Origin of the sequence: Thermobifida alba, from assembly GCF_023208015.1 — a bacterium.
In the GTDB taxonomy this organism is placed as follows: domain Bacteria; phylum Actinomycetota; class Actinomycetes; order Streptosporangiales; family Streptosporangiaceae; genus Thermobifida; species Thermobifida alba.
Genome location: NZ_CP051627.1, coordinates 2,170,267 through 2,284,111, shown reverse-complemented (window position 1 = coordinate 2,284,111; position 113,845 = coordinate 2,170,267). Strand labels below are relative to the sequence as shown.

Genomic DNA, 113,845 nt, shown 5'->3' with positions numbered 1-113,845 from the left:
AACCTGGCGTGCGTGATGGCACGTCGCCGCTGTCTGAATGTATAGGGCAGTTGGTGGTGACGCGGGGAAGTGAAACATCTCAGTACCCGTAGGAAGAGAAAACAATAGTGATTCCCTGAGTAGTGGTGAGCGAAAGGGGAGGATGGCTAAACCGCGTGCGTGGTAAAGACGGCAGTCGTTGCGTGTGTGGGGTTGTGGGGCGTGTCCGGTTCCATCTGCCGGTGGGACGCGGTGATGGCTCGGCTAGTCGAAACCGGTGGGAAACGGTACCGTAGTGGGTGAGAGTCCCGTAGGCGAAGGCTGGGTCTAGTCGTGGGGCGCGTGCCCGAGTAGCGCGGAGCTCGAGGAATTCCGTGTGAATCTGGCAGGACCACCTGCTAAGCCTGAATACGTCCTGGTGACCGATAGTGGACGAGTACCGTGAGGGAAAGGTGAAAAGTGCCCCGGTGAGGGGTTGTGAAAGAGTACCTGAAACCGTGTGCTGTCAAGCCGTCAGAGCCTGTCTTTTGGGGTGGGTGATGGCGTGCCTTTTGCAGAATGAGCCTGCGAGTCATGGTGTGTGGCGAGGTTAACCCGGGTGGGGGAGCCGTAGCGAAAGCGAGTCTGAAGAGGGCGTTGAGTCGCATGCTGTGGACCCGAAGCGGGGTGATCTACCCATGTCCAGGGTGAAGCGGGGGTAAGACCTCGTGGAGGCCCGAACCCACCAGGGTTGAAAACCTGGGGGATGAGGTGTGGGTAGGGGTGAAAGGCCAATCAAACTCCGTGATAGCTGGTTCTCCCCGAAATGCATTTAGGTGCAGCGTCGCGTGTGCTTGCCGGAGGTAGAGCGACTGGTTGGCTGATGGGCCCGACAAGGTTACTGAGGTCAGCTAAACTCCGAATGCCGGTGAAGTTGAGCGCGGCAGTGAGACTACGGGGGATAAGCTTCGTGGTCGAGAGGGAAACAGCCCAGATCATCGGCTAAGGCCCCTAAGCGTGTGCTAAGTGGAAAAGGTTGTGGAGTTGCTGTGACAGCCAGGAGGTTGGCTTAGAAGCAGCCATCCTTGAAAGAGTGCGTAATAGCTCACTGGTCGAGTGATTGTGCGCCGATAATGTAGCGGGGCTTAAGCACACCGCCGAAGCCGTGGATGCCGGTGCCTCTGTGGGGGTGTCGGTGTGGTAGGGGAGCGTCCTGCGTGGGGTGAAGCTGCGGAGTGATCCTGTGGTGGACTGCGTGGGAGTGAGAATGCAGGCATGAGTAGCGTTACCGGTGTGAGAAACACCGGCGCCGATTGACTAAGGGTTCCTGGGGCAGGTTAATCCGCCCAGGGTGAGTCGGGGCCTAAGGCGAGGCCGACAGGCGTAGTCGATGGATAACGGGTTGATATTCCCGTACCCGTCCGCATGCGCCCAGTACCGAGGCTTCTGATGCTAACCACCACCGGCTGGTGCAGTGCCTTCGGGTGTTGTGGCTGGTCGGCGTGGGATCCGAGGGGGTAGTAGGTAAGTGATGGGGTGACGCAGGGGGGTAGCTCTACCGGGCGGTGGTTGTCCCGGGTCAAGCGTGTAGCCTGGAGCATAGGTAAATCCGTGTTCCGTGACGGGTGAGGCGTGATGTCGAGGCGTTGAGCCGAAGTGAGTGATCCCGTGCTGCCGAGAAAAGCCTCTAGCGAGTGTGTGGACGGCCCGTACCCGAAACCGACGCAGGTGGTCTGGTAGAGAATACCGAGGCGTTCGGGTGAACCATGGTTAAGGAACTCGGCAAATTGTCCCCGTAACTTTGGGAGAAGGGGAGCCCTGTCTGGTGATGGACTTCGCGTCCGGAGCTGGGTGGGGTCGCAGAGGCCAGGGGGAAGCGACTGTTTACTAAAAACACAGGTCCGTGCGAAGTCGTAAGACGCGGTATACGGACTGACGCCTGCCCGGTGCCGGAACGTTAAGAGGACTGGTTAGGTGGGTTTCGGCCTGCCGACGCTGGGAATCTAAGCGCCGGTAAACGGCGGTGGTAACTATAACCATCCTAAGGTAGCGAAATTCCTTGTCGGGTAAGTTCCGACCTGCACGAATGGCGTAACGACTTCCCCGCTGTCTCAACCGTGGGCCCGGTGAAATTGCACTACGAGTAAAGATGCTCGTTTCGCGCAGCAGGACGGAAAGACCCCGGGACCTTCACTATAGCTTGACATTGGTGTTTGGGATGGCTTGTGTAGGATAGGTGGGAGCCGGTGAAGCTCGGACGCCAGTTCGGGTGGAGGCGTTGGTGAAATACCACTCTGGCTGTTTCGGGCATCTAACCTGGGACCGTGATCCGGTTCGGGGACAGTGTCTGGTGGGTAGTTTAACTGGGGCGGTTGCCTCCTAAAGGGTAACGGAGGCGCCCAAAGGTTCCCTCAGCCTGGTTGGCAATCAGGTGGTGAGTGTAAGTGCACAAGGGAGCTTGACTGTGAGACGGACGTGTCGAGCAGGTGCGAAAGCAGGGACTAGTGATCCGGCGTCGGCGTGTGGAAGCGGCGTCGCTCAACGGCTAAAAGGTACCCCGGGGATAACAGGCTGATCTTCCCCAAGAGTCCGTATCGACGGGATGGTTTGGCACCTCGATGTCGGCTCGTCGCATCCTGGGGCTGGAGTTGGTCCCAAGGGTTGGGCTGTTCGCCCATTAAAGCGGCACGCGAGCTGGGTTTAGAACGTCGTGAGACAGTTCGGTCCCTATCCGCTGCGCGCGTTGGAGACTTGAGAAGGGCTGTCCCTAGTACGAGAGGACCGGGATGGACGAACCTCTGGTGTGCCAGTTGTTCCGCCAGGAGCATGGCTGGTTGGCTACGTTCGGGAGAGATAACCGCTGAAAGCATCTAAGCGGGAAGCTTGCTTCGAGATGAGGTCTCCTGCCACCGTGAGTGGGTAAGGCTCCCCAGAGATGATGGGGTTGATAGGCCGGATGTGGAAGCCTTGTGAGGGGTGGAGCTGACCGGTACTAATCGGCCGAGGGCTTGTCCACCGCAGATACAAGGTGTTCGCGCACACGAATCCATGAGTAGGTTTCCCTGCTCGTCCCCCGTGTGGGGGGTGGGTGTGGGGTGAGGGTTACGGCGGTCATAGCGGGCGGGGTCCACCCGGTCCCTTTCCGAACCCGGTCGTTAAGCCGTCCAGCGCCGATGGTACTGCCCTGTGGTGGGGTGGGAGAGTAGGTCGCCGCCGTACACACACATTGATGGGGGCCGCCCCGAACGGGGCGGCCCTTTCGCATTTCTTCTGTATCAAGCAGGATGCACCGATACCGTAGAGTTGACGTGCATCTTTGGATCACTTCGCGCTGCTACGGAGAAGTGGCAGCGTTTTTGACTGTTTACGGACGGAACATGACTGACGACAGCCGATCGGAGAGGCGCGACGGCTCCGGAGCCCGAAACCGGAAAGGTTTCCGATCTGGCGAACAAGGTCACGGACGCCGCGGGGGCTTCCGGTCCGGCTACGACAACAACAGAGGTCGGGGAAACTCCGGCCAGGGCCGCCGTTCCTGGCGCAACCGGGACGACGAGCACGGTGACCGCCGTGACAAGCGCCAACAGCAGTACCGTGACGCCGAGGGCCGCGGGGACGCAGACCGTCGCGAGCAGTCCGGAGGCGAGACCTCGCCCCGGGGGCGGGACGGACACCGGCGCGGCCAGCAGCACGGCCGACGCCGGGACGAGCGACGGGGACGTGCCGGTGGAAACCGCTACGACCGTCCCCGCCGGGAGCGGACCGAGCGGACCGAAGGACAGGAGCCCCGCCCGGCGGAAGAGCCGAGCGCCGCGCAGGAGGCCGCTCCGCAGCTGCCCGAGAACGCCCTCCCGCACCGCCTGGACCAGGAAATCCGCAACGAACTGCGCACCCTGCCCAAGTCGCTGGCCGACCTGGTGGCCAAGCACCTGGTCGCCGCGGGCGACCTGCTCGACCAGGACCCCGAACGCGCCTACCAGCACGCCCTCCACGCACGCCGCAGAGCCGCCCGGGTCGGCGCGGTGCGTGAGGCGGCCGGTGTCGCGGCCTACATGACGGGCCGATGGCAGGAGGCGCTGTCGGAACTGCGTGCCGCGCGTCGCATCACGGGCCAGGACACCTACCTCCCCATGATCGCCGACTGCGAACGGGGCGTCGGACGGCCCGAACGCGCCCTGGAGATCGCGCGTGAGGCCCCCCTCGACCGGTTGGACACGGCGGACCAGGTCGAGTTGCGGATCGTCGCCTCGGGGGCGCGCCGCGACATGGGCGACCTCCAGGGGGCCCTGGTCGAACTGCAGTGTCCGCAGCTTAAGGAGCGGCGCGCCCGCCCCTGGGCGGCGCGGCTGTTCTACGCCTACGCCGACGTCCTGGCGGAACTGGGCCGTGAGGAGGAGGCCCGCGAGTACTTCTCCCGCGCCTCCGCCGTGGACCGGGACGGCGTCACCGACTCCGACGAGCGACTGGCCGCCCTCGAAGGGCTGGAGATCGTCGACGTCGGCGACGACGTGGTGTGGAGCGATGCGGAGGACCCCGACTTCGACGACTCCGGAGAGCCGGACGGGCAGGAGACGGAGCTCTCCGCCCCGGTGCCCCACCCGAAGGAACAGAACGACACCCCCTAGTCCGTCCCTCCCGTCGACCCGTTCCGGTGCGGCCGCCACAGGCCGCACCGGAACCGCACCCGCCACGAGACCGTCACCGCCCACATGTCCCCGAACCCGCCCCCGTTGCACGGCGCCACCGTCCGCCTGGGACGTCTGCCCGCCGTCCACGACTCCGTCGTCGTCCTGCTGTTCTGCGGCCGGCGGCCCGTCCTGGTCCGCCACCGCGACCGCGCCTGGGAGTTCCCCGGCGGACACGCCGAGCCGGGCGAGGACGTCGAGGCCACCGCACGCCGCGAGGCACGGGAAGAAGCCGGAGCGGAACTGGCGGACCTGCGGGCCGTCGGTTACTACGTACTGCCCACCGGACACACGACCGTGGTCACCTGCGCCCGGTTGGCGGGCCTGTCGCCGCTGACCGGAGAGCACGAGACCGTGGAGGTGCGGGCCTTCGACGTGCTGCCTCCCGACCTGTCCTTCACCGACGGCCTCTACGCGTACCTGCTCACCGAGCTCGGCCTGCCAGGGGTTCCCTGAACCCGCCCCCGCCGGTCCGGGACGTCGGCGCCGTGGTGCACCGGGACCCCGCGAGTCCGACACTCCGGCCACGTGTTCACCGCGAGCACGGGGTGTCCTCCTCGGCGCTCCCAGTCAACGCCCCCCGGAAGGCCCGCTCCCGGGGCCGGTACAGGACGGCGCTCTCGGCATGCGCGGCCGCACCGCGGCTGCGGTACCCCGACGACGTTCCCCTCATGACCGAGTACACCGCCTCCCCCGCGGCCAGCGGGACGACGCACACGGCACGGCCGTCCAGCAACCACCGTGGTGCTGAGGTCGGGGCCAGCAGCGGGTTGTGCCGCACGACGGCCAGCCGGTCCGCGCAGGAGAGGCCCCGGTGGGGCGTCGGAGGGCCCGTCGCGGGACGCGGACCTCTCCACCGCGTACAGCGACGCGGGTCGGCACGGAACGTTCGGTGGGGGAGCAGGCAGGCCCCGGCGGAGGCGGCGGAGCCAGGCCCAGTTCCTGGAAGCGGGTGCCGCAACGGCGGACACAGCCGCGGCGCCGGGCGAGGCGTACGGAATCCGGGACGTCTCGGGCCGTGGCGCGCAGCACGGTGCTGTCCGCCACGGCGGCATGCCGTCCGACCAGGCGCAGCAGCGCGCCGCCCACCCCGGTCCGGTGGTGCGGAGCGACGGTCACGCCCACCACGCCGCGGCCGGGCCAGCAGGCTCTCCAGGTCCGGCCGTGGCGCGGCCCACGACGACGCCGTCGAGTTCCGCGGCTACGAACGCGGCCCGTCCGGTGCCCGACAGGTGCGCCACCCGTTCCCGCAGAGACCAGACGGGGGACGACCTGTCGGCCGAGGACGAGACGGCCGGCGTGTCCGCGGGCTGGAAGAGGCGCAGTACGGGACCCACCACACGACTCCACGGCCGTCCGGCGTCCGCGGCGGGTCCTGCGCGTCCTCAGTCCGCGGTCTCGCGTCCGGCGGCGGCACGCTCCGCCTCAAGCCGGTCCAGCCAGTGCAGGATGCCGGAGACGTTGCCCTCCGCTCCGCCGAGCAGGTCCAGGATCTCCCTGGTCTCCTGCGGGACCTCCGCGGGCAGGGGGCGGTACCGCTCCAGCACGCGCTCGCGCACCAGGGCCACCGCGTGGTCCAGGTCGCCGTCGGTGCTGTGGGACTGCTGGACGGTCTCCACCCACAGCCGCAGCTCCTCGACCGAGCGGGCCAGGGTCGGTTCGACCTCGTCGACCGCTCCGAAGTGCGAGAACATCAGCCGCTGCGGTTTGATGTCGCCGAACAGCCGGAGCGAGGCCAGCGCGGCCTCCAGGTCGAAGTCCGGCGGCGGGGTGGCCGGACGCAGGTCACCGGTGTAGGGGGTGTACATGCCCGCCGCGTCGCCCACGTACAGGTCACCGGTCACGGAGTCCACCAGGCCGATGTGGTGTTTGGCGTGGCCGGGGGAGTAGTGGGCGGTCAGGGTGCGGCCCGCGCCCAGGTCGATCACGTCGCCGGTGTCCACCGCCCTGATCCGCGTCGCCTCGGTCGGCGCCATCTCGCCGAAGAGCACCTCCAGGCGGTCGCCCCACACCATGCGGGCGCTGGCCATCAGACGGGACGGATCGGCGAGGTGGCGGGCACCGCGTTCGTGGACGACGATCTCGGCGCGGGGAAACATCCGGGCGATCTCCCCGGCACCGCCCGCGTGGTCCAGGTGGATGTGGGTGACCACCACGGTGGCCAGGTCCTGCGGCGCCACCCCCAGGGAGTGCAGCGCGTCGCGGAGCACCGGCGCGGAACCGGCGGTGCCGACCTCCACGACGCACGGACGTTCCGAACGGATCAGGTAACTGGACGTGATGCCCCGGTAGCCCGCCATTCTGGTGTCGATCGCGAAGACCTCGTCGCCGAGCGGGACGATGTCCTCGCCGGTGTCTCCTGTCGCCTGCTCCGCCATGCTCCGCTTCCCTTCTCCGGCTCTTGCCAACCGAGTCCGAATCTAGTTCACGTCCCCTCCCGGCGGCCGGGGTGTCGGCTCCTGCGGCGGTGCCCGCGTTGTCCACAGGACGGGAATCCGGCTTCCGTCACGCGGGGCCACGGAGCGACTCTGGAGAGGAGACAGGGCGCTGCGGCCTGTGACACGGCGCCACCGGTTTTCCCGTTCGAAAGGACCACCATGCACAACCCGTCGCCGGCCCCGGACTCCTCCCGCACCGGCGAACCCGTCGGCCGGCAGGCCTGGGAGGACGTCGAGCACCGCAACGAGATCCTGCTCGCAGGACGGGTCATCGCCGAACCGGCCGTGCGGGAACTGCACAGCGGAGACCAGCTGGTGACCTGGCGCATCTCGGTGACCCGGCCCTCGGCGGAACGGCGTTCCCGGCAGACGGCCGACCCCATCACCTGCGTCAGCTTCCACCGGGACATGGCGGAACTCACCCGGGACTGGCGGATCGGCGACACGGTCCAGGTCACCGGCGCGCTGCGGCGGCGGTTCTGGCGTTCCGCGAACGGCACGGCCAGCGTGTTCGAGGTGGAGGCCAAGACCGTGCGGCGGGTCAGCCCGGCCTCGGGGACCCCGGGTCACCAGCCCAGGACGCCGGTGGCCTCCCGCAGCGAGGCGGTGGAGAGCGGGTGATCACTGTGCCAGGCGGCCATGCACAGGGCCCGCAGCCCGTCCAGGGGCTCTCCCGCACCCCGCAGCCGCAGCCGGCCCCCGTGCGCGGTGGCGGTCCATCCTCCGCAGTGCGCCTCCCGGCCCTCCAGCAGGACCTCGGGATGGGTCTCGTTGAGTCCGCCGATGTCGTGGGCGAGGTAGGAGGGGCGGTGCTCGGGCGGGGCCAGCAGCAGGTCCACCGGAGTGGTCACCCCGGTCAGCACCAGCAGGCTGCGGACGCCGCGCCGGGTCGCGCTCTCGATGTCGGTGTCCAGGCGGTCGCCGATCACCACCGGGTTGACGGCACCGGTACGGCGCACGCCCTCCTCGTGCAGGGGCGGCTCCGGTTTGCCCGCCACGAGCGGCTCCTGCCGGGTGGCGTGGGCGATCACCCGGGAGAAGGACCCGTTGCCGGGCTGGATGCCGCGCCCCATGGGGGCGGTGGCGTCGTTGTTGCTCACCACGAACAGGGCGCCCGCGGCCACCGCGAGCGCCCCCTCGACCACCAGGTCGAAGCCGAGGCGGGGCGAGTACCCCTGGACCACGGCCACCGGGCGGTCGTGCACGGTGGTCACCGGGCGCAGCCCGTGGGCGCGCACCGCCTGGCGCAGTCCGGTGTCGCCGACCACCAGCACCGGCGCCCCCGCGGGGACCCGTTCGGCGACCAGTCGGGCGGCGGCCTGCGCGGAGGTGACCACCTCCTCGGCCGCCGCGGTGACCCCCAGGGCGGTGAGGTGTTCGGCGATGGCGGTGGGGGTGCGCGAGGCGTTGTTGGTCACGAAAGCCACCCGCATGCCCTGGGCACGGGCCTTGGCCACGGCGTCGGGGGCGGCGGGGACCGCGCGCGGACCGAGGTAGACGACCCCGTCCAGGTCGATCAGGGCGGCGTCGTGGACCGAGTGCAGGGGGCGGGATGCGGCCAGCAGAGTCATCGTCTTCCGTCACTAGTGGTCGGTGGAGTCGGTTTCGAGGAGGCGCAGTACCAGGCCGGTGCGCGGCTTGGGACCGAAGGAGGTCGATTTGCGGGGGGTGAGTTCGCCGCGGGCGGCCACGGCGTAGACGTCGTCGATACGCGGCGGGGGCAGGACGACCGCGCACCCTCGGTGCGCGTGGGCCAGGGACACGGCCTCGGCCGCGCTGTCGTGGACCAGGCGGGCGTCCTCGTCGCGCAGCCCGCACGACGGGAGGAGGAGGCAGCACAGGAACGCGGTGGGCAGGCGACGCCACCGGGCGGAACGGTGCGGCAGGGCGGCGGCCAGCGCGGCGTGGTCCACCCCGTGCACGAGGAAACCGCGTCGGCCGTCGACGAGCAGCAGTGCGGGGCCCTGCCTCCCCGCCCGGGCCAGACGGGAGGCGCTCTCCTCGACGGGAAGGCCGGTGAGGTCGTCCACCCGGGCCCACCCGGCGGCCGCGAGCGCCATCCGGTGCGCCGAAACCCCGTCGAACACGCGGTGGATGGCGCCCAGGTGCGGGGGGAAGGCGTCGGAGTCGACGAGCAGGGCGAGCCCGTGCGCCCAGGCGGGATGGCCCGGGTGGCTGTCCCGCAGCCGCTGGTAGGCGGCGTAGCGGTGGTGCCCGTCCGCGATCAGCGCACTGCGCGTGGACAGGTCCGCGGCGATGGCGGCGTGGCGGTCGGGGTCGGTGATCGCCCACAGCCGGTGCCGGGTCCCGTCACGGGTCACGGTGTCGGTCAGGGGAGCCTCCTCGGTGGCGCGGTCGGTCAGCCTGCTCGCCGAACCCCGGGACGGCCCGGTGCCGCCCCGGTAGATCAGGAGGATCGGCTCCAGGTTCGCACGGGTCCGCTCCATCAGGCGGGCCCGGTCCGCGACGGAGGCCTCCCCCACGTCCTCGTGGCCGCGTACCGCCCGCCCCCGGGGCGGCGGGAGCCGCAGTGCGCCGATGAGGCCGCGTTGGCGGCTGCCGCCGGAGGCGGTCTGCTCGTACACGTACAGCGCGGGTTCGGGGTCGTGGACGAGGACCCCGTCGGCGATCCAGCGGCGCAGGGTGTGCGCGGCCCGCGCATACCGGCCGGGGCCGCACAGCCCGCTGCGCGGGGCGGCGGTCGGCGGCAGGGTCAGCCGGACGGCGTTGCGCGGTTCAGCCCGGACCAGGTCGGTGACGGCATCGGCGCTCACCACGTCGTAGGGGGGAGCCAGGGCGAGCGCCAGGTTCAGGTCGGAAACCTCGAAGAGGGGGCGGGAGTCGGGGGACGCGTAGCGCAGCCCGCGGAACGGGCGGAGGCAGAGGACGTCTGCTGCGGAGTCCGACATTCCAGAACGATACCCGGGAAGGGGCGCCCTGATCGGGCGGACGCGGCGGTCACAGCAGCTTGCGCAGCCGCGCCATGTCGCCGAGGCTCGCCTTGACCCTGACACGGCCGGTCAGCAGGGCCTTGGCGTAGTCCAGCCGGTCGTTGGCCAACGCCACGAGGTCGTCGCTGGCGATGGTGATGCGTACCTGGGCCCGGCCGTCCGCGGTGGACAGGGGCGCGTCGGTGACGTCGACCAGGCCCTGGGGGGTCAGCCGCATCGCGAAGACGGTCTCCAGGTCGCTGACGGTCAGGCTGATCGTCCGCTCCACGATGTGCGCGCGCCGCTGGGCCTCGTCGAGCTGGGTGATCCGCTCGGACACCAGCCCGATGGCGGAGCGGCATTCTTCAAGGTTGGCCATAGCTCTCATAATGCCTCAGCGAGTGACACGGGGGAGTCACATCGCATCTGTGACAAGTCGGACAGAAAGGCAGGGGTGGGCGACCCAGCTCCGCGAGGGCGTGGATAGGGGTAGTTTTTTCACCGGGTATTCCCGAAGCGGGCACCGCCGCCGGCACATCCGAATTCTTTCGAGGAGCACGTTCTTATGGTCGTCGACGTGGTACGCGCCTATCTGGAAGCCGCCAGCGGCCTCACCGAACTCACCCGGAAGCGTGCGGTCGCGGCGGCCAAGGTCCTGATCCGGGACGGCGACGAGCGTGCCGCCGCCGCGGCGCGCTCCGCCGACACGGGCGGGAGCGGAACGGGAAGCGGGGAGCCGCCGCTGCTCGGAACCCGGGTGGGGCCCAGCATCCAGGCGTTGGCCACCGAGCTGATCGAGACCAGCCAGAACAACCGCGCCGCACTCGGCCGACTGGTCGAGGAGGAGGTCGCGCGCGTGCTGGACCGCCTCGACCTGGTCCCCCGGGACGACTACGACCGCTTGGCCCGCCGGGTCGCGGAACTGGAGCGGCGGCTGGCCGCCGTGACCGCGGTCCAGCGGCGCCGGGCCGCGGCCGAGACCGGGGCGGAGGACGCGGCACGCAGTGCGGCCGCCGCCCCGGAGCCGGCCGTCCCGGACGCCGCGGAGGCGGACCGCGCGGCGGAGACGGCGCAGCCGGACGGGGCACCCGCCTCCGCCGGAGCCGCCGGAGGGGAGACGTCCGACAAGACGCCCGCGCAGCAGCCCGCCGCCCAGGAGACCGGAACGCAGGAGGCCCCGGCCGAGGAGCCGCAGCCCCGGGAGGCCGCCGAGAACGACGAGGAGACCGCGGCCAGGACGGCCGCCCGCGGCGGCAAGGCCAAGAGCGGCCGGACCCGCTCCACCAAGACCCAGGCCAAGCGAGCCGCGACGCGCCGCGGCTCCGCCCGGAACGGGAGCAAGTCGTGACCGAGGAAGAGGCGCTCGCCGAGCGCACCACCGAAGGGGTGCGGTCCCGCCTGGAGTCCCTCGACGGACTCCCCACCCACGAGCACGTCGCCGTGTTCGAGACGGTGCACCGGGAACTGTCCGCGGTGCTCTCCGTCCTCGACGCCCCCGGCCCGGCGACCGCCCGCTGACCCGGCCCGCGTGCCGCCGGCCGTGCGCCGCGGACGTACGGTGGGGAAGGCGCGACAACCGCGACGGCGAAGGAGAACGGACACCAGACCATGGCCAGACGCAGCCGACTGGACGCCGAACTGGTCCGGCGCGGCCACGCGCGCTCACGGGCGCACGCGGCCGAACTCATCGACGCGGGACGGGTCCGCGTCGCGGGGAACCCCGCCACCAAGGCCGCCACCCAGGTCGGCGCCGACCAGGCGATCGTGGTGGTGCAGACCGACGACGAGCCGGTCTACGTGTCCCGGGGCGCCCACAAACTGGTCGGCGCGCTCGACGCCTTCGACGTCGGCGTCACGGGACGGCGCTGTCTGGACGCGGGCGCCTCCACGGGAGGGTTCACCGACGTGCTGCTGCGCCGCGGCGCAGCGCACGTCATCGCGGTCGACGTGGGCTACGGCCAACTGGCCTGGTCGCTGCGGTCCGACCCCCGGGTGACGGTGATGGAGCGGCAGAACGTCCGCGAACTCACTCCCGAGCAGGTCGGTGAGCCCCGCCCCGACCTGGTGGTGGGCGACCTCTCCTTCATCTCGCTGCGGCTGGTGCTCGCACCGCTCCTCGCCTGCGCCGCCCCCGACGCCGACCTCGTGCTGATGGTCAAACCGCAGTTCGAGGTGGGACGGGACCGGGTCGGCTCCGGCGGAGTGGTCCGCGACCCCGGACTGCGCGCCTCCGCGGTGCGCGACGTCGCCGCCCACGCCCGGACCCTGGGACTGGGCGTGCGTGACGTGACCGCCAGTCCGCTGCCGGGGCCGTCCGGCAACGTCGAGTACTTCCTGTGGCTGCGCTCCGGCGCACCGCCGCTCGACGAGGCCCTGCTGAGCAGGGCGATCGAGGAGGGACCGCAGTAGCCGTGGGCCGCGCGTCCGTCCGGTGCCGCGGGTCGGATAACGTAACTCGGCCACCTGGCGATCGACCGGCGCCGCCACCGACGGCGGCCGGACACGGCGACGAGGAGGGCCCTCTGTGAAGACCAGCGAAGGCGCGGACCGGTTGGGCGGCGTGGGCTGGGAGACCGGCCGCACCGTGCTTCTCCTGGCCCACACCGGACGGCCTGCCGCCGTGCGCAGCGCCCGACTGGTCCACGACCGCCTCACCCGGGCCGGGGTGACGGTGCGGATGTTCGCCTCCGAGTTCGACGCGATCACGCGGACCGGTGCCCCGATGAGCCCGGTGGAGATCGTGGAACCGGGGGCGGAGGCCGCCGCCGGGGCCGAACTCATCATGGTGCTGGGCGGTGACGGCACGCTGCTGCGCGCCGCCGAACTCGCCCGGCCCACCGGGGTCCCGCTGCTCGGCGTCAACCTGGGGCACGTGGGCTTCCTCGCCGAAGCCGAACGCGACGACCTGTCGGACACGGTCCGCTGCGTGGTCGAACGCGACTACTCGGTGGAGGAGCGCATGACCATCGACGTCACGGTCTACTGCCAGGGACGCGACGGCACGGGGCCGCCGGTGCGCACGTGGGCGCTGAACGAGGCCACCGCCGAGAAGGTCGAGGCGGGCCGCATGCTGGAGGTGGTGCTGGAGATCGACGGGCGTCCGCTGTCCCGGTGGGGGTGCGACGGGGTGGTGTGCGCCACGCCGACCGGTTCGACCGCGCACGCGTTCTCCGCCGGGGGCCCCATCGTGTGGCCCTCCGTGGCGGCGCTGCTCGTGGTGCCGCTGAGCGCGCACGCGCTGTTCGCCCGCCCCCTGGTGGTCTCCCCGGACGCGGTGATCGCGCTGGAGGTGCTGCCGGACACGACCGACGGGGTGCTGTGGTGCGACGGACGCCGTAAGGTCGAACTGCCCGCCGGAGCGCGGGTGGAGATCTCGCGGTCGGACACGCCGGTGCGACTGGCGCGGTTGCAGCACGCGCCGTTCACCGATCGACTGGTCGCGAAGTTCGCCCTCCCGGTGGCAGGCTGGCGAGGACGGGCCGAACGCGACGGCGGATAGGTGGTCCGGGCGCGGGCGGTTGGACCGCACAGTGCCTCAGCAGTGGTGGTTACGGGAGAGAGTCCGGTGCTCGAAGAAGTCCGAATCCAAGGCCTCGGCGTGATCGACGACGCCGTTCTGGAGCTGTCCCCAGGGTTCACCGTGGTCACCGGCGAGACCGGTGCGGGCAAGACGATGGTGGTCACCGGGCTGGGGCTGCTCTTCGGCGGACGCGCCGACCCGCAGCGGGTGCGGCCCGGCGCGTCCCGGGCGGTGGTGGAGGGGCGGCTGACCGTCGACGCCGACAGCAGGGTCGCCCAGCGGGTCGAGGAGGCCGGCGGGGAACTCGACGACGGGGTGCTGATCATCTCGCGCAGCGTGTCCGCGGAAGGGCGGTCGCGGGCCACCCTCGGCGGCCGGTCCGCCCCGGTCAGTCTGCTGGCCTACCTCGCCGACGACCTGGTGGCGGTGCACGGCCAGTCCGACCAGCAGCGGCTGCTCCGCCCCGAACGGCAGCGCGCCGCGCTCGACCGCTACGCGGGCGACGAACTGCAGGCGACCCTGGGCGCCTACACCGCCGCCTACCGCAGGCACCGGGAGGTCGAGGCGGAACTGGCGGAGCTGACCACCCGGGCCCGGGAACGCGCCCAGGAGGCAGACCTGCTGCGTTTCGGCGTGGAGGAGATCGCCGCGGCCGAACTCCGCCCGGGCGAGGACGCCGAACTGCTGGCGGAGGAGACCCGTCTGGCGCACGCCGACGCGCTGCGGCTGGCCGCCACCACCGCGCACGAGGCCCTGGTCGGCGACCCCGCCTCCGACGTCGAGGTGGACGTCACCGCGCTGCTGGCCGGGGCACGCCAGGCGCTGGCGGGGGTCCGCCAGCACGACGAGGCCCTCGCGGCGCTCGCGGACCGCCTGGACGAGGTCAGCTACGTGATCAGCGACGCCGCCACCGAGTTGGCCTCCTACGCCGAGTCGGTGGACGCCGATCCGGCCCGGCTGGCCGCGGTGCAGGAGCGTCGCGCGGTGCTGGCGCAGCTGACCCGCAAGTACGGGGACACCGTCGAGGACGTTCTGGCCTGGGCGGAGGACGCCGCCAAGCGGCTGGGGGAGCTGGAGGGCGACGACGAGCGCATCGAGGAGCTCACCGCCGAGGAGGCGCGGCTGCGGGAACGGATGACCGAACTCGCCGAGCGGCTCACCGGTATTCGCACGGCGGCCGCCGAGCGGTTCGGCGCGGCCGTCACCGAGGAGCTCACCGCGCTGGCCATGCCGCACGCCCGGGTCACGGTCCGCATCCGCACCGGCGAGGAGTTCGGCCCGCACGGACGCGACGAGGTGGAACTGCTGCTCGCGCCGCATCCGAGCGCGCCGCCGCTGCCGCTGCACAAGGGCGCCTCCGGCGGTGAGCTGTCGCGGGTCATGCTGGCCATCGAGGTGGTCTTCGCGGGCGCCGACCCGGTGCCGACCTTCGTGTTCGACGAGGTCGACGCCGGGGTCGGCGGCAAGGCGGCGGTGGAGATCGGGCGGCGGCTGGCCCGGCTGGCCCACAACGCCCAGGTCATCGTGGTCACCCACCTGCCGCAGGTGGCGGCCTTCGCCGACGCGCACCTGGTGGTGGAGAAGTCCAACGACGGCATGGTCACCGAGAGCGGGGTGACCCGCCTGGACCGGGCGGGGCGGGTCCGGGAGCTCTCCCGCATGCTGGCCGGGATGGAGGACTCCGAACTCGGCCGGGCCCACGCCGAGGAGCTGCTCACCCTCGCGGCCGCCGACCGGGGCTGAACCGCCGCGGCCGCGCGGAGCCGGCCGGCGGGCGGCTGCCCCCGGGACCGCGGCCCCGCTGCCGGACCGGGGCGGACTCCTCCCCTGCGGCCGGGACCGGAGTCCCCGCCGAAGCGGGGCCCGCCCGGGGGCAAGGGGGTGTCCGGCGGCGCGCCGACACGCCGATACGTCACTTCCTGTCACCGGGGTTTCGCTTTCCGTGGCAGTATGCGGGCGATGAAGGTTCCGACCGCGCTGAGCGCGCGACTTCCCAGGCTCCGTCGCGCCAGGCCCAACGGGGTGGCCGGCGTGAGCGCCCCGGTCCGGGCCGACCGCCGCACCAAGAACCTCACCAAACGGCTCAGACCCGGCGACATCGCGGTCATCGACCACGTCGACCTCGACCGCGTCAGCGCCGAGGCCCTCGTGGAGTGCGGGGTCTCGGCCGTGGTGAACGCCGCCAGGAGCATCAGCGGCCGCTATCCCAACCTGGGCCCGCAACTCATCGTCGAGGCGGGAATCCCCCTGGTCGACGAGGTGGGGCCGGAAGTCTTCGCCCGGATCGACGAGGGCGAGCGGCTGCGCCTGGAGGGCGGCGCCCTCATGCGCGGCGACACGGTGGTGGCCAAGGGCGTCGAACAGGACGCCGAGTCGGTCCGGGCGGCCATGGTCGAGGCGCGCGCCGGACTCGCCGTCCAACTGGAGGCGTTCGCCGCCAACACCATGGAGTACCTCAAACGCGAGCGGACGCTGCTGCTGGAGGGGGTCGGCGTCCCCGACATCGCCACGCCGATCGAGGGCCGCCACGTCCTGATCGTGGTGCGCGGCTACCACTACCGGGAGGACCTGGCGGCGCTGCGCCCCTACATCCGCGAGTACCACCCGGTCATCATCGGGGTGGACGGCGGCGCCGACGCGCTCCTGGAGGCCGGGTACCGGCCCGACATCATCGTCGGCGACTTCGACTCGGTGTCCGACCGCGCCCTGGCCTGCGGGGCGGAACTGGTGGTGCACGCCTACCGGGACGGGCGGGCGCCGGGCCTGCGGCGCCTCACCGAACTGGGGTACGAGGCCGTGGTCTTCCCGGCCACCGGAACCAGCGAGGACGTGGCGATGATGCTCGCCGACGACGCCGGCGCCGCGCTCATCGTCGCCGTCGGCACCCACGCCACCCTCGAAGAGTTCCTGGACAAGGGGCGCGCGGGAATGGCCAGCACCTTCCTCACCCGCCTGCGGGTCGGCGGCAAACTCGTCGACGCCAAGGGCGTCAGCCGCCTCTACCGCAGCCGCATCTCGCCGTGGACGCTGCTGCTGCTCGTGGCGGCCAGTCTGCTCACCATCGTCGTCGCGGCCTACTGCTCCCCGGCCGGACAGGTCTACCTGACCTTCCTCGCCGCGCGGTGGGACGCGTTCTACTACTGGCTCACGGGGCTCTTCGCGTGATCGACTTCCGCTACCACCTGGTCTCCACCGTCGCGATCTTCCTGGCGCTCACCGTCGGCATCGTGCTGGGCACCACCATGCTGCAGGACCCGCTGCTGCACACGCTCAAGGCGGAGACGGCGCAACTGCGCGAGCAGAGCGAGCGGCTGCGCACCGACAAGGACCTGGCCGACCAGTTCAACGCGGGCACCGCCCAGCTCATCACCGCCTACGAGACGGCGATGCTGGAGCGCCGACTCGCCGACACGCGGATCGTGGTGGTGGAGCCGTCCGGGGTGGACGCCGCCGTCCGCGACGCGATCATGGAACGGCTGCGGCACGCCGGGGGAACGGTCGTCGGCCGCATCACCCTCACCGACCGGTACCTCGACCCCGGGGAGGCCGACCACGTCGACGAGGTCGCCGACCGGTGGAGCGAGGACCTGAAGGTGCCCCGCGGCACCCCCTACGAGCGGGCCGGCGCCGAGATCGCGCAGGCGGTCCTCACCGCCGACGGGGACGAGTCCCCCGACGGCTTCGACCCCGCGGAGCTCCTCGCCGGATACGTCGAGTCCGGCCTGCTCGCCGTCCACGGCGAGCCCGCGTCGGGCGCCGACGCGGCCCTGCTGCTGGCCCCGGCCGAACCGTTCGCGCTCGTCGCCGACCAGGAGGGGAACGACACGGCCACCCCGCCCGCCAACGCGACCGTGCTGGCCCTGGCGCGCGCCCTGAAGCGGGCCGGTGCCGCCACCGTCCTGGCCGGCGCACCGGACGCGGACGGCCCCACCGGGATCATCCGGCAGGCGCGCGCCGAGAAGGCCCGGTTCACCACCGTCGACACCGCGGGCACCACCGCGGGAGACATCGTCACCGTGCTGGCGCTGGCCCTGGCCGCCGAGGGGCGCGACGGCCACTACGGGGTCGGTGCGGGCGTCGACGGCTTCCTGCCCGCGGTCCTGCCGGACCCCCGACCCGATCCGACACCCACGCCCTCGACCGGCGTCTCCGCCGAAGACGTCGCCGCCGACGACGAGTCCTAGCGAGTCCGAACCATGTCCTTCCGTTTTCCGTCCGTCCTGTTCCGTCCCGGTCCGCACCGCCGGTCCGCACCGCCGTCCCCGCGACGGCCCGTGTGGGGGACCGTGCTCGCCGCGGGAGTGGGCGCGGCCGTCGCCCGCGGCCTGTACACGGCGCTGACCGACCGGTGGGGCGCCGGCCAGGCCCGGTGGAACCGCCTCAACTACCGCGGCGAGCGGGTCACCCTGCTGGAGGGGCCCGCCCTGGCGGTCGGCGCCTGCGCGGGCGCCGCCCTCGCCCCCGGAACACGGCCCGCGCTGCGCGGGGCGGCCGTGCTCGCCGGATGCGGCGCCGCGGCCTTCGGCGCCTATGACGACCTGTACGGCTCGGGAGCCTCCCGGGGGTTCCGGGGACACCTGGGCGCACTGGCGCGCGGCCGCGTGACCACCGGGGCGGTCAAGGTCGCGGGCATCGGCGCGAGCGGGCTGGCGGCCGCCGCGACCCTGACCCGCGACCCGGTGGACGTGCTGGTCAACGGTGCGCTCATCGCGGGCGGCGCCAACCTGCTCAACCTGTTCGACCTGCGACCGGGACGCGCGGCCAAGGTGGCCCTGCTGGCGGGGGCGTCGGCGCTGGCGCACCCCGGTGCCGCGCCGGTCGCCGCGGCGGCGCTGGGGGCGACCGGCGCGCTGCTCCCCGAGGACCTGCGGGAGCGCGCGATGCTCGGAGACGCGGGCGCCAACGCCCTGGGGGCGCTGCTGGGCCTGGCCGCCGCGGCCGCGTGCCCGCGGCGGGTGCGCCTCGGCCTGCTCGCCGGAGTGGCCGGGCTGACCGCGGCCAGCGAGTACGTGAGCTTCACCAGGGTCATCGCGGTCACCCCGCCGCTGCGGCGCCTCGACGAGTGGGGGTGCCGGCCGGCCCCGCCCCGCCGCGCGGCCGAGCCCGCTCCGCTTCCGCAGTCCGGTTGACCGGGACGGGACGGGGTCGGCGTCGCAGCGGGCGACCCGCCCGGGGACGACGCGGCCGAACGGCACGGGGGAGCGGACCGGCGGTGGTCCGGGCGCGGCGGGCGGGCATCTCCGTGGCGGGGGCCGCGGTGCTCATCGGTGCCGTCACCGTCGTCGCGCGCGTCGCCGGGTTCGGCCGGACCGTCGTGTTCGCGCAGACGGTCGGGGAGAACTGCCTGGGCACCGCCTACGTCACCGCCAACCAGGTGCCGACCGTGCTGTACGAGATCGTCATCGGCGGTGCGCTGTCGGGGATGGTCGTGCCGCTGCTGGCCGACGCGGCCCGCCGGGGCGACACCGACCACGTACGCCGTACCGCCTCGGCGCTCGTCACCTGGGTGGTGGTCGCGGCCGTGCCGCTGGGGACGCTGCTCGCCGTGGCCGCGAAGCCGGTCGCGGTGGCGCTGCTCGCCGGGACGCGGGAGTGCGGCGGCGCCGAACTGCTCGCACTCGCCGCGCGCTTCCTGGCGGTTTTCGCGCCCCAGGTGCTGTTCTACGGTCTGGCCGCGGTGCTGTACGGGGTCCTGCAGGCGCACCGGCGCTTCCTCGCCCCGGCACTGGCCCCGCTGGTCTCCAGCCTCGTCGTCGTCTGCGCCTACCTGGCGTTCGTGCCGCTGCGCTCCGACGCCACCGACGCCCACGCGCTGTCCACCGCGGCCGAACTCGTCCTGTCCGCGGGCACCACCGCCGGCGTGGCCGCGCTGTTCCTCACCGCGCTGGTGCCGGTGCTGCGGATGCGGCTGGGGCTGCGGCCGACCCTGTCCTTCCCCCCGGGGGTGGGGGCGCGGGCGCGGTCCCTGGCGGTGGCCGCGCTGCTGCCGCTGATCGCCATGCAGGTGACCCTGCTGGTGTCGATGTGGCTGGCCAACCACGGCGGCGGCGGGGGGACCGGGGTGCTCTACAGCTACGCCTGGGCGCTGTTCACCCTGCCCTACGGCGTGGTCGCCGTGCCCATCGCCACCAGCGCCTTCACCGCGCTGGCGGAATACCACGGGCAGCGGGACCGGGCCGGCTACGACCGGGTCCTGGCGGTGGGGACGCGCGCCTGCCTCATCGCGGTCAGCGGGGCCGCGGTGGCGCTCGCCGCGGCGGCTGCGCCGCTGGCCCGGCTGTTCGCCGACGAACAGGCCGACGTGTTGGCAGCGGCGCTGCCCGCCTACGCCCCCGGGGTGGTCGCCTTCGGGGTGGCGGCGCTGCTCAGCCGTGCCCTGTACGCCGTGCACCGGGGACGCCTGGCGGCGGCGGCGCAGGTCGCGGGGTGGGCGGTGGCGGCGGGTACCTCCGCGGCCGCGGTGGTGCTGTGCCCGCCGGAGCAGACGGTGGCCGCGCTGGGCGCGGGCACGTCCCTGGGCCTGGGGACGGGGGCGGTGCTGCTGGGGGCCGCGGTGCTGCGCGTCCGGGGGCGGGCCGCGTTCGCCTCGCTCGGCCGCACCGCCGCGGCGTGCACGCTGGGGGCGGCGGTGGGCTACGGATGCGGGACGGGTGTAGCCGCGCTGCTGCCCGCCGACTCCGCGGTGGCCGCCGCGACCGCGGCGCTGCTCGGCGGGGCCGCCGCGGTGCTGGGCCACGGGACGGCGGTGGCCGCGGTCGACGCCGCCGCGCTGCGCGCGGTGCTGACCCGCCGCATCGGCGCGGCGGACACCACGGAAAGGACAACGGGGTGAACGGGTTGCGGATCGCGCTGGTCCTGGCGACCAGCAGCGGAGGAGTGGGCAGTCACGTGCGGTCGCTGTGCCGCGGACTGGCCGGACGGGGACACCGGGTGGCGGTGGTCGGCCCGGCGGCCACCGAGGAGCGGTTCGACTTCACCGGGGCGGGGGCGCGGTTCGCCGAGCTGGAGGTGGCCGACCGGCCCCGGCCGCTCGGTGACGCCGCGGCCCTGCTGCGGCTGCGTGCCCTGCTGAGGGGCGCCGACGTGGTGCACGCCCACGGGGTGCGCGCGGGGGCGCTGGCGGCGCTGAGCGACCCGTCCGCGCCGCTGGTGGCCACCTTGCACAACGCGCCCCCCGCGGGCGGCGGCGCGTGGCTGTTCGGGGTGTTGGAACGGGTGCTGGCGTGGCGCGCGGACCTGGTGCTGGGAGTCTCCGGCGACCTGGTGGAGCGGTCGCGCGCGCGAGGGGCGCGGCGGGTGGGGCGGGCGCTGGTGCCCGCCCCACCCGCCGCGCCCCCCGGTCGGGAGCCGGCGCAGGTGCGTGCCGCTCTGGGGGTGGAGCCGGAGCGGTCGCTGCTGGTGACGGTGGCCCGGCTGGCCGAGCAGAAGGGGCTGCCGGTGCTGCTGGACGCGGCCCGGACCTGGGCGCGGCGCACCCCGCCGCCGCTGGTGGTGGTCGCGGGGGAGGGACCGCTGCGCGGACAGCTTTCCGCGCGGATCGCCGCGGAGGGCCTGCCGGTGCGGCTGCTGGGCAACCGCGGCGACGTCGCCGACCTGCTCGCCGCGGCCGACGTGTTCGTCCTGGCCAGCGTGTGGGAGGGGCAGCCGCTGGTGGTGCAGGAGGCGCTGCGCGCCGGAGCGCCCGTGGTGGCCACCGACGTGGGGGGTGTGGCGGACCTGGTGGGGGACGCCGCGGTGCTGGTCCCCGCCGGGGACGCCGCCGCGCTGGCGGAGGGGGTCGCGCGGGTGCTGGACGACGGCGCGCTCGCCGAGCGGATGCGGCTGCGCTCCCGGGCCGCGGCGGCCGTGCTGCCGCGGCCCGGGGCCGAGGTCGACCAGGTCATCGGCTACTACACGGAGCTCGTGGACCGGGACGGGCCGCGGTGAGGCTAGGCTCACCCGCCAGGAGGGCAGAAATGTCGGAGGCGGTGGTTCTCCGCGCCCGACAGCGGTGGCATGATGGACTCCGGTGCCGAGAGCAGGCGGAATTTTCGCCACTTCGTCTCGTTGTACCATTCGGTAGGGGAGTATCCCTTCGCGGCGGTGTCGTCATCACGGAACGCAACGGAGCGTTCCCGGTGCCGTCGGTCCACACCCGGGTGGCTCGTGGACGGGAGAGACCTCCGGTTCCTGTCGTGTCCGCAGACAGCAGCGGCCACCGCAACCGGAGAGAAGGATCCCCGAATGGACGTGTCCCTGTGGGTCTGGCTGGCGACCATCGTCGGTATCGTCGCCATCCTGGCCGTCGACCTCGCGATCGTCGACCACCCGTGGAGCAAGAAACGCGAGCCCAAAGAGTTCTCCATGAAGGAGGCCGCCTGGTGGTCGGCCTTCTACATCGCCCTGGCCGTGGTCTTCGGGCTGGGTATCTGGTACTTCGCCGGCTGGGACAGGGCCGGTGAGTACTTCGCCGGGTACGTCACGGAGAAGAGCCTCAGCGTCGACAACCTCTTCGTCTTCTACCTGATCCTCACCTCCTTCGCGGTGCCCAAGAAGTACCAGCACGAGGTGCTGCTGATCGGCATCGTGCTGGCGCTGGCCATGCGCGGCGTCTTCATCGTCGTCGGCGCGCAGGCCATCAACGCTTGGAGCGAGGTCTTCTACCTGTTCGGCGCCTTCCTCATCTACACCGCGGTCAAGATCGTCCGGGACAACGTCAAGGGGTCCGAGGAGGAGGAGACCGACTACACCGAGAGCTTCGCGGTGCGCATGCTCCGCAAGGTCTGGCCGGTCACCGACGGCTACCACGGCTCCCGGCTGACCGTGCGGATCGACGGACGCCGCCACGTCACCCCGATGCTCATGGTTATCGTCGCCATCGGCGTCACCGACCTGGTCTTCGCGGTCGACTCGATCCCGGCGATCTTCGGCCTCACCCAGGACGCCTACCTGGTGTTCACCGCCAACGCCTTCGCGCTGCTGGGCCTGCGGGTGCTGTACTTCCTGCTGGCCGGGCTCATGGACAAGCTGGCCTACATCAGCTGGGGGCTGGCCGCGATCATGGTGTTCATCGGGGTCAAGATGCTGCTGCACGCGCTGCACGAGAACGGCGTGCACGTCCCCGAGGTCGGCACCGGCCTGTCGTTGGGCGTCATCCTCGGCGTGATGACGGTCACGGTCGTCGCCAGTGTGCTGAAGGCCCGCAGCGACGCCAGGAAGCTGAAGGCCCGCACCGACAGCATCGCGCCCGGCGAGTGACGTGGCGCGGATTTCCTGGAAGCGCAAAAATCGAACAGGCGTACCCATAGAATGGGGTCCCGGTCGGAATGCGGCCGGGACCCCACTGGTTACCGTGGGCAGAGCCCCCGGCAGCGGTGCCGCCGCGCGGGGAGGCAGCCGTCGCTCCACCGCACTCCGCCGGGCGGCGCGGCGCCATCGGAACTCCTGCGGCGCACACCGCCGCGGTACGACGCACACCCCTCGACGAGGAAGGACGGAGCGCACCGGTGCCCGGGGCGACCCGGGGGCCGCGCGCGAAGAGACATGGCCGATCGTCTGGTGATCCGCGGGGCCCGCGAGCACAACCTCAAGAACGTCTCCCTGGACCTGCCCCGTGACGCGATGATCGTGTTCACCGGACTGTCCGGTTCGGGCAAGTCCTCGCTGGCCTTCGACACGGTCTTCGCCGAGGGGCAGCGCCGCTACGTGGAGTCGCTGTCGGCCTACGCCCGCCAGTTCCTCGGCCAGATGGACAAGCCCGACGTCGACTTCATCGAGGGCCTGTCCCCGGCGGTGTCCATCGACCAGAAGTCCACCAGCCGCAACCCGCGCTCCACGGTCGGCACCATCACCGAGGTGTACGACTACCTGAGGCTGCTGTGGGCGCGGGTCGGCAGGCCGCACTGCCCCCGCTGCGGACGCGAGATCGCCCGGCAGACCCCGCAGCAGATCGTGGACCGGGTGATGGAACTGGACGAGGGCACCCGCTTCCAGGTGCTGGCGCCCGTGGTGCGCGGACGCAAGGGGGAGTACTCCGAGCTGTTCCAGAGCCTGCAGGCCAAGGGCTTCACCCGGGCGCGGGTGGACGGCGAACTGGTGCGGCTGGACGAGGCTCCCGAACTCAAGCGGTACGAGACGCACGACATCGCCGTCGTCGTCGACCGGCTCAGCGTGAAGGCCTCGGCGGCCAAGCGGCTCACCGACTCGGTGGAGACCGCGCTGCAGTTGGCGGGCGGCACCATCCTGCTGGAGTTCGTGGACCTGCCCGCCGACGACCCCGGGCGGGAGCGGGTCTACTCCGAGCACCTGTACTGCCCCTACGACGACCTGTCCTTCGAGGAGTTGGAGCCGCGGTCCTTCTCCTTCAACTCGCCCTACGGCGCCTGCCCCGAGTGCACCGGGCTGGGCACCCGCCTGGAGGTCGACCCCGACCTGGTGGTGCCCGACCCAGAGCGGACCCTCGCCGAGGGCGCCATCGCGCCGTGGAGCGGCGGCAGCCCCAGCGAGTACTTCATCCGGCTCATGCAGGCCCTGGGCGAGGCGATGGGCTTCGACCTGGACACCCCGTGGGAGAAGCTGCCGAGGAAGGCGCGCCGGGCCCTGCTCACCGGCTACGACACCCAGGTGCACGTCAGCTACCGCAACCGCTACGGGCGGCAGCGCTCCTACTACACCGACTTCGAGGGCGTGCTCAACTGGGTGCGCCGCCGCCACAGCGAGAGCGACAGCGACTTCGTGCGCGAGCGGCTCGAAGGCTACATGCGGGTGGTGCCCTGCCCCGCCTGCCAGGGCAGCCGGCTCAAGCCGGAGGTGCTGGCGGTGACCGTCGGCGGACGCTCCATCGCCGAGGTCAGCGCGATGCCGTTGAGCGAGTGCGCGGACTTCCTCGCCTCACTGGAGCTGTCCGAACGGGACCGGGCCATCGCCGCCCAGGTGCTCAAGGAGATCAACGCCCGGCTCGGCTTCCTGCTGGACGTGGGCCTGGACTACCTCAGCCTCGGCCGTGCCTCCGCGACGCTGTCCGGCGGTGAGGCACAGCGCATCCGGCTGGCCACCCAGATCGGGTCGGGCCTGGTCGGGGTGCTCTACGTGCTGGACGAGCCGTCCATCGGGCTGCACCAGCGCGACAACTTCCGGCTGTTGGAGACCCTGCAGCGGCTGCGGGACATCGGCAACACCCTGATCGTCGTGGAGCACGACGAGGACACCATCCGCTCCGCGGACTGGGTGGTCGACATCGGCCCCGGGGCGGGCGAGCACGGCGGCCGGGTCGTGGTCTCCGGACCGGTCCAGAAGCTGCTGGACAGCCCCGAGTCGATCACCGGCCAGTACCTGTCGGGACGGCGGGCCATCGAGGTGCCCGCGAAGCGGCGGCCCCGCGACCCCAAACGGCAGCTCGTGGTCAGGGGCGCGCGCGAGAACAACCTGCGCGACCTGGACGTCGCCTTCCCGCTGGGCGTGTTCACCGCCGTCACCGGGGTGTCCGGGTCCGGCAAGTCCACGCTGGTCAACGAGATCCTGTACAAGGCGCTGGCCAAGGAGCTGCACGGGGCGCGCGACGTGCCCGGGCGGCACACCCGGATCAACGGCGTGCACCAGGTCGACAAGGTCGTGCACGTCGACCAGAGCCCCATCGGACGCACCCCGCGCTCCAACCCGGCCACCTACACCGGCGTGTTCGACCACATCCGCAAACTGTTCGCGCAGACCACCGAGGCGAAGGTGCGCGGATACCAGCCCGGCCGGTTCTCCTTCAACGTCAAGGGCGGCCGCTGCGAGGCGTGCGCGGGCGACGGAACCATCAAGATCGAGATGCAGTTCCTCCCGGACGTCTACGTGCCCTGCGAGGTCTGCCACGGCGCCCGGTACAACCGGGAGACCCTCGACGTGCACTACAAGGGCAAGAGCATCGCCGACGTGCTGGACATGCCGATCGAGGAGGCGTTGGAGTTCTTCGAGCCGATCAACGCCATCCGCCGCCACATGCAGACCCTCAACGACGTCGGACTGGGCTACGTGCGGCTGGGGCAGCCCGCCACGACCCTGTCGGGGGGCGAGGCCCAGCGGGTGAAGCTCGCCACCGAACTGCAGCGCCGCTCCACCGGACGCACCGTCTACATCCTGGACGAGCCCACCACGGGCCTGCACTTCGCCGACATCGAGAAGCTGCTGCACGTGCTGGGGCGGCTGGTGGACGCGGGCAACACCGTCATCGTCATCGAGCACAACCTCGACGTCATCAAGACCGCCGACCACCTCATCGACATGGGGCCCGAGGGGGGAGCGCGCGGCGGCACGGTGGTGGCGACCGGCACGCCCGAGGAGATCGCCGAGCATCCGCAGAGCCACACCGGGCAGTTCCTCCGCAAGATCCTCAACTAGGACGGTTCCCGGCCCACCGGGGCGGCCGGCCGTGGCCACTGTGGGCCACATCGGCGGGACGGGGCGGACGGAGGCTGCCCCCGACGGCAGCCCCTCCGTAGGATCGGCAGCGGACGAATGCACAGCGGAATCCCGCGCAGCGCCCCGGCCCGCGCTCCGGGGCGCTGCGCGGTGTCCGCACCGACCCCGGAGGCCTCCCCCATGACCCACCCCCCGCCGTGGGACCCCCGAACGACCGTGACGCGCGGCCCCGGGCAGTGGCCGGTGCCACCGCCCCAGCCGGGCGGCACGTTCCCAGCGCCCGTTCCGCCTCCCGGGGCGGGACCGTACCGTCCGGCCTCGTGGGGCCAGCGGGCCCTGGCCCGCCTGCTCGACTCCTTGTTCGTGAGCATCCCGCTGGGCACGGTCCTGTTCTTCGCCTGGCTGTTCTGGCTCTTCTTCGCGGTGCTGGCGGGCCGGACCCTGGAGGGGGCGGACACCGGCGCCATGATCTTCGCCAGCGTGTGCGGGTTCCTGGTCTGCGCGGCCTACGACGCGGTCTGCCTGCGTGTCTGGGGGCGCACCCCGGGCAAGATGATCGTCAAGATCGTGGTGGTGCCCGACCCCGGGGCGGGACGGCCGGACCGGATCCCCCTCGACGCGGTCATGGTCCGCGCCGCGCTCTACTGGCTCCCGTTCCTGGTCGTGTGGACGCCCCTGTGGGTGCAGGTCCTGGTCAACGGACTGTGGCTGGTGCCGTTCGCGCTGTGGCCGCTGTGGGACCTGCCCAAGCAGCAGGCCGTCCACGACAAGATCGTCCGGACCGTGGTGCTGCGCCAGAACTGAGTCGGCGGCCCCACCCTGCGGCGATCCACTCCCGCACCCGTACTACATTGCGTAGTAGTCCTGTTCGACCATTCCAGGGAGCCTTACTCATGACAACGGAGCCGTCACCGCGCGTCTGCCGGATGAGCCGCCGCACGATGCTGGCGGGTACGGGGGCCGCGGGAGCGGTGGCGCTCACCGCCGCGGCCTGCAGTACCGCGCCCAAGCCACAGGACGCGCTGCGCGGACAGGTGGTGGCGCAGACCACCGACGTCCCCGAGGGCGGTGGACTGCTGCTGATCGACGCCAAGCTGGTGATCACCCAGCCCGAGCCGGGACAGTTCCGGGCGTTCAGCGCGTCGTGCACCCACGGGGGCTGCACCGTCCAGGAGGTCACCACCGACATCCACTGCCTGTGCCACCACAGCAAGTTCGGGCTCGACGGAGAGGTGCTCCAGGGGCCGGCCGTCGACCCGCTGGAGCCGTTCGAGGTGAAGGTGGAGGGGACCGACATCATCCTGGTCTGAGCCCTCTCGGGGCGGGCTCAGTCGGTCTCGTCGTGCTCCGCGCCCACGGAGGACGCGACGGCGGAGGAGCGGCGGAACGCCGAGGCGGGCCACATCGCGGCGTACTGCTGCTCCTCACCGTCCATCCCGGTGAACTGGGTGCGGTTGCGCGGCAGCGCCTCGGGGAAGTTCTCCCGGATGTAGGTGAGCATGTGCTCGCGCAGCTGGACCGTGAGCGTCCAGCGGGAGCTGGAGTCGGCGGCGCTGACCGTGGCGCGCAGCTCGATCAGCCCCGAGTCCAGCACGTCGGTGACCTCCAGCGCCCAGCTGCGGCCGTCCCACAGGGGGTGGCCGGTCACGAACGACTCCACCTCGGCGCGCAGCCGGTCCACCGGGACCTCCCAGTCGACGCGCAGCATCACCACCCCGGTGATGCTGCTGCCGTGCTTGGTCCAGTTCTCGAACGGCTTGGTGGTGAAGTAGGAGACGGGGAAGATCAGGCGGCGTTCGTCCCAGACGCGCACGGTCACGTTGGTGAGGGTCAGCTCCTCGACGCGCCCCCACTCGCCCTCCACGACCACCACGTCGTTGATGCGCAGCGAGTCGCTGAACGCCAACTGCAGTCCGGCGAACAGGTTGCCCAGGGTGGCCTGCGCCGCCACACCGGCGATGATGCCGATCAGACCGGCGGAGGCCAGCAGTCCGGCACCGAGCGCGGCCACGGCGGGGAAGGTGAACAGGATCGCCGCGACCGCGAGCAGCCCCAGCAGGGTGGCCGCGACCCGCCGCAGCAGCCGCACCTGTGTCTGCAGGCGGCGGGAGCGCCGGTCGGCGTCGCCGTTGTGCACGGCCAGGCGCGCCAGCACCATGTCGGTGATCGCGTAGGCGACGGTCAACCCGAGCCAGGTCAGCGAGGCGATCATCGCGATGCGCATGCCGTGCTGGAAGATCGGGTACCAGAACCGGGGGTTCTCGAAGCCGTCCGCGTCGGGGATCGCCAGGTTCACCCCCAGGACCGAGGCCGCCGCGTAGGCCGAGTAGCGGCAGCGCCGGACTAGGTGTTCGGCCAGGGTCCACACCTTGGACAACTGGTGGGTCAGCAACCAGTGCAGCACGGTGACCAGAAGCACCGAGACCGCGACGGCGACACCCACCGCGATCCAGTTGCCGAGTGACATCACTGGAGGGTCCCCCTTGCACGAAGTCGGAGAGCGGAAGAGAAAAGCGGTGCACCGCGGATACAGGGACAACCTAGAACATCCCTATGCCGAACCGTGACGTTCACGGGGGTGGGCAACGGCACTGCGCGGGGGATCACGCCGCGTTCCGGGTGTGGCGGATGCGGGCGGTCCGCTCGGGGGACCACAATGGAAGGGGACCCTGACGTCCTCACGCAACCTGAGGAAAAGAGGATTTCCGCTGTTCGCGCCGCGGGGCTTCCCGTCCCGCGCGGGAGCCCGCGGAGAATGGGGAGAGGTGCGCCACGGCGCACCCGTCCCGCTCCCGGGAGCCCGACCCCTCCCCCGTCCCGGGGGACCGCCCAGAGGAAACCAGATGACCGTCCGCCCGACCCTGCGCCCCGAACCCGGATCCATCCCCACCGACCCGGGGGTCTACCGGTTCCGGGACGAGCACGGCCGCGTGATCTACGTTGGAAAGGCCAAGAACCTGCGCGCCCGGCTGTCCTCCTACTTCCAGGACTTCAGCGCGCTGCACCCGCGGACCCAGACCATGGTCTCCACCGCAGCCGACGTCGACTGGACGGTGGTGGGGACCGAGGTGGAGGCGCTGCAGCTGGAGTACTCCTGGATCAAGGAGTACTCGCCGCGCTTCAACGTCCGCTACCGCGACGACAAGAGCTACCCCTACCTGGCGGTCACGCTCAACGAGGAGTTCCCCCGGGTGCAGGTGATGCGGGGGGCCCGCCGCCGCGGGGTGCGCTACTTCGGGCCCTACTCCTACGCCTGGGCCATCCGCGACACCGTCGACCTGCTGCTGCGGGTGTTTCCGGTGCGCACCTGCTCGGCGGGGGTGTTCCGCCGCGCCCGCTCCAGCGGGCGGCCCTGCCTGCTCGGCTACATCGACAAGTGCTCCGCCCCGTGCGTGGGACGCGTCGACGCGGCCGAGCACCGCGCGCTCGCCGAGGACTTCTGCGCCTTCATGGCGGGCGAGACCGGCCGGTTCCTGCGGGCCCTGGAGGCCGAGATGAAACAGGCCGCCGCCGAGCAGGAGTACGAGCGCGCCGCACGCATCCGCGACGACATCCAGGCGCTGCGCACGGTCATGGAGAAGCAGGCGGTGGTCCTCGGCGACGCCACCGACTGCGACGTCATCGCCATCGCCGAGGACCAGCTGGAGGCCGCGGTCCAGGTGTTCTACGTCCGCGGCGGACGGATCCGCGGCGAGCGCGGCTGGGTGGTGGACAAGGTCGAGGAGGTCTCCACCGGCCAGCTCGTCGAGCAGTTCCTCGCCCAGACCTACGGCGGCGCGGAGGGGGCGGAGACCGCCGCGGCCATCCCCCGCGAGGTGCTGGTGTCGGCCGAGCCCACCGACCTCGCCGCCGTCACCGCCTGGCTGTCGAAGCGGCGCGGCGCGGCCGTGGACGTGCGGGTGCCCCGGCGCGGCGACAAGCGGGCCCTGATGGAGACCGTCGCCAAGAACGCCGAGCAGGCGCTGGCCCGCCACAAGAGCCAGCGCGCCTCCGACCTGACCACGCGCTCCAGGGCGCTGTCGGAGATCGCCGAGGCGCTGGGACTGGCCGAGGCCCCGCTGCGCATCGAGTGCTTCGACGTCTCCACCCTCCAGGGGGAGCACCCGGTGGCGTCGATGGTGGTGTTCGAGGACGGCCTGGCCCGCAAGTCCGAGTACCGGCGGTTCAGCATCCGGGGCGCGACGGGCGCCGAGCACAGCGACGTGGCGGCGATGTACGAGGTCCTCACCCGCCGGTTCACCCGCTACCTGGAGGAGAGCCAGCGCTCCGGGGAGTTGGACACGCTGGGCGGCAGCGGCGCGCCACCGGCCGCGGGCCGTACCGTGAAGGGGGGCGCGCCCCGGTTCGCCTACCCGCCCAACCTGGTCGTGGTGGACGGAGGCCGCCCCCAGGTCGCGGCCGCCCAGCGGGCGCTGGACGACCTGGGGATCGAGGACGTGGCCGTCTGCGGCCTGGCCAAGCGGCTGGAGGAGGTGTGGGTGCCCGACGACGAGGACCCGATCATCCTGCCGCGCGCCAGCGAGGGCCTCTACCTGCTGCAACGGGTCCGGGACGAGGCGCACCGGTTCGCGATCTCCTACCATCGGCGCAAGAGGGCCGCAGCGCTCACGACCAGCGTCCTGGACGACATCCCCGGGCTGGGACCGGTCCGTCGCGCCGCGCTGGTCAAGCACTTCGGGTCGGTGCGCCGCCTGGCGCAGGCCACGGCCGCCGAGATCGCCGAGGTGCCCGGGATCGGGGAGCGGACCGCGCGGACCATCCACGAGCGGCTCAGCGGCACCGGGGACGGGGAGCGGACGCCGCCGGAGGACAGCAAGCCAGCCAACCGAGACCACGAAGGGAAGAGCACGTGACGACCAGTCGGGGAGGCGATCTCCCACCGGAGATCGTCGTCGTGACGGGCATGTCGGGAGCCGGACGCAGCACCGCGGCGCGGGCGCTGGAGGACCTCGACTGGTTCGTCGTCGACAACCTGCCGCCGGGGCTGCTGCCCACCATGATCGACCTGGCCGGACGCACCCACGGGGCGGTGTCGCGGGTGGCCGCCGTCGTGGACGTGCGCAGTATGGCCTTCACCGAGGACCTGCTGTCCGCGGTGGAGGACCTGCGCGGCCGCGGCATCGTCGCCCGTGTGGTGTTCCTGGAGGCCTCGGACGAGACGCTGGTGCGCCGTTTCGAGAGCGTGCGCCGTCCGCACCCGCTGCAGGGGGAGGGGCGGCTGACCGACGGGATCAGCCGGGAACGCGGGCTGCTGCGCTCCATCCGCGGCGAGGCCGACCTGGTCATCGACACCTCCCAGCTCAACGTGCACCAGCTCAAGGCGAAGATGGTGGGGTTCTTCGGGCAGGCCCGCGAGACCCACCTGCGCGCCAACGTGGTCTCCTTCGGGTTCAAGCACGGGCTGCCGGTCGACGCCGACCTGGTGTTGGACTGCCGGTTCCTGCCCAACCCGCACTGGGTTCCGGAGCTGCGCCCCATGACGGGGCAGGACGGCCCGGTGCGCGACTACGTGCTGGCCCAGCGCGGCGCCAAGGAGATGCTGGACTCCTACGTCGAGGTGCTGCGGCTGCTGGTCTCCGGGTACCAGCGCGAGGGTAAGCACTACATGACGCTCGCGGTGGGCTGCACCGGGGGCAAGCACCGCAGTGTCGCCATGTCCGAGCAGCTCGCCGCACGCCTGCGCGACGAGGGGGTCGAGGTGAACATCATCCACCGCGACCTGGGGCGCGAGTAAGCGGCGGCGCGGCGGCCGGCGCCGCGTCAGGTGCCCCGGGACGTCGGGTGGCCCGGGGGAGGGAATTGAGGGGCGCGTAGACCGATGGCGGGTTACGAGGACGCTTGGGAGAGGTCGCGGGACGACGACAGGGCCGCGCCGCCGAGGGTGGTCGCGTTGGGCGGGGGGCACGGGCTGTACGCGTCGCTGTCCGCGCTGCGCCGGGTCACCACCGACGTCACCGCCGTGGTGACGGTCGCCGACGACGGCGGGTCCAGCGGGCGGCTGCGCCGGGAGCTGGGGGTGCTGCCGCCCGGGGACCTGCGGATGGCGTTGGCGGCGCTGTGCGGCGACGACGAGTGGGGCAGTACCTGGAGCGAGGTGGTGCAGCACCGGTTCCGTTCCGAGGGTGAGCTGCACGGGCACGCGGTGGGCAACCTGCTCATCGTGGCGCTGTGGGAATTACTGGGCGACTCGGTGGCCGCGCTGGACTGGGTGGGGCAGCTGCTCGGCGCGCACGGCCGGGTGCTGCCGATGTCGTCGGTGCCGCTGGACATCGTCGCCGAGGTGGAGGGGGCCGACCCGGAGCGTCCCGACGAGGTGGTGACCGTGCGCGGCCAGGTGGCCTGCGCCAGCACCCGGGGTCGGGTGCGGTCCATCTCGCTGATCCCGGACCGGCCGCCGGTGCCCGGCCAGGTGGTGCGGGCGGTGCACGAGGCCGACTGGGTGGTGTTCGGCCCCGGCTCCTGGTTCACCAGCGTGCTGCCGCACCTGCTCGTCCCGGATCTGGCGCGGGCGCTGGTGACGACCCGGGCGCGGCGGCTGGTGGCGCTCAACCTGTCCCCGCAGCGGGGCGAGACCGACGGGTTCGCCGCGCACACCTATCTGGAGGTGCTCGCCGACCACGCGCCCGAGCTGCGGGTGGACGTGGTGCTGGCGGACCGCAAGGGGGTGGAGGACACGGTCCGGCTGGAGCAGGTCTCCGCCGAGCTGGGGGCCCGCCTGGTGCTGGCCGACCTGGCCGTCGACGACGGTTCGCCGCGCCACGATCCGGACCGCTTCGCGGCGGCGTTCGATGAGATCTTCGCCGGCTGAGCGGCTCCGGCGGCACGGGAGTACGAGAGTGCGGGGGTGTCGGAACGGTCAAGGGGAGCGGACACACGCACGTGGGGCATGGAGTTGGCCGCGTGGGCAAGTAGTCTGCCACGAAGGGCGCTGCTTGGCCGCGGCGCGCACGTGTGCGTTCTACAGGGGGAAGGGGCCGCATCCATGGCGATGACCGGCGTGGTGAAGGACGAGTTGAGCCGGCTGACCGTTCTCAAGCCATGCTGCCGCAAAGCGGAAGTCTCGACGATTCTGCGTTTCACCGGCGGGCTGCACCTGGTCGGCGGACGTATCGTGATCGAGGCCGAACTCGACACGGGGGCGGCCGCGCGTCGGCTGCGCAAGGACGTCTCCGAGGTGTTCGGGCACGAGTCCGAGGTGGTGGTGCTGGCCCCCAGCGGTCTACGCAAGGGCAACCGCTATGTGGTCCGGGTCATCAAGGAGGGGGAGAGCCTGGCCCGCCAGACCGGGCTGATCGACGGCAACGGCCGTCCGGTGCGCGGTCTGCCCCGGCACGTGGTGGCGGGCGGGGTGTGCGACGCGGAGTCGGCGTGGCGCGGCGCCTTCATCGCGCACGGCTCGCTCACCGAGCCGGGGCGGTCCATGTCGCTGGAGATCACCTGTCCGGGACCGGAGGCGGCGCTGGCCCTGGTGGGTGCGGCGCGGCGGCTCAAGGTACACGCCAAGGCCCGTGAGGTGCGGGGGGTGGACCGCGTGGTGGTGCGCGACGGCGACTCCATCAGTGCGCTGCTGACCCTGCTGGGCGCCCACCAGAGCGTGCTGGCCTGGGAGGAGCGGCGGATGCGCCGCGAGGTGCGGGCCACCGCCAACCGGCTGGCCAACTTCGACGACGCCAACCTGCGGCGCAGTGCGCGGGCCGCGGTCGCCGCGGGCGCCCGGGTCGAGCGGGCGCTGGAGATCCTCGCCGACGACGCCCCCGAGCACCTGGTCGCCGCGGGCAAACTGCGGTTGGAACACAAGCAGGCGTCGCTGGAGGAGCTGGGGCAGCTCTCCGATCCGCCGTTGACCAAGGACGCGATCGCGGGCCGGATCCGGCGGCTGCTGGCCATGGCGGACAAGCGCGCGGCGGATCTGGGCATCCCCAACACCGAGGCGAACCTGACTCCCGACATGCTCGTCCCGTGATGTGAGGATGATCACAGATCGTGTCCGACAGTGATCGCTCGGTCGCTGTGGGTGGACGGTGCGGGGCGGGCGGGACGGGGGCGGGGCCGGTTCCCCGTCAACAGTGCTCGTTAATGCGCTCGTAATAAAGTGTGAACGGTTCTCCCGGGTTGCCCACACTTTCACGAGCTGCGGAAACGATGGTAAGAGGTAGCGAAAAATACGATCTAATGGTCTATACCTCTAGTGTGTGAAGGTGCCAGTATTGGCACCGACGGGACGGCTCGCGCGCCGTGGCGGATCCGCCTCCGGTGACCGGGGGCACGGACGATAGGCTCGCCCCAGCCCACAACGCACACTGTTTTCCGTGATCCGGCGCGTGTTGCGTCGGAACCAGCGTCGACGACGCAGACGACACGTGAGGAGAATGGTTTCCGTGACCATCCGTGTAGGCGTGAACGGATTCGGACGAATCGGCCGCAACTTCTGGCGGGCGGTCCAGGCCGCCGCGGGCAGCGACGTCGAGATCGTGGCCGTCAACGACCTCACCGACAAGGCGACCCTGGCCCACCTGCTCAAGTACGACACGGTGCTGGGCACCCTGCCCGGCGAGGTCGAGGTCGGCGAGGACACCATCTCGGTCGGTGGCGTCACCATGAAGGCGCTCGCCCAGCGCGACCCGGCCCAGCTGCCCTGGGGCGACCTCGGTGTGGACGTCGTCATCGAGTCCACCGGCTTCTTCACCAAGGCCGAGGACGCCAAGAAGCACATCGAGGCCGGCGCCAAGAAGGTCATCATCTCCGCCCCGGCCAAGGGCGAGGACCTGACCGTCGTCATGGGCGTCAACGACGACAAGTACGACCCGGCCAACCACCACGTCCTGTCCAACGCCTCGTGCACCACCAACTGCGTGGCGCCGATGGCCAAGACCCTGATGGAGAACTTCGGCATCGTCAAGGGTCTGATGACCACGGTGCACGCGTACACCAACGACCAGGTCATCCTGGACTACCCGCACAAGGACCTGCGCCGCGCCCGGGCCGCCGCGCAGAACATCATCCCCACCACCACCGGCGCCGCCAAGGCCACCGCGCTGGTGCTGCCCGAGCTGAAGGGCAAGCTCGACGGCCTGGCGATGCGGGTCCCGGTGCCCGACGGCTCCGTCACCGACCTGGTGGTCACTCTGGAGCGCGACGTCACCAAGGAAGAGGTCAACGCCGCGTTCAAGGCCGCGGCCGAGGGAGCGCTCAAGGACGTCCTGGTCTACACCGAGGACGCGATCGTCTCCTCCGACATCGTCGGTACCCCGGCCTCCTGCACCTTCGACGCCAGCCTCACCATGGCCTTCGGCAACCAGGTCAAGGTCGTCGGCTGGTACGACAACGAGTGGGGCTACTCCAACCGCCTGGTCGACCTGGTCAAGCTGGTCGGCTCCAACCTCTGACGAACGCCGCCCACGGCACCGGCGACGCCCTCACCACCGGCCCTCCGCGGCCGGGCGGGGGCGTCGCCGCCCATGTAGACCGCTTCCAGAAAGAGAAGTAGAGACATGCGGACGATCGAGGACCTCGACGTCGCGGGCAAGCGCGTTTTTGTCCGGGCCGATCTCAACGTGCCGCTCGACGGTGACCGCATCACCGACGACGGCCGCATCCGGGCCAGCCTGCCCACCATCACCAGGCTTCGCGAGCGGGGCGCGCGCGTCGTCGTCGGCGCCCACCTGGGCCGCCCCAAGGGCAAGGTCGACCCCGCCTACTCGCTGCGGCCCGTCGCCGAGCGGCTGGGCGAACTGCTGGGCACCGAGGTGCGCTTCGCCACCGACACCGCGGGAGAGTCCGCCCTGGCCGTCAGCCGCGAACTGGCCGACGGCGAGGTCGCCCTGGTGGAGAACCTGCGTTTCGAACCGGGGGAGACCAGCAAGGACGACGCCGAGCGCGGCGCGTTCGCCGACCGGCTCGCGGCCCTGGCCGACCTGTACGTCGGCGACGGCTTCGGCGCGGTGCACCGCAAGCACGCCAGCGTCTACGACCTGCCCAGGCGTCTTCCGCACGCCGCGGGCGGCCTGGTGTTCACCGAGGTCGACGTGCTGCGGCGGCTGACCGAGTCCCCCCAGCGCCCCTACGTGGTGGTGCTGGGCGGCTCCAAGGTCTCCGACAAGCTGGGGGTCATCGACAACCTGCTCAACACCGCCGACCGCATCCTCATCGGCGGCGGCATGGCCTACACCTTCCTCGCCGCCAAGGGGTACGAGGTCGGTGCCAGCCTGCTGGAGCGCGACCAGATCGACACCGTCAACGGCTACCTGCGCCGCGCCGAGGAGCGCGGGGTGGAGTTCGTGCTGCCCGTCGACGTGGTGGCCGCGGAGAAGTTCGCCGCCGACGCCGCCCACGACGTGGTCGGCGTCGCCGAGATCCCCGCCGACCGGATGGGCCTGGACATCGGGCCGGCCTCGGCCGAACTGTTCGCCGCGAAGCTGGCCGATGCGGCGACCGTGTTCTGGAACGGCCCGATGGGCGTGTTCGAGATGGAGCCGTACGCGAACGGCACGCGGGCGGTGGCCCGGGCGCTGGCCGACTCCTCGGCGTTCACCGTGGTCGGCGGCGGCGACTCGGCCGCGGCCGTGCGGGCCCTCGGCTTCGACGAGAAGGCGTTCGGGCACATCTCCACCGGCGGCGGCGCCAGCCTGGAGTACCTCGAAGGAAAGACCCTGCCCGGTATCGCGGCACTGGAGGACTAGGAAGACCATGGCAACCGCCGAGCGCAAGCCGCTGATCGCGGGTAACTGGAAGCTGCACAACAACCACCTCGAAGCCATCGCCCTGGTGCAGAAGATGGCCTTCGCCCTCAACGACGCCGACTACGACGCCGCGGACATCGCGGTGCTGCCGCCGTTCACCGCGATCCGCAGCGTGCAGACCCTGGTGGAGGGCGACAAGCTGCGGATCCACTACGGCGCCCAGGACATCTCCCAGCATGAGAAGGGCGCCTACACCGGCGAGGTGTCCGGGCCGATGCTGGCCAAGCTCAACTGCTCCTACGTGCTGGCCGGGCACTCGGAGCGGCGCGAGTACCACCACGAGGACGACGCGGTGGTCAACGCGAAGGTCCGGGCGGCCTTCGCCAACGGCATCACCCCGATCCTGTGCCTGGGCGAGGGCCTGGACGTCCGCAAGGCGGGGCGCCAGGTCGAGCACACCCTGGCCCAGTTGGAGGGCGCGCTCAAGGGCGTGTCCGAGGAGCAGGTCCGCGACCTGGTCATCGCCTACGAGCCGGTGTGGGCGATCGGCACCGGCGAGGTCGCCACCCCCGAGGACGCCCAGGAGGTGTGCGCGGCGCTGCGGGGCCGGATCGGCGAGCTGTACTCCGCCGAGGCCGCGGGGCGGACCCGCATCCTCTACGGCGGTTCGGTCAAGAGCGGCAACGTCGCGGCGATCATGGCCCAGCAGGACGTGGACGGTGCGCTGGTGGGCGGTGCGAGCCTGCAGGCCGACGAGTTCGTCGCCCTGGTCCGCGCCGCCGTGCAGGGCTGAGACCGGCCGGTCGGCGGGCCGTCGCCCCGGCGCGGCCCGCCGACACGCGGCGTGACGGAGTCTTTCGGGAAGAGTGGCTCCGGGGCCTACAGTGTCGGGGGTAAAATCAGGTAATGTTCCCGATACCCTGTCCGGGATCTCGCTTTTCCTCAGGTGGTGCGAGGCCGGGCGGAAGTTCTGGTCGTTCGGATTCCCCCTCGTCGGGGTCGAGTTACGGGTGAGCGTGTGATTATCGTCGGTCTGTCCATTGCCCTGATGATCGTCAGCGTGCTGATGATCATGCTGGTCCTGCTCCACAAGGGCAAAGGTGGTGGCCTCTCCGATCTGTTCGGCGGCGGTGTCACCTCCTCCCTGGGGGGCTCCTCGGTGGTCGAGCGCAACCTCGACCGGTTGACCATCGCCACCGGTCTGGTGTGGACCGTCGGTATCGTCGCGCTCGGCCTGCTCATCCTCCGCCAGAGCTAGTCCGCAGCATCGCGCCCCTCGCCCGCAGGGCCCCGGGCATGCGCGCTCGGTGCTGTGCGTTCTGCGGAGCCGTGCGACGGACCGTTCCCGGGGCACATCACGCTGAAGGAGTTTTTCGTGGGTAGTGGCAGTGCCATCCGCGGCAGCCGCGTCGGCGCCGGCCCGATGGGCGAAGCCGAACGCGGTGAGGCGGCACCGCGGATCCGTGTCGCGTTCTACTGCGCCAACAAGCACCAAGTGGTTCCGAGCTTCTCGCACGAGGCTCAGATTCCTGACGAATGGGACTGCCCCCGTTGCGGTTTCCCCGCTGGCAAGGACCCGGAGAACCCCCCGGCTCCCCCGAAGACCGAACCGTACAAGACCCACCTGGCCTACGTGAAGGAGCGGCGCAGTGACGCCGACGGCCAGGCCATTCTCGAAGAGGCGCTGGCCAAACTGCGTGCCGAGCGTGCCGCGATGTCGGCCGCCCTCAAGCCTCTGAACGACTGAGCCACCGGTGACGGACCGCTCCGCCGGAGCTGAGGAGTCCCAAGACCCCGACCCGCGGACTCCCCGGAGGAGCAGGAGACCACCGCGAAGCCCCCGCCACCCGACCGGCGGGGGCTTCGTCGTGTCCGGAACCGGTCAGCGGGACGGCTGGCATACCTCCGGAATAAAGTTTAAATTTCAACTGTTTGTCCGTGTGGAGGAAGCCGAAGAGCAGGAGACGGCCCATGAACGTACGCCCAGCAGGAATCCACCACGTCACCGCGATCGCCGGCGACCCGGCGGCCAACGCGGACTTCTACCGCAACGTCCTGGGCATGCGGCTGGTCAAGCAGACGGTCAACTTCGACGCCCCCGACACGTACCACCTGTACTACGGCGACCGCGCGGGGAACCCGGGCACCGTCATGACCTTCTTCCCGTGGCCGGAGGCGCCCAGGGGACGGATCGGGGCCGGTCAGGCCACCGTCACCTCCTTCTCCGTGCCCGAGGGGTCGATCGGCTGGTGGCAGCGGCACCTGGCCCGGCTGGGCGTGCCCGCCACCCGTCCCGCCGAACGGCTGGAGGAGGACGTGCTGAGCCTGCGCGACCCCGACGGCCTCGTCCTCGAACTGGTCGCCAGCCCCGACCACCACGACACCGACCCCTGGGACGGCGGCGACGTCCCGGTCGAGCACGCCATCCGCGGCATCCGCGCGGTCACCCTCACCGAACGCGACCACGAGCGGACCGCCGACATGCTGCAGAACCGGCTCGGGTTCACCCTGGCCGCCGAGGAGGGCGACCGGCTGCGCTTCCACACCGCGGCCGCGGGAGCGGCGGTCGGCACCGTCCTGGACGTCGTCGCCATGCCCACCGCCCGCCTCGGCGAGGTCGCCGTGGGCACCGTGCACCACGTCGCCTACCGCGCCCCCGACCAGCAGACCCAGCTCGACTGGCAGCGGGAGTTGCTGGACGCGGGCGTGTCCGTGACCGAGGTGCGCGACCGCTCCTACTTCACCTCGATCTACTTCCGCGAACCCGGCGGGGTGCTGCTGGAGATCGCCACCGACGGCCCCGGGTTCGACTACGACGAGCCGCTGCTGGAACTGGGCCGCAGGCTCCGGCTGCCGCCGTGGCTGGAACCCCGGCGCGACCAGATCGAACAGGCCCTGCCCGAGCTGAAGATCGAGGAGTAGACGCATGGCAGACCTGGGGTTCACCCACGTGTTCCGCTCGGCCACCCATCCGGACGCGCCCACCCTGCTCCTGCTGCACGGCACCGGAGCCGACGAGTACGACCTGCTGGGCCTGGGCCGGAGCCTGGACAGCGGCGCGGCACTGCTGTCGCCGCGCGGCAAGGTCGACGAGAACGGCGCCAACCGCTGGTTCCGCCGGCTGCGCGAGGGCGTGTTCGACGTCGACGACGTCATCGCCCGCGCCGCCGAACTGGCCGGCTTCGTGCGCAGGGCCACCGACGCCTACGGCCTGGACCCCGCGACCGTGACCGCCGTCGGCTTCTCCAACGGCGCGAACATGGCGGCGGCCACCCTGCTGCTCCATCCGGGCCTGCTGCGCCGGGCGATCCTGTTCGCCGCCGCCGCGCCGCTGCAGGGGCGTCCGCTCGCCCCGGTGGACCTCTCCGGAGTCCAGGTGTTTCTCGGGGCGGGGGCCGCCGATCCCATCACCCCCGTCGATCAGGCTCGCCTGTTGGCCGAACAACTGCGACAATGCTCAGCGGCCGTGCAGATGCACGAGCACCCGGGTGGGCACGAGCTTCCCCCGGACGTGTTGAATAGGGCCCGGCAGTGGTTGGCCGCAACCGCGACCTAGACCTTTCCCACACCGTGCGTGTCCGTCCCACGCACCCGGCGGGCGCCCACCGGACCAGTACCGGAGGGCGCCCGCCACACTCCGGACACTCCCGTGCGGGCAGGAGGCGGCGGCCGTGCGCGTCCGGAGGGCGAGGTGCTACCACTGGAGTCCGAAGGACCGGAAGAACCACCGTCCCGGCACAGCGGCACGGGGCACTCGTCCGAGAGACGACCGGTCCGGGACACTGGGACCGGCGGTGCGCGCCGCCGCGGCCCGACAGTCAGGACCCAGCGACGATGAGGAGCGACCCGTGAGCGACACCTTCGACCGGTTGTGGGCTGGTCTCGCCCCGCTGGGACGCGACCGCACCACCGGCGGCTACCGGCGCCTCTCCTGGACACCGGTCGACGCCGAACTGCGCGCCTGGTTCACCGGCGAGGCCCAGGCCCGCGGAATGACGGTGGAGACCGACCGCAACGGCAACCTGTGGGCCTGGCTGGGCGAGGCGGGGCCCGACGCCGTCGTCACCGGATCGCATCTGGACTCGGTCCCCAACGGCGGCGGGTTCGACGGCCCCCTCGGCGTGGTCAGCGCGCTGGCCGCCGTCGACGAACTCCACCGGCGCGGACTGCGTCCCAGGCGTCCCCTGGCGGTCGTCGTCTTCGTCGAGGAGGAAGGCGCCCGCTTCGGCGTGCCCCGCCTCGGATCGCGCCTGCTCACCGGGGCCATCACCGCGGAACGGGCCCGCGGCCTCACCGACGCCGACGGCATCACCCTGGCGCGCGCCATGTCCGACGCCGGACTGGACCCCGAGCGCATGGGCGCCGACCCCGACCGCCTCGCCCGCATCGGCGTCTTCGTGGAACTCCACATCGAACAGGGCCGCTCCCTGGTCCACCACGGCACCCCGGTGGGCGTGGCCGCCACGGTCTGGCCGCACGGCCGGTGGCGCCTGGACTTCTCCGGCCAGGCCGACCACGCCGGGACCACCCGGATCGCCGACCGCAACGACCCCATGCTGCCGTTCGCCGAGACGGTGAGCGCGGTGCGCCGCGCCGCCGTCGAGCACGACGCCGTGGCCACCGTCGGCCGGGTGTGGCTCACCCCCAACACCAGCAACTCGATCCCCTCGCGGGTGCGCGCCTGGCTGGACGCCCGCGCCCCCCAGGAGTCCACGCTGCGCGCGGTCGTCGCCGCGGTGGACAGGGCGGCCCGCGTCTCCGCCGCCGAGCACGGGGTCAGCCTGAGCAGCTTCCAGGAGTCCTTCTTCCCCCGGGTCGACTTCCCCCGGGAGCTGTGCCACCGGCTGGCCTCCCTCGTGGGAGGGGACACGCCCGCGCCCCTGCTGTCCACCGGGGCCGGACACGACGCGGCCATCCTCGCCTCGGCGGTGCCCGCGACCATGCTCTTCGTGCGCAACCCCACCGGCATCTCGCACGCCCCCGAGGAGCGCGCCGACCCCGCCGACTGCCACGCCGGAGTCGCCGCCCTCACCGAGGTCCTCGCCGACCTCACCGGCGCGAAGGGGTGACCACCCGGGCCGGCCCGGACCGCTCCGGCCGTTGACCCGCACCACACCCCGGTTTCGTCCGGCTCTTACACCCGTGTATCACCCCCGAAACATCCGCCGCGCAGACTGGGGCCACCGAGGCGGGAGACCCTTGTCGGGGGTGGTGGAGATGGCGCTGTGGCGGATCCGGGTGGCGGTCGAGGACCGCCCCGGGGAGTTGGCCAGGATCCTCCGGGTCATGGCCGACCACGGAGGCAACGTGGTGGGGGTGTCCATCCACACCGACGCCGTCGGCGCGGTCGACGAGTTCGTCGTCGAGGTCCCCGGCTCCCACCACCGCTTGGTCGCCGACCTGGCCGAACACAGCCGGGACGGCGACGTCCTGGCGGTGCCCGCGGCCCTCCGCGACGTGGGCGACGACGTGACCCGTGCGCTGCTGCTCACCGCGCGGCTGCGGGCACAGCCCCATCGGCTGCCCGAGGTGCTGGGGGAACTCCTGGGCGCCGACGACGCCCGCTGGGCCGCCCTGGGCACGCCCGCCGTCCCGGACTTCCCCGAAGAGCCCGAGAGCGTCCTGCTGGTCCCGGTGGGGCCGCTGCGCGCCGTCCGGCTGCGCCGGGTGGACCGCCCCTTCACCTGGACGGAGTCGGCCCGCGCCGACGCCCTGGTGCGTTCGGTGCTGCCGCCCACCGGCCCGGCGCCCACCCGGGGGACGGCCGTCACCCACCGCGGGACCCGGCTGTTCGTGTGGCAGGTCGGCCCGGAGGACTCCGACGCGGTGCAGCGTCTGCACCGGCGCTCCTCCGCCGGGACGAAACACCGCCGCTACCTCTCCCCGGTCGACGAGTTGAGCCCCCGGCTCCTCAACGTCTTCTGCGACCGGGAGCGCGGGCTGACCCTGGCCGCCCGGCCCCTGGGCGGAGACGACCCCGTCGCACTGGCGCACCTGATGTACACGATGGACCCGGGCGTCGGCGAGATCGCTTTCCTGGTCGAGGACCTCTGGCAGGGCCACGGGATCGGCACCTGCCTGGCCCGGGTGCTCACCGCCATCGCCGCCGACTGGGGACTGGCCGAGCTGCGCGCCGAGACCGTGCCCGACAACGGGCCCATGTGCCGGATCATGCACCGGCTCGGTGCGACCGTCTCGCCGCCGCGCGACGGCGTCGTGCAGGCCCGCATGCCGGTCGCGGGCACCGTCCCGTCCCGGCGCCCGGGACGGCTCATGACGCTGCTCACCCAGGCCGGAGCGCCGGGCGGTCCGCGCCGCTAGGCGACCACACCCTCGTCCTCCTCGCCGGTGCGCTGCCGGGGAAGCACGGCGAGCCTGCTGCGGCGCATTCCGTAGAGCAGGTAGACGGCCACGCCCAGTGCCATCCACACTGCGAACCGCAGCCAGGTGAGCACGGTCAGGTTCATCATCAGCCACAGGCAGGCCAGCGCGGCCAGCAGCGGCAGCACCGGCGACCACGGCACCCGGAAGGCGCGCGGCAGGTCCGGGCGGGTGCGGCGCAGGACCACCACGCCCACCGACACCACCACGAAGGCGAACAGGGTGCCGATGTTGACCATCTCCTCCAGGGTGCCGATGGGCACCAGACCGGCCAGCAGCGCCACCGTTCCGGTGGTCAGCAGCGTCGTCACGTACGGTGTGCCGAACCGGGGGTGGGTGCGCGACAGCGCACGCGGCAGCAGGCCGTCGCGGGACATGGCGAACGCCACCCTGGACTGGCCCATCAACAGCACCAGGATGACGGTGGTGATGCCGATGACGCCCCCCAGGGAGATCAGTGTCGCGGCCCAGCCCGCGTCCACCGAGCGGAAGGCGTCGGACAGGGGGGCCTCCACGTTCAGTTCGGGGTAGGGGCGCATGCCGGTGACGACCGCGGCCACCGCCATGTACAGGACGGTCACGATGAGCAGGGACCCGAAGATGCCGACGGGGATGTCCCGTTTGGGGTTGCGGGTCTCCTCGGCGGTGGTGGCGACGATGTCGAAGCCGATGAAGGAGAAGAACACCACGGAGGCGGCGGCGATGACCCCCCACAGGCCGAAGGAGGTGGGGTCCAGGCCGAGCAGGATCTGGGTGAGGGTGCTGTCCCCCGCGCCCGTGCCGCCCGCCGGCGCGGGCGCGGCCGGGGGGACGAACGGCCTCCAGTTGGCGGGGTTCACGTAGGCGGCGCCCACGGCGATGATGAACAGCACGATGCCGACCTTGATCGCCACGACGACCGCGGTGACCCGCCCCGACAGCTTGGCGCCCAGCGTGCCGAGCCCGCCCAGCAGCAGCACGACGGCCATCGCCCCGAGGTTCACCGGATGGCCCGCCACCGGCACGGAGGTGGGGAGGCCGAACAGGTCTCCGGCGTACTCCGACCAGCCCACCGACACCACGGAGGCCGCCAGGGTGAACTCCAGGATCAGGTCCCAGCCGATGATCCAGGCGATGAACTCGCCCAGGGTGGCGTAGCCGAACGTGTAGGCGCTGCCCGCGACCGGGATGGTGGAGGCGAACTCGGCGTAGCACATGGCCGCCAGCGCGCACACCACTCCGGCGGCGAGGAAGGACACCACGATGGCAGGGCCGGCGTTCTCGGCGGCCTGCCGTCCGGTGACCACGAAGATGCCGGTCCCGATGATGACGCCGATGCCGAAGACGATCAGGTCGAGGCCGTTCAGGTCGCGGCGGAGGCGGTGGCCGGGTTCGTCGGTGTCCCTGATCGACTGCTCGATGCTCTTGGTGCGCCAGATGCTCAATGTTCTCCTGTCCCGTCTGCGTGCCCGGGGTGCGGGACCGTGCACGTGCGCCCCGCACTCCTGCGGGGATGGAAGATCGCTACCCACGACTGGGGCGGGAAAAGCCCAAGAAACGGCAAAGGCGGCCGGCGCCGCGGGAAGCGGCGCCGGCCGCCCGGCACAGCCGAGGAGCGCGCTGGGACTGTGTGCAGAGCGGCGCGGAGCGGATCAGCTCTCGGCCGGGGTGCTCTCGGCCGGGGCGGTGTCGGCCGCGACGGTCTTCTTGGCGGCGCGGCGGCGCTTCACCGGGCGGGAGTAGTCGAGCAGCGGCTCGAACCTGGTGTCGTAGTCCTTCTTGCACGCCTCGCAGGCGTCGACCTCACGGACCGTGCCGTCCCAGGCGAACTGGATGCTCTCGGTGGCCTCGACCTTCTCGCCGTTGACGGCGTGCGGGTCGCAGTACTTACGGGTGAAGACCTCGGTGACCACGATGCGGCTCCCCTTCGGTAGCGGTACGGGTACTGGCACCGTGATCATACACGCGTTCGAAAGCCGGGAAGGGCCTTCGCGCAGGCCCGGGCGGCGGGGCCGGTCCCCAAGAGACTAGCGGAGTTCGGCGCCCGTTGTGTCGGTTCTGTCGGGTTGTCGGGGCGGGGGCGTCGGGCGGGCGGAGCGGTGGGCTCCGCCCGGGAGGCCGCGGCGGCGCTAGTCGAAGATCTCGTCCAGGAAGCTCTGCTGACGTTTGCGCCGTTCGCCCTGGTAGTCCTTGTCGTGGTCGTCCTCGGGGTCGCTGTCGCGGCGGCGACGGCCCCCGCTGTAGCCGCCCTCGAAGCCGCGGCTCCAGCGGTGTTCGGCTTCGAGCAGTTCTTCCAGTTCACCGCGGTCGAGGAAGAGCCCCCGGCACTGGGAGCACTTCTCCACCGTCACCCCGGCGAGGGTCTGCCGTACGAGGGTTCCGGGACATTTGGGGCAGGAGATCTCGATCATGACCTCTCAGATTCCGCGGGCGTCCGCTCGGTTCCCTCGGAGCGGACGCTTTTTCCGGGGGGTCCGAGGGGAGGGGGGGAGGTAGGGAAAGCCCTTTCCTTATCGTGTCCGACATGTTACTTTCTGTGCACAAAGTTGTTTGGAAGCGATCCCCAACGCGGATTTCCTCCTGTCCCCGATCCCCACCGGGAGTTCCCGTGCACCGACCCCCCGACACCGGTAGACGCGGACCGGCACACGCCCTCGCAGCACTCACCGCGCTCGCGCTGTGCGCCGCCGGCACCACGGCCCTCAGCGGCCCCGCCCAGGCCGCCGCCGGATGCCGCGTCGACTACACCGTCAACCAGTGGAACACCGGCTTCACCGGCAACGTCACCGTCACCAACCTCGGCGGCCCCCTCGACGGCTGGACCCTGCAGTGGACCTTCCCCGCCGGGGAACGGCTCAGCCAGGGCTGGAACGCCGAGTTCAGCTCCTCCGGAGCCGACGTCACCGCCGCCAACACCGCCTGGAACGCCGCGATCCCCACCGGCGGCACGGTCAGCTTCGGCTTCAACGCCACCCACACCGGGACCGTCGGCGTCCCGCAGAACTTCACCCTCAACGGCACCGCCTGCGCCGGCCCCGGCGACCCCCCGGACCCGGAGGACCCCCAGGAGCCGGAGGAGCCCGGGGAGCCCACCACCCCGAGCGACCCCACCGGGGCCCGCCAGGCCGAACGGCTCGACCGCGGGCTGATCAGCGTGCGCAGCGGCAACGGCAACCTGGTGAGCTGGCGGCTGCTCGGCTCCGATCCGCGCGACGTCGCGTTCAACGTCTACCGCGGCTCCACCCGGCTCAACTCCGCCCCGCTCACCGCCGCCACCTCCTACCTCGACTCCGGAGCACCGGCCGACGCCTCCTACACGGTGCGCCCGGTCGTCGGCGGCGTCGAGCAGGCCGCCTCGGCAGCCTCCCTCACCTTCACCAACGGCTACCTGGACGTGCCCCTGCAACGGCCCGCGGGCGGCAGCGTCAACGGCTCCTCCTACACCTACGACGCCAACGACGCCAGCGTCGGCGACCTCGACGGCGACGGCCGCTACGAGATCGTCCTCAAATGGGAGCCCACCAATGCCAGGGACAACTCCCAGTCCGGTTACACCGGCCCGGTGCTCATCGACGCCTACGAACTCGACGGCACCCGGCTGTGGCGCATCGACCTGGGCCGCAACATCCGCGCCGGCGCCCACTACACCCAGTTCCAGGTCTACGACTACGACGGCGACGGACGCGCCGAGGTCGCCATGAAGACCGCCGACGGCACCCGCGACGGCACGGGCGCGGTCATCGGATCGGCCACCGCCGACCACCGCAACTCCTCCGGCTACGTGCTCTCCGGCCCCGAGTACCTCACCGTCTTCGACGGACGCACCGGCCGGGCCCTGGACACCGTCGACTACGTGCCCGCCCGCGGCAGCGTGTCGTCGTGGGGCGACTCCTACGGCAACCGGGTGGACCGCTTCCTCGCCGCAACCGCCTACCTGGACGGGCAGCGGCCCAGCATGATCTTCTCCCGCGGCTACTACACCCGCACCGTCATCGCGGCGTGGGACTTCCGCGACGGGCGGCTGACCCGCAGGTGGACCTTTGACACCAACAGCTCCACCAACGCCGGACGCGGCTACGACGGCCAGGGCTTCCACTCCCTGTCCATCGCCGACGCCGACGGCGACGGCCGCGACGAGATCATGTTCGGCGCGATGGCCGTCGACGACGACGGGCGCGCCATGTGGACCACCGGCTACGGCCACGGCGACGCCCTGCACGTCGGCGACTTCGTGCCGAACCGCCCCGGGCTGGAGGTCTACGGCGTCTCCGAGAGCTCCTCCCAGCCCAACGCCTGGCTCGCCGACGCGCGCACCGGATCGACCCTGTGGCGCACTGCCTCCGGCGGCGACAACGGACGCGGCGTGGCCGGTGACGTCTGGGCGGGCAGCCCCGGCGCGGAGTTCTGGTCCTCCCGCGTCGACGGCCTGCTCAACACCTCCGGGACCACCATCGGCCGCAAGCCCGGCTCGGCCAACTTCCTCGTCTGGTGGGACGGCGACCCCACCCGGGAGCTGCTCGACCAGACCCACGTCGACAAGTACGGCCCCGGCGGCGACACCCGCCTGCTCACCGGCAGCGGCGTGGCCTCCAACAACGGAACCAAGGCCACTCCGGCCCTGTCCGGGGACATCCTCGGCGACTGGCGCGAGGAGGTGGTCTGGCGCACCGCCGACAGCTCGGCGCTGCGTATCTACGCCAGCCCCCACCCGACCGACCTGCGCATCCCCACCCTGGTGCACGACACCCAGTACCGGGTGGCGATCGCCTGGCAGAACACCGCCTACAACCAGCCGCCGCACCCGTCCTTCCACATCGGCGACGGCATGGCGGCGCCGCCGTGGCCGGACATCCACCACCCCTGACCCCGGGACGCTGCGGGGCGGGCCGCCTCCGACGGACCGCCCCGCAGCTTTCCAGGAGTGCCGAACGGCCTGCGGCGGCAGCGGCGGAGAAGAGACAACGGAACCGTGGCGGCCGCGATCAAACGGAAAACAAAGTCCGAAGCCCTTTTCCGTGTTGTGTTTGTCATGTTACTCTCTGTTTTAGTTGGCGCTGGGAAACGTTGACTCGACCACGGTGCGTGTTCCCGGCGCCGCCGGTGCCCGCGGACCGGCCGGTTCCGTGATTCCTCCCCCGGGTGGCGCCGGAGACGATCCCGGCGCCCACAGGGCCGGTACCGCACTCCCCCCGACGCGAGCGCCCGCTGCGCCGTCGCTGCTGACCACTGCCGGGATGGGAGGAGAAAAAGGGGCGGACGACCCCCGGGTCGTCCGCCCCCTGTCCCAGCAGGTCCGCTCGGTTCAGGACCGGGACGCCGTCGGATCCGCCCCGGAGGACGCTCGAACGCCCGCGGTTCCGGTGATGACGGGTGGCTGCCCGCCGATTACAGTGGGTGTGTCGCGGGCCGTCCGGGGTGCGACGGATGCGGCCGGGACGGCGGAGCACCCGTGGCACGCTCTACCCGGTCCACCACAGTGGAAGGTTCTCCCATGCGTGTCCCGCCCCTGCGCCGAGCGGCGCTCTCCCTGGCCGTCGCCTCCTGCCTGCTCCCGCTCACCGCGGCCCCGGCGGCCGCCGACTCCCCGCCCGCAGCCTCCTTCGTCTTCATCACCCAGTACCTGGACGGTTCCGGGCACCAGTCGGTCCGCACCCTGGAGTGCGACCCCGACGGGGGAACCCACCACGCCGCGACGTTCGCCTGCGACGTCCTGCGCTCGGTCGACGGGGACTTGGCGGCCGTGCCCCCCCTCCACGACCCCTGCTATGCGGAACCCCAGCCGATGCGGGCCATCGCGGTCGGCTACTGGCACGGCCGACGCGTCCACCACGGACTGGTCGCAAGCGACCCGTGCGACCTCATGAGCCGCGGCGGCGGGGTGTTCCCGGTCCAGTAGGACGACCGGCGGCCCGGTGCGGCGGGTGCGCGCAGAAAGCGTGCGCCCGCCGCACCGGGCGGTCACATCGTGCCGGGGACGTAGAACCCCGGCGGCAGCGCCCCGGCAGCCTCCCGGTCCAGCAGGAACAGGGTGCGGGTGCGGCCGCGCGCCCCCGCCGCGGGCACCTGCACCGGCCCGGCCTGCCCCAACGCCAGACGGACCGCGTCGGCCTTGGCCGCACCGGCGGCGAGCAGCCACACCTCGCGGGCGGCGCGGATCGCGGGCAGCGTCAGCGAGAGCCGCACCGGCGGCGGCTTGGGCGAGCCGTGCACCGCCACCACGGTCCGCTCGGTCTCGTACATCGCGGGCCGTCCCGGAAACAGCGAGGCCACGTGCGCGTCCGGCCCCACCCCCAGCAGGCACACGTCGAACACCGGCACCGCGTCGCCGTACTCGGCGGCCTCCCGCAGTTCCTCGGCGTAGCGGCGCGCCCCCGCCTCCGGGTCGTCGCCGTCCACCCCGTCCGACGCGGCCATCGGATGCACCCGCTCGGCGGGCACCGGGACGTGGTCCAGCAGCGCGCGACGCGCCTGCGTCTCGTTGCGGTCGGCGTCGCCGGACGGCAGGAACCGCTCGTCGCCCCACCACACGTCCACCCGCGACCAGTCGATCGCGTCACGTGCCGGGGCGAGCGCCAACTGCTCCAGCACCGCGGTGCCGATGCCGCCGCCGGTCAGCACCAGGGACGCGGAACCGCGCAGCGCCTGGGCGTCCACCAGGCGGGTGACCAGGCGCGCCGCCGTCGCCTTGGCCAGCAGTTCCGCGTCGGACTGCACCACCACGGTGGGGGGATTGACGATCCGGCTCACGCCGACACCTCCGCTCCGCTCAACCGCTCCGCCATGAACTTCGCGGTCATCTCGTACATTTCGTCAGAGTCCAGGTGGCGCAGTTCCTCGGCGAGGTACTCGGCGATGCGGCGCCGCGACAGCGCCACCGTCTGCGCCGGACGCCCCGGACGGTGCAGGGTGGCCACCCTGCCGTCCTTGCGGCTGACGGTGATGGGGCCCTCCTCGGTGGTCAGGACCGCCTCGGTGATGCCGGGTCCGGTGGAGGTGCGGCGCTGCGCCGGGACCTCCAGACGCTGCGCCAGCCACGCGGCCAGCAGGTCGGCGCTGGGCAGGTGCTCCTCGGCGGCGACCTCCGCACCGGTGACCCAGCCGCACGACTGGTCCATGGTGGAAGCCAGCAGGGAACGCCACGGCGTGGTGCGGGTCCAGGCCAGGTCGGTGTCGCCGGGATGGTAGTGGCGGACGCGCTCCAGCAGGTCGGCGACCGGGTCGGCGGCCCGGTGCGAGTCGGTGATCCGCCGGTTGGCGAGCCGCCCCACCGGGTCGGCGACCGGGTTGGCCGGGCCGATGCCCGGCCACCACGCCACCACCGGGGTGTCGGGCACCAGCAGCGGTGTGACCACCGAGTCGGCGTGCTCGGCGAGCGGTCCGTACAACCGCAGCAGCAGGGTCTCGCCCGGACCCGACGTGCCCGGACGGCGGATCTCGGCGTCGATCGCCGGTTCGGTGTCGGGATCGCGCAGGATCAGCGCGATCACCCGGCTGGGGTGTTCGCGCCCGGCCTCGGTGGCGGCCTGCAGCGCGTCGTAGTGGTCGGTCTCGTCGGTGACGATGACCAGGGTCAGGACGAGGTTCATCGCGCCGCCGCCGACACTGCGCCGCTCGGCGGCCAGCGCCTCGGTGATCTGCGCGGTCGTGGTTCGCGGAAGATACAGGGTCAACGGTCCTCCCCGGGACGGGTCGCCCGATGGTCCACGGGCGCGGGACCCGCGTGGCGGAGCGGGCCCCGACGGCGGCTGGCTGACGGGTGGGGGAGAGGGCTCCCCCCGCCCCGGGGACTGGCCGGGGCGGGCGGCGTCCCCGCGGCCCGCGTCACGGCCTGCGCCACTGGCGGCCGTCGCGGGCCAGCAGTTCGTGACCGGAACGGGGACCCCAGGTGCCCGACTCGTACGGTTCGGGGCGGCCGCTCTTGGCCCAGAACTCCTCGATCGGGTCGAGGATGCGCCACGACAACTCCACCTCCTCCTGGTGGGGAAACAGCGGCGGGTCGCCGATGAGCACGTCCAGGATCAGCCGCTCGTACGCCTCGGGGCTGGCCTCGGTGAAGGACTCGCCGTAGCTGAAGTCCATGCTGACGTCGCGCACCTCCATGCTGGGGCCCGGCACCTTGGAGCCGAACCGCAGCGTCACCCCCTCGTCCGGCTGGATCCGGATGACCAGCGAGTTCGCGCCCTGTTCCGCGGTGGCGGCGTGGTCGAACACCTGGTTGGCGGTGGGCTGGAAGACCAGGGCGACCTCGGTGACCCGTCGGCCCAGCCGCTTGCCGGTGCGCAGGTAGAACGGCACGCCCGCCCAGCGGCGCGTGTTCACGCTCAGTTTCACCGCCGCGTACGTCTCGGTGGTGGAGTCGGGGGAGATGCCGTCCTCCTCCAGGTAGCCCGCCACGCGCGCGCCGCCCTGCCACCCGGCGGCGTACTGGCCGCGCGCCGTGCCGGCGGCCAGGTCCTCGGGCAGCCGCACCGCGGAGAGCGCCTTGACCTTCTCGGCGCGGATCGCGTCCGCGGTGAACGACAGCGGTTCCTCCATCGCCACCAGCGCCAGCAGTTGCAGCAGGTGGTTCTGGATGACGTCGCGCGCCGCACCGATGCCGTCGTAGTACCCGGCGCGCCCGCCCACCCCGATGTCCTCGGCCATGGTGATCTGCACGTGGTCGATGTAGGAACGGTTCCAGATCGGTTCGAACAGGGTGTTGGCGAACCGCAGCGCCAGCAGGTTCTGAACGGTCTCCTTGCCCAGGTAGTGGTCGATGCGGAACACCGAGTGCGGCGGGAACACGTCGTCGACGAGGGCGTTCAGCTCCTGGGCGCTGGCCAGGTCGTGGCCGAAGGGTTTCTCGATGACCACACGCCGCCAGGAGTCGCCGGAGGCCTCTGCGAGCCCGCTCCGCTTCAGCTGGGTGAGCACGGTGGGGAACAGCTTCGGCGGCAGCGACAGGTAGAACGCGTAGTTGCCGCCGGTGCCGCGGCTGGCGTCCAGTTCCCGCACGGTGTGCGCCAGTTCGTCGAACGCGGCGTCGTCGTGCAGTTCGCCCGACACGAACCGGACGCCCTCGCTGAGCTGGCGCCACACGTCCTCGCGGAACGGGGTGCGCGCGTGGGCGCGCACCGAGTCGTGGGCGACCTGCGCGAAGTCCTGGTCGGCCCAGTCGCGGCGGGCGAAGCCGACCAGGCCGAAGCCGGGCGGCAGCAGGCCCCGGTTGGCCAGGTCGTAGATGGCGGGCAGCAGTTTCTTGCGGGACAGGTCGCCGGTCACCCCGAACAGCACCAGCACACTGGGGCCCGCGATGCGCGGTAGCCGCCGGTCCAGCATGCTGCGCAACGGGTTGGGGACCGCCCCCGGCATCACCGGTTCTCTCACGTCGCCGTCCTCCCTGGTCGAGTTGCGGTCGTGGCTGGTCCGGCGGGCGCCGCCGCGGCCCCGTCCCGACGGGGCCGCGGCGGCGCCGGACTCCCCGCGAGGGCTAGGCGCGCAGTGCGCCCAGCGCCCGGGTCAGTTCCTCCAGGCCCGCCGCCCGGTCGCGCAGGTGCAGTCGGACGGTGGGACGGCCGCGTTCGGCCAGCGCGTTGAAGTCGCCCAACGCCTGGGCCAGCTGCAGCCGGGAGAACGAGTACGGCTTGCCCGCGATCGCGAGGTCGTCGGCGACGTCCCCGGTGATCTGCACGAACACCCCGTTGGCGGGGCCGCCCTTGTGGTACTGCCCGGTGGAGTGCAGGAACCGCGGCCCCCACCCGAACGTCACCGGGCGCGGGGTGAGCGCGGCCAGGCCGGAACGCAGCGCGGCGGCGTGCCCGTCGCCGGCGGCGTCACGGTCGAGGTAGGCCATCACCGCGAGGTAGCCGTCCTCGGGGACCGACCGCAGCAGGGCCTGCAGCACCGCGGCCAGGTCCTTGGCGTCGGTCAGCGCGGCGGCCTCGGAGGCGTGCACCTCGACCGCGCCGTCGGTGAGCAGCGGGGCGCCGACGGGCAGCGTGCCGCTGTTCGACAGTTCCAGCAGGGCCCTGGTGTTGTCCTTGGACTCCTGCACGTTGGGCTGGTCGAACGGGTTGATGCCGAGCAGGCGGCCCGCCACCGCGGTGGCGTACTCCCAGGCGAGGAACTGGGCGCCGAGCGGGCCCGTCACGACCGTGTCGGCGGTCTCGGGCGCCTGCGGGGCGGTCTCGCCGTAGACCACCAGGTGCGTGTCGGGGCCGGGGATGAACCCGGGGGCGTCGGTGCCCTCCACGACCACCGGCAGCAGGCCCGTGCCCTCCTTGCCGGTGGACTCGGCGACCAGCTGCTCGATCCAGTCGCCCAGGCCCACCGGGGTGTCTCCGGCCAGCACCACCTTGTCGTGGCCGCCGAAGCCGCCCAGGGCCGCGCCCAGCACCAGGGCCGGGTTGGTGTCCTCGGCGAGGGTCGCGGCGAGGGCGGCGGCCTCGTCCAGCAGCGCCTCGACGTCCACCCCGGCCAGCGCGCTGGGCACCAGCCCGAACGCGCTGAGCGCGCTGTAGCGGCCGCCGACGTTCGGGTCGGCCAGCACCGTGGGGTAGCCGCGTTCGGCGGCCAGGTCGGCCAGCGGCGAGCCCGGGTCGGTGACCACGACGATCCGTTCGGCCGGGTCGATGCCGGCATCGGTGAAGGCCTGCTCGAAGGCGCGGCGGTGGCTGTCGGTCTCCACGGTGCCGCCGCTCTTGGAGGCGACCACCACGACCGTGCGCTCCAGGTCGGTCTCGACCGCGCGGCGCACCTGCTGGGCGTCGGTGGTGTCCAGGGTGACCAGTCGGGCTCCGCGGCTGGCGGCGATCACCTCGGGGGCCAGGGAGGACCCGCCCATGCCGGCCAGCACCACCCGGTCCAGTCCGGCGTCGCGCTTGGTCCGCGCGATCTCGGTGATCTGCGGCAGCAGGGCCCGCGAGCGCTCCGGCAGGTCCACCCAGCCCAGCCGGATCGACGCCTCCGGTTCGGCCGCGGGCCCCCACAGGGTGGCGTCCTTGGCGGTGAGCCGGGACGCCACCCGGTCGGCCCGCAGCTTCTCCAGCGCCTCCTCGGCCGCGCCGCGCACCGCGCCGCGCAGGGTGACGGTGAGGCCCCCGGCCTGTACCTGATCGCTGCTCAAGGCGATTGGTCCTTCCTCTTCTCACACACGGTCACTGCAATTGTTGCTTCCCCGCGGTACCGAATGGAATTCGGAAGGAGGGGGCCCGGGTGGTTTCCCACCCTTCTTCCCGACAAAACAGCTGGATGACGGCGGAGCGGGGGAGAAAACCGAATTCTCAGCCGTGGGAGGCGAGCTGCTGGGCGACCCGCTCCAGCAACTCCTCCCAGGACGTGACGAACTTGTCGACGCCCTCGACTTCCAGCTTCTCCACCACGTCGTCCAGGGACACGCCGACCGCCGCCACCGCGTCCAGGTGGGCGCGCGCAGCCTCGTAGCCGCCGCGCACCGTGTCACCGGTGATCTGGCCGTGGTCGGCCACCGCCTCCAGGGTGGCCTGGGGCATCGTGTTCACCGTGCCCGGCGCGACCAGTTCGGTCACGTACAGGGTGTCCGGCAGTTCCGGGTCCTTCACACCGGTGGACGCCCACAGCGGACGCTGCGGACGCGCCCCGGCCGCCGCCAGCTCGGCCCACCGCCGACCGGAGAAGACCTCCTCGTAGGCGGCGTAGGCCAGCCGGGCGTTGGCCAGCGCGGTCTTGCCGCGCAGCGCCACCGCCTCCTCGGTGGCGATCTTCGACAGCCTCGCGTCCACCTCGGTGTCCACCCGGCTGACGAAGAACGACGCCACCGAGTGGATGGTCGACAGGTCGCGGCCCGCCTCACGGGCCTGCTCCAGGCCGTCCAGGAACGCCTCCATCACCGCCCGGTAGCGCTCCAGCGAGAAGATCAGGGTCACGTTGACGCTGATGCCCTCGGCCAGGGCCGCGGTGATGGCGGGCAGGCCCTCGACCGTCGCGGGGATCTTGATCATCAGGTTGGGGCGGTCCACCAGCCACCACAGGGCCCGCGCCTCGGCGAGGGTCCGCTCGGTGTCGCGCGCCAGCCTGGGGTCGACCTCCAGCGACACGCGGCCGTCCACGCCGCCGCTGGCCTCGTAGACCGGGCGCAGCACGTCCGCGCCCCAGCGGATGTCGTAGGCGGTGATGGCGCGCACCGCCTCCTCCACCGACACCCCGCGCACCGCCAGGTCGCGCAGCTGGGCGTCGTAGGCGTCGCCCTCGGCCAGGGCCTTGGCGAAGATCGTGGGGTTGGAGGTGACCCCCACGACGTTGCGTTCCGCGATCAGCGCGGCGAGACCGCCGCTGCGCAGCCGCTGCCGGCTGATGTCGTCCAGCCAGACGGCCACGCCCGAGTCGGAGAGCTGCTGAAGTGGGCTGCCCATCGCTTCTCGACACTCCTCGAAGATGCGGGGAGGGCCGCTTGTGGCGACCCTCCCCCGAACGGTCAGTTGCCTGTCGTCGATCCCCGGTCGCCGCCGAGCTTGGCGACGCTGGCGTGCACCGCCGCCACCACCCGGTCGGAGGTGATCCCGAACTGCTCGTACAGGGTCGCGTACGGCGCCGAGGCGCCGAAGTGCTCCAGACTCACCGACTCGCCGTGCTCACCGATCAGTTCGCGCCAGCCCAGGGCGACCCCGGCCTCCACCGAGACGCGCACCCGGACCGACGGCGGCAGCACCTGCTGGCGGTAGGCGTCGTCCTGCTCGTTGAACCACTCCAGGCACGGCATCGACACCACACGGGTGGGCGTACCCGACTCCTCCAGCCGGGAACGCGCCTCCAGTGCGATCTGCACCTCACTTCCGGTGGCGATGATGATCGCCTGGGGGCGGCCGTCGCTCGCCTCGGCCAGCACGTAGCCGCCGCGGGCGGTCAGCTCCGCCGACGCCAGCTCGGAGCGGTCCAGCACCGGGACCGCCTGCCGGGTCAGCGCCAGCGCCGCCGGGCCGTCGCCGCGCTCCAGGATGGTGCGCCAGGCCACCGCCGTCTCGTTGGCGTCGGCGGGGCGCACCACCGCCAGGCCGGGGATGGCGCGCAGCGACCACAGGTGTTCCACCGGCTGGTGGGTGGGGCCGTCCTCGCCCAGGCCGATGGAGTCGTGCGTCCACACGTAGGTCACCGGCAGCTTCATCAGCGCCGCCAGCCGCACCGCCGGCCGCATGTAGTCGCTGAAGACCAGGAACGTGCCGCCGTAGGGGCGGGTGGGGCCGTGCAGCGCGATGCCGTTGAGGATCGCGCCCATGCCGTGCTCGCGCACCCCGAAGTGCAGCACCCGGCCGTAGCGGTGTCCGGAGAAGGCCTTGGTGGACCGCTCCTCGGGGATGAACGAGGGCTCGCCCTTGGGCGTGGTGTTGTTGGAGCCGGCCAGGTCCGCCGAACCGCCCCACAGCTCCGGCAGCACCGGCGCGATCGCGCTCAGCACGCTGCCCGAGGCGCTGCGGGTGGCCACGCCCTTGCCGCCGGGCTCGAAGGTCGGGATCGCCTTCTCCCAGCCCTCCGGGAGGGTGCCCGCCGACAGGCGGTCGAACAGCTCGGCGCGTTCGCCGGCGCCGCTGCGCCACTCGGCCAGGGCGTTCTCCCACTCCTGGCGGGCGGCGCGGCCCCGCGCCACCGCGCCGCGGGCGTGCTCCAGCAGCTCCTCGGGCACGTCGAAGCGCGCGTCCGGGTTGAGGCCCATGACCCGCTTGGTGGCGGCGACCTCCTCGGCGCCCAGCGCGGCGCCGTGGATCCCGCCGGTGTTCTGCTTGTTCGGCGAGGGCCAGCCGATGATGGTGCGCAGCCGGATGAAGGAGGGGCGCTCCGTCTCCGCCTGGGCGGCGCGGATGGCCGCGTACAGCGCCTCCACGTCCTCGTGGTAGCCGTCCTCGCCGACCCAGTCGACCTCCTGGACGTGCCAGCCGTAGGCGGCGTAGCGGGCGACCACGTCCTCGGTGAACGCGATCTGGGTGTCGTCCTCGATGGAGATGCGGTTGTCGTCCCAGATGACGATGAGGTTGCCGAGCTTCTGGGTGCCCGCCAGGGCGCTCGCCTCGTGGCTGACGCCCTCCTGGACGTCGCCGTCGGAGCACAGGGCGTAGATGTAGTGGTCGAAGGGGCTCTCCCCGACGGCGGCGTCGGGGTCGAACAGGCCCCGCTCACGGCGGGCGGCCATGGCCATGCCGACCGCGTTGCCGATGCCCTGCCCCAGGGGGCCGGTGGTGGTCTCCACCCCGGCGGTGTGACCGTACTCGGGGTGGCCGGGGGTGAGGCTGCCCCACTGGCGCAGCCGTTTGATGTCCTCCAGGCTCAGGCCGTAGCCGGCCAGGTAGAGCTGGATGTAGAGGGTCAGGCTGGAGTGGCCGCAGGACAGGACGAAGCGGTCCCGGCCGACCCACGTCGGCTCGCTCGGGTCGTGCCGCATCACCTTCTGGAACAGCAGGTAGGCTGCGGGAGCGAGGCTCATCGCGGTGCCGGGGTGGCCGGAGCCCGCCTCCTCGACCGCATCCATCGCCAGGGCACGGACCACGTCCACGGTGCGTCGGTCCAGATCCGACCAGTCCAGGGTCTTCGGGGTGCCGGTGTTCACGCGGGCTAGGGCTCCTTTCGCGCATCCAGGCCAGTTCGCAGGCGTGGTGGCCGGAAAGAACAGGGGTGGGTTCACCGTGACCCGCACCCGAAGGACCACGGGACGGCCACGCCGCACGTGAGGGTGCGAGCCGCCGTGCGTGTCGCGGTGACGGACACCCGAGGGCTGGTGACTAACCCAGACCCTACCGTCGAAACCTCCGCGGCGGATCACGGACCTCGCGTGGCCGGTGCCACGGGGACGGACCCGGTGAGAGCCCGTCCGGGCCTAGCACTACACTCTGTCGTTGACGGTATCGTGCGCCTCTGCCAGGCGCGCGAGGGGTCACGAGCGCCGCACCGCGCCGCGCGTTCCGTGGTGAGCAGCCATGAACAACTGATGCCCTGACTCCCAGTTCTTTCGAGGTTTGAGCGTGTCTGTGTCCGTAGAGCGGGTGAGGGCCGTGCGTTCCGCGCCGCACGGTCGGCGATCCCCGCAACAGCCGAGAACGGCGACCCGGCGCGTGACCCAGGTACGGCGGCGGCCATGACTCTTCTCAGCCGCTCCTCCACCGCCCCCGAGTCCGGTGCGGCGGCCGACCCCGCGACCGGGGGCGAGTCCCGCTCCTCCTCGTTCGTCTCCTACGTCCGCGCCTACGTGGCCCTGTCCAAGCCGCGGGTCATCGAGCTGCTGCTGATCACCACCATCCCGGTGATGTTCGTGGCGGCCAAGGGCGTGCCGCCGCTGGGGGTGGCCGTGGCCACACTGGTGTTCGGCACCATGTCGGCGGCCAGCGCCAACGCCATCAACTGCTACATCGACCGCGACATCGACCGCGCGATGCGGCGCACCCGCCGCAGGCCCACCGCCATGCAGCAGGTCACCCCGCGCGGCACGATGGTCTACGGGCTGGTCATGGCGGTGCTGTCCACCGTCGGCTTCGTGGTGTTCGTCAACTGGCTGGCGGCGGCGCTGTCGCTGTTCGCGATCGCCTTCTACATCTTCGTCTACACCCTGCTGCTCAAGCGCCGCACCGCGCAGAACGTCGTGTGGGGCGGCATCGCGGGCTGCATGCCGGTGCTCATCGGCTGGGCGGCGATCACCGAACGCCTCGACTGGGCGCCGTTCATCCTGTTCCTGGTGGTGTTCTTCTGGACGCCGCCGCACACCTGGGCGCTGGCCATGCGCTACCGCGAGGACTACGCCGCCGCGAACGTCCCCATGCTGCCGGTGGTGGCCAGCGACCGCCGGGTGATGCTGGAGTGCGTGCTGTACTCGTGGGCGACCGTGGTGGTCTCGCTGCTGCTGTGGCCGATCGCCGACACCACCCTGCTGTACCCGGCGGCCGCCGGAGTGCTGGGCGCGGTGCTGCTGGTCCAGGCGCACCGCCTGCACCGCCAGGTCCGTTCCGGGGTGAGCGGGGCCAAGCTCAAGACCATGGGCTTCTTCCACCTGTCCAACGCCTACCTGGCGCTGCTGTTCGTCGCGGTGACCATCGACCCGCTGCTGGCCAACGCCGTCGGCTGAGCCGGTCGGCGCGACAACGGCGACGGGAGGCCCGAACGGGCCTCCCGTCTTTCTGTTCCCGGCCGCTGCGCCCGCCTCAGGCGGGACGGGCGCGCTGCGGCCGCCACACCAGCACCAGTGTCCACGTCACCAGCGCGACCAGCACCATCGCCAGCGGGACGTGCAGGGACAGCAGCAGGCGGCTGCCGAGGTAGGCCTGGCCGAGGCCGAGCACGAACGCGACCGCGCTCAGCACCGCGGGCAGCGGCGGACCCCCTCCGGGACGCCACAGCAGCAGCGCGGCGACCAGCTGCGCCCCGGCAGCCGCGTGCAGCGCGACCGCGCCGCCCGAGTGCAGCGGCAGGGCGGTGAGGTCCTGGGCCACCAGCCGTCCGGCGGTGGCGAACTCGACGGCGAGCAGCGCGGCGTGGGCGAGCACGCCGGCCCGCGTCGCCCATGTCAGGGCGGTCGGCGGGCCGACGGGCGCGGAAGCGGTCGGGGACATGGGGGCCCTCTCCTGGGAGTGCGGTCGGGGGCGGGAACACCGGGAATGGCGGAGATCGAGCCTACATTCCCGATTTCCGTCGGACGGGGGAGGGAGCGCGCTCGCCGCGCTGCGGCACCGCACAGGTGAGAGAGTGGAGGTATGAGAGAGATCACCGCCTGGGAGGCCATGGTGCGGGAGAATCCCGACCACTCCCGCTGGTACGTGGAACGCTTCCGGAGCATGGCCGCGCAGGGACGGGACCTGGCGGGCGAGGCCCGCATGGTCGACGCGATGCTGGAACGCGGGTCACGGGTCCTGGACGCGGGCTGCGGACCGGGGCGCGTCGGCGGCGAACTGGTCGCGCGGGGGCACCGCGTGGTGGGCGTGGACATCGACCCCTACCTGGTCGACGCGGCCCGCAAGGACCACCCGGACGGCGACTGGCGGGTAGGTGACCTGGCCGAACTCGACCTGGTGGAACGGGGTGAGGAGCCCTTCGACGCCGTGGTCTGCGCGGGCAACGTGATGACCTTCCTGGCGCCCGGAACCGAGGTGGAGGTGCTGCGCAGGATGGGCGCCCAGGTGCGGTCGGAGGGCCGGGTGGTGGTGGGCTTCGGCGCGGGCCGCGGCTACCCGTTCGAGCGGTTCTTCGACGACGTGGCGGAGGCCGGACTGGTCACCGACCTGCGGCTGGCGACCTGGGACCTGCGGCCCTTCACCGCCGACTCCGAGTTCCTGGTGGCCGTCCTGCGGCGCGCGGACGACGCGCCGGCCGGCTGAGCGGGCGGCCCCGGAGGCGTCCTCCTGCGGCCAGCGGCGCGCCGCCACAACGCGCCGCTGGCCGCAGACCCCGGAGCAGTGGCGGGGAACCGGCTCCGTCTCCCGCGGGCGCCCCGGGGGAAGGCGCGGTCCGCCGCCCGGGCCCCAGCTCCGAGCGCCCTCCGCCAACCGCACGGAACGGAGGAGGAGCCGCGCGGAGAAGCCGGTGCCCCGGGAAGCGCGCGGGCCGGTCCCGGAACCCGCGGCCGGGGAACAGGGGGAACCCCGGGGTCCCGCGCTCCCGGGACGGGACGGGCCGGCGCCTCGCGGACACCGGCTCCGCCCGCCTCTGGTCACCCCAGCGTGGCGCCCACCTTGACGTAACCCTTGAGCAGGTCACGCGCGATGGTGCGGCGCTGGATCTCGTCGGTCCCCTCGTAGATGCGCAGCAGTCGCAGCTCGCGGTACCAGCGTTCGATGGGGAGTTCGCGGGTGTAGCCCATGCCCCCGTGGATCTGCAGCACCCGGTCGACGATCTCGTTGGCCTTCTGGCCGCCGTACAGCTTGGCGATGGACTGGGCGTGCCGGGAGTCCCGGTCGTTGTCCACCTGCCAGGCGGCGTTGAGCACCAGCAGGCGCAGCGCCTCGATCTCCACCTGGGAGTCGGCGATCATCCACTGGATGGCCTGGCGTTCGGCGATCGGCTTGCCGAAGGTCTCGCGCGTGTTGGCGTACTCGATGGCCATGCTCAGCAGCCGTTCGCAGGCGCCCAAGGCGCGGGCCGGAAGCAGGTAGCGGCCCCGGCCGATCCACTTCATCGCCAGCGCGAAGCCCTGGCCGACCTCGCCGAGCACGTTGGACTCCGGCACCCGGACGTTGTCGAAGACCAGGGAGGCCGGCCCCCACTCGCCCATGGTGAGGATGGGCTCGGACCGCCAGCCCGCCTCGCGGTCCACCAGGAAGCAGGTCACCCCGCCGTCGGCGCCCTTCTCCGGGTCGGTGACGGCGAACACCATGACGAAGTCGGCCTCGTTGCCGCCGGTGATGAACGTCTTCTCGCCGTTGATCACCCAGTGGTCGCCGTCCTTGTGCGCCCGGGTGCGGATCGCCTTGGCGTCCGACCCCGCGCCGGGCTCGGTGATGGCGAAGCAGGACTTGCGCTCGCCCGCGATCGTGGGCAGCAGGTAGCGCTTCTTCTGCTCCTCGTTGGCGTAGTAGAGGATGTTGTCGGCGCTGCCGCCGAAGCTGAACGGCACGAACGTGCGGCCCAGTTCGATCTCCACCAGTGCCGTGGTGATCGCGTCCAGGCCCATGCCGCCGTACTCGACGGGCGTCTGGATCCCCCAGAAGTCGGACTTCTTGGCGAGCTGGCGGAGGTCGTGCAACTCCTGCGGGGTCAACCCGTGCCCCTCGCCGGTCCGTTCGCGGCGCAGCACCTCCTGTTCGAGAGGCATGAGTTCGCGCTCGACGAAGGTGCGCACCCAGTCGCGGATCTCCCGCTGTTCCTCGGTCAGTGCGAAGTCGACCATGTTCCCTTAACTCTTTCCCCCGAAGCGCGTACGCAGTTCACGCTTGAGTACCTTGAGGCTCGGACCCAGTGGAAGCTCGGTCACGATCTCCACTCTGCGCGGGTACTTGTGCTTGCCCAGGCGTTCGCGCGCCCAGGACTGGAGTTCGGCGGGGTCGACGGAGCCCTCCTGCTCGGGCACCACCACCGCGCAGACCTCCTCACCCAGTTCGGCGTCGGGCACCCCGATCACCGCGACCTGGGAAATCCCCGGGAACCGCAGCAGGACCTCCTCCACCTCGCGCGGGTAGACGTTGAAGCCGCCGCGGATGATCAGGTCCTTCTTGCGGTCCACGATGTGGATGAAGCCGTCGTCGTCGATGAAGCCGATGTCGCCGGTGCGGAACCAGCCGTCGACGACCGCCTCCGCGGTGGCCTCCGGACGGTTGAGGTAGCCGACGAAGACGTTGTGGCCGCGGATCACGATCTCGCCCTGCTCGCCCCGGGGCAGCAGCTCGATGCGGTCGTCGATCTCGGCGCGGGCGATCTCCACCTCCACGCCCCAGATCGGGTGGCCGACCGAGCCGGCCCGGGCGCCGTAGAGGGTCTGGTTGGTGCTGGCCGTGGGCGAGGTCTCCGAGAGGCCGTAGCCCTCGTAGACGGTGGTGGAGAACGCCTCCTCGAACCGGCGCAGCACCACCTCGGGCAGGGAGGCGCCGCCGGAGACGCAGAAGCGCAGGTCGGGCAGTTCGGTGTGGTTGGCCGCGGCCTCGGCGAGGCGGACGAACATGGTGGGCACGCCGTCGAAGATGGTGGCGCCGTACTCGTGCATCATCCGGATCGCCTGGTCCGGGTCGAAGCGCTCCTGCAGGATCAGGGTGCCGCCGACCCGGAAGGTGGTGTTGAGGGCCACCGACTGGCCGAAGGTGTGGAACAGCGGCAGGGAGCCCATGACGACGTCCTCGCCGCTCATGGGGTGCACGTCGAACGCGTTGACGGTGGCGTTCATCACCAGGTTGAGGTGGGTCAGCAGGGCGCCCTTGGGGACTCCCGTGGTGCCGCTGGTGTAGAAGATCACGGCGATGTCGTCGGGGGAGCGGGAGACGTAGGAGGGCAGCGGCTCGCTGGAGGACAGGAGCGGCTCCAGGGCGTCGGGGCGGTGCGGCTCTCCGACGGTGCGCACCTCGGCGCCGTCCCCGTCGACGGCGGCGCGGGCCAGTTCGGCGAACAGGCTCTGCGCCAGGACCAGGCGCGCCCCGGTGTCGGCGAGCAGGAAGGCGACCTCTTTGGGGCTGAGCATCGGCGGGATGGTCACCACGCTGCCGCCCGCCGCGAGGATGCCGTAGTAGCAGCGCACGAAGTCGGCGACGTTGCCCGCGAGCAGGGCGACGCGGTCGCCGGGGGACACTCCCAGGGAGCGCAGCGCGCCCGCGTGGCGCAGGGACTCCTGCCACAGGGCCGCGTAGGAGATCCGGGTGCCGTCGGCGATGAGCGCGGTCCGTTCGGGGTACCGACGCGCGGCCTCGGCCAGGATCGTGGCGAGTGAGAGTTGCATAGGGGCTCCTTCGGTACAGCTGGTCCTCGGATGTGGCCGGAAAGCACCACAGACCGGGGCATAGGGAGTCGCGCGTCACATTTAATCTAACAGTGTTCGGTTTGGGAAGACCGGCCGGCCCGTCACCTTCCCGACCCCTGGCCGATACTTGAGGCGATCCGGGTCGAACGCGCGACCACAACGGGGGGCGCGCCGGGGAGAAGGGGAAGGACGGGGATCGCTGTGGCTCGCCCCAGGACACCGCTGCTGAGTCGGACACGCATCCAGGAGGCCGCGCTGGCCCTGGTCGACCGCGACGGACTGCAGGGACTGTCCATGCGCAAGCTCGCCCAGGAGCTCGGCGTCCAGGCCCCGTCGCTGTACAGCCACTACCGCACCAAGGAGGAACTGCTCAACGACGTCGTCGACCGCATCACCGCCGACATAGACGTCTCCGGCTTCAAGAACGGGGACTGGCGGCACGGGCTCACCGTGTGGGCGCGCTCCTACCGCGACGCCCTGGCCGCGCACCCCAACATGGTCGCCTTCATCGCCTCCGGTCCGGGCCGCCGCGAGGAGGCACTGCGCCGCGCCGACGCGATCCACGGCGGACTCGTCTCCGCGGGCTGGCCCGCCCGGCTGGCCACCATGATCGGAGCCTCCACCCGCTACCTGGTGGTCGGCGCCGCGATCAACTCCTTCGCCCGCGGCTTCGACGCCGACGCCCGCGTCTACCAGGACCGCTACCCCAACCTCTCCCAGGCGCACCGCCTGCCCGAACTCGCCGCCGAGATCGACAACGACAGTTTCGAACTCGCCCTGCGCGCCTTCATCGCGGGACTGGAGACGCTCTACCCCCGCCAGGCCACCCGCGCCGAGGCCGAGTCCCGGCACGCCTGAGCGGCCCCGCGGCGACCGGGCGGCCCCGCACGGGGGAGGGCCCCGACCGCCCGGCCCGCGGTCCCGGTCCGTTGGTGCGGCGGGCGCCGGCACGCCGACACGGCGCCCGCCGCACCGAAACGCGGCCCGGTTCCGGCCCGCGTGCGCGACCGCCGCGCTCCCGGCCCCGTCGGCCCCAGCCGCTACGCTCGACTGCCATGCGTCCCCTAGACACCAAAGCGATCCTGGAAGGTCGCACGCCCGGACGCCACTCCGTCGGTCTGATCGTCGGCATCGTGGTGAGCGTCCTGTGCATGTTGCTGATGCTCGGCTACCTGCTGTTCAGCGGTTTCGCCGGTGCCGGGAGCGAGGGAGTCGTCGCGTTCCTCGTCAGCCTGGTGGCGGCCGTCGTCCCCGTGACCGTCCTCGTCCCCCTCATCCTGCTGCTGGACCGGCTCGAACCGGAGCCGAACTCGGTCCTGCTGTTCGCCTTCCTGTGGGGCGCGGGCGTGGCGGTGCTGGCCTCGTTCGTGCTCAACACCCTGGGCATGGAGCTGTACACCGTGCCGGTGTTCGGTGAGGACCTGGGCGCCTACCTGAGCGCCGCGGTGGGAGCGCCGCTGGTGGAGGAGAGCGCCAAGGGACTGGCCCTGCTGTTGCTGCTGTGGCGGCGGCGCCACGAGATCGACTCGGCCACCGACGGCATCATCTACGCGGCCATGATCGCCACCGGGTTCGCCTTCGTGGAGAACGTCTCCTACTTCCTCGGAGCGCTGTTCACCGAGGGCACCGTCGGGTTCGCGGTCACCTTCGTGCTGCGCGGTGTCATCGCGCCGCTGGGCCACCCGCTCTACACCGCGATGATCGGCCTGGGGGTCGCCTACGCCGCCACCCGTCCGGCCGGGGTGGGCCGCCTGGTCATGCCGTTCCTCGGCTGGGTCGGCGCGGTCGTGCTGCACGCGCTGTGGAACGGCTCCACCGCGTTCGGCTGGACCGGGCTGGGACTGGTCTACGCGCTGCTGTTCTGCGTGCTGGTGGCGCTCGTCGTGGTGGCGGTGCGCGACCGCCACCGCCAGGTCGCGGCCATCGCCACCTACCTGCCGCCCTACATTCCCACCGGCCTGGTCACCCCGTCGGACATCCAGATGCTCAGCACCATGAAGGGACGCAAACGGGCGCGGGCCTGGGCCCGGCGCACCGCGGGCGTGCGGGGACGCCGGGCGATGGAGGACTACCAGCTGGCCGCCACCGAACTCGCCCTGCTGCACCGGCGGCTGGACCGCGGTGTGGCGGTCTCCGCCTGGTGGGAGCGGCGCGACGCCATCCTGGCGCTCATGCACATGGCCCGCGAGGCCTTCCAGGGCCGTACCGCCCGTCCCGCGGCGCCGGCCTGGGCGCAGCAGCCCACCGACTCCGGATTCCTGCGGAGGGCGGACTTCCAGCACGTCATCGCCCAGGCGCACGCCCAACGCGGCGGTGCTCCGCCGCAGCCGCCCGCTACCGGGTGGTAGCGGGGGCGGCCGGGGCGGCGACGGCCACGCGTTCGGCGGTGGCGAAGTACAGTCGCAGGATCGCCGTCCAGGTCAGCAGCGAGCCCAGCACGTGCAGCACGACCATCCAGGCGGGCAGGCCCAGCAGGTACTGCGCGTAGCCGAGTACGCCCTGGGCGAGCAGCACGGCCAGCAGCAGCCACGCCTGGACGCGCACCGGGCGCGGCGCCGCCGAGCGCAGCGCCATGACGAGCACCGCCACGGTCAGCGCGGTGGTGAGCCACGCCAGCAGCGAGTGGACGCGGGTCACCGACTCCAGGGGGAAGTCCCAGCGGGGGGCGGCGGCGTCGCCGCCGTGCGGACCGGTTCCGGTGACCACGACACCGGCGACGATCAGGACCAGGCCCACCGGCACCAGCGCGGTGGCGGTCAGGCGCAGCAGCGGCGTCACGGTGGGCCGCAGCCTCCCCTGCGGCTCGCGGCAGCGCACGTAGTAGGCCATCGTGAGGATCACCACGAGGACCGACAGCACGAAGTGCGCGCCCACCGAGGCCGGGTGCAGGTCGCTCCAGACCGTGATGCCGCCGACGACCGCCTGGCCGAACACGCCGACCGGCACCAGGGCGGCCATGACGAGCAGGTCGCGCCTGCGCGGCCGCATGCGCACCGTCGCCACCAGCACGATCACTCCGACGGCGAGCACCAGGAACGTCAGGGTGCGGTTGCCGAACTCGATGGCCGCGTGGAACGCCGAGTGGCCGGTGCCCACCGGCACGAAGCTCTCCGGGGTGCACTTGGGCCACTCCGAGCAGCCCAGTCCCGAGGAGGTGACGCGCACCGTCGCCCCGGTCACCGCGATCCCGGAGTTGACGACGACGTTGCCCAGCGCCCACCAGCGCAGCGACGCGGTCGTGGGATGCCAGATCGTGCGGGCCAACAGCGCCAGCGCCACCACGCCGACGACGCAGAACGCCACCTGCCACGCCCACAGCGGCAGGTTCAGGATCGTGAGGTCGTCCGCCGCGAGCGCGACAGACCGGGGAGAGGCTGTCATACGACAGATCGTAGTAGAGGGCCGGCGAGGCTTCGGCCGGGGTCCGTACCAGCGGTGAGCTGCTGCGACACGGGACCCCTCGGGCGGGCTCAGGCCCGCGCGGAGCGGGTCGCGCCCACGCTGGCCTCGGGGCCTGGGCAGGGGGCGTCGGCAGCTGAGGAGGCGGAAAGGTGACGCACGCTGTTGCGTTTACTTCGTCTGTTTCGGATAATGCGTTTACAGGGGATGGTTGGTCACCTGATCGGGTGAGGAGGAAGCATGGTCGCGCTGTCGTCCCGCCCCGGAGCGGATGACGTACGAATCGCTCGGAATGCCCTGCCCCGTGTCCGCCGGTATCTGCAGGACCATCCGGAGAATCCGTCGATCGTTCCGGTTGTCGTCGAGGACGACGGTGAGAAGTTGGTCCTGCCCCGTGCGGCGCTGGAACTGCTGGCCGGGGTGCTCGCTCACATGGCGGCCGGACGGGGGGTCTCCATCGTTCCCGCACACGCCGAGTTGACCACCCAGGAGGCGGCAGACCTGCTGAACGTTTCGCGGCCGCACCTCATCGGTCTGCTCAACGCCGGAGAGATCGAGTACCGGAAGGTGGGGACACATCGTCGGGTGCGGGCCGACTCCCTGTTGGACTACATGCGCCGTGACGACCAACGGAGACGCGAGGCCGCTGACGAGCTGTCGGCCTTGAACAGGGAGTTGGGGCTCGACTGACATGGCCTTCGTCGTGGTCTACGACGCCAGCGTCCTCTATCCGAGCACACTGCGTGATCTTCTCATCAGAGTGGCTCAAGCCGGTCTCGTCCAAGCCAAGTGGACTCACCAGATCCTCGACGAGGTCTTCAGGAACCTTCGGAGAGACAGACCGGACATCCCGCCGGAGGCACTCGATCGCACGCGTACACTCATGCTCGCCGCGGTCCGGGACTGCCTTGTCACCGGCTACGAGCCACTGATCGAGTCACTGCAGCTTCCCGATTCCGATGACCGGCATGTTCTCGCTGCGGCGATCCGGGCACGTGCCCAGGTCATTGGCACGTCGAATCTCCGCGACTTCCCTCGGTCTGTACTGGCGGACTGGGACATTGAGGCCAAGAGCCCCGACGACTTCGTCGTCGACCAGATCCACCTGGACCGGAAAGTCGTCTGGTCCTGTGCCCAGCAGATCGCTGACTCCTGGCGCAATCCCCCCGGAACCGTCGGTGACGTCCTGTCCCGCCTCGAACGCAGCGGACTGGTCCAGGCCGTCGCGGAACTCCGTTCGGAATTAGGGGCTGCCCCGCCGCTGTCGGAAGGGCCACGGACTCGGGCGGGCTCAGGCCCGCGCGGAGCGGGTCGCGCCCACGCTGGCGGCGACCACGCAGGCCACCGCGGCCCACTGGGCGGCGGTGAGGAACTCGCCCAGCACCACCAGGCCCACCAGCGCGGCGGCGGCCGGTTCCAGGCTCATCAGGATGCCGAACACCCGCGGCGGGATGCGGCGCAGCGCCCGCAACTCCAGGGAGTAGGGGATCGTCGAGGACAGCAGACCCACGACCAGCCCGAACAGCAGCACCTTCGGTTCGAGCAGGTCCGCGCCCCCCTGGCCGATCCCGATCGGGGCGATCAGCAGCGCGCCGACCACGGAGGCCGCGGTCAGTCCGGAGGCGCCGGGGAAGCGGCGGCCGGTGGCCGCGCTGAGCAGGATGTAGGCGGCCCAGGCAGCCCCCGCCAGCACCGCGAACGCCGCCCCCGCGAGGGTCACCCCGCCCTCGCCCCAGCCCAGCAGCGCCACTCCCGTCCCGGCCAGCGCCACCCACACCAGGTCCCGCCAGCGGCGCGACCCCGCCACCGCCACCGCCAGCGGCCCCAGGAACTCGATGGTCACCGCCACCCCCAGCGGGATGCGCGCGAACGACTCGTAGATGGCGTAGTTCATGGTCGCCAGAGACGCCCCGAAGGCGGCCGCCACCAGCCAGTCGGAGCGGGTGTGGCCACGCAGCGCGGGGCGGGCGAAGACCAGCAGCACCAGGACCGAGGAGAGCAGGCGCAGCCAGACGACGGCGCCGGGCGGCAGCACCGCGAACAGGTTCTTGGCCACGCCCGCGCCGAGCTGCACCGACAGGATGCTCACCCCGACCAGCCAGGTCGGCGGGATGGCGGCGCCCGCGGAGCGGGCCAGCGCCGCGGCACGGAAGAGCGGTCCCGGCGTGGACCGTCCACGAGGGTCGTCGGTCATCCCGTCATCCTATGAGGAGAGGCGGGTGGGGCGTGGGGGAAGGGACTGGTGGGAAGGCACCGGTGCGTGGTCGAATCGCGTCGTGGGGTCCGGAGCGCCGGTGACGGCCCGATCCGGACGGTGAGGAGGCAGCCTTGGCTTTCCGTGTCAACTCCGAGATCGGCCGCCTGCGCCAGGTCCTGGTGCACCGGCCCGACCTGGAACTGCAGCGCCTGAGTCCCAGCAACAAGGACGCGCTTCTCTTCGACGACGTGCTGTGGGTGGACCGCGCCCGCGAGGAGCACGACCTGTTCGTCGGGCACCTGCGCGACCGGGGGGTGGTGGTGCACCTCTTCGGCGAACTGCTGGAGGAGACCCTGCGCGTGGCCGAGGCCGAGACCTACATCCTCGACCACGTGCTGGACGAGCGCTTCTACGGCCCCGCGGCCCTGGACGCCATCCGCGACTGCCTGGACGCGATGGACACCGCCGAGCTGCGCCGTTTCCTCGTCGGCGGCATCACCAAGCGGGAGATGCTGGAGCGGGTCGCCGAACCCCGGTCGGTGTGGTTCCACACCCTCGACCCGGACGCGTTCGTGCTGCCGCCGCTGCCCAACCTCATCTTCACCCGCGACACCTCCAGCTGGATCGGCGGCGGGGTGTCCATCAACGTCATGCGCAGGCGCGCCCGCATGCGCGAGACCACGCTGTACGAGGCGGTCTACCGGTGGCACCCGCTGTTCGCCGACGCCGACTTCCAGGTGTGGAACCCGGGGGTGGCCTGGGCGCCCGCCACCATCGAGGGCGGCGACGTCATGCCCGTGGGCAACGGCTCGGTGCTGGTGGGGCTGAGCGAGCGCACCCGCCCCCAGGCGGTGGAGCTGCTCGCCCGGGAACTGTTCGCCCGCGGCGGCGCCCGGCGCATCCTGGGCATCTGGATGCCCCGGGCGCGGGCCGTCATGCACCTGGACACCGTCATGACCAACGTGGACCACGGGGTCTTCACCAAGTACGCGGGCCTGGGCATGCTGCCCTCCTACACGATCGAGCCGGGCGACAACGACAAGGAGCTCAAGATCACCGACCACGCGCCCGAGGACATGCACCGCGCCATCGCCGCCGCGGTGGGCGTCGACGACATCAGGGTGCTCACCCCCACCCAGGACGTCTTCTCCTCCGAACGCGAACAGTGGGACGACGGGTGCAACCTCGTCGCGCTGGAGCCCGGCGTGGTCCTGGCCTACGAGCGCAACGTCGCCTCCAACGCCTACCTGCGCGCCAACGGGATCGAGGTCATCACCACCCCGGGCAACGAGCTGGGACGCGGGCGCGGGGGGCCGCACTGCATGACCTGCCCGCTGGAGCGGGACGACTGAGCCACCCGCGAGGTGCGAATGAGTATTCGATAGAATGAATATCTTTCCAGAAATGTCAGTGTGACGGACAGGAGAGCCGGCCGCGATGGCGTTCAACCTGCGCAACCGCAGTCTCGTCAAGGAACTCGACCTCACCCCCCAGGAACTGGTGTTCCTGATCAGGCTGGCGGCCGACCTGAAGGCCGCCAAGTACGCGGGGACCGAGCAGCCACGACTCAAGGGCAAGAACATCGCCCTGATCTTCGAGAAGACCTCCACCCGCACCCGGTGCGCCTTCGAGGTCGCCGCCCACGATCAGGGCGCCCACGTCACCTACCTGGACCCGGCGGGCTCACAGATCGGCCACAAGGAGTCCATCAAGGACACCGCCCGCGTCCTGGGCCGGATGTTCGACGGCATCGAGTACCGCGGCTCCCGCCAGTCCCTGGTGGAGGAGCTGGCCGAGTACGCGGGCGTGCCGGTGTGGAACGGCCTCACCGACGAGTGGCACCCCACCCAGATGCTCGCCGACTTCCTCACCATCACCGAGCACACCGACAAGCCGCTGCGCGAGGTCACCCTGGCCTACATGGGCGACGCCCGCAACAACCTCGGCAACTCCCTCACCGTCACCGGCGCCATGCTCGGCGTGGACGTGCGCATGGTCGCCCCCCGCGAGCTGTGGCCCGACGAGGAGACGGTGGCCGCGCCCGCCCGCGCGATCGCCGAGACCACCGGCGGCCGTGTCACCTTCACCGAGGACGTCGCCGAGGGGCTGGCCGGAGCCGACTTCGTCTACACCGACGTGTGGGTGTCGATGGGCGAGCCCGCCGAGGTGTGGGACGAGCGCATCCGGCAGCTGCTGCCCTACCAGGTCAACGCCGAGGCGCTCAAGGCCACCGGCAACCCCGACGTCAAGTTCCTGCACTGCCTGCCGGCCTTCCACGACCTGGGCACCCAGGTCGCCCGCGACATCCACGCCCGCACCGGGCTGAGCGCGCTGGAGGTGACCGACGAGGTGTTCGAGTCGCCCGCCTCCGTCGTCTTCGACCAGGCCGAGAACCGGATGCACACGATCAAGGCGCTCATGGTCGCCACCCTGGGCGGCTGAGCGCCCCGGCCGCGCCCGTCAGCGAAGGCGCGGGCGCGGCCGGGCCGGGGATCAGGGTGCGGGGTGCCGCACGGCGGGGGCGGTGGGCAGGACGCGCTCGCGGTTGGCGAACAGCGCGGCGAACACCAGCCCCCAGATAACGAGGTCCAGCAGCGACAGCACCACGCTGACCAGGGTGAAGACAAGGTTGACCTGATCGGCGGCAATACCGGCCAGCAGCGACGGGGAGAGCAGTTGGAAGAGGAGGTTGCCCAGCGTGGACAGCAGCAGCACCACCATCGCGGAGGCGAGCAGGCCGCGTCCGCGCAGTCGGACCGTGAACGTCAGCACCAGACCGACCAGGCCGATCAGGAGGTGCGGTATGTGGACGAGCAGAGCGGAGAAGAGGTGACCGAGATTGAACACCGCACCAGACTAGCCACTGGTGCTGACACTCCGTGCTCGCGGAGCCACGGCCGCGCCCAGCAGCAGCATCCAGGCGGCGAACGACACCAGCGGCTGCAGCCCCGTCATGACGAGTCCGGCGGCACTGCCCGTGCCCAGCCCGGTGGCCGCCTGCAGGGCGATCCACAGGAAGGGCAGCGCCGCGGCCAGCAGGTTCACGCACAGCGCGGCGACGACCAGGCCCGCGCGCGCAGGCCTGCGCCACCGCACCAGCGCGCCGCCCACGGCCAGCAGCACCAGGGGCGGCCCGAGGTGGCGCACCAGGACGAACCAGGGGACGCCGAGGGATTCCACGCGGGGGAGTCTAGTGTTCCGGCCGGGGGACGGGCGTTCGGCTCCGCGGCGGAGGCGGGTTCGGCCCGCGGGCTCGTGCCCCGGCACCCCGTGGGGACCCGGTCACCGCGGGGCGGCGTGCCGTCCGTGTCCGCAGCCGGAGGTTCTGCGCGGGCGGGCCGCCCGCGGCCTCACTCCCAGCGGAAGAACCGACCGGCCAGGACCGCGCCGACCGCGGCCCAGGCGAGCAGCACCAGCACGGGGCCGAGCGGCAGCGCCGCCCCCTCGGCCAGCACCGTGCGCAGGCCCGTCGACAGGGCGGTGATGGGCAGGGCCTCGACGAGGGGCAGCAGTGCCGCGGGGAACCGGTCGACGGGGAAGACCACCCCGCCCAGACCCAGCAGCACCACGTAGACCAGGTTGGCCGCGGCCAGGGTGGCCTCGGCGCGCAGGGTCCCCGCCATCAGCAGGGCCAGCGCGCTGAACGCGGCGGTGGCCAGCACCATGAGCAGCGCCGCGCTCAGCGCGCCGACCAAGCCGCCCTGCGGGGACCAGCCCAGCGCCAGCGCCACCGCGCAGATGACCGCGGCCTGCAGCACCTGGACCGCCAGTACCGCCAGGGTCTTGGCGGCCAGCAGTCCCAGCCGCGACAGGGGGGTGGCGCCCAGGCGTTTGAGCACGCCGTAGCGCCGCTCGAAGCCGGTGCCGATGGCCTGCCCGGTGAACGCGGTGGACATCGTCGCCAGCGCCAGCACGCCCGGGGCCAGGAAGTCCACCCGGGAGGCGGTGCCCAGGTCCACCAGCGGCACGGTGCTGAAGCCGACCAGCAGCAGCACCGGGATGACGAGGGTCAGCAGCAGTTGCTCGCCGTTGCGCAGCAGCAGTCGCAGTTCCAGCCCGGCCTGGGCCAGCACGCGGCGCGTCGCCGGGGCGGCCTTCGGGGCGGGGGTGAAGTCGATCGGTGAGGTGGAGGACATCAGTCGCGTAGGTCCCGGCCGGTGAGTTCGAGGAAGACGTCTTCGAGGGTGCGCCGGTGCACGCGCAGGTCCTCGGGGAGGATGTCGCGGGCCGCGCACCAGGTGCTCACGGTCGCCACCAGGCCGGGCCCCAGGTCGTCCGGGGCGGCGCAGGTCACCGTGTACTGTCCGGCGCCGTGCTCGGTGACGGCGCAGTCCGCGGGCAGTGCCGCGGCGAGGGCGGACACGTCCAGCCCCGGGGCGGCGCGGAACCGCAGTTCCCGGTCGCCGCGGGTGAGGTCCGCGGTGGGGCCGTCGGCGACCACCCGGCCGTGGTCGATGATGACCACGTGGTCGGAGAGACGCTCGGCCTCCTCCATGTAGTGCGTGGTCAGCACCACGCCCACTCCGGCCGCGCGCAGATCGCCGATCAGGTCCCAGGTGGCCATGCGGGCCTGGGGGTCCAGACCCGCGGTGGGCTCGTCCAGGAACACCAGTTCGGGACGGCCGATGACGGCGGCGGCCAGGGACAGGCGCTGCTGCTGCCCGCCGGACAGCCGCCGGAACGGGGTGCGCGCCGCCGCGGACAGGCCGAGCCGTTCCAGGAGGGCCTCGGGCGGGATGGGGGAGGCGTGGAAGGCGGCCATCAGGTGCAGCCACTCGCCCGCGCGGACACCGGTGGGCACCCCGCCGCTCTGCGGCATGACGCCGACCCGGGGGCGCAGCGCGGAGGCGTCGCGCACCGGGTCGAGGCCGAGGACGCGGACGCGGCCGGAGTCCGCGCGACGGAACCCCTCGCAGATCTCGATCGTCGTGGTCTTGCCCGCGCCGTTGGGGCCGAGCAGCGCCGTCACCGCGCCACGGGCGGCCGTGAACGACAGGCCGGCCACGGCGGTGACGTCGCCGTAGCGCTTGACCAGGTCGGTGACCTCGACGGCAGGGGTGCTCATGGCGAAGAGTCTACGGCGGGGGCGGGAAGGGGGCGCACGGGGTCGGTGTGACCCTCGGGGTTCCCGGGACGGGCGAGCTGTCTCATATATTGAGACGCAGGTCTCGCTGTGCGGCCGGTCGGGTGCGGTGCGGAGCGGGTCCGGTCTGCTCCCGTCGTCGGACGAACGAGGAAAAGCCCTGTAAGGCAAGGCTAACTTGTGTGTCCTATGGCACTCGACACGGTTTGCTTATGGGGACATAATTAGGCCACACTGATGTTGTGAAAAACGTGGGCGGGCAGAAGCGAGTGGGGGGGACGGCCGGGACCGGCACGGCCCTGACGCCTGCTGGCCACGAACTGGGGGCCGAGACCGGCACCCGGGCACGGGTCGCCCGACTCATACTCGAACACGGTCCGATCACGGCGTCCGCGCTGGGAGAACGGCTCGGACTGACCTCGGCGGCCATCCGCCGCCACCTCGACCACCTGGTGAGCGAGGGCATGGTCGAGGCCCGCGACGCCCGACCCGTCGGGCGCCGCCGCAGAGGCAGGCCCGCACGCGTCTTCGTGATCACCGGGGCCGGACGCGACGCGTTCGTGCACGGCTACGACGACCTCGCCGCCAGTGCACTGCGCTTCCTCGCGGAGAAGGCGGGACCGCAGGCCGTCACCGAGTTCGCGCGACGCCAGGTGGCCGACCTCGAACGCCGGTACCGTCCCGTGCTCGCTGCCGCACCCCCGCAGCAGCGGGTCCGGCTGCTGGCCGAGGCGCTGTCCAACGACGGCTACGCCGCCTCGGCGGGGGCGGCCCCGGCCGGGGGAGAGCAGTTGTGCCAGCACCACTGCCCGGTCGCCCACGTGGCGGCGGAGTTCCCCGAACTGTGCGACGCCGAGGTCGAGGCCTTCGCCCGGCTGCTGGGCACCCCGGTGCGCCGCCTGGCCACCATCGCGCACGGCGACGGCGTCTGCACCACCCACGTCAGCCCTCGCGACATCGGCTCCCTGACCGCCGAGGCCCGCACCCAGCGGGACACGGACCCACAACGCCACGACAGGACGTCTCGTCCAGGAGGATCCGCGTAATGACGTCTACCGCGCACCCCGAGCTCGAAGGGCTCGGCACCTACGAGTACGGCTGGGCCGACCCCGACGTGGCCGGCGCCTCGGCGCGCCGCGGCCTCGACGAGGAGGTCGTCCGCGACATCTCGGCCAAGAAGGACGAGCCCGAGTGGATGCGGGACCTGCGTCTGAAGGCGCTCCGGCTGTTCACCAAGAAGCCGCTGCCGAACTGGGGTGCCGACCTGTCGAAGATCGACTTCGACAACATCAAGTACTTCGTGCGGTCCACCGAGAAGCAGGCCACCTCCTGGGAGGAGCTGCCCGAGGACATCCGCCGCACCTACGACAAGCTGGGCATTCCCGAGGCCGAGAAGCAGCGCCTGGTGGCCGGAGTGGCCGCGCAGTACGAGTCCGAGGTCGTCTACCACCAGATCCGTGAGGACCTGGAGGCCCAGGGCGTCATCTTCCTGGACACCGACACCGCGCTCAAGGAGCACCCGGAGCTGTTCAAGGAGTACTTCGGCACCGTCATCCCGCCCGGCGACAACAAGTTCGCCGCGCTGAACACCGCGGTGTGGAGCGGCGGCTCCTTCGTCTACGTGCCCAAGAACGTGCACGTGGAGATCCCGCTGCAGGCCTACTTCCGGATCAACACCGAGAACATGGGCCAGTTCGAGCGGACGCTCATCATCGTCGACGAGGGCGCCTACGTCCACTACGTCGAGGGCTGCACCGCGCCGATCTACAAGTCGGACTCGCTGCACTCCGCGGTCGTCGAGATCATCGTCAAGAAGAACGCCCGCTGCCGCTACACGACCATCCAGAACTGGTCGAACAACGTCTACAACCTGGTCACCAAGCGTGCCGTCGCCTACGAGGGCGCCACCATGGAGTGGATCGACGGCAACATCGGCTCCCAGGTCACCATGAAGTACCCGGCGGTCTACCTGATGGGCGAGCACGCCAAGGGCGAGACCCTGTCCATCGCCTTCGCCGGCGAGGGCCAGCACCAGGACACCGGCTCCAAGATGGTGCACTGCGCGCCGCACACCTCCTCCACCATCGTCTCCAAGTCGGTGGCCCGGGGCGGCGGCCGGTCCTCCTACCGCGGACTGGTGCAGATCCAGGAGGGCGCCGAGTACTCCAAGTCCAACGTGGAGTGCGACGCGCTGCTGATCGACACGATCAGCCGCTCCGACACCTACCCGTACGTGGACGTGCGCGAGGACAACGTGGAGATGGGCCACGAGGCCAAGGTCTCCAAGGTCAGCGAGGACCAGCTCTTCTACCTGATGAGCAGGGGCCTGGGCGAGGAGGAGGCCATGGCGATGATCGTCCGGGGCTTCGTCGAACCCATCGCGCGTGAGCTCCCCATGGAGTACGCGCTGGAACTGAACCGGCTCATCGAACTGCAGATGGAAGGATCGGTCGGCTGAGCATGGCCACCCCTAACCTCGGAATCAAGGAACACAGCCACGGCGGCGGCCTGCCCGTCTCCAAGCTCGACGTCCACGGATCGTTCGACCCGAACGACTTCCCCAAGCCCACCGGACGCGAGGAGGAGTGGCGCTTCACCCCGCTGCGCCGGCTGCGCGGCCTGCACGACGGCCGCGACATCGCCGACGGCGTGGTGAAGACCGAGGTGACCGCGCCCGAGGGGGTCACCGTCGAAACCGTGGGCCGCGACGACGAACGGCTGGGCCGCTCGTTCCTGCCCACCGACCGGGTCAGCGCCCTGGCCTACCAGTCCTTCACCGAAGCCGTCGTCGTCACGGTGCCGAAGGACACCGCGGTCGACGAGCCGGTGTTCGTCAGGGTCACCGGCGTCGAGCAGGGCGACGCCTACGGGCACATCCTGATCCGGGCCGAGCGGTTCAGCTCCGCCGCGGTGGTCCTGGAGTACGCGGGCTCCTCGATCTACGCCGACAACGTCGAGTTCGTCATCGAGGACGGGGCCCGGCTGGACGTCGTCAGCCTCCAGGACTGGGACCGCGACTCCGTCCACGTGTCGCACCAGTACACCAAGGTCGGCCGGGACGCCAACCACCGCAGCGTCGTGGTCACCCTCGGCGGCGACCTGGTGCGGCTGTCGCCCAAGGTCGGCTACACCGGCCCCGGCGGCAACGCCGAGCTGTACGGCCTGTACTTCACCGGTGAGGGCCAGCACCACGAGCACCGCTCGCTGGTCGACCACAACCTCTCCCACACCCGCAGCCGCGTCGACTACAAGGGCGCGCTCAGCGGCGAGGACGCCCACGCGGTGTGGATCGGTGACGTGATCATCGGTGAGGGCACCAAGGGGACCGACTCCTACGAGAACAACCGCAACCTCGTGCTCACCGACGGCACCCGCGTGGACTCCGTGCCCAACCTGGAGATCTTCAGCGGGGAGGTCGAGGGGGCGGGACACGCCAGCACCAGCGGACGTCTCGACGACATCCACCTCTTCTACCTCCAGTCGCGCGGCATCCCCGCCGACGAGGCCCGGCGGCTGGTGATCCGCGGCTTCTTCGCCGAGATCATCAACCGGATCGAGGTGCCCGAACTGCGTCAGCGCATCACGGACGAGGTCGAGGAGAAGTTGGCGTTCCATGAGTAGGGAAGGGACCTACACCAGGGTCTGCTCGCTCGGCGACCTCCCCGAGGAGGGAGCGCTGAGCGTGGAGGTCGGTGACACCCCGGTGGCGGTGGTGCGCAGCGAGGGCCAGGTGTACGCGATCAGCGACATCTGCTCGCACGCCGAGGTGAACCTCTCCGAGGGCGAGGTCGAGGACGGCAGTATCGAGTGCTGGCTGCACGGATCCTGCTTCGACCTGCGCACCGGCAAGCCGCTCAACCCGCCGGCCACCCAGGCGGTCCCCACGTACGCTGTGAAGATCGACGGTGACGACGTGCTCGTCTCGTTGGACCCCACGAACCCGTAGAGGCTGAAGAAGAGACCATGACCACATTCGAGATCCGCGGTCTGCGTGCCGACGTCATCATCAGCGAGGACGAGCGCAAGGAGATCCTCAAGGGCGTCGACCTGACCATCAACTCCGGTGAGACCCACGCCATCATGGGTCCCAACGGCTCCGGCAAGTCCACCCTGGCCTACGCCGTCGCCGGCCACCCCCGTTACGAGATCACCGACGGCGAGGTCCTCCTCGACGGTGAGAACGTGCTGGAGATGGAGGTCGACGAGCGGGCCCGCGCCGGACTGTTCCTCGCCATGCAGTACCCGATCGAGGTGCCGGGCGTGTCCATGTCCAACTTCCTGCGCAGCGCCGTCACCGCGGTCCGCGGGGAGGCCCCCAAGCTGCGGGCGTTCTCCAAGGAGCTGCAGGAGGCCATGAAGACCCTGGCCTTCGACTCCTCCTTCGCCTCCCGCGGCGTCAACGAGGGCTTCTCCGGCGGTGAGAAGAAGCGGCACGAGATCCTCCAGCTGGAGCTGCTCAAGCCGAAGATGGCCATCCTCGACGAGACCGACTCCGGCCTCGACGTCGACGCCCTCAAGGTCGTCTCCGAGGGCATCAACCGGGCCAAGGAGGCCAACGGGATGGGCGTCATGCTCATCACGCACTACACCCGCATCCTCAACTACGTGAAGCCCGACTACGTCCACGTCTTCGCGGACGGCCGGGTCGCCGAGTCCGGCGGCCCCGAGCTCGCCGAGACGCTGGAGTCCGAGGGCTACGAGCGGTTCGTGAAGGTAGGCGCCTGACCGTGACAGCACGCGAGCTGGATGTCGAGACGATCCGGGCCGACTTTCCGATCCTGGCCCGGACCGTCCGCGACGAGCGTCCGCTGGTGTACCTCGACTCCGGGGCGACCTCGCAGAAACCCCGGCAGGTCCTCGACGCCGAGCGGGAGTTCTACGAACGCCACAACGCGGCGGTGCACAGGGGGGCGCACCAGCTCGCGGAGGAGGCGACCGACGCCTACGAGGCGGCCCGGGCCACCATCGCGGCCTTCGTCGGCGCCCCCGCCGACGAGGTGGTGTTCACCAAGAACGCCACCGAGGCGGTCAACCTCGTCGCCTACGCCATGAGCAACGCGGCCACCGCGGGCGAGGAGTTCGCCCGCCTGGCCGTGGGCCCGGGCGACGAGGTCGTCGTCACCGAGATGGAGCACCACGCCAACCTGGTGCCGTGGCAGGAGCTGTGCCGCCGCACCGGGGCGACCCTGCGCTGGTTCGGCGTCACCGACGAGGGCCGCCTCGACCTGTCGAATCTGGACGACCTGGTCAACGAGCGCACGCGGATCGTGGCGCTCATCCACCAGTCCAACGTGCTGGGCACCGTCAACCCGGTCCGGCAGATCGCGGAGCGGGCGCACGCCGTCGGCGCGCTGGTCCTGGTGGACGGTGCCCAGTCGGTGCCGCACATGCCGGTCGACGTCACCGAACTCGGCGCCGACTTCCTGGTGTTCTCCGGGCACAAGATGTGCGGCCCCAACGGCATCGGCGTGCTGTGGGGACGCGGTGAACTGCTGCGCGCCATGCCGCCGTTCATCACCGGCGGCTCCATGATCGGCGTGGTGCACATGGACCGTGTCACCTGGGCCGACCCGCCGCAGCGCTTCGAGGCCGGGGTGCCGATGGCGCCGCAGGCGGTCGGCCTGGCCGCGGCCTGCGACTACCTGAGCTCCGTCGGCATGGAGGCCGTCGCCGCGCACGAGCACGCCCTGGTGGAATACGCGCTCAAGCACGTCGGTTCCATCGAGGGGGTACGGATCGTCGGACCGGCCGACGCCGAGGCACGCGGGGGAGCGGTGTCGTTCACCGTCGACGGCATCCACCCCCACGACGTGGGACAGGTGTTGGACGACCTGGGAGTGGCCGTGCGGGTGGGGCACCACTGCGCCTGGCCGCTGCACCGCAGGTACGGCACGGTGGCCACCACCCGAGCCTCCTTCTACCTGTACAACTCCCTCGCCGACGTGGACGCCCTGGCCGAGGGGATCCGCGAGGCGCAGCGGTTCTTCGGCGTGGCCCGAAGCTAGGAGAGGCGTGCCATGAAACTCGACGCGATGTACCAGGAGATCATCCTGGACCACTACCGCAACCCGCACCACAAGGGGCTGCGGGAGCCGTTCGACGCGGAGAGCCACCACATCAACCCCACCTGCGGTGACGAGGTCACCCTCCGGGTGCTGCTCAAGCCGGAGGAGGGGAACGGCACGGCCACGGTCGCCGACATCTCCTACGACAGCATGGGCTGTTCCATCAGCCAGGCCAGCGCCTCGGTCATGACCGACCTGCTCATCGGCAAGACCGTCGACGAGGCGATGGCCGTCCTGGACGAGTTCACCGCACTCATGCAGTCCAGGGGACAGGTCGAGCCCGACGAGGACGTGCTGGAGGACGCGGTGGCCTTCGCCGGGGTGTCGAAGTACCCCGCCCGCGTCAAGTGTGCTCTGCTCGCCTGGATGGCGTGGAAGGACGCGACCGCCAAGTCCCTGGCAACCCAGAAGGAGGGGGCCGCATGACCACCGGAAACGAGGAGGCTGCCCAGACCGCGCAGGCTCCGGCCGCCGAGGTGGACGAGGCGCTGCTGGAGGAGATCACCGACGCCCTCAAGGACGTCATCGACCCCGAACTGGGCGTCAACATCGTCGATCTCGGTCTGGTCTACGGCATCAACGTGGACGAGCGGGACATCGTCATCGACATGACGCTGACCAGCGCCGCCTGTCCGCTCACCGACGTCCTGGAGGACCAGGCCGCCAGCGCGCTGGAGGAGTTCGACCGCGAGGTCAAGATCAACTGGGTCTGGATGCCGCCGTGGGGGCCGGACAAGATCACCGAGGACGGCCGGGACCAGCTGCGGATGCTCGGTTTCAACGTCTGACCCGCTTGCGTCGTCCGTGACCTTCCGCCCGCGGCCCCGCCGGCCGCGGGCGTTTGCCGTTTCTTGGCACGCGCCCGGGTGAGGCACGGCGTCCCCCGGATAGGGGAGGGGAACGACGACCCGGGAGGAGACGGCCATGACCCATCTGGTGGTGTTCGGCGTAGCCGACCGGGACCGGGCGGAGCAGGCCCTCGACATCGCCGACGACCTGGCCCGGCACGAGCTGCTGCGGTTGAAGGACGCCGCCTACGTCTACAAGGACGCCCGCGGCAAGCCGCGCATCCAGCAGACGCTGAGCGCGACCGGTGTGGGCGCCGCGGGCGGCGCCCTGTGGGGCACCCTGGTCGGGGCGCTGTTCCTCTCGCCCGCGCTCGGCCTGGCGGTGGGGGCGGCGGCCGGCGCCGTCGCGGGCAAACTGACCGACATCGGTATCGACGACGGCATGATCCGCCAGATCGGACACCAGCTCGACGGGGGCCGGGCCGCGGTGTTCCTGCTGGTCCACTCGGCCACCAGGGACCGCGTCGTCGAGGCGTTGCGACCGTTGGAGCCGGTCGTGCTGGAGACCAGCCTGTCCCGCCGGGAGGAGCAGGAGCTCGTCAGGGCGCTGCGCGGCGAGGAGACGGCGCCGTCCGCACCGGGACGGGGAGGATGACGGCGGACGGGAACACACCGCCGGGAATCCACCGGAGCGGACACGCCCACACCACCATGTACCTGGTGGCCGACGGCGACGGCGTCACGGTCGTGGACACCGGGCTGCCCGCGGCCTGGCCGGTGCCGCTGCGCGCGTTGCGGGCCATCGGAACGGAGCCCGAGCAGGTCCGGGCGGTCGTGCCCACCCACGCGCACTTCGACCACCTGGGACTCGCGGAGCGGCTGCGCGGGCAGTGGCGGGTGCCGGTGTGGGCCCACCCGGAGGAGAACTTCGTCGCCGCCCACCCCTCCCAGTACCAGCACGAGAACAGCCGGCTGTGGTATCCGCTGCGCCACCCGGGCGGCGTCCCCGTCCTCGCGGGCATGGTCGCGGCGGGCGCGCCCACGGTCAACGGGGTCACCGAACCGTCGGAACTCGTCCCGGGGCAGGAACTCGGCATTCCCGGACACCCCAGGGCCGTGTTCACTCCCGGCCACTGCGCACCGCGTCTTCCCGGGCACGACGCGGTCACCACCGGAGACGCCCTGGTGGCCCTCGCCCCCTACCCCGGGGGTGCGGGGCCGCAGAGCGTCTCGGGAGCCGCGACGGCGGACAGCGCCCGGGCGCTCGACTCGCTGCAGGCGCTGGCGGCCACCCGGGCCGCGGTGGTGTTTCCCGGCCACGGCCGCCCCTGGCGGGAGGGCGTGCTCAGCGCGGCGGAGCGTGCGGCCGCCGCGGGTCCGCCCTGACCCCGCCGGGGGGGGGGACGGCCCCGGTGTCCCTTCGGGACGGCGGAGGACGTCCCCCCGGCGGGCTAGGCCAGCCGCTGCTGGACCTGGACCGGGGCGGAGTGCAGGGAGAGGCGCAACTGCTCCGCGATGTCCTCGTCGCCACGGCTGCTCAGCAGGTTGAGCAGTTCGGCCGGGGTACCGGTGAAACCCTCGTCGGCCTCGCTGATCCGACGGGCGATGATGTCGAGGGCCTCCTCGGGAGTGGCCTGGGCGGTGTACCCGGTCAGGCTCAACGCCAGGCCGAGCGGGCCGCTGTCGGCGGGGACCGCGGAGGCCTGCAGCAGACGGGAGTCCAGCCGGTCGCCGTTGACGGTGATGAACAGCCGGTCGCCGGGCTGGGCGCCCAGACGGCGCAGCAGCGGACGCAGCGAGTCGAACGCGGCCTGGTCCCGCCAGACGAGGACCAGCAGGTCCGCACCGGGACCGGTGAGGCACAGCAGGCGCCCGGGCTGCAGCCCCAGGTGCGCGGCGTAGCCCGGCGGCACGGCGACCGGGGCGCCGTTGAGCTGGTCGGCGGTCACGTCGACGCGGTGCCACCAGCGTCCGTCCGGGGCCCGGAAGCAGCGTGCCGAAGCGGCCACGCTCGGTTTCGACTCTGCGGCGGCCTTGGACTCGGCGGGGCGGCGGCGGATGGGCAGACCGTTGGTGGTGGTCTGCGGGGCGGCGGGGAACGCGGTGTGGCCGCCGTAGCCGCCCGCGGGCTCGGCGGCGTTCAACGGCACGCTCTCGTCGACCAGGACCCGCCCGTCCTGGAGACTGACCCCCGGGGTGCTCAGCAGCCACGCGCGCAACGCCTGGGGGCGGATGCCGAGCCGACCCAGCCGGGTACCCGCCTCGCTGAGGCTGGGCTGGTCGGCGAGGAGCTGGCGGGTCTGCCGGCGCAGGTACCCGGTGTCGGTGGCGAGCAGCCAGTTGTCGTCCAGGCGCCGGTCGGTGAACAGCGTCATGACGATCTGCCACAGCGGGATGCCCAGGGAGGGCACGTCGACCGGATGGTCGGGGTGCGCGTTGACCAGCAGGTCGATGGTGGTGGCCACCCCGAGCTGGTCGGACACCTCGCGCAGGTGCTTGGCCAGCGGGGCGCCCACCGGGGAGTTGAGCCACTGCAGCAGCCGCTCCTCGACGGTGCGCTGTGCGGCGCGCAGCGCACCGATGTCCATCTGGAGCTGGTCGGCGAGCAGCCGGATGCTGGTCGGCTCGGCGGTGAACAGCCGTTCGGTGGCGATGAGCCGCTCCAGGTCGTTCCACTCCCGGCACAGCTGCTCGAACAGGTCGATCAGTGGGTGCGTGCCCAGTTCGGGAGCGTTCGTGGACGTGTCGGCCTTGGCGGAGGCGGCCGGTTCCCGGGACTGGTCGCGCAGGGCCTTGGGCGGTCCGAAGGCCGGACGGCGCAGGGTTCCACCGGGACCGAGCAGGGGGCTGCCGCCGCGCCGGGCCAGCAGCGGCACCGGCTCCTTGGGGTCCGGGGCGGGAGAGGGGGACGGGGAGGCGGCGCCGTCCTCCTCCGCGGCGAGTTCGCGGTCACGCTGGGCCCGCAGGGCGCGCAGCGTCCGGATGGCGCGTGTGGCCGGGGACTGCGTGCCCTTGACGGAGTCGGTGGTGGGGCCGGCGGAGTCGGCTCCGGTGGCCTCGGTGAGGTAGGCCATCGCGTTGCGCACGTGGTCCGGGGCGGAGGCGGGCATCCAGTTCGCGATGGTGCGTACGGCCTCGATCACCAGGGCGGGGGAGGGGGCCGGACCGTTGAGGGGGCCGCCGGTGAACGGGAGGATCGACTGCCACATCACCGTGCCGACGACTTCGAGGACGTCGCAGTTGTTGGGGAAGTCCCAGGAGCGCATCGTCCGGGGGGAGGCGTGGACCAGCCGCTCCCAGTCACCAGCGGTACTCTGCACCGCGCCGCGTACGGGCTCGGCGATCTCCGCCAGGTCCACCGTGAGCCCGCGCAGGGTCGGTACGAACTCGCAGACCTCCAGGTGGTCCCACTGTTCGACGGAGAGACGGGCCAGGCAGTGCGCCAGCCAGGTGGGGCCGGCGATGTCGAGTACGCGGGGCAGGGGGAGCGACCGCCACCAGCCGTCCACCAACCGGGGATGCCGCAGGACCGCGGTGGTGTCGGGCGACTTGCTCCACCGCAGGGCGGGAACGAGGTCGGTGAGGCTGATCGGCGAAACGGCGTTCATCGACGGGGGACCTCGACCTCCTGGGACACGACTCGCTGAATGTGCGAGAACGACACGGATGTCCGGTTATGCGCTACACACTACGCTCCTGGCAGGCGGACAGGAATGGGGAGGGACAGGACCTGTCGGCCGGAGGCAGTGCGCGCGTGGGGGCAAGCACTGCTGCGGCGCTGACGGTGCCGGTCCCCGCAGATCGTACGTGGGGCGAAGCGTCCTGTGTAGTGCCCAACGGGAAATCCTGAGAGTACCCCAAGAAGGTGCCTGTCGGGCAATCCGCCCATGTGTCCTATTGGGCGGTTTTGACGGGGTTTTCGTGCCCTCGGAAGGGCCGGGGACGGTCCTCGTGCGCGGTCACTCCCCGGGCCCGGAGGAGGACCCCAGGAAGTGCACCGTCTCCGCGTCGATCGGCACGCTCATCGTGTTGCCCGGGTTGACCGCCATCCCCACCCCCGCGGGCAGGGCGGACGCCAACTCCCCGGCGGTGACGACCGCGAAGGGCAGGTCGCCGCTGCGCACGTTCAACTGCTCCTGGGAGGTGAAGACCGGGACGAACAGCTCCCCGTCCACGTCCAGGGTGGGAAGGGAGACCGAGCCGTCGTCCTGCGGCCCCGCCCCCGAGGGGAGCGGTACCCACACGGAGCCGCCGCGCAGGGCGTCGAGGAAGTCCGCCACGGGGTCGGTACCGTCCGCGGCGGACTCCTCGACGCCGGCGACGCCCAGCGTCGAGACCACGGCGGCCAGTGCCTGCTCCACCGGGTTGACGGGGAACGGAACGGAGTCGGCGGACCCGGAATCAGGATGGGTGGCCACGGTTCTCGACCTCCTCGGCGGTCTCGGAGACGGCCGCACCGCGGCCCGAAGCACTCGGCGTCGAGACAGCCTCCACCAACCGCCGGTGTTCGTCGGCGGTATGCTTATCTGACTCTTCGTACCCCCGCACCTCACCCTGACACATCGACCGTGGCACGGAGGCCGCCCGCACACCGGTTGCGGCGGTGGTCGGCGCGGTCCGGTCGGGTGTCGGCGGCAGGCGGCGCGACGGGGGTACGGTCCCAACGGCCACGACATCCGGAGCGGTCCGCCCCACCGGGGCGGCGTCGCCCCCTGCGAGGTCCGAAAGCTCCGGTGTGCGGTGGTGGCCACGGGCCCCGCGCCGCCCCGGCGTTCACCCCCCGTGGCCCGGTACCGCGGAGCCAGCCGGCACCACGGTGCCGTGTCGGGGCGCGGCAGCCGCACACGAAAACCCGCGAAGCGCCGACCACCTGAGAAAGAGAGGGTCACTTGACCAGCTCAGACAAGGGAACCTCCCCCCTGCGGTCGACGGGGGACACCAACGGTCCCGGCCAGGAGCCGTCCCATCGCGCACCGGCGGCCCACCCCGCGGTCATCCGCTCCTACGTGGCCATCGGGGACAGCATCACCGAGGGGCTGGACGACCCCAACCCCGACGGCACCTACCGGGGGTTCGCCGACCGGCTCGCCGAGCACCTCAGCACCAGGACGCCGGGGTTCCGCTACGCCAACCTCGCGGTGCGCGGCCGCCGCATCCACCACATCTTCGGTGAACAGTTGGAGCAGACCCTGGACTTCGCCCCCGACCTGGTGACCGTGCACGCCGGGGGCAACGACGTACTGCGGCCCAACACCGACCTCGACCAGCTCGCCCTGCGGTACGAACGGGGGATCCGCCGACTGCTCGACGCGGGCATCCGGGTGGTCATGCTGTCGGGGCACGACACCGGATGGGTTCCGGTACTGCGGGTGTACCGCGGCCGTATCGCGGTGTTCAGCATGCACCTGCGTGCGATCGCCGAACGCAACGGCGTCGACATCGTGGACCTGTGGGCGTTGGACGCCCTCAACGACCCGCGCGCCTGGAGTGTGGACCGCCTGCACTTCAACTCGGCGGGACACCAGATCGTCGCGGCCCGCATCGCCGAGCTGCTCGGCCACCCCATCGGCCCCCGGGCGCTGTGGACGAACCCCTGGCCCACCCCCCACGTTCCCCTTCCCCGCGTCCTGCGCCGCCGTGAAACCCGTCAGTGGGCGCTGCGGTACCTGGTGCCGTGGCTGGGACGTCGGCTCATGGGCCGGTCCAGCGGCGACGGCCTGCTGCCCAAGCGCCCCCAGTTGACCGAACTGGCCGCCACCCTGCTGGAGGCGGAGGAGAGCCGCTCGGACTGACCGGAGACGGGCACGCCCCGGGGCCCCGCTCCCAGAGGGCCCCTCGCGCCGGTCGGCACGGAGCGTTCCGGGGCTGTGTGCCCGCCGTGGCGCTCAGCTCCGGGACAGGCCGCGGATGATGTCGCCGACGTGGACCACGCCCATGCACTGCCCGAACTCGTTGACGGCGACGAGGTCGTCGTAGACCCGCTCCTGGTCGGAGCCGGCGGTGCGCAGCGCGGCCAGTGCGGGAGCGGTGCACGGCACGGTCTTGGGCGGGTCGGCCAGTTTCCGGGCCGGACGTTTCGCGTACAGCGCGTGCCCGTAGGGGCCGGTGATGGCGAGCAGGAAGCGCGCCCGGTCCAGGGTGGCCACCGGACGCTCGCGGTGGTCGAGCAGGGTGACGCTGTTGAGCGCGGAGTCGTTGCTGAACGCGTCCAGCACGTCCTGGGCGGTCGCCTCGGTGGTCATGGTGACCGCCGGGACCAGGAACTCCGACACCCTGGGGCCGGAGACGGAGTCCGGTGCGGTCGGGGCCAGGGACAGGTCCGGGATCTGGGCGACGCGGTCCCCCGGAGCCCAGTCGTCCCCCGCGAACAGCGGCCCCTGTGCCAGGCGCACCCCCGTCCGACGCAGCGCCACCAGTTGCGCCACCGAGGTCACCCCGGAGGCCAGGGGAAACGTTCCGGCGCCGCGTCCGATGCGGGTCATCCCGTCCACGATCGCGGCGAACCGCTCGTTGTCGGGCAGCCCGGAGATCAGCGCGCCGTCGATGCGGAACAGGAACGGGGCGGTCTCCACGAGCAGGTCCGGCGGGATCCGGGCGGTGTCGAACGCGTACCGGAAACCCAGTGCGCGGAGAGCGGCGAGGGCTTTGACGAGGTGCTCGCGGGGCAGCAGACGGAGGTCGGCGTCCACCATGAGCGTGATGTCGCGCGGCCGGCGCCCGCTCCGGCGCAGGGTCTCCTCCAGCAGCACGAAAGGCTCCCGGCCGGCCGTCAGCAGCCGGGCGGGAACAGGGAGGACCAGGGGGAGCAGGCTCTCGCGCTCCGCGGCCTCACGGGCGGTGCGGCCCAGGAGTTCGGTCAGCGCGGCCACGTCCGCACCGGGCCGCCGCCCGAAGGGACGCACGGCCTCGACCGCCAGGACCGCGCCCGAGTCCAGGTCGACGACCGGACGCAGGACCACCGGGAGGTCAGCGGCCGGGGCGGGGGCGAGTCGCGTGTCGTCGTGGAAACTCGTCTGTGGGGACACAGCACCCATGGTCGCCGTCCCGGGCGCGCGGAGGGAGGACCGCGAGGTGAAAACGACCTGAATTCTTCGGGTGACCCCGTGTGACAGCCCGAAAGCGCCGGGGAGAGAGCGGCGTCACAGAAGACGGCGGTGATCGTACCTGTCGCCGACGGGGGGCCGCACCGCGGAGCGGTCCCGGGGCCGCACCACCGGAGCACCGTGGCCGGGACCGGCGGCGCGGCCCCGGAGCGGGACGGAGCCGTCCACGAAGCGGGAGGGCGCCGTGCCCGGGGCCGCGCGTCCGCCGCGCGGCGGAGCGGACGGACACGCGGCCGGAACCGGTCAGGGCCGGCGGAACACGAGGGCGACGTTGTGGCCGCCGAAACCGAAGGAGTCGTTGAGCGCGGCGACCGCGTCGGCGGGCAGCTCCCGCGGCTTGTCCACGACCACGTCGACCACGACCCCGGGGTCGAGTTCCTCGACGTTGATGGTGGCGGGGACCACCCCGTGGTGCAGGGCCAGCACAGTCGCGATGGACTCCAGCGCGCCGGCGCCGCCCAGCAGGTGGCCGGTCATGGACTTGGTGGAGGTGACCGCGACCGCGTCGGCGGCCGAGTCGCCCAGCGCGGTGCGTATCGCCACCGTCTCGGGCACGTCGCCCGCGGGGGTGGACGTGGCGTGCGCGTTGATGTGCGCGATGTCGGAGGGGCGCAGCCCCGCGTCGGCGATCGCGGCGGAGATGGCGCGGGCCGCACCCGCACCCACCGGGTCGGGCTGCACCATGTCGTAGGCGTCGCAGGTGTACCCGGTGCCGGCGGCCACCGCGTAGACCCGGGCGCCGCGCGCGGCGGCGTGCTCGGCCGACTCCAGGACCAGCATCCCCGCGCCCTCACCCATGACGAAACCGTCCCGGTTGACGTCGAACGGGCGGGAGGCGCCCTGCGGGTCGTCGTTGCGGGTCGACAGCGCGCGCATCGCGGCGAACGCGGCGATGTTCAGCGGGTGGATCGCCGCCTCGCAGCCACCCGCGATCACCACGTCGGCGCGGCCTGAGCGGATCAGGTTGATGCCGTCGGCGATGGCCTCGGCACTGGACGCACAGGCGCTCACCGAGGCGTGGGAGCCCGCGCGGGCGGTGAACTCCAGGGCCACCGCGGCGGCCGGGCTGTTGGGCATGAGCATCGGCACCGTGAACGGCGAGACCCGCTTCCAGCCCTTCTCCCGGAAGGTGTCGTACTGGTTGAGGGTGGTCAGGATGCCGCCGATGCCGCTGGACACGACGGTGCCCAGGCGCAGCGGGTCCACCTCGGGGGAGCCCGCGTCGGCCCACGCCTCCTTCGCGGTGATCAGTGCCAGCTGCTGGGTCCGGTCCAGACGGCGCAGCCGGTGGCGTTCCAGCTTCTCCGAAGGCTCCTCGGCGAGGAGGCCCGCGAAGTGCACGGGGAGCTTCTCGTGCCACTCCTCGGGCAGGGAGGTGATACCGGATCGACCTTCGAGCAGCGCCGACCAGGTCGTGGCGACGTCACCTCCCAGAGGGCTGCTGGCTCCAAGGCCGGTGACGACGACTTCGCGGTTACTCATGGTCGATCGCCCTTCTCGTCGGGATGGTCGGTGCGCCGTGGTTCCCGCGGCGCGCGGGCCGCCCGGGGCGCTTCCCGGACTGGAGGAGGCGTGCCCGCCGACGGCTGCGGCGCCGGCGGGCGGGACGGCGTCGCTACTTCTGGATGTAGGTGATGACGTCCTGGACCGTCTTGAGGTCCTTGAGCTGGTCGTCGGGGATCTCCACGCCGAACTTGTCCTGCGCGGCGACGGCGATCTCGACCATCGACAGCGAGTCGATGTCGAGGTCGTCCACGAAGCTCTTCTCCGGGGTGACCTCGGCCGCGGGGACACCGGCGATCTCGTCGATGATCTCGGCGAGACCGTCCAGGATCTCCTTCTCCGAGTGAGCCATGTCAGGTTTCTCCTTACGTTCTCTGCTGCCGTGAGGCGGGTTCGCCCGACGGCTTCGATGTGCTGCGAACGGAACCGGGTACGGCGTCAGGGAAGACGCAGCACCTGTGCCGCATACGTGAGACCGGCTCCGAAACCCAGGGTGAGCACGGTACTTCCCGAAGGGAGTTCGCCGCGTCCGATCATGCGCGACAGCGCAAGCGGAATGGAAGCCGACGAGGTGTTCCCCGCGGTGACGATATCGCGTGCGATGAGCGCCTGAGGCGCGCCCAGCTTACGGGCGATGGACTCCACGATGCGCAGGTTCGCCTGGTGCGGGACGAAGGCGGTCAGCTCCTCGGGGGCTACCCCCGCCCGCTCCAGGGCCTCCAGCGCCACCGGGTACAGCTCGGTGGTGGTCCACCGGAAGACCGTCTGGCCCTCCTGGTAGATGTACTTGTGGTCGCGCAGGTAGATCTTGTCGGCCCGGTCGCCGGAGCTGCCCCACACCACGGGGCCGATGCCCGGTTCCTCCGAGGCCGACACCACCACGGCGCCCGCGCCGTCGGCGAAGATCACACAGGTGGAGCGGTCGTCCCAGTCGAGCCAGTCGGAGAGCTTCTCCGCGCCGATCACCAGCGCGTTGCGCGCCGAGCCGCCGCGCACCGCGTCGTTGGCCAGGCCCAGGGCGTAGCAGAAGCCCGCGCAGGCCGCGTTGACGTCGAAGGCCCCCGGAGCGGGGATGCCCAGGCGCGCGGCCACGCTCGCCGAGGTGTTGGGGATCTGGTCGCGCTGCGTGCAGGTCGCCACGATCACCAGGTCGATGTCGTCGGGGGTCAGCCCGCTGGCGGCCAGCGCCTTCCCGCCGGCGGCCACCGCCATGTCGGTGACGCTCTCCCCCGGGGAGGCGATGCGGCGCTCGGCGATGCCCACGCGGCTGCGGATCCACTCGTCGGAGGTGTCCACGCGGGCGGCCAGGTCGTCGTTGGTGACGACGTTGGCGGGCTGGTACTCGCCGAAGGCGACGACGCGCGCTCCGGGGAGGGAGGGGGAGGTCTTCATCACACTTGCCCTTCCAGATCTGCGGAGGCCGCGCCCGAGTGCTCCGCGATGAGTGCGCGCGCCCGGTCCAGGTCCTCGGGAGACTTGACCGCGAGCAGTTCGACACCGCGCAGCGCGCGCCTGGCCAGACCGGTCAGGGTGCCCGCGGGAGGCAGTTCGATCAGCGCGGTGACGCCGAGGTCGGCGAGTGTGGCGGTGCAGGAGTCCCACCGGACCGGGGAGCTGATCTGCGACACCAGGCGGGACAGGTACTCCGCCCCGGAGGCCACGACCGCGCCGTCGCGGTTGGACAGCAGCCGGGTGCGCGGGTCGGCCGCGGTCACCGTCGCCGCCAGCGCGTCGACCCGCTTCACCGCCGGGGCCATGTGGTGGGTGTGGAAAGCGCCGGCCACCGACAGCGGGCGCAGCCGGGCCCGGGCCGGAGGAGCGGCGGCGAACGCCTCCAACTGCTCGACGGTTCCGGCGGCCACGATCTGCCCCGAGCCGTTGTCGTTGGCGGGAGTCAGCCCCGCCGCCCTGATCGCGGCGAGCACCTCGTCGCGATCCCCGCCCAGCACCGCGGTCATGCCGGTGGGCGTGACCGCGGAGGCCTCGGCCATGCCCCGGCCCCGCTCCGCGACCAGCGCCAGGGCGTCACGGGGGGTGAGCACCCCGGCGACCGCGGCGGCGGTGAACTCGCCGACGCTGTGCCCGGCGACCGCGTCGGCCGACGCGGCGGCGGAGTCGAGGTCGCCGAAGAGGGCGAGGCTCGCCGCGATGCCCGCGCTCACCAGCAGCGGCTGGGCCACCGCTGTGTCACGGATCTCCTCGGCGTCGGCGGTGGTGCCGTAGCGGACGAGGTCGAGGCCGACCACCTCCGACCACTCGGCGAACCGCTCCGCCATGCCGGGGAGTTCAAGCCACGCGGAGAGGAAACCGGGGACCTGGGCTCCTTGGCCCGGGGCGACGATTGCAAGCACAGCATCCACCTTGCCCTGTAGAACATCACCAGCTTGATAGGGACAGGCACGAACTTCACCGTCGGCTTTTTGTGAAACGCTCACAAACCCGAGGGCTTATCCCGAGAGTCGGGCGCTCCGCGCCACCGCCCCGGACGTACCGGGGCCGGAGCACGGGCCCCGCCGTACGGCCGTTGCGTCCCAAGGTGCCACCCTAGGAGGATGACGACCGATTCCCCTGACGCGCCCCCGACCGACGACGACGCCGTACGCGCCGAGACCGTGCTCCGCCTGGAACGCGCCATGGGAGCCCTGGGCACGGCCGCGGTGGCCCGGATGGAGGAGCGGCTGTCGTGGTTCCGCTCCATGTCCGCGGAGGACCGCTCCTGGGTGGGACTGGTCGCCCAGTCGGGGGTGGCCGCCTTCGTCGACTGGTTCAAAAACCCCAACCGGGGCCGCCCGGCCATCGCCGTGGAGGTCTTCGGCACCGCGCCGCGGGAGCTGACCCGCTCGGTGTCGTTGCAGCAGACGGTGGAGATGGTGCGGGTCGTCATCGACGTCGTGGAGAGCCGGGTCCCCGAACTGGCCGCGCCCGGTGGCGAACAGCAGCTGCGCGAGGCGATGCTCCGCTACAGCAGGGAGGTGGCCTTCAGCACCGCCCGCGTCTACGCCCGGGCCGCCGAGGCCAGGGGGGCCTGGGACGCCCGCCTGGAGGCGCTCATCGTGGACGCGCTGCTGCACGGGGACCGCGAGGAGGGACTGCAGACCTGGGGCGCGTCGCTGGGCTGGTCGCGCACGCCGGTGATCGCGATCGCCGGGCTCCTGGGCGACCAGGACGCCGAGGAGGTCCTGGCGGACCTGCGCTCCCGCGCCCGCCGGTCCGGGCACGACGTGCTCGCCGGGGTGCAGGGCGAGCGGGTGGTGGTCGTGGTGGGCGTCAACGAGAAGGCCGCCCCCGACCCGATGGCCGCGGCCGCTCCCCTCGCGGGACTGTTCGGCCCCGGAGCGGTCGTGGTGGGACCGCCGGTGGGCGACCTGCGCGCCGCCAGCCGGTCGGCCCGCGCCGCGGTGGACGGTCTGCGCGCCGCCCCCGGCTGGCCGGACGCACCCCGCCCGGTCGCCGCCGAGGACCTGCTGCCCGAACGGGCGCTGGACGGCGACCAGAGCGCCCGACGACTCCTGGTCGAGGAGGTGTACCAGCCCCTGCGCGACGCCGGGACCCCGCTGCTGGACACCCTCTCGGTCTACCTGGAGCACGCCTCGTCCCTGGAGTCCACCGCGCGGATGCTGTTCGTCCACCCCAACACCGTGCGCTACCGGCTCAGCAGGGTCGCCGAACTCACCGGTTACGTCCCCTCGGACGGACGCGGCTCGTTCGTGCTGCGCATCGCGCTGACGCTGGGACGGCTGGCCGACGCCGCCTGAGCCCGCGCGGGAACCCGCTGCACCCCTCCCGCGTTCCCGGGACGACGGCAGAGCCGGACGGGACGGGGATTCCGGCGCGGTGAGGGAGGAGGAGGAACACAGCCACAGGGCGCAGAAAACCGGATAACGTGAACGGGGGATCCCCGGGAAGGCGGATCCGCCTCTCTTCAGTACTGCGGTCACGGTTCTCCGGCCCTGCCTTTCAGGGGCGTGTCAACCGGTTGGTGGACGGTCAACGCGTGTAAGGGGGAGTAGTGACGACATCCGTGGTGAAACGGCTTCGCACCCGCGTCGTGGAATACGTCCAGGAACCCACAGCCGCAGGCCAGATCCGCAGACAGGTCCTGTTCTACGTCCCGCTCCCGCTCCTGCTGCTGGGGCTGCTCGCGCTGGCGCTGGACGGCCGGTGGTCGGCCCCCGGGTGGACGATCCTGCTGTCCGCGTCGGTCGCTGTCGGGGCGCTGCTCCTGGCGTGCATCGCCCAGCCCACGCCGCTGCCCGCGGGGGTCCCGCCCGAGGTCTCGGTACGCCGTTCCCTGCACCGCTTCCGCCAGATCACCGGGCTGCGCATCGGCCTGGCGATGACGCCCGTCGTGATGGGCGCGGCGGCGTCGATCACCGGCGGCGGCCTCTTCCCCTACACCATCGCCCTCCTGCTGGCCTGGCCGCAGCTGCTGCTGGCCCTGCCCGGCTACTTCACCGTCTCGCGGGCCCGGCGGGCGATGGAGGCGTGGGGCGCCAGAGCGTATCTGTGGGCGGCGCTGGCCCAGCCCGCCAGGGTGGAGTGGCCGCTGATCACCTGGCTGCTCGACCGGCGGCGCGCCCGCCGGGCCGCGGAACGCGCGCCGCGGCCCCTGGACGGAGCCGGCCGGACCGCGCAGCGGGAGGCGGACGAGGAGACCGCCGAGGCCGAGGAGGCCCCCGCCCTCCCCGGAGTGCCCGACCGGCTGGCCCCGCCGCGCGTCCCCATGACCCCGGTCGAGGCGGTGGTCCCCGGGTTCACCGCCGGTCCCAGGACCGCCGCGAAGAAGACCGGGGCCGACTCCGCGGCGCAGCTTCCCCTGCAGGTGCAGCTGATGCGGCTGCGGTCCAACACCCGGCCCAGAACCCGCGGCCGCCGCGACGAGCAGCGTCAGAGGACGAAGAACAACCCGCAGAAATAACCCCTTCCCGGGAAGCGGTCCCCGGCACGCCGGCTCCGGCGCCCCGCCGACGGGACCCACGGACAGGAACACCGATGCGCATCGACCTCAACTCCGACCTCGGCGAGGGTTTCGGCCGCTGGGAACTCGGCGACGACGAGGCCCTGCTGGCCGTGGTCACCAGCGCCAACGTCGCCTGCGGCTTCCACGCCGGCGACCCCCTCGTGCTGCGCCGCGTCTGTGAACGGGCCGCCCTCCGCGGCGTCGTCATCGGCGCCCAGGTCGGCTACCGCGACCTCGTCGGCTTCGGACGGCGGTTCATCGAGGTGGCCCCGGAGGAGCTGACCAACGACGTCATCTACCAGATCGGCGCACTGGACGCGCTGGCGCGCGTCGCCGGGGACCGGGTCCGCTACGTCAAGCCGCACGGGGCGCTGTACAACGCGATCGTCCACCACGAGGAGCAGGCCCGCGCGGTCGTCGAAGCGGTCCGCCTCTACGACCCTGACCTGGCCGTCCTGGGGCTTCCCGGGTCGGTCTGGCTGAAACTGGCCGAACAGGCGGGCCTGCGGGTGGTCCACGAGGCGTTCGCCGACCGCGCCTACACCCCCGAGGGCACCCTGGTGCCGCGCCGCCAACCGGGAGCGGTCCTGCACGACCCGGACGAGATCGCCGAACGCTGCCTGCGTATCGCGGGCGGCGACCCCATTCCCGCGATCGACGGGACCCCGGTGCGCATCGCCGCCGACTCCCTGTGCGTCCACGGCGACACCCCCGGCGCGGTGCGCGTCGCCGAGCAGGTGGCGCGGCGGCTGAGCGCCGCGGGGGTGAGCCTCGCGGCGTTCGCCCGCCGCGGCGGATGACGGGGGCGGGCGGTGGTGCGCATCCTGGAGTGCGGCGACGCCGGACTGCTCGTCGAGGTCGGCGGCCTCGACGAGGCCATGACGGTGCACGCCGCGCTGACCGCGGAGCCGCTGCCGGGGGTCGAGGAGGTCGTCCCCGCCGCACGCACCGTGCTGCTGCGGCTGGCGCCCGGCCACGATCCGGCCCGGATCGCCGCGGCCGTGCGGGAGCTGCCGCTGCGGTCCGCGGCGACGCGTCCGGCCGGGGAGGTGGAGATCCCGGTGTGCTACGACGGCGCGGACCTGTCCGACATCGCGGCGGCCACCGGGCTGAGCGAGACCGAGGTCGTGGCCGCGCACTCCGCGGCCACCTGGACCGTGGCCTTCTGCGGCTTCGCGCCCGGGTTCGGCTACCTCGTGGGCGACGACCCGCGGCTGCACGTGCCGCGCCGGGCCGAGTCGCGGACCCGGGTGCCCGCCGGGTCGGTGGCCCTGGCGGGCGGTTTCACCGGCATCTACCCGCGGAGCTCGCCGGGGGGCTGGCAGTTGCTGGGCCGCACCGACACCGCGGTCTGGGACCTGGACCGCGACCCGCCGGGACTGCTGCGCCCGGGCGTGCGGGTCAGGTTCGTCCCGGTGTGAGAGCGCAGGGACGCGGGGACGAGGAGGAGCGGAGCCGATGGCGGCACTGGAGGTGCTGGAGACCGGGGTCCTCACCACGGTGCAGGACGCGGGCCGTTTCGGCCACGCCCGGTACGGGGTGGGGCGTTCGGGAGCGGCCGACACCGTCTCCTACGCGCTGGCCAACCGGCTGGTGGCCAACCCGCCCGGCGCCGCCGCCCTGGAGGTGACCCTCGGCGGGCTGCGGCTTCGCGCCCGCGGCGAGGTGACCGTGGCGGTCACCGGGGCGCCGGCGCCCCTTCGCGTCGACGGCCGCGCCGCCGCGATGAACAGCGTCCTGCACCTGGGTGAGGGCTCCGAACTGCGCATGGGGACGCCCGAGCACGGACTGCGCGGCTACCTGGCGGTGCGCGGCGGCCTCGACGTGCCCCCGGTGCTGGGCTCGCGCAGCACCGACACCCTCGCCGGGCTGGGCCCCGCCAGGGTCGTCCCGGGCAGCGTGCTCGCGGTGGGCGAACCGCCGCCGGAGCTGCCGGTGGTCGACCTCGCCCCGGACGCCGCGTTCCCGGCGGGGGAGGTCGACCTGCGCGTGGTGCTGGGACCGCGCGACGACTGGTTCACCGCCGACGCCGTGCACACCCTGCTGAATAGCGTCTACGTGGTCAGCGACCGCGCCGACCGGGTCGGCGCGCGACTGCTGGGACCGCCGCTGCCGCGGGCCCGCGCCGGAGAACTGCCCAGCGAGGGCATGGTCCCCGGCGCGCTGCAGGTCCCGCACGACGGCGACCCGGTGCTCTTCCTCGCCGACCATCCCGTCACCGGCGGCTACCCGGTGATCGCCGTGGTGGTCTCCGCCGACCTGCGCTGGGCCGCCCAGGCCCGTCCGGGCACCCGGCTGCGGTTCCGCCGGGCGGGGTGACCCCGCCCGGTCCCCTCACCCCCGGGTGAGGCGGTGCGCGGCCAGTTCGCGGACCGGGGGACGGGTCCTGGAGCGGGCCGCCGAGAGCAGGGCGGTGCGCGCCACCGGGGAGTGCTCCCAGCGCACCGCGGCGGACCGGCCGTCCAGGACCAGAGTGGCCAGGGCGTTGTCGTACCAGGGGCCGTCGTCGAGACGCCAGTCCAGGGCCGGGGCGCGCACCCCGGCCAGGGCGGCCAGCACGCGGCAGCACAGGCCGGCGACGGCGCGGGCGGACAGCCACGTCATGCGGCGCATCGCGGGCGGCAGCCAGTTGCACAGGGGCGAGCAGACCAGCTGCGCGATCACCGTGTCCGTGGCGCGGCCGCGGGGCCGCGCCCGCGCCAGGTAGGAGAAGTGCACGTCCCCGCCGAGGAACAGCACGCTCGCCGGGGCCGCGCCGCGTGCGCCGCCGGCGACCTCCAGCACCGCTTCGGCCACCGAGGCGAAGGAGCGCTGGAACGCCGCCCAGTGTTCCAGGTCCAGCACCTGGCGCAGCCGCTCGCCGGGGCCGCGCAGCCACCCTCCCCACGCTCCCGCGCACACCGCCTCGTTCCACGCCTCCAGGTAGTGGACGCCCTTCGGCAGCAGGAACGGCAGGGTGCTGGCCACCACCAGGTGGTCCACGTCCCCGGTCAGGGACTCGTCCAGCCAGCGCTCGCCCACGGGGCCGAGGATGGAGCGCGCGCGGTCGTCGGCGACGTCCCGGCCGCACCGGGTGTCCACCATGAGCACCCGGCTGCGGCCGAAGGTGTGGGAGTGGCTCCACCGGTAGGAGGAGGGGTCGGTGTGCGCCCGCCACGCGAACTCGTCCAGCGCGGCCCCGCCGCCGTCGCGCAGCGCCCGCCACACCGGGTCGGCCGCGCGCTGGGCGGGGGAGAGGTTCCCCGCGTGCTGGTACACCCAGTAGGACCCCAGCCCGGAGGTGATGCGGTGCCGCCACCACGGATTCTCGGCGATCTCACGCCGCCAGGTGCCCGAGGTGTTCCAGTCGTCCCGGATGTCGTGGTCGTCGAAGAGCATCAGCGTGGGCACCGTGGACAGCAGCCACCGCACGTCCGGGTCGCTCCACGACAGCCGGTACAGCTCCGCGTACTCGTCGAAGAACACGACCTCGTCGTCGGGCGGGCGGAGGGAGTCCGCGGAGGTGCGGGCGCGCCGTGCCGCCAGGTACTCGCGCATGGGCTGCTGGATCTCGTCGGCGTACACCTGGTCGCCGATGAGCAGCAGCGCGGTGGGTTCCTCCGCCGCGCCGTCCGCGGCGCGGCGGGACTCGGCCAGCCGCAGTGCGTAGGCGCGCAGGACGTCCGTCCCGTACCGGGCCACCGCGACCGGGCCGTGGTCGGTGGGGGTACGGCAGGAGCCGAACAGCAGCCGCTGCGGAGCCGAGGGGTCCGGGGTCCGCAGCAGGCTCGGGGGGTGCGGCGAGCCGGCCTCCGGCCACACGGGCGTGCCGTCCACGCTCACCCGGTACTCCACGGCCCGGCCCGGGAGCAGACCGGTGAGGTCGCACAGGGCGTAGTGGTGCCCGTGCACCTCGAACGTGTCGGCGCTCGCCGACAGGTCCCCGGCGGTGACCGTGACCCTGCCGGGGGCGTTGGTCTCCACCCAGATCGTGGCGCTCGTCTCGGTCACGTGGCGCAGCACCGGGCCGAGCCGCAGTCCGTTTCCCACCGTCTCTCCCGCCGTCTGTCGTCCGCGGCCGTCCACGGCCGCTGGCGTGAGTATGGTCTCTTTTCCCGGGGGCGGGCCAGTCCCCGGGAAGGACTTCTGCACCTCCCGCTTCCCGAGCGGCCGCTGGAAACGAGGTTCCAACCGGTTCGAACCTGGGTAACCGTTGCCGCATGCGGACCACATTGCTCGAACTGCGCACCGGGGGGACGGAGAGCGTTGTCGACATCACCCCGCAGTGTGCCGAGTTCGTCGCGGAGACAGGGGGTGACGGGCTGCTGAACGTGTTCGTCCCGCACTCCACGGCCGGGGTGGCGGTCATGGAGCTGGGCTCCCGTTCCGACGAGGACCTCCTCGCCAGTCTGGACGACCTCCTGCCCGCGGACGACCGTTGGCGGCACCGGCACGGATCGCCCGGCCACGGCCGCTCACACGTCATGCCCGCCCTCATCGCCCCCTACGCCACCGTTCCCGTGGTTTCGGGGAAACTCGCCCTGGGGACATGGCAGTCTGTCGCCGTCGTCGATCTGAACGTCGACAATCCCGACCGCCGGGTGCGGCTGTCGTTCTTGACGAGTCAGACTGACGGGGCAGGATGGTAGAAGCAGAGCACACGAACGAGCACGCGTTGACGAACGAGGCACGCAACGTGTGAACTTAGCCAGCAACGGCGGGATCGCCCCGGAAACGGGACCAGTCGCGGCCGTGCCCGTGACAGACGGGCAACATCGAAACGGAGGAGGACTTTTCGTGAGCGCGACCGCGGGCCAGGCGCAGCGTGAACGCAGCCTGGCCGAACGACTCGGGTTCAAACCGGGTCAGGTGGTGCAGGAGTTCGGATTCGACGACGACGTGGACGAGCAGCTGCGCCGGTCGATCGCCGAAGCGACCGGCAGTGAGCTGGTGGACGAGGACTACCCCGACGTCGTGGACGCGGCACTGCTGTGGTGGCGCGCCGATGAGGAGGACGACCTCACCGACGTGCTCGTGGACGTGTCCGCGACCATCGAGGGCGGTGGCACCATCCTCGTGCTGACCCCCAAGGCCGGCAGGGAGGGGCACGTCTCACCCAGCGACGTCGCGGAGGCCGCGACGACCGCGGGGCTGTCGCAGACCAGCGCGGTGAGCGCCGGCCCCGACTGGTCGGGGACCCGCCTCGTCCTCCCCAAGGGACAGCGCTGACGAGCCCACGCGCCTCTCCGTCGACGCCGCGGACGTCGGAGCCCGGATGAGGGTCGCGTGCCGCCCCTCGCCGGGGCGGCACGCGACCGGAACAGGAATCGAGGACCCATGCCGATCGAGGTTGGCCGTCACGCCCCCGACTTCGAGCTCGCCGACCAGCACGGCCAGACGGTGCGGCTGTCGGACTTCCGGGGACGCAGGAGGGTGGCCGTGGTGTTCTATCCGCTGGCCTTCTCCGGAATCTGCGACGGCGAGCTGCGGCAGCTCCGCGACCACGCGGACGAGTTCACCGAACACGGCGTCCAGCTGCTGGGAATCTCGGTGGACTCCATGTTCACCCACCGCGTCTGGGCCGACCAGGAGGGGGTGGACTTCCCGCTGCTGTCGGACTTCTGGCCGCACGGCGCGGTCGCCCAGGCCTACGGGGTGTTCGACGACACCAGGGGGGTGGCGCTGCGCGGCAGCTTCCTGGTCGACACCGAGGGCGTGGTGCGCTGGAGGATCGTCAACCCGGTCTCCCGGGGCCGCGATCTGGACGACTACCGCAAGGCGTTTGTCGAACTCGACTGAGACCGACCCGAAGGAGACCTCATGCCCTGCTGCCTGTGCGGGGCGCGTCCGAAGGACCCCGCGTGCGGTGGTGAGCTGTGGAAGCGCGGGGTGCGGCGGGAACGCCAGGTGCTGATCTGCCCGGACTGTCTCGTCAGTCAGGACTGGAAGGCGGACCTGGACCGCTGTGGACGGTGCCGCTCCACCTTCCTCATCTCCCGTCTCGGGGAGATCGAGTGCCACAGCTGCGGCGAGGTCCGTCCGCAGACCGCCCCGGCCGAGCCGTCCCGGGCGGACGCGGCCCTCATCAACGAGGTGGAGCAGGCGCTGTCGCGGGTCCTGAGCGGCCTGGCCGGCCCACGCGTGCGACGTTGACCCGCCCGAACCGGTACTATCTCCCTGCGGGACAGGCCCGAGCCGGGCAGGTCCCCAGGTGCGCGGGCGTGTAGCTCAGTTGGTCAGAGCACCCGCCTTACAAGCGGGCGGTCGGAGGTTCGAGTCCTCTCGCGCCCACCCTCGACGAACAGCCGAAAACGCCCGGGACCGGCCGCGGTCCCGGGCGTTTTCGGTTTCTGTTGTCCGGTGCTTTGAGGACCAGCGTGTACTCAGAGTACGCCCGCTCTCCGAGCCAGCCCCTGGAGTGCAGGACTGGCCGGGGCCTGGATGGTCAGCAGGTCCCCGATCGCCTGACGTGCCAGGGGATGACTGCGTACCTGCTCAGGAGTGATCGTTTCGGCCTGTTCCAGTGTTTCCACGGCCTCGTCGAGGTTGCGCCGCTGGAGGTGGGCGCGTGCCACGTCGATGAGGAACCGTCCCCGCCGCTCCGCCGACAGGCCCGAGGCGTCCACCGTCGCCGCCGCACGCAGCGCCACTCCGGCATCGCCCAGGTCCACCGCGGCTGACACCTCATGAAGACCCACGTTGGTCGGACCGAACTCGGTGTTGAAGTCGTTGCGGTCCGCGCCGAGCCGTTCGGCCAGCGACCGAGCCGAGGCGATGTGCTTGTACGCGGCGGTCGCGTCGTTGCTGCGGGCGGCAGCGATCGCCCGTTGCAGGGTCAGCGCCCCCAGCAGCGACAGCACCTCCGGACGGCCGTCGGAGGCCAGAGAGGACAGCGCCTCCACCGAGGTGCGCGCCACCGTCTCGACCTGGTTGAAGTGCTTGGCCCCCTGGAAGGTCAGGCACAACCGGAACTCACCAGCCGCCATCAGCAGCGGGTCGTCAGCCCGCTCCGCCGCGACGATCGCCCGGTCAGCGGCGATCCAGGCCGCCGAGAACTCGCCCAGTTTGCTCAGCGCCGACGAACACGCCTGGTAGACCGAGGCCAGCAGTCGGAAACACTCCGCGCGCTGCCCGTGGTCCACCGACCGTGCCGCTGCCTCCAGTTGCGGCACCAGGGATTCCAGCAGGTCCGTCAACTCCAGGTAGCGACCCTCGTGCGTCAGTTTCCACGCCTGCTCTGCACGAGGCCGCAACTCCGCAGGGTCAGCCGGTTGCTTCTGGCCGAGCAGTGCATTCAGGGCGTGCGCGGCACTGAGCACCAGGCGCAGCCGAGTGCTGCCCGGTGCCTCTTCGACCGTGGCCGCGACGATGGGCGCCTCGGCCGCCAGATCCGCAAGCGGCACCTCCAACACCTCGGCCACGGCTTCCAGCACCGACATCCGGTCGACCTTGCGCACCCCGCGTTCCACCTGGGAGACCCAGGCCTCGGAGCGGTTGATCAGACCGGCGAACTCCCGTTGCGACAGGCCCCGCCTGCGCCGGTACTGGGCGATCTTGCGCCCCAGCGCTTTCTGGTACTCCGTACTCACCCCGTCACACCCTTGGCATCCCGCAGGCTCAGGAAGTCCACCGAGAAGGACTCCAGGTACCGGCCGCGCTCCTGGAGGAAGCGTCGCACGTGCGGCTGCTCCTCGTGGGCCTCGAAGGCCGTCCGGTCGGCGTACAGCTCGTAGAAGACCCGCTGCAGCGGCTCACCGTCCACCTCGTGCACCGCATAGACCAGGGTCCCCGGTTCACTCTGACGGATCTTGGGCAGCGTCTCGGCCACAAGCGCGTCGAACCCCTGCGCGCTGGCTTCGTCTTTCAGGACGAACTTGACCACCAGACCGAACACGGCGACTCCCTCAGTCGGCTCTACACGTTTCGCTGTCCGTACTCATCGTGCGGCAAACACATTCCAAGTAACAGTTACTTTTTGTACCGTAGCCGTACCTTAAGTACTAGCCCCGCAGTTCGTGCTGGCTATGGGCTGTCCGACGAGAGGTCGCATCGCGATGAGCCTGCACGCTGCCCACCCCCTCCAGCCGACGCCGCCGGCCCGAGCCCGCTGGTTCCCCGGCCGCCCCGAGTCCATCAGCGAAGTCCGCCGCTTCGTCTCCGAGGAACTTCCCGATCGCCCCCGCCAGGACGACGCGATCCTGCTCACCAGCGAACTGGCCACCAACGCCATCGAACACACCCGCTCCGGCCAGCAGGACGGCGGCTTCCTCGTCGTCGTGGAGCGCACCTACACCGAAGTGGTCCGCATCACCGTCCACGACAGCGGAAGCCGCCAAGAAACCCTCTACGTGACCGAACCCGGAGCCGACGACGAACACGGCCGAGGGCTCTTCATCGTCGACGCTCTCGCCGACCGCTGGGGCAGCCGCAATGGATGGCACGGCCGAGAAACCTGGTTCGAGATTGACAACTAACTGTGCTTTCTTCCGAAAGACCGGACGCCGGCCCTCACCAGTCCAGGCAGATCGCTGCTCGAACCATTGATGTCCTCGCCTTGCAAGCGGGCGGTCGGAGGTTCGAGTCCTCTCGCGCCCACCCCCGAGGGCGGCGTCCGCGAAGTGCGGGAGGAGGCCGGTCTCCTGGCGAGGGCGGACCGCCTCACCGGCGCCTCCGGAGACACGGCCCGCGGTCAGCGGACGCTGTCCTCCGCCGTCCGCCGAGGCGGGGACCCGGCCCCCGGGCCGGTGCGCACGTGCGCGCGCACCCCCTGCGGGTCGAACAGGATGAGCAGTTCGACCGCGCCGCCGTCGGCGCTGCCCAACCAGTGCGGCAGGGACGTGTCGAACTCGGCGACCTCCCCGGGAGACAGGGTCAGGTCGCGCTCCCCGAGCACCAGCCGCAGGCGACCGTTGAGCACGTACAGCCATTCGGAGCCCTCGTGCGTCTTCGGGTCCGGTTCGAGCGGTTCCGGGCGGGCCGGAATGATCATCTTGAACGCCTGCGTACCGCCCGGCCGTCGGGACAGCGGAACGAACACCATCCCGGACCGCCGGATCGGTTTCAGGTGGATGCGGGGATCACCCGTGTGGGGGGCGCCGACGAGGTCGTCCAACGGGACGCCGTAGGTGCGGGCCAGCGGCAGCAGCAGCTCCAGGGTCGCCCGGCGCCGGCCGCTCTCCAGGCGCGACAGGGTGCTCTCCGACACCCCGGTCGTCGCCGCCAGGTCCGCGAGGGTGAGGCTGCGGGCGCGGCGCAGGGCGCGCAGGCGCGGCCCCACCGCGTCGAGGACGTCTTCCGTTTCGCGATCCACGCGACCAGCTTGCCACAACCGCAAGATTGCGTGCCAGGGGCAGCGGAGGCGGGGAGACTGGGCGCATCCCGACCCGAGGAGGCCCGATGAACACCACCGATGCGGCCGCGTTCTGGGACGGCGTCCACGCGGCCCGACCGGCCGCTGCCGACCCGAAACCGAACCTCCGACTCACCGAGACCGTCACCGGCCTGCCGCCCGGCCGTGCGCTGGACCTCGGCTGCGGCGCCGGCGGCGACGCGCTGTGGCTCGCCCGCCGGGGGTGGCGCGTCACCGCCGTCGACGTCTCGGCCGTGGCGGTCGGGCGGCTCGCCGCCCTGGCCCGCGGCCACGGCCTGGCCGACCTGGTGACCACCGAGCGGCACGACCTGGCGGCATCCTTCCCGCGGGGCCGGTTCGACCTGGTCAGCGCCCACTACCTCCACACCCCCGTGGCACTGGACCGGGCGGGCGTCCTGCGCCGGGCCGCGCACGCGCTGCGCCCGAACGGGCGGCTGCTGGTGGTCGACCACGGTTCGACCGCGCCGTGGTCGTGGAACCAGGACCCCGGCGTCCGCTACCCGACCCCGCACGAGGTCGCCGCGGGGATCGGTCTGGACCCGGCGGAGTGGACGGTCGAGCGGGCCGAGGCGTCCCGCCGGACCGCGACCGGTCCGGGCGGGCGTACCGCCGAGGTCACCGACCACGTGCTGCTCATCCGCCGCGCCGCCTGACCCCGGCGGCTCGTCCTGTGAAGGAGGACACCGTGTCCACCGCACCGCGCCGCATCCGCCGCGGCGACACACCGCCGCCCCGGACCGGGGGCGGCGAGATCGACGTGCTGCGCGGATTCCTCGACTACCTGCGGGCCTCGATCGCCGCGAAGGTCGAGGACGCGCCCGAGCCGCAGGTCCGCACGGCCGGGGTGCCGTCGGGCACGAACCTGCTCGGCCTGCTCCACCACCTGGCCTTCGTGGAGCGGTCGGTGTTCCTCGGCGAGGCCGTCGCCGACTGGTCGGCGACCTTCCACGCCGCGCCCGAGGACGGTGTGGCCGACGTCGTCGCCCGCTACCGCAGGGCGGTCGCGCGCGCCAACGACGTCCTCGACGGGTGCACCGACCCGGCCGCGCCGCTTCCCCGGAACCGGCCGCTGCCGGGACGCCCCGCTCCCAGCGTCCGCTGGGCACTCGTCCACATGATCGAGGAGACCGGCCGCCACGCGGGGCACGCCGACATCCTCCGCGAACTGATCGACGGCACCACCGGACGCTGACCCCGTCCCGGGCTTCGGTACCGGCCCCGAGGACCGCCGAGGGCCCCGGCAGCGGCGGGAAGGCCGCTGCCGGGGCCCTCGGCACCGTCACGTCCCGTCAGGTGGGCTGCCAGGGCGTGCCGGTGTGGTCGACGATGTCGTCGGCCGCCACCTGGCGCAGTTTGCGGGCCAGGTCGGACAGCGCGCGCGACACCGCCAACTCGTCCCCGATCTCGGGGACGTCGACGTCGGCGGGATGCTTGCGCGCCATGCCGTGGCCGCGCAGGTTCGCCCACTCGTCGGCGGACAGCTCGGCCTCGGCCAGGGTCCGCACGGAACCGTCCTCGTTCTCCTCCGACACCACGATGTCGACGTTCATCCGCTTCGTGGTGTGCGGGGGAGGCAGCCCGCTCGTGCCGCTGTCCTCCCCCCGGCCCGGCACGGCGGGTACGACGTGGGCGTCCGGACCCGGGTAGACCAGGGTCTCGTGCCCGTCGTCGAGCCACCGTACTCGGTACGGTGGTGCTCCGTCCGCGCCCCGGATCTCGACCACCACTCCCTCTCGGGAGGGCAGGCTGTCCCGCGGGCGTTCGATGACCAGTCGGTCTCCGATCTGAGCTCTCATCGGCCCTCCCCCCAACGTGCCGATACGCTCTCACCTTCCACGATCGCAAAAACCGACTCCGGCGACAAGCCGGTATTTCAGGAAAAATCCCTGTTCAGCAGGGGTGGGTCAGTGCGACCGGGAGGCGCGCAGCAGGCGGTCGCGGACCGCCAGACCGATCCCCGCCGGCTCGGGGGGCACCGCGACGACCACGTCGGCGCCCGCCGCGTCGACGTCGCGCAGCCGCTGGTACAGCACCCGGGCGTAGTCGCGGGCCGAAGCCACCGGAGGCAGCGCCACCACCCCCGGGGGCAGGCCCTCGGGCAGCGTCTCGGCGAGCACGGCCACCCGGTGGCCCTTCTCGACCCACCGCGCGACCGTCTCGGCGGCGTCGGGGGCCTCGGCCAGCACCACCCGGGCGCTGGGGGCGTAGTGTGCGGCGAGCATGCCCGGCGCGCGGGCCGGGCCGGCGGGGGAGGCGGCCACGGGCAGTCCGGTCACGGCGGCGACGTCGGCGGCGGTGACGGCGCCGGTGCGCAGCACCGCGAGGCGGTCGCCGTCGACCTCGACGATGGTCGACTCCACGCCGACCGCGCACGGCCCGCCGTCCACCACCAGGTCGACCCGCCCGCCCAGGTCGGCGGCGACGTGCGCGGCCGTGGTGGGGCTGACCCGGCCGAACCGGTTGGCGGAGGGCGCGGCGATCCCGCCGCCGAACCGCTCCAGCAGGGCCCGCGCGACCGGCTGGTCGGGCACGCGCAGCCCCACCGTGGGGCGTCCGCCGGTCACCGCGTCGGGCACCCGGTCGGACCGGGGCAGGACGAGGGTCAGCGGTCCGGGCCAGAAGGCGTCCGCCAGCGCCCGGGCGGCCCCGGGAAAGGACGCGGCCCAGGCGCGGGCGGCCGAGGCCGAGGCCACGTGCACGATCAGGGGGTGGTCGGCGGGACGCCCCTTGGCGGCGAAGACACGCGCCACCGCGTCCGGATTCGCGGCGTCGGCGCCCAGTCCGTAGACGGTCTCGGTGGGAAAGGCGACGAGTCCGCCGCCGCGCAGCACGCGCACGGCCTCGTCCAGCACCTCTGGTGACACGGCACGCACGGGGGGCCGCCGTGCCGCGCGGTCGTCGCCCATCGTTCCTCCTCGCCTCGGCAGTCGCCCCGCGACCGGGACCGCTCACCATGCTAGGGCCGCCGCGCACGCGGGGCCGCCGCGCGCGGACGAGTGCCCGGACCGTCGCGGGGAAGGGGACCACCCTGCCCGGTGTTGCCGGAGAGGGCGGCCGCGGTGGCGCGGCCTCCGGGGAAGGAGAGTCCATGGACGCCGAGGTGACCGACGCCCCCGAGCGGGGGCGGTACGAGATCCGGGTCGACGGTGGGGAGGTCGCCGGTTACGCCCACTACCGGACCACCACCGACGGGCTGGTCGTCTTCACCCACACCGAGGTGGACCCCTCGTACAAGGGCAGGGGGGTGGGCGGCCGCCTGGTCCGGGGGGCGCTGGACGACGTGCGCGCCCGGGGCGTGCGGGTGCTGCCGGTGTGCCCCTTCGTCAGGAAGTGGATCGAAGGCCACCCCGACTACGCCGACCTGGTCGACCAGGTCGAGGAGAGCCGGGTCACCGACTGAGGGGCCCGGACGGGGCAGGGGCCGCCCCGCGCGGCTGCGCGGGACGGCCCCGGAGTGGAGGGCGGTCCGCGGCGGGGGAGCACTGCGCCACCGCGGACCGCCGATCAGGGGACGGACCGGTCAGGCTCAGGGAGACCCGAACAGTTCGTCGTGGGCGGCGAACGCCGTGGCGATCTCCACCTGCGACCAGAAGCGGTGACGCTCCACGATCGGGGGGTCAACGTTCTGCGGGTCGTTCAGGTGCGCTTCGATCTGCGGCCACAGCGGGTCGTTGTAGTAGAACGACCGGATGGACAGGAAGGTCGCGCCCGGCTCGATGACGTCGCCGTTGGGCATGGTGCCGGACCAGCCCGGAGGCACGTACAGGCCCTCCGAACCGTCCCACGGGTCGTCCAGGCGGTCCCAGCTCGGCTGCTCGGGAGTGGCGATGCCGATGCTGTCCCGGTGCGCGAGCAGGGCGTCGAGCAGACCCTCACCGGTGGCCAGGGCGTCGGCGTCGCCCGAGCGCTCGGCGTAGTACAGCAGGGTCTTGGCCAGGGCCGCGGCCACGCCGACGTCCTGGCTGTACGAGACGACATCGACGTGCAGGTTCGGGTTGCCGGTGTAGGTGCCGGTCCAGGTGTCGGGCTGGCCCGTCCACTGCAGGTCGGAGGGGACCCGGAAGTCCTGGCCGCCACCGGCGGCGTCCACGTCGGTGTGGGCGATGGCCCACGGCACCCACTTGTCGAGGATGGCCTCGGCACGGGAGTCGCCGGTCACCTGGTAGAGCTGGGCGACGCGCTCCATGTTCCACACCTGGAAGCCGAACCAGTTGTTGGACGGCGGGTCGTTCCACACCGGCTGCCAGTCGTAGTACAGGCCGTAGAACTGCGGCAGGCCGGCCGGTGGGGAGCTGTAGTCGCCCTTCCAGCTGTTGGTGGCGCCACCGGCGATACCGCCCTCGGCGGACTGCAGCCACTGGAGGAACTCCAGCTGGCGGTCGAAGCTGGTCTCCCAGTCGTCGACGCCGGTGGGAGAGGCGGGCTGCAGCTCGGGCACCTGCGACAGGGCGTAGGCGGCGAGCACGTTCTGGTAGCCCTGGTGGGAGGCGCTGGAGCCGATGCGCCAGGCCCACGGGGAGTCGGGGTCGAGCGAGCCGCCCCAGGAGTAGTACCAGGACAGCAGGTAGTGCGCGCTGTTCTTGCCGCTGCCGGCCGCGCAGGAGGACGCGCCGACGCAGTTGCCGATCTTCTTGAAGTACTTGTCGAACATCGCGTACCGCAGGTAGTCGCCCATCATGGACGCCTTGTCCAGCAGGCCCGCGATCTCGGTCTCCTTGCCCTGCTCCTCGGCCCACTGGTGCGCCCAGAACATCACCTGGACGGCGCGCGCGTCGGCGTCGGGGGCGTTGGTGTAGCGCCACTGCTCGGCGTAGCCCTGGTCGTCGGTGAACAGGTCCAGGTAGCCGTTGGGGCCGCCGTGCGTGAAGTCGTCGCACGAGGGGTGCGGGATGGTCTCCCACACCGACTCGCGCGAGCCGCGCTGGTAGGTGTTGATGTAGGCGGGGGCGTCGTCGGTGCCGTCGCCGCAGAACCCGAAGCCGTAGACGTTGTCCACGTCCAGCAGCCAGTGCATGCCGTAGACCTCGTCGGTGCCGTAGGTGCTGCGCAGCTCGTTGGCGATCGGGTCCTGGCCGACCGGGACCCCGTTGTTGAGCGCCGACGGGTAGCCGTCCGAGTTCGGCTGCTCGGGAATGTAGGTCGCCGGGGAGTTCGGGTCGTAGGCGCTGTTGGTGGGCTGGTCGGCGGTGCCGGGGATGATGAAGGTCTCCATTGACTCCCAGGCGTCGTGCAGCGGTCCCCAGTCACCGGTGACCCGACCGTAGTAGGCCTCCAGCCACAGGTAGTAGCTGAACGCCTCGGAGGTGGTCTGGTGGCCGTGGTCGGGAGCCTCGACGATCATGGTCTCCACCGAGTGGTAGGGGACCAGGAGCCCGTTGAACTCGCGGAAGTAGCCGCTGGAGGGGTCCTTGATCTTCTCGTACTGCTCCAGGAAGGCCTGGTCGTAGGAGCTGGTGTTCGGGTCGATCTCGCGGACCGTCACCTCGGCGGGGTCGTGGCCCGGGGCGCTGACGGTGAAGACCGCCTCGCCCAGGCTGCCGCCGTTGTCGGCGGAGGAGATCGTCACCGTCTGCGGGTCGTCCCAGTTGCTGGTGGTGAACTGGAGCGAGGAGCCGCCGGAGACGGTCAGGTCGGAGCTGCCGGAGGTGCGCGCCACGGTGGCCGTGACGTTGCCCGAGGGCTGGTTGGACAGGCGCACCTCGAACTCGGCGGTCCCGCCCTGGGGCACCCGGACGGTGCCCGGGGAGGCGATCACGGCGGCCGAGTCCAGCACCCGCACGGCGACGGGGGAGGAGACGGTGTGCGCCCCGTCGTCGTCGTAGGCGATCGCGGTCACCGAGTAGGAGCCGGCGGCGGCGTTGTTCCAGGTGAAGCTGTAGGGGGAGGTCGTGTCGGAGCCGAGCACGGTGTTGCCGGCGGCGAACTCCACCCGGTCGATGGAACCGTCGGGGTCGGAGGCGGTGGCGGTCAACTCGATCGGTTCGTTGACCAGGAAGGTCGAGTTGTTCGCCGGGGCGGTCAGGGTGACCTCGGGCGGCAGGTTGGCGGGTTCCGCGCCGTTGCAGGTGACACCGTTGACGGTGAAGCTCTGCGGGGCCTCGTTGGAGCCGCTGTAGGTGCCCTGGAACCCGAAGGAGGCGCTGCTGCCCGGAGCGATGGTGGTGTTCCAGGCGGGGTGGGTCACGGTGACGTTGGCGCCGCTCTGGTTGAACGTGCCGTTCCAGCCGTTGGTGATCTGCTGGTTGCCGGGGAAGGTCCAGCCCACCGTCCAGTTCGGGATGGGGTCGCTGCCCTCGTTGACCACCGTGACCTCGGCGACGAACCCGCTGCCCCAGTCGTTGGAGGCGTCGTAGTTCACGGAGCAGGCGACGGCCGCGTGGGCGACGCCGGGGGAGAGCACGGCGGCGGCCATCGCCGCCGCGAGCGCCCCCGAGGCCAGCGTGCGCCGGCGCCGGGGAGACAGTAATGATCTCATGGTCGGAAACAACCTCCGGGTTTCCCGGTCCCTGGGCCGCCGTACCGGTCTTCGGCACGCCGAGAACCGGCGAGGCCGCGCTGCGGGACCGCGTCGTCACGAGAATTTCGGTATGTGGAAGGTGAATGCCGCGGGCTTCGGGACGGTGTCGCCTTCGCTCGGCGGCGCCGTGTTGAGGTGGGGGACGGGAAAACCGGTGGCACCGGTTCTCCGGTGATCTCCTCTCTCGCCGGAACCATTGGCATGGGAGCGCTCCCACACCTGTGGCTGGACATCGGTGGACGCATCCCCGGGGTGGTGGGGGCTCGCCCCGGGGGGGCGCCTGTGGCCTGGGTCACGGGAGCGCTCCCAGCAGGAGGGTAACGCTCTGGAAGTGCGGTGTAAACCCCCTGTAAAGAGAGAATCTGGCGAACCGTGAGAGGGTGACCACCCAGAGTCGCGTCTTCCCTGTTCCCGGCCTCCGCCGGAACAGCCGCGCGGCGGCCGTCACTAGAGTGACCCCGCGGAACCGAGACGTAAGGAGCGGAGTGGACGCGGAGACGGTCGTCGGCGGCACGTTCCTCACGGCGCGGCTGCGGTGGCGCCGCGAGGACGGCCGGAACCTGGCCGCCGTGCTGTGGCAGCCCGGCCCCGGATGGCGGATGGCGGCCTCCGGGGTCCTGGGCGGCGGACTCGGAGCGCGCGACTACGTCATCAACGCCCAGGTCGACGGCGACTACCGGCGCACCGACCCGGCACGGCACCTCGCCGAACTCGCCGCCCGCTTCGGCGCGGCCGGCACGGGCGTGGGCCTGCTCACCGCGGCCGACGTGAGCGGAGCGTGCTTCGCCGCAGACCAGGGAGCCGAAGCCCTGGTCACCGTCGGACTGGGCCGCCCCACCTGGGCGGCGGCCGACCCCGCGCTCGACGAGGCACGCCTGCCCGTGGACGACGGCCGCCCCGGCACGATCAACACCGTGGTCGCGGTCCCCGCGCCGATGTCGGACGCGGCCCTGGTCAACCTGGTCGCCACCGCCACCGAAGCCAAGGTCCAGGCCCTGCTGGAGAACGGGTACGCCTGCACCGGAACGGCCTCCGACGCGGTCTGCGTGGCCGCGCTCGTCGCCGACACCCCGGAAGAGGAACGGGAGCCCTTCGGAGGGGTCCGCTCCCGCTGGGGCGGCCGGGTGGCCCGCGCCGTCCACGCGGCGGTGTCCCGGGGCGCCCGCGCCGAAGCGGTCCGACTCGACAGCGGCGACCGGGCCGACGGGACGCGGCGCTCACTCGCCGTCGATGATGTCGGGCACGTAGTACTCGTCCACCGGAACCGGACCCCGGTACCCCTGGCACATGCACTGCCGGTAGGTGTGGCTGCGCTCCCCGGTCCACCGCCCCGGAATCACCACCTGGGCCTGGCAGGTCTTGGTCTTCTGGTCGTGGAAGACCAGGTGGTGGCCGCACCCGCAGATCGGCTGGGGGGTGCGCGGAGCCTGGTTGAGAGCGGGCTGGGGCGAGTCCACACGGGCACGCCGGTTGGGCAGGAGACGTCCGACCAGCACCCCTCCCAGGGCGAGCATCGCGCCGACCACCAGACTCACGGGATCCATGGCGATGTGTCCTCCAATCGCGGGTCTCCCCCCATTCTGACCCATCCGCCCGGTGACGGACCCCCCGAAAAACGGTTTCCGCGCCCGGCCCGCCCTACCGCTCCGCCGCGCCGCGGACCCGCGCGCGCAGCCGCTTCAGCGTCGCCACGTCCCGGGCGTGCGGCTCCTGGGGACCGGGCGTCTCCAGCACGACCGGCACCCCCGCCGAGACCGGGTGCGCGAACAGCTCCGCGAACGGGTCGGCGCCGATGTGGCCCGCCCCGATGCCCGCGTGCCGGTCGCGGCGGCTCCCGCAGGGCGCCGCCGAGTCGTTGGCGTGCACCAGCCGCAGCCGGTCGGCGCCCACGACCTCCCCGAACCGGTCCAGCATCGCCCGCATCCCGGCCGGCGTGGAGATGTCGTGGCCCGCACCGTACATGTGCGCGGTGTCCAGGCACACCCCCGCCTTGGGGTGGCGGTCCACGGCGTCCAGATACTCGGCGACGTCGTCCACGGTGGCGCACAGCACCTGCCCCTGCCCGGCCATCGGCTCCACCAGCACCGGGGGCGCGTCCTCGTCCAGCCCCTCCAGGACCGGCAGCAGGCGCGCCCGCATCCGCGCCAGTCCCGCCTCCCGGCCGCCGCGCACCGCCGACCCGGTGTGCACCACCACACCGCGCGCGCCGAGCTGCGCGCCGCGCCGCAGCGTGTGCTCCAGGCAGGCCACGGACCGGGCGGCCACCTCCTCGTCGGGGGACCCCAGGTTGATCAGGTAGCAGGCGTGGACGAAGACGGGCAGGTCGGTGCGGGCGCGCAGCAGCGCGTCCTGCTCCGGGTCGCCCGGCGGACACGCCCAGCCGCGCGGGTTGGTGACGAAGACCTGGACGACCTCGGCCCCGATCGCGTCGGCGTAGGGCAGCCCGCGTCGGGCCAGACCTCCCGAGACCGGGACGTGCGCCCCGACGGGAGAGGAGGGTGGGGAAGCCATGCCCGGACAGCCTAGTGCCCGCCCAGCCGGCCACGGCGGTCGGGGCCGGCTGCCGCGGCCCTCATTCCCGGCCGCCGTCGGCGAGCGCCTCCACGCACACCGCGACGCTGAGCACCAGGGCCACGTCCCCTCCGGCGTCGGAGCGGTGCGTGTTGACGTCCACCGCGTAGGTGTCGCGCAGCCGGAACCACGTGCGGGAGACGATCGCGATCGGCCCGTGCCCGTCGCTGATCGTGTACTCCTTGCCGAGGAAGTCCCCGGTGACCGTCCACTCGCCCCCCGACGCGAGTTCCACGACCAGCTTCTCCCTGATCGGGTCGAACACGCGTTCCCGCACCTTCGCCACGGGCTCGCCGTCGCGGGAGATCGTCATCGTGTCGCGGACCGCCAGCAGCTTCTCGCGGATGCGGTAGAGCTCGTTGCCGTCCGCGTCCTGCAGTGCGAAGGTCTTGCGGAGCCGCAGCGCCTTGCCGTCGATGTGGAAGACGCGGTTGCCCTCCTCGTCCTCCACCCAGTAGTCCTCGCCGATGTCGAAGATGCGTTCGCGAACCAGGAACTTCACCGCAGACCTCGTCTCTGCTCGGTGGGCCGACACAGCGACGCTACCGGGCGTGCGGGACCGGTGCGGCCGCTGCCGGGACGGCGGCGCCGACGTGCGCCCGGACCTCCACCGCACCGGGCTCCCGGAGGCGTTACGCTGCCCTGCGTGAGTCCTTCACCGTTGACACTGCACGAGGTGACCTCCGCCTTCGAGTCGGTCTACGACCCGGCCTGGGCCGCGTCCTGGGACGCGGTCGGCCTGGTGTGCGGGGACCCCGACCAGCCCGTCCGCAGGATCCTGTTCGCGGTGGACCCGGTGGCCGAGGTCGTCGCCGAGGCCGAGCGGTGGGGCGCCGACCTGGTGATCACCCACCACCCGCTGCTGCTGCGCGGAGTCACCAGCGTAGCCGCCACCAGCCCCAAGGGACGTCTGGTGCACCGCCTCATCCGCTCCGGCACCGCCCTGTACACCGCACACACCAATGCCGACACCGCCGCCCCGGGCGTCTCCGAC

General features: G+C 72.0%; 105 protein-coding genes, 1 tRNA gene, 2 rRNA genes and 2 pseudogenes (2 of these 110 running past the window's edge). 69 read left to right on the top strand and 41 right to left on the bottom strand.

Features of this window, described 5'->3' with window-relative positions:
- The 4 genes from FOF52_RS10100 to FOF52_RS10085 form a co-directional block, all read left to right on the top strand.
- Positions 1-2,974, top strand: a 23S ribosomal RNA gene (locus tag FOF52_RS10100) (it extends 124 nt beyond the left edge of the window).
- Positions 2,975-3,061: 87 nt separating this feature from the next.
- Positions 3,062-3,177: ribosomal RNA gene (gene rrf, locus FOF52_RS10095) — 5S ribosomal RNA — on the top strand.
- Between the two features lie 158 nt (positions 3,178-3,335).
- Entirely contained in the window at positions 3,336-4,583 is a 1,248-nt protein-coding gene (locus FOF52_RS10090; protein WP_248593563.1) for a tetratricopeptide repeat protein, read from the top strand.
- Between the two features lie 84 nt (positions 4,584-4,667).
- Positions 4,668-5,099 carry an NUDIX domain-containing protein gene (locus FOF52_RS10085; protein ID WP_248593562.1) on the top strand — a complete coding sequence of 144 codons (432 nt, stop codon included), beginning with the start codon at positions 4,668-4,670 and terminating at the stop codon, positions 5,097-5,099.
- A 76-nt stretch (positions 5,100-5,175) separates the two neighbouring features.
- Here FOF52_RS10085 and FOF52_RS10080 read toward each other — a convergent pair whose 3' ends face one another.
- Positions 5,176-5,379: a hypothetical protein gene (locus tag FOF52_RS10080; protein WP_248593561.1), complete on the bottom strand. Its 204-nt coding sequence runs from the start codon at positions 5,377-5,379 to the stop codon at positions 5,176-5,178.
- Between the two features lie 649 nt (positions 5,380-6,028).
- Entirely contained in the window at positions 6,029-7,021 is a 993-nt protein-coding gene (locus tag FOF52_RS10075; protein WP_248593560.1) for an MBL fold metallo-hydrolase, read from the bottom strand.
- 219 nt (positions 7,022-7,240) lie between these two features.
- On the opposite strand from FOF52_RS10075, the gene FOF52_RS10070 reads away from it, so the two are divergent.
- Positions 7,241-7,702, top strand: coding sequence for a single-stranded DNA-binding protein (locus FOF52_RS10070; RefSeq protein WP_248593559.1), 462 nt, complete (start codon positions 7,241-7,243; stop codon positions 7,700-7,702).
- Here the strand turns inward: FOF52_RS10070 and FOF52_RS10065 are convergent.
- From FOF52_RS10065 to FOF52_RS10055, 3 genes are read right to left on the bottom strand one after another with little or no spacing between them, the layout of a single operon-like run.
- A complete protein-coding gene (locus FOF52_RS10065) occupies positions 7,648-8,652 on the bottom strand; it encodes an HAD-IIA family hydrolase (protein ID WP_248593558.1) in 1,005 nt (334 codons plus the stop codon). The two genes, FOF52_RS10070 and FOF52_RS10065, sit on opposite strands and share 55 nt — an antisense overlap.
- A 12-nt stretch (positions 8,653-8,664) precedes the next feature.
- Positions 8,665-9,990, bottom strand: coding sequence for a DUF1015 family protein (locus tag FOF52_RS10060; protein ID WP_248593557.1), 1,326 nt, complete (start codon positions 9,988-9,990; stop codon positions 8,665-8,667).
- A 49-nt stretch (positions 9,991-10,039) separates the two neighbouring features.
- Positions 10,040-10,390 carry an SCP2 sterol-binding domain-containing protein gene (locus FOF52_RS10055; RefSeq protein WP_248593556.1) on the bottom strand — a complete coding sequence of 117 codons (351 nt, stop codon included), beginning with the start codon at positions 10,388-10,390 and terminating at the stop codon, positions 10,040-10,042.
- A gap of 186 nt (positions 10,391-10,576) precedes the next feature.
- Here FOF52_RS10055 and FOF52_RS10050 point away from each other — a divergent pair, with 186 nt between their 5' ends.
- From FOF52_RS10050 to FOF52_RS09985, 14 genes are all read left to right on the top strand, one after another.
- Positions 10,577-11,359, top strand: coding sequence for a coiled-coil domain-containing protein (locus FOF52_RS10050; RefSeq protein WP_248593555.1), 783 nt, complete (start codon positions 10,577-10,579; stop codon positions 11,357-11,359).
- Entirely contained in the window at positions 11,356-11,529 is a 174-nt protein-coding gene (locus tag FOF52_RS10045; RefSeq protein ID WP_248593554.1) for a hypothetical protein, read from the top strand. The genes FOF52_RS10050 and FOF52_RS10045 overlap by 4 nt, the downstream gene beginning before the upstream one ends.
- 90 nt (positions 11,530-11,619) lie before the next feature.
- Positions 11,620-12,420, top strand: a complete 801-nt coding sequence (locus tag FOF52_RS10040; protein WP_248593553.1) for a TlyA family RNA methyltransferase — start codon at positions 11,620-11,622, stop codon at positions 12,418-12,420.
- Between the two features lie 115 nt (positions 12,421-12,535).
- Positions 12,536-13,510 (top strand): NAD kinase, encoded by a 975-nt coding sequence (locus tag FOF52_RS10035; RefSeq protein ID WP_248593552.1) that lies wholly within the window; start codon positions 12,536-12,538, stop codon positions 13,508-13,510.
- Positions 13,511-13,576: 66 nt separating this feature from the next.
- The gene (gene recN, locus FOF52_RS10030) at positions 13,577-15,274 is read left to right on the top strand and encodes a DNA repair protein RecN (RefSeq protein ID WP_248593551.1); all 1,698 of its coding nucleotides are present in this window, start codon (positions 13,577-13,579) and stop codon (positions 15,272-15,274) included.
- A 216-nt stretch (positions 15,275-15,490) separates the two neighbouring features.
- Positions 15,491-16,696 carry a putative cytokinetic ring protein SteA gene (gene steA, locus FOF52_RS10025; protein WP_248593550.1) on the top strand — a complete coding sequence of 402 codons (1,206 nt, stop codon included), beginning with the start codon at positions 15,491-15,493 and terminating at the stop codon, positions 16,694-16,696.
- Positions 16,693-17,715, top strand: a complete 1,023-nt coding sequence (locus FOF52_RS10020) for a copper transporter (protein WP_248593549.1) — start codon at positions 16,693-16,695, stop codon at positions 17,713-17,715. The genes steA and FOF52_RS10020 overlap by 4 nt, the downstream gene beginning before the upstream one ends.
- A 102-nt stretch (positions 17,716-17,817) precedes the next feature.
- Positions 17,818-18,660, top strand: coding sequence for a hypothetical protein (locus tag FOF52_RS10015; RefSeq protein WP_248593548.1), 843 nt, complete (start codon positions 17,818-17,820; stop codon positions 18,658-18,660).
- 83 nt (positions 18,661-18,743) lie between these two features.
- Complete coding sequence (gene murJ, locus FOF52_RS10010) at positions 18,744-20,363, top strand: murein biosynthesis integral membrane protein MurJ (protein ID WP_248593547.1); 1,620 nt, start codon at positions 18,744-18,746, stop codon at positions 20,361-20,363.
- Positions 20,360-21,457 carry a glycosyltransferase family 4 protein gene (locus FOF52_RS10005; protein WP_248593546.1) on the top strand — a complete coding sequence of 366 codons (1,098 nt, stop codon included), beginning with the start codon at positions 20,360-20,362 and terminating at the stop codon, positions 21,455-21,457. Before murJ ends, FOF52_RS10005 begins: the two co-directional genes overlap by 4 nt.
- A 297-nt stretch (positions 21,458-21,754) precedes the next feature.
- The gene (locus tag FOF52_RS10000; protein ID WP_248593545.1) at positions 21,755-22,768 is read left to right on the top strand and encodes a TerC family protein; all 1,014 of its coding nucleotides are present in this window, start codon (positions 21,755-21,757) and stop codon (positions 22,766-22,768) included.
- Between the two features lie 285 nt (positions 22,769-23,053).
- Positions 23,054-25,891, top strand: a complete 2,838-nt coding sequence (gene uvrA, locus FOF52_RS09995; protein ID WP_248593544.1) for an excinuclease ABC subunit UvrA — start codon at positions 23,054-23,056, stop codon at positions 25,889-25,891.
- 117 nt (positions 25,892-26,008) lie between these two features.
- Positions 26,009-26,716, top strand: a complete 708-nt coding sequence (locus FOF52_RS09990; protein WP_341849803.1) for an RDD family protein — start codon at positions 26,009-26,011, stop codon at positions 26,714-26,716.
- Positions 26,717-26,838: 122 nt separating this feature from the next.
- Positions 26,839-27,222, top strand: a complete 384-nt coding sequence (locus FOF52_RS09985; protein WP_248593817.1) for a Rieske (2Fe-2S) protein — start codon at positions 26,839-26,841, stop codon at positions 27,220-27,222.
- A gap of 17 nt (positions 27,223-27,239) precedes the next feature.
- Here the strand turns inward: FOF52_RS09985 and FOF52_RS09980 are convergent, their stop codons facing one another.
- Positions 27,240-28,379, bottom strand: a complete 1,140-nt coding sequence (locus FOF52_RS09980; protein ID WP_248593542.1) for a mechanosensitive ion channel family protein — start codon at positions 28,377-28,379, stop codon at positions 27,240-27,242.
- 376 nt (positions 28,380-28,755) lie between these two features.
- Here FOF52_RS09980 and uvrC point away from each other — a divergent pair, with 376 nt between their 5' ends.
- The 13 genes from uvrC to FOF52_RS09915 all read left to right on the top strand — a co-directional run bounded on the left by uvrC (position 28,756) and on the right by FOF52_RS09915 (position 42,912).
- Positions 28,756-30,765: an excinuclease ABC subunit UvrC gene (gene uvrC / locus FOF52_RS09975; RefSeq protein WP_248593541.1), complete on the top strand. Its 2,010-nt coding sequence runs from the start codon at positions 28,756-28,758 to the stop codon at positions 30,763-30,765.
- The gene (rapZ, locus tag FOF52_RS09970; RefSeq protein WP_248593540.1) at positions 30,762-31,646 is read left to right on the top strand and encodes an RNase adapter RapZ; all 885 of its coding nucleotides are present in this window, start codon (positions 30,762-30,764) and stop codon (positions 31,644-31,646) included. The genes uvrC and rapZ overlap by 4 nt, the downstream gene beginning before the upstream one ends.
- Before the next feature lie 147 nt (positions 31,647-31,793).
- The gene (locus FOF52_RS09965) at positions 31,794-32,720 is read left to right on the top strand and encodes a gluconeogenesis factor YvcK family protein (protein ID WP_248593816.1); all 927 of its coding nucleotides are present in this window, start codon (positions 31,794-31,796) and stop codon (positions 32,718-32,720) included.
- Positions 32,721-32,894: 174 nt separating this feature from the next.
- Positions 32,895-33,875 carry a DNA-binding protein WhiA gene (gene whiA / locus FOF52_RS09960; RefSeq protein WP_248593539.1) on the top strand — a complete coding sequence of 327 codons (981 nt, stop codon included), beginning with the start codon at positions 32,895-32,897 and terminating at the stop codon, positions 33,873-33,875.
- A gap of 415 nt (positions 33,876-34,290) precedes the next feature.
- Positions 34,291-35,298, top strand: a complete 1,008-nt coding sequence (gene gap, locus FOF52_RS09955; protein WP_248593538.1) for a type I glyceraldehyde-3-phosphate dehydrogenase — start codon at positions 34,291-34,293, stop codon at positions 35,296-35,298.
- A gap of 105 nt (positions 35,299-35,403) precedes the next feature.
- Positions 35,404-36,591 (top strand): phosphoglycerate kinase, encoded by a 1,188-nt coding sequence (locus tag FOF52_RS09950; RefSeq protein ID WP_248593537.1) that lies wholly within the window; start codon positions 35,404-35,406, stop codon positions 36,589-36,591.
- 7 nt (positions 36,592-36,598) lie between these two features.
- Positions 36,599-37,384: a triose-phosphate isomerase gene (gene tpiA / locus FOF52_RS09945; protein WP_248593536.1), complete on the top strand. Its 786-nt coding sequence runs from the start codon at positions 36,599-36,601 to the stop codon at positions 37,382-37,384.
- Positions 37,385-37,612: 228 nt separating this feature from the next.
- Positions 37,613-37,849 carry a preprotein translocase subunit SecG gene (gene secG / locus FOF52_RS09940; protein WP_248593815.1) on the top strand — a complete coding sequence of 79 codons (237 nt, stop codon included), beginning with the start codon at positions 37,613-37,615 and terminating at the stop codon, positions 37,847-37,849.
- A 165-nt stretch (positions 37,850-38,014) separates the two neighbouring features.
- The gene (locus tag FOF52_RS09935; protein ID WP_248593814.1) at positions 38,015-38,338 is read left to right on the top strand and encodes an RNA polymerase-binding protein RbpA; all 324 of its coding nucleotides are present in this window, start codon (positions 38,015-38,017) and stop codon (positions 38,336-38,338) included.
- A gap of 224 nt (positions 38,339-38,562) precedes the next feature.
- The gene (locus FOF52_RS09930) at positions 38,563-39,513 is read left to right on the top strand and encodes a VOC family protein (protein WP_248593535.1); all 951 of its coding nucleotides are present in this window, start codon (positions 38,563-38,565) and stop codon (positions 39,511-39,513) included.
- 4 nt (positions 39,514-39,517) lie between these two features.
- Positions 39,518-40,147 carry an alpha/beta hydrolase gene (locus FOF52_RS09925; RefSeq protein WP_248593534.1) on the top strand — a complete coding sequence of 210 codons (630 nt, stop codon included), beginning with the start codon at positions 39,518-39,520 and terminating at the stop codon, positions 40,145-40,147.
- Positions 40,148-40,439: 292 nt separating this feature from the next.
- On the top strand, positions 40,440-41,660 hold the full coding sequence (locus FOF52_RS09920; RefSeq protein WP_248593533.1) for an allantoate amidohydrolase: 1,221 nt from the start codon (positions 40,440-40,442) through the stop codon (positions 41,658-41,660).
- Positions 41,661-41,799: 139 nt separating this feature from the next.
- Positions 41,800-42,912 carry a GNAT family N-acetyltransferase gene (locus tag FOF52_RS09915; protein ID WP_341849829.1) on the top strand — a complete coding sequence of 371 codons (1,113 nt, stop codon included), beginning with the start codon at positions 41,800-41,802 and terminating at the stop codon, positions 42,910-42,912.
- Here the strand turns inward: FOF52_RS09915 and FOF52_RS09910 are convergent.
- From FOF52_RS09910 to FOF52_RS09900, 3 genes are all read right to left on the bottom strand, one after another.
- Positions 42,909-44,396, bottom strand: a complete 1,488-nt coding sequence (locus FOF52_RS09910; RefSeq protein ID WP_248593532.1) for an amino acid permease — start codon at positions 44,394-44,396, stop codon at positions 42,909-42,911. The genes FOF52_RS09915 and FOF52_RS09910 overlap by 4 nt on opposite strands.
- 207 nt (positions 44,397-44,603) lie before the next feature.
- Positions 44,604-44,864 (bottom strand): hypothetical protein, encoded by a 261-nt coding sequence (locus FOF52_RS09905; protein ID WP_248593531.1) that lies wholly within the window; start codon positions 44,862-44,864, stop codon positions 44,604-44,606.
- A gap of 216 nt (positions 44,865-45,080) precedes the next feature.
- On the bottom strand, positions 45,081-45,362 hold the full coding sequence (locus FOF52_RS09900; RefSeq protein WP_282573989.1) for a zf-TFIIB domain-containing protein: 282 nt from the start codon (positions 45,360-45,362) through the stop codon (positions 45,081-45,083).
- A 197-nt stretch (positions 45,363-45,559) separates the two neighbouring features.
- Between FOF52_RS09900 and FOF52_RS09895 the strand changes: the two genes are divergently transcribed.
- A complete protein-coding gene (locus FOF52_RS09895; RefSeq protein WP_248593529.1) occupies positions 45,560-47,815 on the top strand; it encodes a rhamnogalacturonan lyase family protein in 2,256 nt (751 codons plus the stop codon).
- 627 nt (positions 47,816-48,442) lie between these two features.
- Positions 48,443-48,847: an SSI family serine proteinase inhibitor gene (locus FOF52_RS09890; protein ID WP_248593528.1), complete on the top strand. Its 405-nt coding sequence runs from the start codon at positions 48,443-48,445 to the stop codon at positions 48,845-48,847.
- Positions 48,848-48,909: 62 nt separating this feature from the next.
- Here FOF52_RS09890 and pgl read toward each other — a convergent pair whose 3' ends face one another.
- The 6 genes from pgl to tkt form a co-directional block, all read right to left on the bottom strand.
- Positions 48,910-49,698, bottom strand: a complete 789-nt coding sequence (gene pgl / locus FOF52_RS09885) for a 6-phosphogluconolactonase (protein WP_248593527.1) — start codon at positions 49,696-49,698, stop codon at positions 48,910-48,912.
- Positions 49,695-50,621 carry a glucose-6-phosphate dehydrogenase assembly protein OpcA gene (locus tag FOF52_RS09880; RefSeq protein ID WP_248593526.1) on the bottom strand — a complete coding sequence of 309 codons (927 nt, stop codon included), beginning with the start codon at positions 50,619-50,621 and terminating at the stop codon, positions 49,695-49,697. Before FOF52_RS09880 ends, pgl begins: the two co-directional genes overlap by 4 nt.
- A 151-nt stretch (positions 50,622-50,772) precedes the next feature.
- Positions 50,773-52,302 (bottom strand): glucose-6-phosphate dehydrogenase, encoded by a 1,530-nt coding sequence (gene zwf, locus FOF52_RS09875; protein WP_248593812.1) that lies wholly within the window; start codon positions 52,300-52,302, stop codon positions 50,773-50,775.
- A 118-nt stretch (positions 52,303-52,420) separates the two neighbouring features.
- Positions 52,421-54,055, bottom strand: coding sequence for a glucose-6-phosphate isomerase (locus FOF52_RS09870; protein WP_248593525.1), 1,635 nt, complete (start codon positions 54,053-54,055; stop codon positions 52,421-52,423).
- Positions 54,056-54,212: 157 nt separating this feature from the next.
- The gene (tal, locus tag FOF52_RS09865; protein WP_248593524.1) at positions 54,213-55,319 is read right to left on the bottom strand and encodes a transaldolase; all 1,107 of its coding nucleotides are present in this window, start codon (positions 55,317-55,319) and stop codon (positions 54,213-54,215) included.
- A gap of 62 nt (positions 55,320-55,381) precedes the next feature.
- A complete protein-coding gene (gene tkt / locus FOF52_RS09860) occupies positions 55,382-57,502 on the bottom strand; it encodes a transketolase (protein WP_248593523.1) in 2,121 nt (706 codons plus the stop codon).
- A gap of 525 nt (positions 57,503-58,027) precedes the next feature.
- Between tkt and FOF52_RS09855 the strand changes: the two genes are divergently transcribed.
- Positions 58,028-59,008, top strand: a complete 981-nt coding sequence (locus tag FOF52_RS09855) for a heme o synthase (protein ID WP_248593522.1) — start codon at positions 58,028-58,030, stop codon at positions 59,006-59,008.
- A gap of 76 nt (positions 59,009-59,084) precedes the next feature.
- On the opposite strand, the gene FOF52_RS09850 is transcribed toward FOF52_RS09855, so the two are convergent.
- On the bottom strand, positions 59,085-59,492 hold the full coding sequence (locus tag FOF52_RS09850; RefSeq protein WP_248593521.1) for a hypothetical protein: 408 nt from the start codon (positions 59,490-59,492) through the stop codon (positions 59,085-59,087).
- Positions 59,493-59,633: 141 nt separating this feature from the next.
- Between FOF52_RS09850 and FOF52_RS09845 the strand changes: the two genes are divergently transcribed.
- A complete protein-coding gene (locus FOF52_RS09845; protein WP_248593520.1) occupies positions 59,634-60,254 on the top strand; it encodes a class I SAM-dependent methyltransferase in 621 nt (206 codons plus the stop codon).
- Between the two features lie 332 nt (positions 60,255-60,586).
- On the opposite strand, the gene FOF52_RS09840 is transcribed toward FOF52_RS09845, so the two are convergent.
- Positions 60,587-61,762: an acyl-CoA dehydrogenase family protein gene (locus tag FOF52_RS09840; RefSeq protein ID WP_248593519.1), complete on the bottom strand. Its 1,176-nt coding sequence runs from the start codon at positions 61,760-61,762 to the stop codon at positions 60,587-60,589.
- A gap of 6 nt (positions 61,763-61,768) precedes the next feature.
- Positions 61,769-63,295, bottom strand: a complete 1,527-nt coding sequence (locus FOF52_RS09835; RefSeq protein ID WP_248593518.1) for a long-chain-fatty-acid--CoA ligase — start codon at positions 63,293-63,295, stop codon at positions 61,769-61,771.
- A gap of 222 nt (positions 63,296-63,517) precedes the next feature.
- On the opposite strand from FOF52_RS09835, the gene FOF52_RS09830 reads away from it, so the two are divergent.
- Both FOF52_RS09830 and FOF52_RS09825 read left to right on the top strand, forming a co-directional pair.
- Entirely contained in the window at positions 63,518-64,174 is a 657-nt protein-coding gene (locus FOF52_RS09830; protein WP_248593517.1) for a TetR/AcrR family transcriptional regulator, read from the top strand.
- Positions 64,175-64,371: 197 nt separating this feature from the next.
- Positions 64,372-65,664, top strand: a complete 1,293-nt coding sequence (locus FOF52_RS09825; protein ID WP_248593516.1) for a PrsW family intramembrane metalloprotease — start codon at positions 64,372-64,374, stop codon at positions 65,662-65,664.
- Here FOF52_RS09825 and FOF52_RS09820 read toward each other — a convergent pair.
- Positions 65,651-66,697, bottom strand: a complete 1,047-nt coding sequence (locus FOF52_RS09820) for a COX15/CtaA family protein (RefSeq protein WP_248593515.1) — start codon at positions 66,695-66,697, stop codon at positions 65,651-65,653. The genes FOF52_RS09825 and FOF52_RS09820 overlap by 14 nt on opposite strands.
- Positions 66,698-66,955: 258 nt before the next feature.
- Here FOF52_RS09820 and FOF52_RS09815 point away from each other — a divergent pair, with 258 nt between their 5' ends.
- Together FOF52_RS09815 and FOF52_RS22225 are read left to right on the top strand one after the other, a co-directional pair.
- Positions 66,956-67,405: a helix-turn-helix domain-containing protein gene (locus FOF52_RS09815; protein ID WP_068754713.1), complete on the top strand. Its 450-nt coding sequence runs from the start codon at positions 66,956-66,958 to the stop codon at positions 67,403-67,405.
- A 1-nt stretch (position 67,406) separates the two neighbouring features.
- Positions 67,407-67,940: pseudogene (locus tag FOF52_RS22225) on the top strand (VapC50 family PIN domain-containing toxin); the annotation flags it as partial.
- A 66-nt stretch (positions 67,941-68,006) separates the two neighbouring features.
- Here FOF52_RS22225 and FOF52_RS09805 read toward each other — a convergent pair.
- Positions 68,007-68,909, bottom strand: a complete 903-nt coding sequence (locus FOF52_RS09805; protein ID WP_248593514.1) for an EamA family transporter — start codon at positions 68,907-68,909, stop codon at positions 68,007-68,009.
- Positions 68,910-69,043: 134 nt separating this feature from the next.
- Between FOF52_RS09805 and FOF52_RS09800 the strand changes: the two genes are divergently transcribed.
- Positions 69,044-70,264, top strand: coding sequence for an arginine deiminase (locus tag FOF52_RS09800; protein ID WP_248593513.1), 1,221 nt, complete (start codon positions 69,044-69,046; stop codon positions 70,262-70,264).
- An 85-nt stretch (positions 70,265-70,349) separates the two neighbouring features.
- Positions 70,350-71,354 carry an ornithine carbamoyltransferase gene (argF, locus tag FOF52_RS09795; protein ID WP_248593512.1) on the top strand — a complete coding sequence of 335 codons (1,005 nt, stop codon included), beginning with the start codon at positions 70,350-70,352 and terminating at the stop codon, positions 71,352-71,354.
- Positions 71,355-71,405: 51 nt separating this feature from the next.
- On the opposite strand, the gene FOF52_RS09790 is transcribed toward argF, so the two are convergent.
- The 4 genes from FOF52_RS09790 to FOF52_RS09775 form a co-directional block, all read right to left on the bottom strand.
- A complete protein-coding gene (locus tag FOF52_RS09790; protein ID WP_248593511.1) occupies positions 71,406-71,759 on the bottom strand; it encodes a hypothetical protein in 354 nt (117 codons plus the stop codon).
- 9 nt (positions 71,760-71,768) lie between these two features.
- Positions 71,769-72,092, bottom strand: coding sequence for a hypothetical protein (locus tag FOF52_RS09785; protein ID WP_248593510.1), 324 nt, complete (start codon positions 72,090-72,092; stop codon positions 71,769-71,771).
- Positions 72,093-72,262: 170 nt separating this feature from the next.
- Positions 72,263-73,048 (bottom strand): ABC transporter permease, encoded by a 786-nt coding sequence (locus FOF52_RS09780; protein WP_248593509.1) that lies wholly within the window; start codon positions 73,046-73,048, stop codon positions 72,263-72,265.
- A complete protein-coding gene (locus tag FOF52_RS09775; protein WP_248593508.1) occupies positions 73,048-73,977 on the bottom strand; it encodes an ABC transporter ATP-binding protein in 930 nt (309 codons plus the stop codon). Before FOF52_RS09775 ends, FOF52_RS09780 begins: the two co-directional genes overlap by 1 nt.
- Positions 73,978-74,264: 287 nt before the next feature.
- On the opposite strand from FOF52_RS09775, the gene FOF52_RS09770 reads away from it, so the two are divergent.
- From FOF52_RS09770 to FOF52_RS09725, 10 genes are all read left to right on the top strand, one after another.
- The gene (locus FOF52_RS09770; RefSeq protein ID WP_425265546.1) at positions 74,265-75,041 is read left to right on the top strand and encodes a helix-turn-helix transcriptional regulator; all 777 of its coding nucleotides are present in this window, start codon (positions 74,265-74,267) and stop codon (positions 75,039-75,041) included.
- A complete protein-coding gene (gene sufB, locus FOF52_RS09765; protein WP_248593507.1) occupies positions 75,041-76,453 on the top strand; it encodes a Fe-S cluster assembly protein SufB in 1,413 nt (470 codons plus the stop codon). Before FOF52_RS09770 ends, sufB begins: the two co-directional genes overlap by 1 nt.
- A 2-nt stretch (positions 76,454-76,455) precedes the next feature.
- The gene (gene sufD / locus FOF52_RS09760) at positions 76,456-77,616 is read left to right on the top strand and encodes a Fe-S cluster assembly protein SufD (protein ID WP_248593506.1); all 1,161 of its coding nucleotides are present in this window, start codon (positions 76,456-76,458) and stop codon (positions 77,614-77,616) included.
- Positions 77,609-77,941, top strand: a complete 333-nt coding sequence (locus FOF52_RS09755; RefSeq protein WP_248593505.1) for a non-heme iron oxygenase ferredoxin subunit — start codon at positions 77,609-77,611, stop codon at positions 77,939-77,941. Before sufD ends, FOF52_RS09755 begins: the two co-directional genes overlap by 8 nt.
- A gap of 17 nt (positions 77,942-77,958) precedes the next feature.
- A complete protein-coding gene (gene sufC / locus FOF52_RS09750) occupies positions 77,959-78,720 on the top strand; it encodes a Fe-S cluster assembly ATPase SufC (RefSeq protein ID WP_248593504.1) in 762 nt (253 codons plus the stop codon).
- A gap of 2 nt (positions 78,721-78,722) precedes the next feature.
- Positions 78,723-80,000: a cysteine desulfurase gene (locus FOF52_RS09745; protein ID WP_248593503.1), complete on the top strand. Its 1,278-nt coding sequence runs from the start codon at positions 78,723-78,725 to the stop codon at positions 79,998-80,000.
- 12 nt (positions 80,001-80,012) lie between these two features.
- The gene (gene sufU / locus FOF52_RS09740; protein ID WP_248593502.1) at positions 80,013-80,486 is read left to right on the top strand and encodes a Fe-S cluster assembly sulfur transfer protein SufU; all 474 of its coding nucleotides are present in this window, start codon (positions 80,013-80,015) and stop codon (positions 80,484-80,486) included.
- Entirely contained in the window at positions 80,483-80,848 is a 366-nt protein-coding gene (locus FOF52_RS09735; RefSeq protein ID WP_248593501.1) for a metal-sulfur cluster assembly factor, read from the top strand. The genes sufU and FOF52_RS09735 overlap by 4 nt, the downstream gene beginning before the upstream one ends.
- Positions 80,849-80,984: 136 nt before the next feature.
- Positions 80,985-81,503 carry a DUF1269 domain-containing protein gene (locus tag FOF52_RS09730; protein WP_248593500.1) on the top strand — a complete coding sequence of 173 codons (519 nt, stop codon included), beginning with the start codon at positions 80,985-80,987 and terminating at the stop codon, positions 81,501-81,503.
- On the top strand, positions 81,500-82,234 hold the full coding sequence (locus FOF52_RS09725; protein ID WP_248593499.1) for an MBL fold metallo-hydrolase: 735 nt from the start codon (positions 81,500-81,502) through the stop codon (positions 82,232-82,234). The genes FOF52_RS09730 and FOF52_RS09725 overlap by 4 nt, the downstream gene beginning before the upstream one ends.
- A 65-nt stretch (positions 82,235-82,299) precedes the next feature.
- Here the strand turns inward: FOF52_RS09725 and FOF52_RS09720 are convergent, their stop codons facing one another.
- Both FOF52_RS09720 and FOF52_RS09715 read right to left on the bottom strand, forming a co-directional pair.
- A complete protein-coding gene (locus FOF52_RS09720) occupies positions 82,300-84,456 on the bottom strand; it encodes a hypothetical protein (protein WP_248593498.1) in 2,157 nt (718 codons plus the stop codon).
- Positions 84,457-84,807: 351 nt separating this feature from the next.
- Positions 84,808-85,266 (bottom strand): SseB family protein, encoded by a 459-nt coding sequence (locus FOF52_RS09715; RefSeq protein WP_248593497.1) that lies wholly within the window; start codon positions 85,264-85,266, stop codon positions 84,808-84,810.
- Between the two features lie 588 nt (positions 85,267-85,854).
- On the opposite strand from FOF52_RS09715, the gene FOF52_RS09710 reads away from it, so the two are divergent.
- On the top strand, positions 85,855-86,640 hold the full coding sequence (locus FOF52_RS09710; protein WP_248593810.1) for an SGNH/GDSL hydrolase family protein: 786 nt from the start codon (positions 85,855-85,857) through the stop codon (positions 86,638-86,640).
- A 93-nt stretch (positions 86,641-86,733) separates the two neighbouring features.
- On the opposite strand, the gene FOF52_RS09705 is transcribed toward FOF52_RS09710, so the two are convergent.
- From FOF52_RS09705 to FOF52_RS09685, 5 genes are all read right to left on the bottom strand, one after another.
- Positions 86,734-87,882: an EAL domain-containing protein gene (locus FOF52_RS09705; RefSeq protein WP_425265537.1), complete on the bottom strand. Its 1,149-nt coding sequence runs from the start codon at positions 87,880-87,882 to the stop codon at positions 86,734-86,736.
- Positions 87,883-88,194: 312 nt separating this feature from the next.
- The gene (gene fabF / locus FOF52_RS09700) at positions 88,195-89,433 is read right to left on the bottom strand and encodes a beta-ketoacyl-ACP synthase II (RefSeq protein WP_248593495.1); all 1,239 of its coding nucleotides are present in this window, start codon (positions 89,431-89,433) and stop codon (positions 88,195-88,197) included.
- A gap of 133 nt (positions 89,434-89,566) precedes the next feature.
- Positions 89,567-89,806, bottom strand: a complete 240-nt coding sequence (locus FOF52_RS09695; protein WP_248593494.1) for an acyl carrier protein — start codon at positions 89,804-89,806, stop codon at positions 89,567-89,569.
- An 86-nt stretch (positions 89,807-89,892) separates the two neighbouring features.
- Positions 89,893-90,846 carry a beta-ketoacyl-ACP synthase III gene (locus FOF52_RS09690; protein ID WP_248593493.1) on the bottom strand — a complete coding sequence of 318 codons (954 nt, stop codon included), beginning with the start codon at positions 90,844-90,846 and terminating at the stop codon, positions 89,893-89,895.
- Positions 90,846-91,730 carry an ACP S-malonyltransferase gene (locus tag FOF52_RS09685; protein WP_425583794.1) on the bottom strand — a complete coding sequence of 295 codons (885 nt, stop codon included), beginning with the start codon at positions 91,728-91,730 and terminating at the stop codon, positions 90,846-90,848. The genes FOF52_RS09690 and FOF52_RS09685 overlap by 1 nt, the downstream gene beginning before the upstream one ends.
- Before the next feature lie 276 nt (positions 91,731-92,006).
- Here FOF52_RS09685 and FOF52_RS09680 point away from each other — a divergent pair, with 276 nt between their 5' ends.
- From FOF52_RS09680 to FOF52_RS09660, 5 genes are all read left to right on the top strand, one after another.
- Positions 92,007-93,209 carry a PucR family transcriptional regulator gene (locus FOF52_RS09680; RefSeq protein WP_248593491.1) on the top strand — a complete coding sequence of 401 codons (1,203 nt, stop codon included), beginning with the start codon at positions 92,007-92,009 and terminating at the stop codon, positions 93,207-93,209.
- Between the two features lie 254 nt (positions 93,210-93,463).
- Complete coding sequence (locus FOF52_RS09675; protein WP_248593490.1) at positions 93,464-94,372, top strand: hypothetical protein; 909 nt, start codon at positions 93,464-93,466, stop codon at positions 94,370-94,372.
- Between the two features lie 74 nt (positions 94,373-94,446).
- Complete coding sequence (locus tag FOF52_RS09670) at positions 94,447-95,214, top strand: LamB/YcsF family protein (protein WP_248593489.1); 768 nt, start codon at positions 94,447-94,449, stop codon at positions 95,212-95,214.
- 15 nt (positions 95,215-95,229) lie between these two features.
- On the top strand, positions 95,230-95,835 hold the full coding sequence (locus FOF52_RS09665; protein ID WP_248593809.1) for a 5-oxoprolinase subunit B family protein: 606 nt from the start codon (positions 95,230-95,232) through the stop codon (positions 95,833-95,835).
- A gap of 37 nt (positions 95,836-95,872) precedes the next feature.
- Complete coding sequence (locus FOF52_RS09660) at positions 95,873-96,733, top strand: 5-oxoprolinase subunit C family protein (RefSeq protein WP_248593488.1); 861 nt, start codon at positions 95,873-95,875, stop codon at positions 96,731-96,733.
- Between the two features lie 15 nt (positions 96,734-96,748).
- Here FOF52_RS09660 and FOF52_RS09655 read toward each other — a convergent pair whose 3' ends face one another.
- Positions 96,749-98,443, bottom strand: coding sequence for an alkaline phosphatase D family protein (locus FOF52_RS09655; RefSeq protein ID WP_248593487.1), 1,695 nt, complete (start codon positions 98,441-98,443; stop codon positions 96,749-96,751).
- A 170-nt stretch (positions 98,444-98,613) separates the two neighbouring features.
- On the opposite strand from FOF52_RS09655, the gene FOF52_RS09650 reads away from it, so the two are divergent.
- The 5 genes from FOF52_RS09650 (at position 98,614) to FOF52_RS09630 (ending at position 100,684) form a co-directional block, all read left to right on the top strand.
- Positions 98,614-99,042 carry a secondary thiamine-phosphate synthase enzyme YjbQ gene (locus FOF52_RS09650; RefSeq protein WP_248593486.1) on the top strand — a complete coding sequence of 143 codons (429 nt, stop codon included), beginning with the start codon at positions 98,614-98,616 and terminating at the stop codon, positions 99,040-99,042.
- A 148-nt stretch (positions 99,043-99,190) separates the two neighbouring features.
- Positions 99,191-99,622, top strand: coding sequence for a DUF3052 domain-containing protein (locus tag FOF52_RS09645; RefSeq protein WP_248593485.1), 432 nt, complete (start codon positions 99,191-99,193; stop codon positions 99,620-99,622).
- A 108-nt stretch (positions 99,623-99,730) separates the two neighbouring features.
- Entirely contained in the window at positions 99,731-100,192 is a 462-nt protein-coding gene (locus FOF52_RS09640) for a peroxiredoxin (protein WP_248593484.1), read from the top strand.
- A gap of 21 nt (positions 100,193-100,213) precedes the next feature.
- Complete coding sequence (locus tag FOF52_RS09635) at positions 100,214-100,546, top strand: hypothetical protein (RefSeq protein ID WP_248593483.1); 333 nt, start codon at positions 100,214-100,216, stop codon at positions 100,544-100,546.
- A 64-nt stretch (positions 100,547-100,610) separates the two neighbouring features.
- Positions 100,611-100,684, top strand: a tRNA-Val gene (locus tag FOF52_RS09630).
- A 92-nt stretch (positions 100,685-100,776) separates the two neighbouring features.
- On the opposite strand, the gene FOF52_RS09625 is transcribed toward FOF52_RS09630, so the two are convergent.
- The gene (locus FOF52_RS09625) at positions 100,777-101,982 is read right to left on the bottom strand and encodes a helix-turn-helix domain-containing protein (RefSeq protein ID WP_248593482.1); all 1,206 of its coding nucleotides are present in this window, start codon (positions 101,980-101,982) and stop codon (positions 100,777-100,779) included.
- Positions 101,979-102,287, bottom strand: coding sequence for a putative quinol monooxygenase (locus FOF52_RS09620; RefSeq protein ID WP_248593481.1), 309 nt, complete (start codon positions 102,285-102,287; stop codon positions 101,979-101,981). The genes FOF52_RS09625 and FOF52_RS09620 overlap by 4 nt, the downstream gene beginning before the upstream one ends.
- A gap of 160 nt (positions 102,288-102,447) precedes the next feature.
- On the opposite strand from FOF52_RS09620, the gene FOF52_RS09615 reads away from it, so the two are divergent.
- The gene (locus FOF52_RS09615; protein WP_248593480.1) at positions 102,448-102,867 is read left to right on the top strand and encodes an ATP-binding protein; all 420 of its coding nucleotides are present in this window, start codon (positions 102,448-102,450) and stop codon (positions 102,865-102,867) included.
- Between the two features lie 215 nt (positions 102,868-103,082).
- Here the strand turns inward: FOF52_RS09615 and FOF52_RS09610 are convergent, their stop codons facing one another.
- Positions 103,083-103,703 carry a helix-turn-helix domain-containing protein gene (locus tag FOF52_RS09610; protein ID WP_248593479.1) on the bottom strand — a complete coding sequence of 207 codons (621 nt, stop codon included), beginning with the start codon at positions 103,701-103,703 and terminating at the stop codon, positions 103,083-103,085.
- An 86-nt stretch (positions 103,704-103,789) separates the two neighbouring features.
- On the opposite strand from FOF52_RS09610, the gene FOF52_RS09605 reads away from it, so the two are divergent.
- Together FOF52_RS09605 and FOF52_RS09600 are read left to right on the top strand one after the other, a co-directional pair.
- A complete protein-coding gene (locus tag FOF52_RS09605; RefSeq protein WP_248593478.1) occupies positions 103,790-104,416 on the top strand; it encodes a class I SAM-dependent methyltransferase in 627 nt (208 codons plus the stop codon).
- Positions 104,417-104,448: 32 nt separating this feature from the next.
- A complete protein-coding gene (locus FOF52_RS09600; protein WP_068754788.1) occupies positions 104,449-104,955 on the top strand; it encodes a DinB family protein in 507 nt (168 codons plus the stop codon).
- 97 nt (positions 104,956-105,052) lie between these two features.
- Here the strand turns inward: FOF52_RS09600 and FOF52_RS09595 are convergent, their stop codons facing one another.
- Both FOF52_RS09595 and FOF52_RS09590 read right to left on the bottom strand, forming a co-directional pair.
- Entirely contained in the window at positions 105,053-105,559 is a 507-nt protein-coding gene (locus FOF52_RS09595; RefSeq protein ID WP_248593477.1) for a DUF1918 domain-containing protein, read from the bottom strand.
- A 108-nt stretch (positions 105,560-105,667) separates the two neighbouring features.
- Entirely contained in the window at positions 105,668-106,669 is a 1,002-nt protein-coding gene (locus FOF52_RS09590) for an L-threonylcarbamoyladenylate synthase (RefSeq protein ID WP_248593476.1), read from the bottom strand.
- 182 nt (positions 106,670-106,851) lie between these two features.
- Between FOF52_RS09590 and FOF52_RS09585 the strand changes: the two genes are divergently transcribed.
- Positions 106,852-107,163 (top strand): GNAT family N-acetyltransferase, encoded by a 312-nt coding sequence (locus tag FOF52_RS09585; protein ID WP_248593475.1) that lies wholly within the window; start codon positions 106,852-106,854, stop codon positions 107,161-107,163.
- Positions 107,164-107,289: 126 nt separating this feature from the next.
- Here FOF52_RS09585 and FOF52_RS09580 read toward each other — a convergent pair whose 3' ends face one another.
- The gene (locus FOF52_RS09580) at positions 107,290-110,238 is read right to left on the bottom strand and encodes a glycoside hydrolase family 48 protein (protein ID WP_248593474.1); all 2,949 of its coding nucleotides are present in this window, start codon (positions 110,236-110,238) and stop codon (positions 107,290-107,292) included.
- 641 nt (positions 110,239-110,879) lie between these two features.
- Here FOF52_RS09580 and FOF52_RS09575 point away from each other — a divergent pair.
- Positions 110,880-111,371: pseudogene (locus tag FOF52_RS09575) on the top strand (adenosylcobinamide amidohydrolase); the annotation flags it as partial.
- Positions 111,372-111,497: 126 nt separating this feature from the next.
- Here FOF52_RS09575 and FOF52_RS09570 read toward each other — a convergent pair.
- The 3 genes from FOF52_RS09570 to FOF52_RS09560 form a co-directional block, all read right to left on the bottom strand.
- Positions 111,498-111,824 carry a hypothetical protein gene (locus FOF52_RS09570; protein WP_248593473.1) on the bottom strand — a complete coding sequence of 109 codons (327 nt, stop codon included), beginning with the start codon at positions 111,822-111,824 and terminating at the stop codon, positions 111,498-111,500.
- Between the two features lie 94 nt (positions 111,825-111,918).
- Positions 111,919-112,791, bottom strand: a complete 873-nt coding sequence (locus FOF52_RS09565) for a deoxyribonuclease IV (RefSeq protein WP_248593472.1) — start codon at positions 112,789-112,791, stop codon at positions 111,919-111,921.
- A 61-nt stretch (positions 112,792-112,852) separates the two neighbouring features.
- On the bottom strand, positions 112,853-113,353 hold the full coding sequence (locus FOF52_RS09560; RefSeq protein WP_248593471.1) for an LURP-one-related/scramblase family protein: 501 nt from the start codon (positions 113,351-113,353) through the stop codon (positions 112,853-112,855).
- A 159-nt stretch (positions 113,354-113,512) separates the two neighbouring features.
- Here FOF52_RS09560 and FOF52_RS09555 point away from each other — a divergent pair, with 159 nt between their 5' ends.
- Positions 113,513-113,845, top strand: the beginning of a protein-coding gene (locus FOF52_RS09555) for a Nif3-like dinuclear metal center hexameric protein (protein WP_248593808.1). It continues 504 nt past the right edge of the window; the window shows 333 of its 837 coding nt (coding positions 1-333); the start codon lies at positions 113,513-113,515; its stop codon lies off the right edge, out of view.

What these genes read in the sequence shown, in the direction of transcription:
- FOF52_RS10090 (WP_248593563.1), top strand. Translation starts at nt 3,336, where the DNA reads ATGACTGACGACAGCCGATCGGAGAGGCGCGACGGCTCCGGAGCCCGA.
- FOF52_RS10085 (WP_248593562.1), top strand. Translation starts at nt 4,668, where the DNA reads ATGTCCCCGAACCCGCCCCCGTTGCACGGCGCCACCGTCCGCCTGGGA.
- FOF52_RS10075 (WP_248593560.1), bottom strand. Translation starts at nt 7,021, where the DNA reads ATGGCGGAGCAGGCGACAGGAGACACCGGCGAGGACATCGTCCCGCTC.
- FOF52_RS10070 (WP_248593559.1), top strand. Translation starts at nt 7,241, where the DNA reads ATGCACAACCCGTCGCCGGCCCCGGACTCCTCCCGCACCGGCGAACCC.
- FOF52_RS10065 (WP_248593558.1), bottom strand. Translation starts at nt 8,652, where the DNA reads ATGACTCTGCTGGCCGCATCCCGCCCCCTGCACTCGGTCCACGACGCC.
- FOF52_RS10060 (WP_248593557.1), bottom strand. Translation starts at nt 9,990, where the DNA reads ATGTCGGACTCCGCAGCAGACGTCCTCTGCCTCCGCCCGTTCCGCGGG.
- FOF52_RS10055 (WP_248593556.1), bottom strand. Translation starts at nt 10,390, where the DNA reads ATGGCCAACCTTGAAGAATGCCGCTCCGCCATCGGGCTGGTGTCCGAG.
- FOF52_RS10050 (WP_248593555.1), top strand. Translation starts at nt 10,577, where the DNA reads ATGGTCGTCGACGTGGTACGCGCCTATCTGGAAGCCGCCAGCGGCCTC.
- FOF52_RS10040 (WP_248593553.1), top strand. Translation starts at nt 11,620, where the DNA reads ATGGCCAGACGCAGCCGACTGGACGCCGAACTGGTCCGGCGCGGCCAC.
- steA (WP_248593550.1), top strand. Translation starts at nt 15,491, where the DNA reads ATGAAGGTTCCGACCGCGCTGAGCGCGCGACTTCCCAGGCTCCGTCGC.
- FOF52_RS10000 (WP_248593545.1), top strand. Translation starts at nt 21,755, where the DNA reads ATGGACGTGTCCCTGTGGGTCTGGCTGGCGACCATCGTCGGTATCGTC.
- uvrA (WP_248593544.1), top strand. Translation starts at nt 23,054, where the DNA reads ATGGCCGATCGTCTGGTGATCCGCGGGGCCCGCGAGCACAACCTCAAG.
- FOF52_RS09990 (WP_341849803.1), top strand. Translation starts at nt 26,009, where the DNA reads ATGCACAGCGGAATCCCGCGCAGCGCCCCGGCCCGCGCTCCGGGGCGC.
- FOF52_RS09985 (WP_248593817.1), top strand. Translation starts at nt 26,839, where the DNA reads ATGAGCCGCCGCACGATGCTGGCGGGTACGGGGGCCGCGGGAGCGGTG.
- FOF52_RS09980 (WP_248593542.1), bottom strand. Translation starts at nt 28,379, where the DNA reads ATGTCACTCGGCAACTGGATCGCGGTGGGTGTCGCCGTCGCGGTCTCG.
- uvrC (WP_248593541.1), top strand. Translation starts at nt 28,756, where the DNA reads ATGACCGTCCGCCCGACCCTGCGCCCCGAACCCGGATCCATCCCCACC.
- whiA (WP_248593539.1), top strand. Translation starts at nt 32,895, where the DNA reads ATGGCGATGACCGGCGTGGTGAAGGACGAGTTGAGCCGGCTGACCGTT.
- FOF52_RS09950 (WP_248593537.1), top strand. Translation starts at nt 35,404, where the DNA reads ATGCGGACGATCGAGGACCTCGACGTCGCGGGCAAGCGCGTTTTTGTC.
- tpiA (WP_248593536.1), top strand. Translation starts at nt 36,599, where the DNA reads ATGGCAACCGCCGAGCGCAAGCCGCTGATCGCGGGTAACTGGAAGCTG.
- FOF52_RS09935 (WP_248593814.1), top strand. Translation starts at nt 38,015, where the DNA reads ATGGGCGAAGCCGAACGCGGTGAGGCGGCACCGCGGATCCGTGTCGCG.
- FOF52_RS09930 (WP_248593535.1), top strand. Translation starts at nt 38,563, where the DNA reads ATGAACGTACGCCCAGCAGGAATCCACCACGTCACCGCGATCGCCGGC.
- FOF52_RS09925 (WP_248593534.1), top strand. Translation starts at nt 39,518, where the DNA reads ATGGCAGACCTGGGGTTCACCCACGTGTTCCGCTCGGCCACCCATCCG.
- FOF52_RS09900 (WP_282573989.1), bottom strand. Translation starts at nt 45,362, where the DNA reads ATGATCGAGATCTCCTGCCCCAAATGTCCCGGAACCCTCGTACGGCAG.
- FOF52_RS09890 (WP_248593528.1), top strand. Translation starts at nt 48,443, where the DNA reads ATGCGTGTCCCGCCCCTGCGCCGAGCGGCGCTCTCCCTGGCCGTCGCC.
- zwf (WP_248593812.1), bottom strand. Translation starts at nt 52,302, where the DNA reads ATGCCGGGGGCGGTCCCCAACCCGTTGCGCAGCATGCTGGACCGGCGG.
- tal (WP_248593524.1), bottom strand. Translation starts at nt 55,319, where the DNA reads ATGGGCAGCCCACTTCAGCAGCTCTCCGACTCGGGCGTGGCCGTCTGG.
- FOF52_RS09855 (WP_248593522.1), top strand. Translation starts at nt 58,028, where the DNA reads ATGACTCTTCTCAGCCGCTCCTCCACCGCCCCCGAGTCCGGTGCGGCG.
- FOF52_RS09850 (WP_248593521.1), bottom strand. Translation starts at nt 59,492, where the DNA reads ATGTCCCCGACCGCTTCCGCGCCCGTCGGCCCGCCGACCGCCCTGACA.
- FOF52_RS09845 (WP_248593520.1), top strand. Translation starts at nt 59,634, where the DNA reads ATGAGAGAGATCACCGCCTGGGAGGCCATGGTGCGGGAGAATCCCGAC.
- FOF52_RS09840 (WP_248593519.1), bottom strand. Translation starts at nt 61,762, where the DNA reads ATGGTCGACTTCGCACTGACCGAGGAACAGCGGGAGATCCGCGACTGG.
- FOF52_RS09835 (WP_248593518.1), bottom strand. Translation starts at nt 63,295, where the DNA reads ATGCAACTCTCACTCGCCACGATCCTGGCCGAGGCCGCGCGTCGGTAC.
- FOF52_RS09825 (WP_248593516.1), top strand. Translation starts at nt 64,372, where the DNA reads ATGCGTCCCCTAGACACCAAAGCGATCCTGGAAGGTCGCACGCCCGGA.
- FOF52_RS09820 (WP_248593515.1), bottom strand. Translation starts at nt 66,697, where the DNA reads ATGACAGCCTCTCCCCGGTCTGTCGCGCTCGCGGCGGACGACCTCACG.
- FOF52_RS09815 (WP_068754713.1), top strand. Translation starts at nt 66,956, where the DNA reads ATGGTCGCGCTGTCGTCCCGCCCCGGAGCGGATGACGTACGAATCGCT.
- FOF52_RS09805 (WP_248593514.1), bottom strand. Translation starts at nt 68,909, where the DNA reads ATGACCGACGACCCTCGTGGACGGTCCACGCCGGGACCGCTCTTCCGT.
- argF (WP_248593512.1), top strand. Translation starts at nt 70,350, where the DNA reads ATGGCGTTCAACCTGCGCAACCGCAGTCTCGTCAAGGAACTCGACCTC.
- FOF52_RS09780 (WP_248593509.1), bottom strand. Translation starts at nt 73,048, where the DNA reads ATGTCCTCCACCTCACCGATCGACTTCACCCCCGCCCCGAAGGCCGCC.
- FOF52_RS09775 (WP_248593508.1), bottom strand. Translation starts at nt 73,977, where the DNA reads ATGAGCACCCCTGCCGTCGAGGTCACCGACCTGGTCAAGCGCTACGGC.
- sufB (WP_248593507.1), top strand. Translation starts at nt 75,041, where the DNA reads ATGACGTCTACCGCGCACCCCGAGCTCGAAGGGCTCGGCACCTACGAG.
- sufD (WP_248593506.1), top strand. Translation starts at nt 76,456, where the DNA reads ATGGCCACCCCTAACCTCGGAATCAAGGAACACAGCCACGGCGGCGGC.
- FOF52_RS09755 (WP_248593505.1), top strand. Translation starts at nt 77,609, where the DNA reads ATGAGTAGGGAAGGGACCTACACCAGGGTCTGCTCGCTCGGCGACCTC.
- sufC (WP_248593504.1), top strand. Translation starts at nt 77,959, where the DNA reads ATGACCACATTCGAGATCCGCGGTCTGCGTGCCGACGTCATCATCAGC.
- sufU (WP_248593502.1), top strand. Translation starts at nt 80,013, where the DNA reads ATGAAACTCGACGCGATGTACCAGGAGATCATCCTGGACCACTACCGC.
- FOF52_RS09735 (WP_248593501.1), top strand. Translation starts at nt 80,483, where the DNA reads ATGACCACCGGAAACGAGGAGGCTGCCCAGACCGCGCAGGCTCCGGCC.
- FOF52_RS09730 (WP_248593500.1), top strand. Translation starts at nt 80,985, where the DNA reads ATGACCCATCTGGTGGTGTTCGGCGTAGCCGACCGGGACCGGGCGGAG.
- FOF52_RS09725 (WP_248593499.1), top strand. Translation starts at nt 81,500, where the DNA reads ATGACGGCGGACGGGAACACACCGCCGGGAATCCACCGGAGCGGACAC.
- FOF52_RS09720 (WP_248593498.1), bottom strand. Translation starts at nt 84,456, where the DNA reads ATGAACGCCGTTTCGCCGATCAGCCTCACCGACCTCGTTCCCGCCCTG.
- FOF52_RS09705 (WP_425265537.1), bottom strand. Translation starts at nt 87,882, where the DNA reads ATGGGTGCTGTGTCCCCACAGACGAGTTTCCACGACGACACGCGACTC.
- fabF (WP_248593495.1), bottom strand. Translation starts at nt 89,433, where the DNA reads ATGAGTAACCGCGAAGTCGTCGTCACCGGCCTTGGAGCCAGCAGCCCT.
- FOF52_RS09695 (WP_248593494.1), bottom strand. Translation starts at nt 89,806, where the DNA reads ATGGCTCACTCGGAGAAGGAGATCCTGGACGGTCTCGCCGAGATCATC.
- FOF52_RS09690 (WP_248593493.1), bottom strand. Translation starts at nt 90,846, where the DNA reads ATGAAGACCTCCCCCTCCCTCCCCGGAGCGCGCGTCGTCGCCTTCGGC.
- FOF52_RS09685 (WP_425583794.1), bottom strand. Translation starts at nt 91,730, where the DNA reads ATGGCGGAGCGGTTCGCCGAGTGGTCGGAGGTGGTCGGCCTCGACCTC.
- FOF52_RS09680 (WP_248593491.1), top strand. Translation starts at nt 92,007, where the DNA reads ATGACGACCGATTCCCCTGACGCGCCCCCGACCGACGACGACGCCGTA.
- FOF52_RS09670 (WP_248593489.1), top strand. Translation starts at nt 94,447, where the DNA reads ATGCGCATCGACCTCAACTCCGACCTCGGCGAGGGTTTCGGCCGCTGG.
- FOF52_RS09660 (WP_248593488.1), top strand. Translation starts at nt 95,873, where the DNA reads ATGGCGGCACTGGAGGTGCTGGAGACCGGGGTCCTCACCACGGTGCAG.
- FOF52_RS09650 (WP_248593486.1), top strand. Translation starts at nt 98,614, where the DNA reads ATGCGGACCACATTGCTCGAACTGCGCACCGGGGGGACGGAGAGCGTT.
- FOF52_RS09640 (WP_248593484.1), top strand. Translation starts at nt 99,731, where the DNA reads ATGCCGATCGAGGTTGGCCGTCACGCCCCCGACTTCGAGCTCGCCGAC.
- FOF52_RS09635 (WP_248593483.1), top strand. Translation starts at nt 100,214, where the DNA reads ATGCCCTGCTGCCTGTGCGGGGCGCGTCCGAAGGACCCCGCGTGCGGT.
- FOF52_RS09615 (WP_248593480.1), top strand. Translation starts at nt 102,448, where the DNA reads ATGAGCCTGCACGCTGCCCACCCCCTCCAGCCGACGCCGCCGGCCCGA.
- FOF52_RS09605 (WP_248593478.1), top strand. Translation starts at nt 103,790, where the DNA reads ATGAACACCACCGATGCGGCCGCGTTCTGGGACGGCGTCCACGCGGCC.
- FOF52_RS09595 (WP_248593477.1), bottom strand. Translation starts at nt 105,559, where the DNA reads ATGAGAGCTCAGATCGGAGACCGACTGGTCATCGAACGCCCGCGGGAC.
- FOF52_RS09590 (WP_248593476.1), bottom strand. Translation starts at nt 106,669, where the DNA reads ATGGGCGACGACCGCGCGGCACGGCGGCCCCCCGTGCGTGCCGTGTCA.
- FOF52_RS09585 (WP_248593475.1), top strand. Translation starts at nt 106,852, where the DNA reads ATGGACGCCGAGGTGACCGACGCCCCCGAGCGGGGGCGGTACGAGATC.
- FOF52_RS09580 (WP_248593474.1), bottom strand. Translation starts at nt 110,238, where the DNA reads ATGAGATCATTACTGTCTCCCCGGCGCCGGCGCACGCTGGCCTCGGGG.
- FOF52_RS09570 (WP_248593473.1), bottom strand. Translation starts at nt 111,824, where the DNA reads ATGGATCCCGTGAGTCTGGTGGTCGGCGCGATGCTCGCCCTGGGAGGG.
- FOF52_RS09565 (WP_248593472.1), bottom strand. Translation starts at nt 112,791, where the DNA reads ATGGCTTCCCCACCCTCCTCTCCCGTCGGGGCGCACGTCCCGGTCTCG.